We start from the raw sequence: 115,343 nt of genomic DNA, 5'->3' as shown, positions 1-115,343 counted from the left end.
CGCGCAGCTGTCCCAGGACGCGTTCCGGGCGATGCGGATCTCGGACGATGATTCGTTCGGCTGGGCTCCCGCGACCGACTGCCTCACTGGGTCCGCCGTCTGGATTCCCGCCCAGCTGGTGTTCTGTCCATACGACCTCGCGGGCGAACCGCTCCTCCGCTTTCCATCGTCCAACGGAACGGCCTGCGCGCGGTCGCCCGGCGAAGCGCGCTGCAAGGCCGCGCTGGAGGTGATCGAGCGCGATGCCTTCATGTGCGGGTATCTGTCGGATTCCCTCCCGTCGCGGATCGATCTCGACAGCGGCACCGACGAGGCGTTCATTTGGCTCCTCGAAGCGTTCGACCGGTACCGGCTGGAGCTGGACGTCCTGCTTTTGCCCTCCGATTGGGGATACCCCGTCGTCCTTGCGATCCTGCGTGACGCGAGCGGGATCGGACCCGCCCTCACGGTGGGCGCGAAGTGTCACCCTCGGCTCCGCACCGCAATTCTCGGAGCCGTCCACGAAGCGCACCAAATCCGGCCGTGGCTGCGCGACGAGATCACCCTGCGAGGGCTTCCGGCCCTCGACGCAGGGCAAGTGAGGGATTTCTGGACCCGCGCCCTGTACTGGGCCCACCCGGATCGTGCCCGGAAGCTGGAGCCGCTCTGGCGCGACGCCGCCGAAACGCCGAGCCCGGCACCGCCTCGCGATCTCCCCAGCGAACCGGATTGGGCGGCCGTATGGGAACACCTGCTCGACCGGGCGCGGCTGCTGGGAACGTCCATCTATGCGGCGGAGCTCTCCACGCCGCTGTGCCGTGCGATGCAGGTGAGCGTGGCAAAGGTCGTCATTCCGGACGCCCATCCCCTGTACCTAGACGAGCGGTATCCCTACACGCGCTCTCCCGCCCTCGCCCGGGCGCTGGACCGGAATGGGGCCCGCCAGGCGCCGCTACCTCCGCACCCCTTCGCCTGACATGGAGCCGCCTGGCTGGGCCTCGTTCATCCGCCGGTTCTTCGCGGAGACGGCCATGTCGGAGGTGCGTTCCGCGCCCTCCGATCCGCAGAACCAGCAGCTGAAGACCTATCCACGCCTGCCCCGTCATCCGCTTCCGCATCCCGTGCTTCCCGTCTGCACGCTGGCCGACGCCCTGTTCTCCCGGGCGTCCGCGCAGGAGTTGACGAGCGTTCCCCTCCGCCCGGCGGATCTCTCGAACCTGCTGAGGGCGACGGGTTTCCGCGGAGGTACGGGCGATGTAGAAGGCGGCAGGCGCCTGTTTCCTTCCGCCGGCGCGAAGTATCCCACCGAGGTCTACCTTGTCGCTCTGCGTTGCGAGGGCCTAGACCACGGGCTCTATCACTACGCACCCCGCGAGCACGCGCTCGAAACGCTCTGGACCCGTGACCTTTCTGGGGTTCTGCAGAGCGCCACGGACGATCCCCGGCTCGAGAATGCCGGCGCGGTTCTGGTCTTTTCGCTCGTCACCGGCCGCGTGGCCCAGAAATATGGCAGCCGGGGACTTCGCTACGCCCTGATCGAACTCGGCCACGCCGCGCAGAACGTGTCCCTAATGGCGGCCGCGCTGGGACTGGACGCATACGAGATCGGGGGCTTCGTAGACGACGACATCAACCACCTGCTCGACGTAGACCCGGCCGTGGAGTGCGCGTCACATCTGCTGGCCCTCGGAGGAAGACCGCCAGAACCGGTATAGTCTCCACGATCCACAGGAACGGATCTCCACGCGTGGTCGGCGCCGTTCGCGGCGGTCTCGCGGGCGGCACGGAAGAAGCGGCGTCGTACGCCGCATCGTCGCTGCGGTGCTTCAGGCGACGGTTCGGCTAGCCGCGGCTGCTCTCCTCATCATCGCGGGCGACACTTGCGCAGCGCGTGGGCGTCGCCGCCACGCTAGATTTGGACATGATGGACGGTGAAAGGTCTAGACGGTGGACGTGGGATAGCTTTATCGCGAGAACGCAGCATTTCGGCACGCGGAGTCCGGTAGGCCCTTACAGAACACCAAGGATCTGCAAGGGTTGTCAACACCCGCGCCGATTTCTTCTCTGACTCCGTGTGAGCCCCGCGGTTCCTACAACTGGTCCGCCGCGAACGTATCGCACTGGCGGACGTCGCCGGTGTCGAGGCCGCGGCGGAACCAGCGGACGCGCTGGGCGGAGGAGCCGTGCGTGAACGACTCGGGCACGATGCGCCCCTGGCTCTTCTGCTGCAGCCGGTCGTCGCCGATGGCGGTGGCGGCGGCGAGGGCCTCCTCCACGTCGCCGGCTTCGAGCTGGTAGGCGGTCTTGTTGCCCCACACCCCGGCGAAGCAGTCCGCCTGCAGCTCCAGGCGCACCGAGAGGGCGTTGGCCTCCTCCTCGCGCGCGCCGCGCTGTGCGGCGTCCACCCGGTCGGCGATGCCGAGCTGGTGCTGCACGTGATGCCCCACCTCGTGCGCGATCACGTACGCCTGCGCGAAGTCGTTGTCGCCCTTCGCGCCGGACATGCGCGCCAGGTCGTCGTAGAACGCGAGGTCGATGTACACCTTCTGGTCGCCGGGGCAGTAGAAGGGGCCCATCGCCGACTGGCCGGTGCCGCACGCGGTCTGCTCGGCGCCGGTGAAGAGCACCAGGCTCGGCTCCACGTAGTCGCGGCCCATCTCCCGGAAGATGGGATTCCAGGTGTCCTCCGTGTCCGCCAGGACGGCGCCGACGAATTGACGCGCCTCGTCGTTGGCGGGAGGGCCGCCGGGCTGGCCTCCCGGGGGCGGGCCGCCGGCCGCGGGCGCCTGCTGGAGCACTGTGCCGGGATCGCCGCCCAGCAGCATCACCACCAGCGCGATGATCACCGTTCCGATCCCGCCGCCGACCGCGACGCCGCCCATCCCGCGGCGGTCTTCCACGTTGCTGCTCTGCCTTCCGCCTTGCCAGCGCATATCGCTCCTCGCATTCGCTCCGTCGTGCGCCACCGGGAACCCACTTCGCAATGCAAGGCAGGTGCTAGACACGCGCGGGGGTTGCGTTTCCGTGATTCCGTTCGCGATTCGGTGGGTGTTCCCGGCAGCCAAGGGACCAGACCGTGGGACTCCGGCGCGAGATCGCCGCGTAGCGCACGAAGCTTGCGGCAGGGGGGCGCCCGGGCCGCCGCGGGGCGGCCGGACAACCTGCCATGGAGGGTCGGATGAGGAATAGGGGATGGATCGCGGCGGTGCTGGCGCTGGCGGCGTGCGCGCCGGCCGGCGGGGGGACCACGCAGGATGAGGTGCGGCCGCGCCAGTTCACGGCGCCGCTGTACGATGCGCAGGGGGCCGGCATGGGGACGCTGACCCTCGTTCAGCGCGGCACCAGCGTGCAGGTGCGGGTCGCGGCCACGGGGATGCCGGCCGGCACGCACGGCGCGCACTTCCACGAGACGGGGCTCTGCGAAGGGCCGGCCTTCACCACGGCCGGGGGCCACATGAATCCCACGGGCCGCCAGCACGGCCTTCGCAACCCCAACGGCCCGCACCTGGGCGACCTCCCCAACCTGGTGGTCGGCGCAGACGGGCGCGGCACGCTGGAGGCGACGGTCGCGGGCTCGCTGACGCCGGGCCAGGCGCCGCTCTTCGACGCCAACGGCACCGCCTTCATCGTGCACGCCGGCGCGGACGACCAGGTCACCGATCCGTCGGGCAACTCGGGCGCGCGGATCGCCTGCGCGGTCGTGGCGGCGCTGGTGCAGTAAGGAACAGCAATCTCACACAGAGACACAGAGGACAAGGGAAAGAAAAACAGAAGTTCTTTCTGTCTCTCTTTCCCGGTCACTCTGTGTCTCTGTGTGAGGCCCCTTGTGATCGACGGATGTGCCGCGGGTCAGCGCAGCTTGCCCAGGAGCTCGGCGTTGGTTTTGGTGTCGTTCATCTGCTTGAGGAGCAGCTCCAGCGCCTCTGGCGGCGGAAGGGAGTGCAGAGCGCGGCGCAGCTGGTGCACCTTGTCCAGCGACTCCGGCGGCAGGATCAGGTCCTCGCGGCGGGTGGAGCTGCGCTCCACGTTGATCGCCGGGTAGATGCGGCGGTCCGCCAGCTCGCGGTCCAGCACGATCTCAGAGTTGCCGGTGCCCTTGAACTCCTCAAAGATCACCTCGTCGCCGCGGCTCCCCGTGTCGATGAGGGCGGTGGCGATGATGGTGAGGCTCCCCGTGCCCCCGCGCACCTTGCGCGCCGAGCCGAAGAAGCGCTTCGGCTTCTCCAGCGCGCCGCTGTCGATGCCGCCCGAGAGCATGCGGCCCGTGCCGCGCTCGCTGGTGTTGTAGGCGCGGGCCAAGCGGGTGAGCGAGTCCAGCACGATCACCACGTCGCGCCCGCTCTCCACCTGCCGGCGGGCGTGCTCCAGCACCATCTCGGCGACGGCCACGTGGCGCTCGGCCGGGCAGTCGAAGGAGGACGCGATCACCTCGCCGCGCCCCAGCATCTCCATCTCCGTCACTTCCTCAGGGCGCTCGTCCACCAGGAGGCAGAGGAGGAGCGCGTCGGGGTAGTTGGTGGAGACGCCCTCCATGATGGCCTGCAGCACCGTGGTCTTGCCGGCCTTGGCCGGGGCCACGATCAGGGCGCGCTGCCCCTTACCGAGAGGCGAGATCAGGTCGATGATGCGGTTGGTGAAGTCGCGCCGCCCGCGCAGCCGCTGCGACTCGCACTCCAGCGTCAGGCGCTCGTCCGGGTAGGTGGCGGGGAGCGACTGGAAGTCGGCGCGGGAGCGGGCGTGCGCCGGGTCCAGGCCGTTGACGGTGAGCACCGAGTCCAGCGGCGGGCTCTTGCCGCGGCCGGGAGGAGTGCCGATCGTCCCCTCCACCCGGTCGCCGGTGCGCAGGCCGAAGCGGCGGATCAGCCCCTGCGACACGAAGGTGTCGCCGTCGGACGCCTGGTAGCCGTTGTGGGAGCTGCGGAGGAAACCACTGCCGCTGGGAAGGATCTCGAGAATACCCGTCGCGTCAGCGGTGGCCGGCGCGGGCGCGTCGGGCAGCGCCGCGGTGCCGGGCTGTGCGGAAAGACTCATTCTGTCGCTCTGGAACGTTGATTCGAAGATGACGCGGGGGCGCCGGGGGCGAGTGCGCCCGGCAGAGAGTACTGGAGGCCGCCGCGCTGCTGTGGGGCTTCGCGCCTGACGCACGTCAAGTTGCGTGCCGCATGCAAGGCGGGACGCGGACGCGGGCGCGTGTCGGGAGCGCCGCAATGTAAGCCGCGCGGGCACGCACGCAAGGCTTGCGCGGCCACTTTCACCGGAATGTTGCCGGGCGGGTGGCGCAAACGCATTTGCGCGTATAGGTTTATCCCCTCACCACCCCGCACGCCTTCCCCCTCGCGCCTCTCCATGGCTTTCGTAGAGCGCTCCCTGGTACCGCAGAGCCCGTTTCACCCCCACGCCGTGCGCAAGCGCGCGTTCAAGGGCGTGGTGGGAGTCGCGCTCATGCTGGGCTCGCTGGGCGCGGCGTTCTTTCGCACGCAGATCCTCCGCAACAGCGAGTTCGAGCTGGAGGCGGACGACAACCGCTTCCGCATCATCCCCATTCCCGCGCCGCGCGGCACCATCACCGACCGCAACGGCAAGGTGATCGCCGAGACGGTGGCGGGCTACACCCTCTCGGTGGAGCCCGGGCCGCCCGATTCGATCCGCGCGCGCCTGCACCGCGTGGCCGGCATCGTGGGGCTGGATTCGGCGGCGATGGAAGAGGTGGTGGAGCGCTCGCGCGGCATCCGTACGGAGCCGGTGCCGGTGCTCTCCAACCTGAGCTTCGAGCAGGTGTCGCGGCTGGAGGAGCGCGGGCAGCGTCCCCCCGGGGTGCTGATGGAGGCGCGTCCCATCCGCCGCTACCCCGCCGGCGCCGCCGTGGCGCACCTGGTGGGGTGGGTGGCCGAGATCAGCGACCGCGAGCTGGACGATCCGCAGTGGGTGGGGTTCCGCAGCGGGCAGCACATCGGCAAGAGCGGGGTGGAGAGGTCGTACGAGCGCTCGCTGGCCGGCAAGACGGGGTCGCGCTACGTGGAGGTGAACTCGCGCGGGCAGCTGGTGCGCCCGTTCGCGCAGCAGCTCTCGCAGGCGCCCACCCCCGGCGGCGACATCAAGCTGACCATCGACCTGGACCTGCAGCGCTTCGCCCACCAGGTCTTTCCGGAGGGGAAGCGCGGCGCCGTCGTGGCGATGGTGCCTTCCACGGGCGAGATCCTGGCGATGTACTCCGCGCCGACATACGACCCCAACCTGCTGGTGGGCGGCATCTCGCGCAGCGTGTGGAGCCAGCTCAACACCGATCCGGGGCGCCCCCTCATCAACCGCGCCGCCAAGGGCACCTACCCGCCGGCTTCCACCTGGAAGCTGGTGACGGCCATGCTGGGGTTGGAGCGGGGGGTGATCACCCCGGAGAAGCCGATGCCGATCGCCTGCTCCGGCGGGATGTGGTACGCCGGCCGCTACTCCCGCTGCGACCGGCGCGAGGGGCACGGCCCGCAGAACATGATCCAGGCGATCGCCAACTCCTGCAACGTCTACTTCTACCAGCTCGGCATCGCGCTCTCGCTGCAGACGCTGGCGGAGGAAGGGACGCGCCTGGGCTTCGGGCGCCGCACCGGTGTGGACCTGCCGGGCGAGGCGGGGGGGACCTTCCCCACGGGGCGCCAGTGGTACGTGAAGCGCTTCGGCTGGCGCGCGCCGCCCAGCGAGGTGATGAACGTGGCCATCGGCCAGGGCCCCAACGCGCAGACGCCCCTGCGCATGGCCGCCTTCTTCTCCGCCCTCGCGGGGAACGGCACGTCGCGCGCCCCGCACCTGCGCATGGGCGCCCAGCCGCCGGTGGAGACGGACCTGCGCGTGAAGCCCTCGACGCTGGCGGCGGTGCGGCTGGGGCTGGACCAGGTGGTAGAGTGGGGCACGGGCCGCACCGTCGCGCTCGGCCGCTGGAAGCTCTCGGGGAAGACGGGCACGGCGCAGAACTCCGCCGATCCCAAGAAGCCGCACGCCTGGTTCACCGGCTACGCGGGTCCGCGGGGCCGGCAGCCGGAGATCGTGGTGGCCGTGGTGGTGGAGTTCGGCGAGCACGGCGGCAGCGGCGCCGGGCCCACCGCCGCCGCCATCGCCAACTACTACCTGAACAAGAAGCACGGCTTCCCCACGCCCCGCCTGATCGCCGCGGAGACGGCGCGCGTGGGTGCGCTGCTGGACACCTCGCCGCAGCCCGCGATCCGCGATACGGCGCCGGGGCCGCGGCCGGAGTAGGGGAGTAGGGGAATGGGGAATGGGGAATGGGGAATGGGGAATGGGGAATGGGGAATGGGGAATGGCAGGGGACAGCCGGCCCGCCGCGACGATGTCGTGGCGGGCCGTTTTGCGGCCCTCACCCGGGGTTGGTGCGGAGAGCGCTGGTCGCGGTGGGGGCGAGGGCGGGCAGACACGTGGGTCTGCCCCTACGAAATCGTGGTGCGTAAGGCGGAGGTCGCGGTGGGGCAAGCGGTCGGCGCGATGAATCGCGCCCCAACGGGGCATTGGTGCAGTGGAGGCAGTTCTCCCCGTCAAACCTCCCCCCTCTCTCGATAACAGAGGCGCCAGCCTCTCCTGTTATCGGGAGAGGGGGGTCGGGGGGGTGAGGGCTACCGCCTGAACTCCACCCCCTCGTTCCACTGCGGCAGCTCCGGCATCGAGGCGCACTCGGCGGCGGTGCGGAGGATGACGCGGGCCTGCTGCACGGCGCCGCCGTAGTCCAAGTCGTCGCGGTAGGCGTCGGTGGGCTGGTGGTAGTGCTCGCGGACGAACTCCTCGTAGATGCGCTCGCCCCAGCCTCCAGGACGGCCCTCGAAGACGAGGCCGTGGTCCATCGCCAGGGCGGGGACGCCGGCGCGGGCGAAGGGGAAGTGGTCCTGGCGAAAGAACATCCCCTGCTCCGGATGCGCTTCCGGGGCGAGCCGCATTCCCTCGGCGGCGGCGGCGCGGCTGGCGATGTCGCCCAGGCCGGAGCGGTCGGCGCCGAGCGGGGCGATGTCCTCCGTGCGGCCGTGCAGGTTGGCGCCGTCCATGTTCAGCGCCGCCGCCGTGGTGGAGAGCGGAAAGAGCGGGTGGCGCGCGTACCACTCCGCGCCCAGCAGCCCCGACTCCTCCGCCGTCGTGGCGATGAAGAGGAGCGGTCGCGGAAAGCGCTCCGGCATCGCCGCCGCCGCCTCGGCGATGGAGAGGAGGAGCGCCACGCCGCTCGCGTTGTCGTACGCGCCGTGGTACACCAGCGTCGCGCCGTGCTCGCCCAGGCGCGTACCCAGGTGATCGTAGTGCGACGAGAGGAGGACGGGTTCGTTCGCGCGCGCCGGGTCGCCGCCCGGCAGCAGGCCGACGACGTTGGCGGTGTGCACCTCGCGCACGTCGCTCCGCACGTGGGCCCGCGCCCGCACGCCGGTGGGGACGGGGCGGAAGTCGCGCGATTCGGAGGCATCGATCAGCCCCGGCAGCGCGTGCCCGGCGGCGGCCATCACGCGCTCCGCCGTCTCCGCCGAGAGCCAGCCGCGCACGGGGAGGGGGAAGTCGGGATCGCCCGCGATGTCGAACTGTTCGCCGGTGTTGGAGGTGCGCACCACGTTCCAGCCGTAGCCGGCGGACTCGTCGGTGTGGATCAGGAGCGCGCCCGCGGCCCCGCGCCGGGCGGCTTCCTCGTACTTGTACGTCCAGCGGCCGTAGTAGGTGAGCGCCTTTCCGCCAAAGAACCCCGGCGTCTCCTCGGTTCCCGGATCGTTGACGCGCATCAGCAGCACCTTGCCGCGCACGTCCACCCCCTTGTAGACATCCCAGTCGTGCTCGGGGGCGTGGATGCCGTAGCCCACGTACACCACCTCCGCATCCACGCTCACATCCTCCCGCGGCACCCCTGATTCCAGCACGAACTCGTCTTTGAAGGCGGGCGTGTCCGTGTCGCCGTCCGCGTGGTGGAAGGCGAGCGTGGGGTGCGGATCCATCCCGATCATCGGCACCGTCTGGAGGTGCGAGCCGCCGACGGGGTGCAGGCCGATGCGCTGGAACTGCGCGCGGATGTACTCCATCGCCAGGGTGCCGCCGCGGGTGCCGGGCGCGCGCCCCTCCAGCAGCCGGTGCGAGAGGAAGCGCAGGTGCGCGTCGATCGTCTCCGGGCGGACGCGGTCCAGCGCGGCGGCGAGGGCGGTGTCGTTCATCGTTCCGTCAGTGTGTAGGTGTCGCCGGGGAGCGCGCGGACGCGGTCCGTGGCGCGCAGGTAGGCGAGGATGGCGTGCAGCGACCCCTCGGCGGCGATGCGCAGGCCGGGGTGGAGCGCGGCGCCGTACACCGCGTCCATGATCTCCGCCGGACGCGCGGGGCCGTAGGCACGCAACGCACGCACCACCTGCTCGATGCGCTGCAGCCGGTGCGCCCGGTAGCGCTCTACCGCGGCGGCCGCGTCCTCGATCGGCGGCCCGTGCGCGGGGAGGATGACGGCCGGCGCGAGCTCGCCCACGCGGTCCAGCGTCCTCATGTACGCCGCCAGGTCGCCCTCCGGCGGCGCGACGAGGGTGGTGTCGCTCCCGCCCATGAAGGCGTCGCCCGCGAAGAGCGTGTCCCCGTTCCACAGGAAGGCCAGGTGCTCCGGCACGTGCCCCGGCGTGGCGATGGCGCGCAGCGGGCCGGCATCCGTCTCCACCTCGTCGCCATCGGCCAGCCAGCGCGCGACCTCGTGGTCGTAGATGAGCGAAAGGAGTGCGCCGCGCGCCATCATCACGGGCGCGCCGGTGCTGTGCGCCAGGGGCAGCGCACCCTCGGAATGATCCTGGTGCGTGTGGGTCAGGAGGATGGCGACGGGAGCCACGCCGCCCAGGGCGCGCGTGATCGCGGCCATGTGCTCCGGAACGATCGGTCCCGGATCGATCACCACGGGTCTCTCCCGCCCGACCACGAAGGTGCGCGTCCCGTCCAGCGTCATCAGCGACGGGTTGGGGGCAAGCAGCGTCCGGATCACAGGCTCCTCAGCACGGCGCGCACCGGCGACGCATCCGCCTCCTCCAGCCGCAGCGGGAGCGCGATCAACTCCCACGTGCCGGGCGGCACGTCATCCAGCAGCAGGTTTTCGACGATCGCCACGCCCGCCGCGCAGAAGATGCGGTGCGCGGGCAGATCGGCGGAATCGAATGGATCAACCGAGGGCGCATCGGTCCCCAGCAGCCGCACCCCCGCCTCCACCAGTAAGCGCGCAGCCTCGGGCGTCGGCGCGGCGAAGCGGGTGGGGAAGGCATCCGCATCGACCCACGCGCCGGTGCGCACGAGGAGGCGTTCGGGTGCGCCGGCGACGGCCTCGCGCGCCCAATCCGCATCCAGGAGCTTCCCACGCGCATCCACCAGCAACGCCGGCCCCAGGAACGCATCCAGCGCCGCCGCGCCGATCCGCACCCCGTCCGCGCGGACGTGGAACGGTCCATCGGCGTGCGTGCCGGTGTGCGCGCTCATCCTCAGCTCGGCCACGTTCGCGGCATCGCCATCCACCATCCGCGAAGTCCACCCGACGCAGCACGGCGCGTCCCCCGGCCACACCGGCATCCCGGAGCGGACGGGGCGCGTCACGTCGTACAGCATCGCTTTGGGCATGCGCAATCGCGTTGAGGTGAGGCGGACGCCAGCGGCAAACCGCGGGCCTCGACCGCTGTTCCCGCACTGGCACCCACAGGGTACGCGTCGTGCATACCGCGCCGCCTCCCGATCGCCATCCTAACTCGCGTACGCGGAGAGACTTGCGATGCTGGACCGCAACCCGATGAACGGCCCAGGCCCCGGCAAGGGCACCCCCGAGCAGGACCCGCCCGGCACCGAGGCGGCGATGGACCCGCCGCCGGATCACGGCGAGGAAAGCTACGAGGGGTGCGGCAAGCTGGAGGGGCTCGCGGCCATCATCACCGGCGGCGACAGCGGGATCGGGCGCGCGGTCGCCATCGCCTTCGCGCGCGAGGGCGCGGACGTGGCGATCGGCTACCTGGGCGACGAGGAAGAAAGGGATGCGCAGGAGACGCGGCGCTGGGTGGAGAAGGCGGGGCGGCGCTGCATCACCTACCAGTTCGACGTGCGCGAGTCCAAGGAGTGCGACGCCTTCGTGGCGCGCGCGGTCACGGAGTTCGGCCGGCTGGACATCCTGGTGAACAACGCCGCCTACCAGATGTCGCAGGACGGCATCGAGGACATCACGGACGAGCAGCTCGACCGGACGTTCCGCACCAACATCTACGGCTACATCTACATGGCGCGCGCCTCGCTGCGCCACATGAAGGAGGGCGGCGTCATCCTCAACACCGGCTCCGTCACCGCCTTCGAGGGCAACCCGATCCTCGTGGACTACTCGGCTACCAAGGGCGCCATCCACACCTTTACCCGCGCCCTGGCCGAGAACGTCAAGGACCGCGGCATCCGCGTCAACTGCGTGGCGCCGGGCCCCGTCTGGACCCCCCTGATCCCGTCGACCATGCCGATGGACCAGGTGAAGCAGTTCGGCAAGGACACGTACTGGGGCCGCCCCGCGCAGCCCATCGAGATCGCCACCTCGTACGTGTTTCTCGCATCGGCAGACGCGCGCTACTACTCGGCGGAGGTGTTGGCGCCGACGGGGAAGACGCCGAGCAGGTAAGTGCTGAACGCAGTGCGCGAGTGCGTGAGTGCGCTTCATACTCAGCGCCCACACACCTCATTTCCTGAACGGAGCGCCGCCCGATCCGTGGTTCCGCGCCGGTTTCGGGTGCGGAGTGAAGGAAGCGATGCATGCCGCCGCCTCGACACCGGCCCATGTTCCTCAGCCAGACCCGCACGGACGGCGCCGCCGGGTCCGGTTCGAGGCGGGTAGCGTCGGTCGACTCCTTCACTTCGCGCCACAGCACTGCGCGGTGGCAGATGTGGCGTAGCGCTCCGTTCAGGAAGTCGGCGCGGTATTATGGTCAGCACGCACCATACCTTTCAACTTCTCACTGAGCCGACACCGTGGCCCGCATCGGTTACCATTGTTCGCACGAGCAGTACCCCCCCAGCCGCCTCCTGCAGCTCGTGCAGCGGGCGGAGAAGGCGGGGTTTCAGAGCGCGATGTGCTCCGACCACTTCTTCCCCTGGGCCGATTCGCAGGGAGAGAGCGGGTTCGCGTGGAGTTGGCTGGGCGCGGCGATGCAGGCCACCTCGCTCCCCTTTGGCGTGGTGACCGTTCCGGGCGGGTGGCGCTACCATCCGGCCATCATCGCGCAGGCGGCGGCCACGCTGGCGGAGATGTACCCGGGACGCTTCTGGATCGCGCCCGGGAGCGGCGAGCTCCTCAACGAGCACATCACGGGCGAGCGATGGCCCCACAAGGCCGAGCGCAACGCGCGCCTCCGCGAAGGGTGCGACATCATCCGCGCCCTATGGGCCGGCGAGACGGTGACGCACCACGGCCTCATCACCGTGGAGGAGGCCAAGCTGTACACGCGCCCCGAGACGCCGCCCAAAATCGTCGGCGCGGCGCTGACCCCCGAAACGGCGGAGTGGATGGGCTCGTGGGCGGACGGGCTGATCACCACCGTCGGCGAGCGCGACGAGATGCGGAAGACCATCGACGCCTTCCGCCGCGGCGGCGGGGAGGGGAAGCCGATCTACCTGCAGGCGCAGCTCTCCTTCCACCGCTCGGACGCGGAGGCGGTCCGCGCGGCGCACGCGCAGTGGAAGCACCTCCAGTTCCCCAGCTCCGTCCTCGCGCAGCTGCGCCTCCCCTCCGAGTTCGAAGCCGCCGCCGAGTTCGTGCGCCCCGACGACATCGCCCGCAAGATCCGCTGCTCCTCCAGCGTCGAGCAGCACCTCGACTGGCTGCTGAGCGACGTCGAGATGGGCTTCGAGGAGATCAACCTCCACTCCATCCCGCGCGAGAACCAGGAGCATTTCATCGACGTCTTCGGCGAGCGCGTGCTTCCGGAGCTGAAGCGGGCGACGGCGTGAAGGAGCGAAAGAGTGACAGATTGAGAAGGTGCACAGCCATATCAGCAAGCAGAACAAGCCTGAGAACAGTGAAGCCACGTTCCACATTCGGAACGTGGCTTTCCCATATGGCTCTACGCTACCCGCTCTCATTAACGATCAAAGTTAGTGGCGGCCCGTCTCATGGGCGGCGAGCTAACCCTACCCCCATGACCCGCATCTCTTGCCCTTTGCGGATGCAGTCCCGGTGGTGCTGAGTTTCATGCTGGGAGTCCAGAGACTTCTCGAACCCGCTCTTGCGGAGCACGTCGCCCAAACATACCGAACGGTGCGCTAACCCGAGAAGGGCGGTGGCGTGAAGTGCCGCTGTATCACTCGTTACAAACTGAATCTTGGTGTCATCATCCTGCATCCAGAGGTAGGCGAGCGCTTCCGATTCGCCTGCATGTATTCTGGTTGCGAACGATCGGTCGAACAGTCGAAGCAGTGCCGAGACATCCTCCTGGGAGACGTCGCATACCTCGATCGTGCCTGCATGCTCGTAATCCGACAGTGTAATGGCATGGCGCCGTCCATCTGCTGGATCGTCGTAGAAGTGCGCCTCGTCGACGACTATGCCTGGTACTACAATTCGGTACCGTGCAACAAGGTGATCCCAAGCGTGGACCTCGAATGCCGCTACAATCGCGACCGCGTCAAGCAGCAGCTGTGGCTTCTTCAGCACGCTCGCGCTCGAATTCCAGGGCCCGGATGGCGCTCACAGAGGTTTCCAAAAATTCCGCGAGCCTAGAGATGGACATGCGTCCTTTCGCGTGCGCAAGATACGCCAGGCGGACGAATCGATCCGGCAGCCCGGTAGAGGGCTGGTGCCACCGATTGACCATGGTAGCTTTGTCGAGCCGTCGGAAGCTTGAACGTGCCAGTGTATCCTCTGCGTCTTGCTGTGTAAGCAGACGCAGATGCCTCAGCCGCCACACGAGCGCCTCCGTCGATACGTCGAATTCTCGTGCCAGTTCGATCAGGTCCACGTCTGCTACCTGTTCGCCGCGGCAACGGGCCCTATACTGTTCACTGACCTCGTCCGCAGGCAGGAGTAGGTGGGACGCGAAGCTGTTGGCGAAACTTTCCAGCTTCTCCGCCCACACGGGCTCCTCCGCGTCAGCGGGCCACTCGCGTTCCACCGCCGTCCACGTCACGAGGTGAAACACCTCATGAGCGAAGTTGTAGTTTCGGCGCCAGGGAGCCTGATTCACGTTCATCAGGACCGCAGCCCCGAACTCGTCGCGAATGCAAGCGGCGGATTCCGCCCCGGGTAGATCTTCGTAGAACACCTTCACGCGAAACCGTTCCTCCAGCACCTTGAGAAGTGCGGCGGCGGGACGACTTCCGAGGTCCAGGATACGGGCCACGCGATTCGCCAGCGCCTCGACATCGCCGTAATCAGCGGTTGCCGGCGCGAACCCGAAGTCCGGGAGTGGCTCCGGCGCGGGGAGGTCGCACCAACCTTCGACCATTGCATACCGGCTGACCCGCTCAACAAATCGGACTTCCTGCGCTCTGTCGAGTGCCGTAGTCCCGCGTCTCCAGAACACGCGGGAGTTCGGCTCATTCCGTGCCCCGAGTAGCACGTCGTACGTGGTAAGCAGGGACTTCGCGAGGCGGTGAAGCTCACGCGCCTTCAAGTCTCGAATCCCCCTCTCGATGTCCGAGATTGTCTGGAGGTTCGGGAATCCCGCCTGCTCCGCAAGTTCCTGCTGTGTGATTCCCAGCCGTTCGCGAGCGCGCCGGATCGCAGCGCCAACTTCTTCCTTGTTGTGCATAGAGACCTTTCGGTTTGTATTCGGAATGTGAATATAACAGGGCTGGTGGCAGAAATTCAAGGTTTTCTTTAGTCGCGCACACGCAAAGGGGTGTTTGGCCCAAGCGACAACGGAGGACGACGTTTCAAGCCGCAAACGCCAGGAGCGTGGTTGTGGACGCCTCCGCGGATTGCCTGCGGGGGCGGGCGCGCCTTCCGAGCGCACAGGACGACGTACTTCGCTGATGATCTACGCTGCGGACGAAGCTTTTTCTTGGATCGCATCGGCGAGGAACCTCTCGGGGCTGAGACCTTGGCTAGTGTCGACCAGGTACTCGGCCTCGGTGAGCATGTGCTGAAGATAGTCACGCAGCTCGAACGACATCTTCTGCCTCCGCCAGTATGCGGGGACCGATGAAGGGGCTGAGCGACTCGGTGGTCACGAGCTCCACGCGGCGCCCGAGACGATCTTCCAGAAGGTCGTACAGGCGCATGAACGCGTCGAAGCTCTTTTGAGCCGGGGCGAACTCTACGAGCAGGTCCACGTCGCTTTGGGCGCGGGCTTCCGAGCGGGCGAAGGAGCCGAACAACGCGAGACGGCCGACGCCGAGGCCGCGGATCTCGTCCTCCGCAGCGGCGAGACGTTCGAGGACGTCGGCTCGGGTGTGCACGGGTGTGGTCATGCCCGGAAAGTAGGAGTCAACGGGGCGCGGGGGAAGCGCGTCTACCCGCGCGGAGGGAGCAAGGCGGCGATGCGGGCGGAGATGGAGGCGAGGCGCTCGGCGTCCTCCGGGGGGCTGGCGGCGGCCAGGGCGCGGAGGGCGTCGACGTCGTCCCAGGTGAACGCGGCGGGGGCATCGGCGCGGGCCGCGGTGAAGATCTCCTCGATGAGCGCCAGCATCCGGTAGCCGGCGGCGCTGATCTTCTGCAGGTCCGGCGTGAATCGCTCGTCCCCCGTCTCCTGCGCGCGTTCCGCCAGCAACTCGGCGTAGCCGATGATCTGGCCGAGCGGCGTGCGCAGGTCGTGGAGCTGCGCGGAGGAAAGCGCAGATCCGCCCGCGTCGTTTGCCCCGGTCATGGCGCGGCTTCGGCCGGCGCGGTCCCGCCGTCGTCCCGGGCCAGGAGAGCCTCCATCTTGGTGAGCAGGCGCGGCAGGTCGATCGGCTTGGTGTCGTAGTCGTCGCACCCGGCATCGATGGCGTGCGCCCGGTCGCCGGCCATGGCGTGGGCGGTGAGCGCGATGACCGGAATGTGGCCGGTGGCCGGCCCCGCCTTCAGCCGCCGCGTCGCCTCCCATCCGTCCAGCACCGGGAGGCTCATGTCCATCAGCACCAGGTCCGGCAGCACCGTGGCGGCCTTGTCCACCCCCTCCTGGCCGTCCACCGCCACCACCACCTGGTATCCCTTCCGCTCCAGGCGGCGCGACAGCATGTCGCGGTTCATCTCGTTGTCTTCCACCAGCAGGATCTTCTTCATAGCGCAGCCGCCTGGTCTCCATCGGGGGTGGGCATCTCGCCGCGAGGAACGGCGAAGTCATCCAGCAGCTCGCCCACGCGCGCCAGCAGCGACTCGTGCGAGTCGCCCGTCTTCTGCAGCACCGTCTCCACGTAGCCGCTCAGCCGGCGGCGGTCACGCGCGCTCAGGTCGTGGGCGGTGACGACGATGATGGGCACGTTGCGCCACTCGGGGTGGCGGCGCACCTGGTCGGCAAACTCGAAGCCGTCCATCTCCGGCATCATCAGGTCCAGCAGAATGACGTCGGGCCGCTCCGTCTCCATGCACCGGAGCCCGGCGCGGCCGTTGACGGCCTCGCAGACGCGGCATCCTTCCTTTTCCAGCACGTTGCGCATCATGGCCCGCGTCGCCGGATCGTCCTCCACCAGCAGCACCAGCGACTCGGGTCCCGGGTGCACGTACTTGCGGATGGTGGCGGAGAGCCGGTGCCGGTCCACCGGCTTGCTGGCGTACTCGGCCGCGCCGAGCGCGAACCCCGCCTCCGGGTCGTCCACCAGGGTGAGCATGATGACGGGGATGTTGCGCAGCTCCGCGTCCTCCTTCAGCGCCTTGAGCACGCTCCAGCCGTCCATGTCGGGCATCATCACGTCGAGCGTGATGGCCGCGGGGTGCAGCGTGCGCGCCAGGAGCAGCCCCTCCGGCCCGCTGGCGGCGGTGCGGACGGTGAACCCCTCCTGGGTCAGGTAGCGCTGCAGCAGGTCGCGCGGGGCCGGGTCGTCGTCGATCACCAGCACGCAGCTCGTTCCGGGCGGGGCCTCGCCGCCCGCCGTGATCTCGCCGTTGCGCGAGGCTACGAAGGCGCCCGCGCGGGTGCCTTCGCCGTCCGGCGCGCTCTCCTGCATCAGCGCGGGCAGCTTGATGGTGAAGACGCTCCCCTCGCCCAGCACGCTGTGCACCGACACGTCGCCGCCCATCATCTGGCAGAAGCGGCGCGTGAGGGCCAGCCCCAGCCCGGTGCCTCCAAAGCGGCGCGTGGTGGATGCGTCCGCCTGGCTGAAGTCCAGGAACAGCTTCGAGAGCTGCTCGTCGCTGAGCCCGATCCCCGTGTCCGCCACGCGGAAGACGATCCACTCGCCCCCATCCATGAGCTGGCGGTCGGCGTCCAGGGTGATGGTGCCGCCCTGCGTGAACTTCACGGCGTTGGAGAGGAGGTTGTAGAGCGTCTGCCGCACCTTCATCTGGTCCGCCCGCATCTCGCCCAGGCCGGCGGCGCGCACCACCTTGAGGGTGTTGGCGTTCTTGTGCACCATCGGCTGTACCGTGGATGCGACCTCGTCGATCAGCTCGGCCAGGTCGAACCGCTCCACGAACAGCTCCATCTTTCCCGCTTCGATCTTGGACAGGTCCAGGATGTCGTTGATCAGCGCCAGCAGGTGCTTCCCCGCGGAGTTGATGCGCTCCAGGTCCGCGGCGAACGACTCCAGGCCCTGCTCGGCGGCTTCCTCCTGGAGCATCTCCGAGTAGCCGAGGATGGCGTTGAGCGGCGTGCGCAGCTCGTGGCTCATGTTGGCCAGGAACTGGCTCTTGGACCGGTTCGCGGCCTCCGCCGCCTCGCGGGCCTCCGCCACCTCCTCTTCGGCGCGCCGCCGCTCCGTCACGTCCTCCAGCGCGAGCATCAGCAGCTCGCCGTGGCTGCCGGCGCGCAGCTGGCGGGCGTTCAGCAGCATCACCCGGCGCCCGATCTGCGGAAAGGTGTGCTCCAGCTCGAAGTCGTTGAACACCGACCGGGTCGGGATGATGTCCTCCAGCAGAATCCGCAGGTCGGGGATGTCCCACTGGCCGTTGCCCAGCTCGTAGATGAGCTGGCCCTCCGTCTCTTCCGCGCCCACTTCGAAGGTCTGGTAGAAGGCGCGGTTGGCGCTGCGCACGCGGAGCGATGGGTCCAGGATGAGCAGCGGCTCGCGCACCGTTTCCACGATGTCCTGCGCGTACGTCTCGATGGCCTCCAGGTCCGCCTCCGCGCGGCGGCGTTCGGTGACGTCCTCCATGGCGAGCACCAGGAGCTCGTCGTGGCTGCCGGCGCGAAGCTGGCGGGCGTTCAGCAGCATCACACGCCGCCCGATCTGCGGAAAGGTGTGCTCCAGCTCGAAGTCGTTGAACACCGAGCTCTTGGGGATGATGTCCTCCAGCAGGGTGCGCAGCGCCGGGATGTCCCACTGCCCGTTGCCCAGCTCGTAGATCAGCTGGTTCTCCGTCTCCTCGGCGTCCACCTCGAAAGTCTGGTAGAAGGCGCGGTTGGCGCTGCGCACGCGGAGCGACGGGTCCAGGATGAGCAGCGGCTCGCGGACCGTGTCCACGATGTCCTGCGCGTACGCGTCGATCGCATCCAGGTCGGCTTCGGCCCGGCGGCGCTCGGTGACGTCCTCCATGGCCAGCACCAGCAGCTCGCCGTGGCTGCCGGCGCGCAGCTGGCGGGCGTTCAGCAGCATCACCCGCCGCCCGATCGCGGGAAAGGTGTGCTCCAGCTCGAAGTCGTCGAAGACGGAGTTCTTGGGGACGATGTCCTCCAGCAGGGTGCGCAGCGCGGGGATGTCCCACTGGCCGTTGCCCAGCTCGTAGATGAGCTGGTCCTCCGTTTCCGCCGATGTCACGCGGAACGTCTGGTAGAAGGCGCGGTTCGCGCTCCGCACGCGCAGCGTGGTGTCCAGCATGAGCAGCGGCTCACGCACGGTGTCCACGATGTCCTGCGCGTACGTCTCGATGCCTGCGTCCACCTGTTCGCGTTTCATCTCGGTCCCCTGCCTGGTTTCAGCGCCGTCTGGCGAACAGCTCCCTGGTGACGATCCCGGTGCAGGTGCGCGTCACTTCGGGCCACTCGATCGTGCTCGTCGCTGCTCCAGCATCGACGGACTACCGCCTCGTGAGGGATGCATCACAAGAATCGTGCGGCCCGGTCGCGGCAGCACGATTTTTCGGCTTCCTCGCGACTGCGCAAGGTTCATGACGAGGCGGCTCAACGTGAGGACGACGCTCTGCCGCGACCACCGTGCCATTGCGCCGGTGCCACGTGCGGCGCCGTTCCGGACGTGCGGCGATGGGAGCGCACCGGGGTCAGAACGTCGCCTCCACGTGCTGGTGCCGGAGCGTGTGGCGGGGGTCTCGCTGTAGTTGTAGAGGTAGAAGAGGACGTTGGCTAAGGAGCCGTGCTTCGGGAGCGATTGGCTCCATATCAGGATTGCTCGGAAAGAATCTGCTGAAGAACGCTGTGAAGCTCAGGTACCTTCGTCTGCGTTACCTCCCATACCAATTGGTAATCCACGCCGAAGTACCCGTGGATCAGGCGGTCACGCATCCGCGCGATGGAGCGCCACTCTATTTCAGGATGGGCCGCGCGGAAATTTTCCGGGAGCTTCTTGGTGGCCTCTCCAATTATCTCCAGACTGCGGACGAAGGCCCGTTGAAGGGTCGCGTCGGCCAGGAACGTGTCGGGACTGAGACCGTCACTCACCGCGAGCAGGTACTCGGCTTCGGTGAGGATGTGCTGAAGATAGTCACGCAGCTCGAACGACATCCTCTGCCTCTGCCAGGATGCGGGGGCCGATGTAGGGGCTGAGCGACTCCGTCGTAACGAGCTCCACCGGGCGCCCGAGCCTCTCTTCGAGGAGGTCGTACAGGAGCATGAACGCGTCGAAGCTCTTCCGCTCGGGAGCGAACTCGACGAGCAGATCTACATCGCTCTCAGGGCGGGCTTCCGATCTGGCGAAGGAGCCGAACAGCGCCAGCCGTCCCACGCCGAGGCCGCGGATCTCATCCTCCGCCGCCACAAGACGTTCGAGAATGTCGCTTCGGGTCTGCACGGGTGTCGTCATGTCCGGAAAACTAGGTGGCAACAAGTCGCAGGGGAAGCGTTGTTGTGGCAGAAGGGGGCAGTGGGGCTTGCCGTTGCATCAAAACGTCGCCTCCACGCCGATCGTCGGGAGCACGGGGAACATGCTGATGCCGGAGCGCGTGGCGGGGGTGTCGCTGTAGTTGTAGAAGTAGAAGAGCACGTTGCGGCGGTTGTAGGTGTTGAGCACCTGCACGTACGGCGTGAGCGTGCCCCAGCGGCGCTCGTAGCGGCGGCGCAGCGTCACGTCCAGCCGGTGGTAGGCGGGGTAGCGCTCCTGGTTGCGGCGGCCGGGCACCACGTACACCGGGAGCCCCGGGTCTTCGCTGAAGGGGCGGGGAAGGCGGTAGCCGCCGCCCACCACGTCCGTTTCGAAGCCGATGATCTGCGCGACGGGGCGCGAGTAGGGGACGCCGGAGCCGAAGTTGAAGCGCCCTCCCAGCTCCGTGCGCCGCCCCAGCCGGTACTGCGCCACCACGTCCAGGTCCACGCGCCGGTCGAAGATCGGTGGGAAGGTTACCGTTTGCGGCACGCCCTCCAGCCCGGCCGCCGTGGGGTCGGGGAAGGTGCGCGTGGCGCGCAGCAACGAGAGCGTCGTCCAGCCGGTGAGGCGGCCGGAGCTGCGCTTCAGCAGGAGGTCGAAGCCGAACGAGCGACCCCGCCCCTCGATCAGGTCGTCGCCCGCGCGGTTGGGGTCGTCGGCGACGTTCAGCTCGGTGAGGCCGCGGAAGCGCCGCGCGTACGCCTCGGCGGACACGTACCAGCGGTCACCCCAGAACTTCTCGATCCCCGCCTGCACCTGGTCAGAAACGACGGCGGGCACGTCGCGATCGGCCGTGATCCAGCTGTCGTTGGATACGGGGAGGTTCTCGTCGCGCAGCGAGTGGAGGAATTGCGTGTAGCGCCCCACCGACGCCTTGACCGCCGCGTCGCGCCCGGTTCCCAGGAAGCGCTTGGCCGCCAGCCGCGGCGAGATGATGGGGCGCGTGTGGCCGCCCGCCGTCCACACGTCGGCGCGCAGGCCGGGCTCCACGATCCAGAGCGGCGACGGCTCCCAGCGAAGCTGCCCGTAGCCGCTGGCGAGGGTGCCGCGCCGGCGTGCCGAGAAGAAGACGGTGCCGCCCGCCTCGCCCAGGTTGCGGTAGGCGGGGAGCGTCGCCTCCACGCCGGTGCGCAGGGTGAGCCCCGTCCCCAGCGGGCGCCCGAAGTCGGAGCGCAGCTGCCACTGGCTTACCGCCGACTCGAAGCTCACGTCGCCAAAGTCCACAAAGGTCAGCGCCTCGGCGTAGCGCGAGAAGCCGAGCCGGGTGTCGGAGGTCCACCGCCCCAGCGGCTGGCTCCAGTGCGCGCCCGCCACCTGGTTCCCCCAGTTCCAGCGGATGCGCAGGATGTCGTCCGCGCTGTCGTCCTCCGGCTCCTCTTCTTCCTCGGAGCCCGGCGCCTCGAAGTCGGAGAGGTCCAGCACGTCCTGGCCCCCGTAGCCGGTGAGGCGCAGGGTACCGCCGCGCGGCATGGGGATGGTGAGGCCGAGCTGCAGGTCGGTCAGGTGATACGGGAAGTCGACGACGGAGGCGAGGAGCGCGTCGAAGTACGACCTCCGCGCGGAGACCAGCCATCCGCCGCGCCGCCCGAGCGAGTCGCGCACGGGAAGGTCGCCGCGCAGCGCCAGCCGCGTGGCCAGGATCGACACGCCCGCCGCGCCTCGAACGCCCTTCCCCTGCGTCCCTGGCTCCGTCTCGACGTTGAGGACGGACGACACGCGCCCGCCGTACTCCGCGCCGAAGCCGCCGGCCAGGAGCTCCGCCCGCGCGATCACGTCGCCGTTGAAGACGGAGAAGAGGCCGCCCAGGTGGAAGGGGTTGAAGATGGGAAAGCCGTCCAGCAGCACCAGGTTCTGGTCCGCCGAGCCGCCGCGCACGTTGAAGGCACTGCTGAAGTCGGATGTGGAGACGACGCCGGGAAGGACTTCGACGGCGCGCATGATGTCCGCCTCGCCCAGGCCGGGGATGACCTTGAGCTCGGCGCCGGTGATCACGCGCGAGGTGACGCCCGCCTCGGTTTCGAAGCGGGTGCGTTCGCGCTGCTCGGCGGCGCCGGCGCGGGCCTGGATGGCTTCCAGGGTGAACGATTCCTCCGCCAGCACCACTTCCGCCCGCGCCTCCGCGCCCGCCGCGACGGCGACGGTCTGCTCGGCGGCGGCGTATCCGAATCGCTGGGCGCGCACCCGGTACGCGCCGGCCGGCAGGTTCGCCAGGCGGAATCCGCCCCCCTCGCCCGTGACGGCGGTGCGCCGCGCCGCGCCCCCGGCCGCCGGTATGGCCGCGACGCGCGCCCCCGCGATCGGCTGCCCGCCCGGCCCCGTCACCCGCCCCGCGACCGAGCCGCCCTGCGCCCACGCGGGGGTGCACGCCAGCACGAGCGCGCACAGGAGGAGCATGGCGGTACGGTACGGTCGCATGTCGCTGGATCGAAGGACGGTAAGATTGCGCGGGCGTGCCTCTGCCTGCGGCACGATGTACGCCGCTGCGCCCCGGGAGGTCCCCCGCGCCCTTGACGCCCTCTGCCGCGGGGGCAAGGTTAACGGCCGCGCGACAGGGGTTCCGCCCGGCGGCGGGCACGGGCAGACACGCAGGTCTGCCCCTACCGAGATCGGGGTGCGCGATGGGGGCGGGCACGGGCGCGATGAATCGCGCCCCTACGGCCCGGGGGCGGCGCGGTATCCGGCCACCCCGCGCGGATCCCGCCCCCGAGTCCGCGCAGGCGGACTTTGTGCTGTTGTTGCCGCGAGTTCACTCGCCAGGAGGCAGGAATACCCATGGAAACGACGATGCAGCGCAGGCTGGTGAGCATCCGGCGGCGCGTGCCGATGGACAGGATCGAGGAGTACGTGCCGCTCTGGCTGCAGCTTCATGCCGCCGCCACGTCCAAGGGGGCGCACGCGTGGAACTTCATCTCGGCGGACGTGCCGGAGGTGTACCTGGAGTTCCTGGAGTTCGGCGCAGAGACCGACATCCGCGCGGACGAGGCGACGGTGGAGGCGATCCGGAAGCTCCACGAGGCGTTCCACGACACGTATCCCGCGCCGCAGACGATCGAGGAGTGGGTGGCCGTTCCCACGCCGCCCACCATCGCATGAGCGCGGACCGCGAGCGGCTCGTCGCGCTGCTGCTGGAGCGCTCGTTCCGCGTGGGCGACTTCGTACTGAGCAGCGGCGCGCGAAGCCGCTTCTACATCGACTGCCGCACCACCACCACGCACGCCGAAGGGCAGGCGGTGGTCGGGCGGCTCGGGCTGGCGGCGGTGCGCGATGCCGGGCTGCGGCCGGATGCCATCGGCGGGCTCACCATGGGCGCGGACCCGGTCGCCTACGCCATCGCGCACGCGTCGTGGATCGCGGGCGACCCGGTGAACGCCTTCACCGTGCGCAAGGAGCCCAAGGCGCACGGCACGGCGAAGCGCGTGGAGGGATGCTTCGCGGCGGGGATGCGCGTTGTGGTGGTGGAGGACGTCATCACCACCGGAGGGAGCGCTCTCAAGGCGATCGAAGCCGTGGAGGCGGAGGGCGGGGAGGTCATCGCCGTGCTCTCGCTGGTGGACCGCGAGGAGGGCGGCCGCGAAGCCATCGAAGCGCGCGGCTACCCGGTGCACGCCATCGTCGGCGTCGGCGAGCTGCTGAAGGCGGCGGAGTAGCGGGAAGGAGAGCGGGCGCAAAGCGGAGGCGCGGAGAGGGGATCTCCGCGCCTCCGCTTCTTCATCCCGCCTTCCCGGCGGTGAACCACATGCGCGCCGCCACGATCACCAGGAAGACGGCGAAGGCGCGCTTCATCTGCACGGGGCTCAGCGTCTGTGCCCAGCGCGCGCCGAAGTAGGCGCCCACCAGCAGGCCGAGCGCGACCAGAAGAGACGCGATCACGTTGACGTGGCCGTTCTTGTAGTACTCGTACGCGCCGAGGGCGCCCACCGGCAGGAGGAGCGAGCCGAGCGAGGTGGCGGTGGCTTCGATGGGGGTCATCTTCGCCACCAGCATCAGCGCGGGCACGATCAGCACCCCGCCGCCGATCCCGAACAGCCCGGAGAGGACGCCGGCGCAGAGGCCGATCGCGAGGTACGTCAGGTGCATGATCCCGTCCTTGGTGTGAGCGAGCACTGCATGAGCGCGGCAAGATAGCGACTCCCGGCGGCCTTGCCCAATGCGCGGTGCCGCCTCAACTTCGCAGGCGTATCCGCCAAACCGATTCCGGAACCGGGACCCATGAACCGACGCATCGCACGGGCAATCCTCGCCCTCGCCCTCGTCCCCCTCGCGCAGCCGCTCGCGGCGCAGCAGGCGCGCGCCGCCGCCGGCCAGCGTGCACAGCAGGGGGTGGACTATCGCATCGAGGCCCGGCTGGACGAGGGGAGCGACATCCTCCACGGGCGCGCGCGGCTCCGCTACACCAACCGCTCGCCGCGCCGGCTGGACACGCTCTACCTGCACCAGCACCTCAACGCCTTCCGCCCCAACAGCGCCTGGGCCCGGCGCGAGGCGTCGTACGGCGAGATGCGCTTCCAGAACCTGGGCCCGGCGGAGCACGCCTTCGAGCGCTTCACCGCCGTGCGGGTGAACGGCCGCGACGTCCGCCCCGTGTACCCCGGCGCCCCGGACTCCACGATCACCGCGATCCCGCTTCCCACGCCGCTGCGCACCGGCCAGTCTGTGACGGTAGTGATGGACTGGGACGCGCGCCTCTCCACCCTTCCGCGGCGGCAGGGGCGGCGCGGGCGGCACTTCGACTTCGCCCAGTGGTACCCGCGCATCGCCGTGTACGAGCGCGGCGGATGGGCCACGCAGCCCCTCCTGCCGCAGGGCGAGTTCTACGGCGAGTTCGGCGAGTACGACGTGACGCTGGACCTGGCCGCCGACCAGGTGGTGGGCGCCACCGGCGTGGTCGTCGAGGGGAATCCGGGGTGGACGCCGGACGCATCGGAGCGTAACGCCTACGCCGCGCGTCCGGCAGAGTCGCTCGGGCTGCTGACCGGCGCGGCGGAGAACGGGCGCAAGCGGGTCCGCTTCCGCGCGCAGCGGGTGCACCACTTCGGGTGGGCGGCCGATCCGCAGTTCACGCACGAGGGCGTCACGCGCTTCTCGCTCAACGACGCGGGGCAGCGCTCCGACCTGCCCTCGATCCACGTCCTCTTCCTCCCCGGCGACACGTCGTGGGCGGGGAACCGCGCCGCGCGCCGCACGCTGGACGCGGTGCAGTGGGTGGGGTCGCTCTTTGGGACGTATCCCTATCCGCAGATCACCAACCTGCACCGGCTGGAGAGCGGCGGCACCGAGTTCCCCATGCTGGTGATGAACGGCTCGGCCAGCGAGGGGCTGATCGTGCACGAGGTCACGCACCAGTGGCTGCACGGCATCCTGGCGAGCAACGAGTGGCGCGAGGGGTGGCTGGACGAGGGCTTCACCTCCTTCGTGACCAACTGGTACACGGAGGAGAAGCTGCGCCGCGAGGGGAACGCGCCCGCGGCCGACACTCTGTGGAACGGCGCCATGCGCACGATCGAGCGGCTGGAGCGCACCGACTCCACGCAGGCGCTCGACCTGCCGGGCGCCTCGTACCGCTCGCCGCGCATCTACAGCCAGATGACGTACAACAAGGGCTCGCTCGTGCTGCGCATGCTGCGCGATTACCTGGGCGAGGCCACCTTTCGCCGCGTCCTGCGCCGCTACTACGACGAGTGGAAGTTCCGGCACCCCACCGGCCGCGACTTCTTCGCGGTGGCCGAGCGGGTGAGCGGGCGCGACCTGGACTGGTTCCGCACGAGCTGGGTGGAGCGCACGGACAAGCTGGACTACTCCGTCGCCTCCGCCGCGAGCACGCGCCTCGCCAACGGCCGCTGGCAGACGCGCGTGGAGCTGGCGCGCACGGGCGATGCGTGGATGCCCGTCACGGTGCGCGCGGGCGATGCCGAACAGCGCGTCACCTCCCGCCTCCGCCGCCAGACCGTCCTGCTGACCTCGCGCGAGCGCCCCGCCGAAGTCGTCGTCGACCCCCGCTGGATCGTGATCGACGCGGACCGCAGCAACAACCGGGCGCCGGTGCGGTGAGCGACCTCTGGCATCAACGTGGGCTCTCGTAACAGCAATTTCACACAGAGACACACAGGATAAAGAAAGGACCAGAAGAGAGAAAACGCTCCTCTCGTTCCTCCTTGTTGGTCTCCCTCCGTGGCTCCGTGTGAGATTGCCGTTGTAGTTCCCCATCCAACCCATTTGCGATTCGCGGCATCCAACCCCTTTGAAGCCCGGTGCGTGATGATGCGCGCCGGGGAAATTCATCCATCAGGGAGGTTGGGATGCTGCGAAAGAACGTTTGCCTGCTGGCCGCGCTGCTCGCCCTGGGCACCGCGGTGGATGCAGCCGCCCAGACGCGGTGCTACGTCTGGCGCGACGGGCGCCGCGTGGAATGCGATCGCGACCGGGAGAGGGAGCGCGAGCGCGAGCGCGAACGGGAGCGCCGCCGCGAGGCCGAGCGCCGCCGCGAACGCGAGCGCGAGAGGCCCCGCACCGTGATCGTGTGGGGCGGGCGCGGCGACCCCGCGCAGTTCGGCGTGCGCGGCGGCTACGACTTCGAAGAGGACGTGGGCACGGCGGGCGCGCAGCTCCGCATCCCGCTGGCGGCCGGGCTGGCGCTGGCGCCGAGCGCGGACGTCTTCTTCAACGACTCGCCCACCGAGTGGCAGATCAACGCCGACCTCCTGCTGCGCCCCGCGGCGCTCGGCGGGCTCTACGGCGGCTTCGGCGCGGCCTTCCTCAACCGCGACTTCGAGCTCGAGGACGACGGCGACACCGAGGTCGGCCTCAACCTGATCCTGGGGCTGGAGAGCGGGCGCATCCGCAACACCAGCGTGCGCCCCTTCGTCGAAGGCCGCTGGACGACGGTGGAGGACTACGACGCATTCCGCCTCGCGGCGGGTATCAACGTGCCCATCTCGGGCTTCCGTTGATGCACCGACGGCGCGGGAGATGAATCCCGTGGCGCGGGTGGCGACGTAGCACTTCCAGTCGGACGTCGCTTCCTGTACACATCGGTGAGAATGGACAGTTTGCACGGCGTGGCGCGAGGGATGCGGAGTAGGCCGGGAAGCACCCGCCTTCCCGCACCCCGACCGCGCCGCGCGATGACCCTGAAGCCCCGTCCGGAAGAGCCCCCGGCCGACCCGGAGACAGACCGTCTCCTGGTCGGCCGCGTCGTGCGCGGGGACGAGATCGCGCTGGCCGCCCTCTACGACCGCTGGGCCGATCGCGTATATTCCATCGCGGCGCACGTGATGTCCGCGAGCGACGGGGCGGATGACGTGGTGGAGAGAACCTTTACGCAGATCTGGAAGGATGCGGCTCGATACGACGCGGAGCGGGGCAGCGTGGCGGCCTGGATCGTGATCATCGCGCGAAGCCATGCGCTCACGATGCGGCGCTCCGAGGGGCGGCGCATCCGCCACGACGAGATGCGCAGCCAGTTTGTGCTGGATGAGGGGACGATCACGGCCGCGTCGCCGCTCCAGGAGCTGGAGACGGGCGAGGACCGGCAGGCCGTCCACAAGGCCATGAGCCGCCTTCCCGACGAGCAGGAGCGGGTGGTGCGGATGACCTTCTTCGAGGGGCTCACCCAGGCGGAGATCGCGGAGCGGCTGGGGATTCCGCTCGGCACCGTGAAGACGCGGGTGCGGCTCGCCTTCTCCAAGCTCCGCGCCACGCTGGGCGGACTGCGCGGGGGGGCCGGATGAGCGGCATGGACGAGCACGCCACCCTCCGCGCCGTCGTCGCGTCCAAGCGGCCGGAGACGCTCTCCGAGGACCAGATCGAGCGCCTGCTGAGCCACGCCGCCGACTGCACGGATTGCGCGGCGGAGCTCAACGACTTCGCGGCCGCCGCCATCCTGGCGCAGGCCCCCGAGGTCCGCTTCGCCCCAGAGCGCTCGGCGCGGGTGAAGGAGCGCCTCCTCGCGCGCACCCGGATCCGCGTGGAGCCGGCGGCGCCGACCACGCGCACCGCGAAGCGCCACTGGATTCCGCACGGGAGCGGCTGGCTGGCCGCGGCGGCGATGGGAGTCGCGCTGATCACCCATCACGGCTTCCACGAGCCGCTCCGCGCGGGGTGGCTGGTTGCGGCGGGCTTCGCCATCCTCGCGCTGGGGCTGGGACTCCACGTAAGGGCCCAGAGGCAGAGGCTCGCGGAACTCGAGCAGCGACTCGGAGTGCACGAGGGCGAGCGCGCTGACCGCTGAGGATCGCCACCGGAACGGGGGCACGGAGCGCGTCTCCGTGCCCCGCTTTCGTGCGCGCGGTTCCCCCCTCCGCCCGGACGGGTTAGATTCCCCGCCGAAATCGTAACCCGTTCTCAACAGCCCGCTTCCGGGAAGATGACGCAGCTTCTTCCGCTCCTGCGCGACGGCATCGTGCGCGGCGCGTGCCCACACGACTGCCCCGACACGTGCGCCATGCTGGTGCACGTAAAGGATGGCCGCGCCGTGCGCGTGCAGGGCGACCCGGAGCACCCGGTCACGCAGGGCTTCCTCTGCACCAAGGTCAACCGCTACGTCGAGCGCACCTACCACGCGGACCGGCTCACCACGCCGCTGCGCCGGGTGGGCCCCAAGGGCGAGGGGCGCTTCGAGCCGGCCACGTGGAACGAGGCGCTGGACGACATCGCGCGGCGGCTGAACGAGATCCGCGGCGGACCGCACGGGCCGCAGGCGATCCTGCCCTACTCGTACGCGGGGACGATGGGGCTGGTGCAGGGCGGCTCCATCGACCGGCGCTTCTTCCACCGCATCGGCGCGTCGCTGCTGGACCGCACCATCTGCGCGACGGCGGGGACGGAGGCGTGGAAGGTGACGTACGGCGACCGGATGGGCCCGTCGCCGGAAGAGGCGGAGCACGCGCGCCTCGTCCTGCTGTGGGGCACCAACACGCTGACCTCCAACCCGCACCTGTGGCCGGCGCTGCGCCGCGCGCGCGATGCGGGGGCCCGGATCGTCGCCATCGACCCCATCCGCACGCGCACCGCCGCCCAGTGCGACCAGCACCTCGCCATCCGCCCCGGCACCGACGCGGCGCTGGCGCTGGGGATGATGCACGTCATCTTCCGCGACGGCCTGGAGGACGGCGACTACCTGCGCGGCCACACCGTCGGCTGGGAGGCGTTGCGTGAGAGGGCGCTGCACGAGTGGAGCGTCGAGAGGGCGGCAGCCGAGACCGGGCTGGACGAGGGGACGATCAAGACGCTGGCGCTGGAGTACGCGCGCACCCGCCCCGCCTTCATCCGCCTCAACTACGGGATGCAGCGCCACGCTGGCGGCGGGATGGCCGTGCGCGTGGTCGCGCTCCTCCCCGCGGTGACCGGTGCCTGGCGCGACGTGGGCGGGGGTGCCACGCTGTCCACCTCCGGCGCGTTCAAGGCCAACGGTGCCGCGCTGGAGAAGCCGGAGTGGATCCCGGCCGGCACGCGCACCATCAACATGGTCCAGCTCGGCGACGCGCTCACCCGGCTGGACGCGGGCGTGGGCGGCCCGCCGGTGCAGGCGCTCGTCGTCTACAACTCCAACCCCGCCGCCGTCGCGCCGGACCTGGGGCGCGTGCGCGAGGGGCTGCGCCGCGAGGACCTCTTCACCGTCGTGCTGGAGCACTTCCGCACGGACACGGCGGACTACGCGGACTGGATCCTTCCCGCGACGACGCAGCTGGAGCACTGGGACGTGCACACCTCGTACGGGCACCTGTACGTCACCCTCAACCGCCCCTCGATCCCGCCGGTCGGCGACAGCCTCCCGAACTCCGAGATCTTTCGCCGCATCGCCGCCCGCATGGGGCTGAGCGATCCTGAGATCCAGGAGACGGACCTGGAGCTGATCGAGCAGGCCCTCGACTCGCCCAACCCGGCGCTGCGCGCGGTCACGCTGGAGGAGTTGCTGGAGAAGGGCTGCGTGCGGCTCGCCGTTCCGAAACCGTTCCTGCCGTACGCGGGCCCGGCGCGGCTCAACACGCCCACGGGCAAGATCCAGATCGTGGCGCCGGAGCTGGCGGCGATGGGGCTGGACCCCGTCCCGACCTTTACGCCCCCGGCCGAGAGCGCGGCGGCGGACCCGCGGCGCGCCGCGCGCTTCCCGCTGATGCTTCTTTCGCCACCGGAGCACCAGTTCATGAACAGCACCTTCGTCAACATCCCCGCCCTGCGAAAGGCGGCGGGGGAGGCGAAGATCCTGCTGCACCCCAACGAAGCCGCCGTCCGCGGCATCCGCGAGGGCGACCGCGTGCGAAGCTGGAACGACCGCGGCGACTTCTTCGCCCTCGCCGTCGTCACCGACGACGTGCGCCCTGGCGTGGCGGTCTCCTACGGCGTGCGCTGGGCGCGGCTTTCGGAGGGCGGCAAGACGGTGAACGACACCACCTCGCAGGGCGTCACGGACATGGGCGGCGGCGCCGTATTCTACGACAACGCCGTCGAGGTGGAGGTCGCGGCGTGAAGGGGCTGCGCATCCTCTACGTCTCCCACTCCTTCCCTCTGCGCGGCCAGCCCCTCTCCAACGTCGGCGGGATGCAGCGCGTGGCCACCGGGCTCCACGACGCGCTCGCCCTCCATCCGGGCGTCGAGCTGCACTCGCACGTGCTGGAGACTTCGTGGAAGGCCACGCCGTACCGGATGCCGGGCTACATGGCCGGCCTCCTGCGCCGCATCCCGCGCACCGTGGCGCGCGAGAAGATCGACGTGGTCCTCTTCTCCTCGATGGTCACCGCCTCGCTCTCCGTCGCCCTACGCGCGGCGGTCACGCGAGGCGGCGCGCGTATGGCCGCCATCCCGGTGGGCCGCGACGTGACGCTCCCCACGCCGGGGTACCAGTGGCTGGTGCCGCGCGTGTTCGGCGCGCTGGACCTGGTCTTCCCCATCAGCCGCGCCACGGGCCAGGAGTGCCTCCTCCGTGGCCTGCCGGAGTCCAAGATGCACGTCGTGCCCTGCGGCGTGGACACGGCGCTCTTTGCCCCGCCGCACGACCGCGCCGCCGCCCGCCGCGAGCTCCTCGCCGCCATCGGCGAGACGGTGCCGGACGACACGCTGATCCTGTGCAGCGTGGGGCGACATCAGGAGCGAAAGGGCTTCCACTGGTTCGTGGACGCCGTGATGCCGCGCCTCCCGCGTGACGTCCTTTACCTGGTGACGGGCGAGGGCCCCACCACGCCCCAGATCCAGGCTGCCATCGAGCGCCGCGCCCTCGCCGGCCGCGTGCGGATGCTGGGCAAGGTGAGCGAGGAGATGCTCCGCACCCTGTACCGCGGCGGCGACCTCTTCGTGATGCCCAACATCCACGTCCCCGGCGACATCGAGGGCTTCGGCGTGGTGATGCTGGAGGCGGGGCTGTGCGGAATGCCCGTCCTCGCGGCGGAGCTGGAGGGGATCAGCGACGTGGTTCGCGAGGGCGAGAACGGCCACCTGGTTCCCACCCGCGACGCCGAAGCCTTCGCCGCCACCATCCTCCGCCACCGCGCAAACCGTGCGGGCCTGGCGGAAGCATCGCGCAGAGCGGCTGCGCACACGGCGGCGAACTTCTCGTGGACGGCGATCGCGGGGAGGTTCGTGGGGTTGCTGGGGTAGGCTCGCGGGCCCCCTCCCCCGCTCGTTCCTCGCGGCCCCTCCCCCAAAACAACCTGGGGGAGGGGCGCACGCATGCATCCGTGCGCGTCCAACCGATCCGGTAGGGGCGCGATTTATCGGCGATTTATCGCGCCCGTGTCCGACGCTGCTCCACCGCCCTGACGCGCATCGATGCCTCGCAGGGGCAGACCTGCGTGTCTACCCGCCTTTCCCAGCCTCGACGGCGGCCCATTCGCACCCAAAACCAGGTAGGGGCCGCCCCAGGTGGCTGCCCGTGTCTTCCCCGCCACCGCCGCCTGGCGCTCCGGTTCACGACATCGGTCGCGGCCGGCCTTCAGGATGACAGGACGCCCCTCCCCCAGGTAGTTATTGGGGGAGGGGCGGCGAGGAACGAGTGGGAGAGGGCCCGCAATGCCCGCCTACCCATCCCACTCGTCCCGCAGCACGCCGTACAGCTCGATGTCCTCGAACACGCCCCACTTGAGCACGTGCGCGCGCAGCCTCCCCTCGTGCGTCATGCCCAGCTTGCGCATGACGGCGCCGGAGGCGGGGTTGCGGGTGTAGAAGTGCGCGTAGACCCGCCGCACCCCCAGCCGCGTGAAGGCGTAGTCGATCACCGCGCGCGCCGCCTCGGTCGCCACGCCGCGCCCCCAGTACTCGCGCCCCACCCAGTAGCCGATCTCGGCACGCGCGTGGGGCAGCTCCAGCCGCAGTCCGCACGTCCCCACCAGCTCGCCGCCGTCGTGCAGCGCGATCCCGAACACCACCGCCTCGCCGCTGTCGTACGCCTGCGGCAGGGTGCCGATCCACAGCTCGGCCGCGCCGTCCGGGTAGGGGTGCGGGATGTTGAGCGTGGTGGAGGCCACCTCCTTGTCGCCCGCGAGCCGCTGCACCGCCGGGGCGTCCGCGGGGGTCAGCGGGCGCAGGAGCAGCCGCACCGTATCCAGCGAAGGCTGCCGCGCGATGGTGGGCACGGTTTCCATACCACTACTCCTCGGGTCAGAAAGGTGAGGCTGGCCGCGGGGCATCTTCCGCGCCTGCCCCGGTGTGGTGTCACGAAACGGCTGGCCTCACGCAGAGGCGCAGAGACGCAGGGGAGAAACAACAGAGAAAAGCATCACACAGAGGGCACAGAGGGAACTTCAAGCCACAGAGGAAACTCTTTTGCTTTTCTCTCTGTGGCTCCGTGTCTCTGTGTGAGCCCCGCCGTTGCTGTTCTCTCCTGCGTCTCTGCGCCTCTGCGTGAGATGCAGTTGGGAACTCAGCGCGTCACTGCGGCCCCGGGCGCACTACGGGATGCGGCCAGGCTCATCACGAACGCCGCGGCGATGCCCAGGACGAGCATCAGGCTCCACAGCACCACCGCCCCGGCGCGTTCCAGCACCACCGTTCCCGCCCACGGGCCGACTGTGAAGGCGAGGCCGAACGACATCGTGTAGGCGCCCATGTACTCGCCCCGCCGCTCCGCGGGCGCCACGTCGGCGACGTAGGCGGCGGTGCCGGGGAAGAGGATCATCTCGCCGAAAGTCCACACGAGCGTGCACAGCACCAGGTGCCAGGGGAGCGAGGCGAGCGCCATCGACCCGAAGCCCACGCCGCACAGGATGCACCCCAGCACCAGCGTGCGCCGGTGCGGCCACCCCGCCATCGCCAGGTTCAGCGGCACTTCCAGCAGCACGATCAGCACCGTGTTGATCAGGAAGAGGATGCCGAAGAGCGCGGCGGAAAGCCCCAGGTCGCGCACCAGGAAGAGGGGCATGGCGGCGGAGTGCTGGAAGAAGATGATCCCCACCAGGAAGCTTCCCGCCAGGAAGAGGAGGAATCGCCCGTCCGCCAGCGCGCGCGGGCTCAGCTGAGGCACCGCGGCGGCCTCGGCCACGGGGACGCCGCGCGCGCTCCGCAGAGCCGTCATGCGCCGCGAGGCCACCGCCAGCACCACCCCGGCGGCCAGCGAGCTCGCCCCGTCCACCACGAAGAGGATGGGAAAGGAGAGCGTCGCCAGCAGCCCGCCCGCCGCCGGCCCGATGCTCATCCCCAGGTTCACGGCCAGCCGGTTGAGCGAGACGGCCGCCCTGCGCTGCTCCGGCGCCGTGGTCTCCGCCAGCGCGGCGAGGCTGGCGGGGCGGATCGCCTCCCCCGCGAGCGACCACGCCAGCGTCAGCGCCAGCACCGCCGGAAAGGAGTGCGCCAGCGGAAAGAGGAGGAGGAGCGCTCCCGAGAGGAAGAGCGAGATCTCCATCACCCGCAGCGCCCCCAGCCGGTCGCACAGCCGCCCCGCCACCGGCGCGCTGCACAGGCTGCCGATGCCGTACACGGTCAGCGCCGCCCCCGCGGTCTGCGCCGGCAGCCGCATGTGCTGCGTGAGGTAGAGCACCAGGAAGGGGAGCGCCATCGTCCCCGTGCGGTTCACCAGCGTGGTGGCGAAGAGGAGCCACACGTCCGCCGGAAGACCGCGCAGGCCGCGCCAGGGGTTGGGGATCGCCACCGTCTCGTGCGTGAAAATGAGGGCGGCCCCCGCCGTGGGGGCCGCCCTCCAACTTATCTCCGCGAACGCCGCACGCAAAACGTCCGGACGGCCGCGGGTGCGGCCGCCCGGACCGAGCGCTCGGCCGGACCAGATCCCTACGGCTTGATCAGGCGCAGGAAGCGGAGCAGGATGGGGAAGAAGCGTCCAAGGGCCTTGGTGACGAAGCCCAGGACCACCGTGTTCAGGATGAGGCGTAGCAGGAACATGGGGATGCCGCGGTCAGGGTGGCGCGTCGCTCGTGAGGGTCCCTACGCGGCGCCCGCCGCGCGGGTTTCAAAGCTACGGCGTCGTCGCCGCCTTCAGCTCCTGCGCCGATACCTCGAACAGCCGCGACCACAGCTTCCCGGTAACGAAGAGCCGCCCCGTCGCCTCATCGTACGCGATCCCGTTCGGCACCGCCTCCGAGTCGGCGGCGGTGGCTTCGGGAAGGAGGTCGCCCACGTCCAGCCACCCGATCACGTGCCCGTCGCGCGGATCGATGCGGGCGATCCAGTCCTTGTGCCACACGTTCGCCCAGATCTCGCCGCGCACCCACTCCAGCTCGTTGAGCTGGTCCACGTACTCCGTCCCGTTCTTCACCTCCAGCGTCTTCGTCACCTGGAAGCTGTTGGGATCGATGAAGCGCAGCGCCGACGATCCGTCGCTCAGGATCAGCGAAGTGCCGTCGGTGGTCAGCCCCCACCCCTCACCCTCGTACCGAAAGGTGCCGGTCTGCTTGAAGGTGGTGAGGTCGTAGATGAAGGCGATGCCGTTCTGCCAGGTGAGCTGGAAGGCGCGGTTCCCGATCACGGCCAGCCCCTCGGCGAAGTACTCCTTGGGGAGGTCGACGCGCTGCAGCACCTCGCCCGTCTCCAGCTTCACGCGCCGCAGCGACGACTCGCCGAAGCGGCCGGTGCTCTCCAGCAGCTCGCCGTTGCGGAAGACGAGCCCCTGCGTGAACGCCTTGGGGTCGTGCGGATAGCTGCGGACGATCGTCACCGGCCGCACCGGTGCGCCGGTCTCGGTGGCGGCGTTGGAATCGTCGCCGCACGCGCCAAAGGTGGCGGCGGATGCCATCAGGGCACCGGCGATGAGGGTTCGGCTGCGGAGTCGTCGCATCGTGTTGCCGGGGAGCGCGTTCGTGTTCTGGAGATTAGCGCGGAAGTCGGCGCGGGGCAAACTCAGCTGGAACAATCACACAGAGAGCACGGAGGAAACTACAAGCAGCAGAGAAACACTTCTGGGGTTCTTTCAGTTCCCTCTGTGTCTCTGTGTGATGGTGTTACCCCGCTTCGCCCACTTCGAACGCACGCAGCCGGCGGATGGCGAAGAGGACCGCGCCCACGGCGAACACCACGGACATCACGGCGGCGGCGCCGGGCGTGATGTTGGCGTCGAACACGTGGTCGGGAAGGCCCGCGATCAGCTGGGCGAGAGTGAGGATGAACTGGATGATGCTGAGATAACGCGCGCCGGGGGCCTGCGTCGCGATGATCCCCTCCCACACGACGACGTACACGAGCCCCGCCACCAGCGCGCGCCGCGTCACCAGGCTCAGCGCCACGAAGACCGCCGAGTAAAGCAGCGCTCCCACCGCCACCGCCACGGCGAAGGCCATCCCGATCGTCCTGGGCTCGATGACGCCGGCAACGGGCACCACCAGCAGCGCCGCGGGGGCCGTCAGCAGGGTGGTTACGGCGGCGGCCACCAGCACGCGCGTCAGGACGATGCGCCAGCGCGCCACCGGTTTCGAGAGGACGTACAGCGCCGTCCCATCGTCGATTTCCGCGCCGAAGACCCCCGTGGCGATCACGAGCGCGATGATGGGAAGGATGACCGGGAGGATGATCATCGTCTCCAGCTCGATGACGTTGGTCAGCGCGGCGTCGCCGCCGCGGCGGAAGAGGGCGGCGATCAGGACGGGAGAGAGCCCGAATGCGGCCAGCACCAGCGCACGGCGCCGCGCCAGGATCTGCCGCGCGGTCACCGACGCGAGCGCGCGCTCCACGGCCAGGATCATCGTTGCACCAGGTAGGAGAAGACGCTCTCGAGCGATTCGTCGGAGGGGCGCACCTCGCGCAGCGTGACGCCCATTGCGCGCGCCACTTTCGGCAGCGCGTGCGCAAAGGCGCTGCGGTCCTCGGTACGCACCGTCAGCCCCGCGGACGACAGCTCCGCGCCCGCGACCGAGGGGTCGGCGAAGAGGGCGGCGGCAAGGCGCCGGTCGTCGCTGGAGCGCAGGACAAAGGTGTGCGGGCGGTCCGTCATCAGCCGCCGGATCTCGCGGAAGTGCCCCGACGCCGCCAATCGCCCCGCCACCAGCACGAGCACGCTGTCCGCCAGGCGGTCCAGCTCCTCCAGGATGTGCGACGAGATCAGCACCGTGCGCCCCGCGTCCGCCTGGGCGCGGAGGAGCTCCATCATGTGCAGGCGCTGGCCGGGGTCCATTCCGTTGAACGGCTCGTCCAGCAGCAGGATGCGCGGGTCGTGCACCAGCGCGCCGGCCACCTTGGCGCGCTGCCGCATCCCCTTGGAAAAGGTGCCGATCTTACGGTCCGCCGCGCCGAGCAGGTCCACCTCTTCCAGCGCGCGCTCGGTGGCGCCGGCCGGGTCCGCGACGCCCTGCATCACGGCGTTGAAGCGCACGAACTCGCGGGCCGTGAGAAAGGGCTGCACCGCTTCGCGCTCCGGCACCAGGCCCAGGGCGCGGTACGCCTCCGGGTTGCGCCATGCGGGCCGGCCCTCCACCAGCACACTGCCGGCGGATGGAGCCAGGAAGCCGGCCATCATGTGCAGCAGGGTGGATTTGCCGGCACCGTTGGGCCCCAGCAGCCCCGTGATCCCCGCGGCGAGCGAAAAGGAGACGTCGTTGATGGCCACCACGTTGCCGTACCAGCGAGACGCGCCGCGCAACTCCAGCGCGGGCGTGTTGGGCGCGAACGCGGCGCTCACGTGCGCACCCGCGAGTAGCGCGCAAAGATCGCGAGTGACGCCAGCACCACCAGCGCGACCGCCATCCCCGCGTAGCCCAGCCCGCCGACGGGGTTCGGCGGAACGGGCCCGCCACCCGGCCCGGTCGGCTGGACGTCGAAGAGCCAGCGCATCAGGCCGGCCAGCACGAGCAGGGGGCTCATCAGCGTGCCATACCCGGGCACTCCCGTGGCGCTGTTCTTCTGCACGATCGCGGAGACGACGGCCGTCAGGAACATCGTCCCAAAGATGGCGGCGGTCCCCAGCGCGCGGCGCGCCGTGAACGACGCCAGCGCCACCGAAATCGAGCCCATCACGGCCGCAATTGCCAATGTGGAAGCCAGCACGGGAAGGACGGAGCCCCGCTCCGCGCGCAGCACGGCGCCCACGTCGCTCGCCGCGGCCAGGCGGCCGATGAAGAGCAGGGCCATGGGCGTCAGCGCCAGGATCCAGACGGTGGCGGCCATCGCCAGGAGCTTGGCCCCCGCGTAGTCGCCCCGGCGCAGCGGTCGCGAGAAGTACAGCGGCAGCACGCGGTGATGCTGGTCGGTGCTCACCAGCTCCGGCGCCTGCGCCGCGCAGAACAGCAGCACGAGCGGCTGCACGTAACGGAAGTAGCTCGAATACTCCAGCAGCTTTCCCTCCCCCTGGGATACGATCCCCACCAGCACCTGGACGACCGCGGGCATGCAGACGAGGAAGAGCAGCAGGAACGGGATGATCAGCGCCTTGCCGCCGCGCCCCAGCCCCCACGCCTGGCGCAGCGAGTGGACGAAGAGGGTGCGGAACGCGTATCCGCGCCCCAGCCGCGCCCCCTCGTAGCGCTGGTACCCGATGTCGTAGATGACTCCTGCTTCAGCGGCGCGGCGCATGCGCGTCTCCGGTGGCCGGGGTGCGGAAGAGCTCCTGCAGCGAGTGGCGGCGAGGCTCCATCCTCACCAGCGCGAGCCCCAGGTCGGCGGCGGCGTCTCGCACCGCGTCGTACGGCCCGTCGCCGCGCAGGGGGAGGAGGAGGAGCGATCCCTCCGCATGCGCCTCCACCCCGTCGGCTGTGAGGCGGGCGAGCAGCTCGTCGGTCCCTTCATCCACCTCCACCGCGAGCACCCCTTCCTCGCCCGTGAACGAGCCGAGCGGCGCCGCGCTCAGCAGCCGCCCTCCGTCTATGGCCACCAGGAAGTCGCACACCCGCTCGATCTCCCCCAGCAGGTGCGAGCAGACGAGCACCGCGATGCCGAACTCGGTGCCGGTGCGCTCGATCAGCTCCAGCATCTCGTCGCGCCCGGCGGGGTCCAGGCCGTTGGTGGGCTCGTCCAGCAGGAGGAGCCGGGGGTCGTGCACCAGCGCCTGCGCCAGCTTCACCCGCTGCTTCATCCCGGTGCTGTAGCCACTGACGGGCCGGTAGCGCTCCTCGTAGAGCCCCACGTGGCGAAGCATCTCGGCGGTGCGCTCGCGGGCGGCGGCACGCGGCAGCCCCGCCAGCCGCCCCATGTGCGACACCAGCTCGGTGGCGGTGAGCTGGGGCGGAAGGCAGTCGTGCTCGGGCATGTAGCCCACGAGCTGGCGCACGGCCAGGCTGTCGGCGATGGCGTCGCGGTCCAGCACGCGCACGGTGCCCTGCGTGGGCGTCAGCAGCCCCAGCAGGATCTTGATGAAGGTGCTCTTTCCCGCTCCGTTGGCGCCCACGAACCCGATGATCCCGGGCTCCAGCTCCAGCGACAGCCCATCCAGCGCGGTCACGCCGCCGGGGTAGCGGTGGGTAAGGTCCTGCACGGAGATCAGCGGCATTCGGGGGACGGCTTTAGGGGGAGGATCGGCGGGGAAGTGCGTTGGTGCGTGAGTGCGTTGGCGCGCACCGGATTTTAGCGGTGATCGAGGAATCTAGCCAGCGCGGAAAGGGGCCGGCATGCCCCGCCGGCCCCTCGAAAACGCACATGTCATCCTGAGAGAGCCGCCTCCACGGCTCTGCACCACGGCTCCGGACTCCTGCGGCGACCGAAGGATCTAGCCGGCGGAGCAAGAGGCCGGCGCGACACGACGGACCTCTCGGCACGCGCAGTAGATCCTTCGCTCCGCGCCACAGTACCGCCCCGGGCTGAGGCCGGCGACGCGCGTCGCTCAGGATGACAAAGGGGGGGGTAGCCTTGAGTTCCTGCCTGCTGTCCTCCCCCTCCTGTCCTACAGTCCCGCCGCCGTTCCCTGTCCCCCGCTGTTCCGCACTAACGCACTTCAGTAGATGTAGACCGCGGTCCCCACCGGCACCGTATGGTAGATGTAACTGATGTCCTGGTCCTTCATCCGGATGCAGCCGTGGGTGGCGGCCTGGCCGATGGAGTCCTGGTGCGGGGTGCCGTGGATCATGTAGCCGTCGCCCAGCGCCAGCTTGAAGGCACCCAGCTCCCCCTCCACGCGGCGGTTGGCGGTTCCCAGCGGCGGGATGAAGAGGGTGTCGCCGTAGATCACCTCCTCGTCCGCCGGGATCGGCTCGAAGCGGCCGGCCACGACGCGCCCGATCCGCTCGCCTCGCACCTCCAGGCGGCTGCGGTCGGGGAGGGTGATGGGGCGCCCGCGCTCCAGCCGCACGAGCTTCCAGCTGCTGTCGCGCGCCAGCTCCACGTAGTGCCAATCCGGCGGCGTCCAGACGGGGTTGGTCTCCTTGCTCCGCACCCGGCGGACGCCGAACGGCGTGGTGAAGTTCCACCGCGCGCCGCCGAACGAGAGCTCCGTCCCCTTGCCGACGGCGATGGGCGCGGAGTACAGCGTGTCGCCGTTGTCCATCGACCAGAGCCGCCGCTCGTCCAGCGAGACGATGAGGCGCCTTCCGCGAGCCGTGCGCGCCGCCTCCTCCACCTGCTCGCGGGTCATGGGCCGGGCGCGCGGGCGCGGACGGGCCGCAGGCGCGGGCATGGCCTGCGGGCGCGCCGCGGCGACGGGGCGCGCCAGGGGAGCGCGCGCATCCGGCTGCTGCGCGGCCAGCGGCAACGCCGCGGCGGCGAGCACCACGCCGGCGAGCGCGGCGCGGAGACGGTCTGGATGAAAGAGCCGCATCATGGGAGCACTGCTACGGGACCACGAAGTGCGATGCGCCGCCGCCGGGGAGGACGCCCCTCCCCGGCGGTAGCAAAAAAGGGATGCTAGCTGTCCTTGCGGACCCGCATCCCCTGGCGCATCCCGTTGTTGTCGTTCATGCCGCCGCTGTTCATCCCGCCGTTGTTCATGTTCTGGCCGTTCATGTTCGTGCCGTTGTTCATGTTCTGGCCCTGCTGGAGATTGTTCTGGTTCTGGCCCTGCATGGTGCCCTGCTGGCCCTGCATGTTCTGCCCCTGCTGCATGGTGCCCTGCGTGTTGTTCTGGCCCTGCTGCATGGTGCCCTGCGTGGTCTGCCCCTGCTGGGTGGTGTGGCCCTGGTGATTCTGGCCCTGCTGCATCCGCATGGTGTCCTGCTGCTGCGTGGTCTGTCCCGAGGTCGTCGTCTGCCCGGAGGTGGTCTGGGCGGCGGCGGCGCCGGCAGTGGCGGCCGTCAGCATACAGGCCAGGGCGAGCGTGCGAGTGGCGTTCATGGTGTCCTCCAACGTTCGGTGAATGCGTGGGGGGCCAGCGTACGGCCCCCGAAAAGAGCGGAGCACCTCGAAGCAAAAAGTGTCCCCCGGCGCGTAACACGAAGCCCCGGGCGCGCATGGCTGCGCGCCCGGGGCCATCTGCTACCGGAAAGGGTTCAGAGCGACGGCGAGCCGTCTCCCTCCGCGCTGCTCGCACCCGCACCGGAGCGCGGCCCGAACGTCTCCTCGATGGGCGGATCGGCACGCTTGGTGTCGTCCGTCATCACCGGCCACGGATCGCCGGCGGCCGTCCCGCTTCCCGTCGTGGAGCCGGTGCTCGCGCCGGCCGTCCCGCCCGTCGCCGGGCTCGTGGTGGAGCCGGCCGGAGTGCTCGACGTCGTCCCGGCCGTGGATGCGCCTTCCGTGGTGCCGTGGCGTGCCTGCGCGCGGTCGGCGCGGGTGTCCAGGTCCTGGCGAAGCCCGTCGAGCGCGCCCTGCACGCGCGAGATCAGCGCGTCCAGCCGGGGCTGGATCTCGGAGACGAACTCGTCCACCTTGGGCCGGGCCCGCGCCCGCGCCTCGTCCACCTTGGGGCGGATGTCGTCGAGCGCCGAATCCACCCGCTGGTCCAGCTCCTGGAAGGCGTTTTTGAGCTTGGGCCTGAGCTCCGAGAGCGCCGCGTCGATCTTGGACGCGATCTCCTCCAGCGGGTCACGCCTCTTGCCGCCCGTGCTGCCGGTGCTCCCCGCCGTCTCATCGGCACCCAGGCCGGGCGATCCGTCGCCCGCGCCCGCGGCGCCCGGACCGGTGCCGCCGTAGCCCGGGCCCGTGCCGCTGAAGCCCCCGCCGGCCCCGCTCCCGCCCGAGCTGCCGAAGGGGTCGTTGGTTGAATCGGTCATCGAGTTCTCTCCCGTGCTGTGCGCGAATGGGCGCCGGCTGCTCCGGCGCACCCCGAATGGTACGGATCACGTCCCGCGTGGTTTCGTCTTCCGCACCCCGCATGCCGCGTGGCTCTTTCGCCGTGGGCCGGTGTGCGGCATTTTTAGCACCCACGCGCCCGTCCATCACCCACGACGCCCCGGACCCATGCGACTCCTTTCCACGCTCCTCCTGGCCCTCGCCGCGCTCCCGGGCGCGCTGCACGCCCAGCGCGGCGACCTGCTGGTGGTGGCGAACAAGCAGGCCGCCACCGCCACCCTTCTCGACGTGGCGTCGGGGCGCACGGTTGCGACCCTCCCCACCGGCGTCGGCCCGCACGAGGTCGCCGTGTCGCGCGACGGGCGCTGGGCGGTGGTTACCAACTACGGCGCGCAGACGCCGGGCAGCTCGCTCACCCTCATCGACCTGGACCGCCGCGCCGTCACCAAGACCATACCGCTCGGCGAGTACCGGCGCCCGCACGGCGCCGCCTTCCTCCCCAACGGGCAGCTCGCGGTGACGGTGGAGACGAACCGCGCCGTGCTGATCGTGGACCTGAACCGCGGCACGGTGCTGCGCGCCCTCCCCACGGGCGAGGCGGGGTCGCACATGCTATCCGTTTCGCCGGACGGGCGCACGATCTACACGGCCAACATGGGCGGCGGCTCGGTGACGGCGCTGGACGCGACGGGGCGCACCCCCGCCCGCACCGCCAAGGTGGCGCCGCGAACCGAAGGGATCGCGCTGTCGCCGGACGGGCGGCGGCTCTGGGTCGGGAGCAACCAGGACAACACCGTCATCGTGCTCGACGCGGCCACGCTGGCGCCGCTGGACACGCTTCCGGCCCCCGGCCTCCCCTACCGCCTGGCCCTGACGCCCGACGGCCGCCGCGCCGTCGTCTCCAACCCGATGCTGGGCGCGGTGCGGGTGTTCGACGCGGCCGCCCCGCGTGAGACCGCGCTGGTGCAGATCCCCGCCGGCACCGCGGGCGAGGGCGGCGCCGGCCCCGTGGGCTTTGCGCTCTCCCCGGACGGGCGCACGGCGTTCGTCGCGCTCCAGGGCCGCAACCAGGTGGGGGTGCTGGACCTCGCCACCGGCACCCTCACCCGCTACATGGACGTGGGCACTGGCCCGGACGGGATCGCCTACGCCCGGCGCCGCCGGTAGCGAGGGCGCGATGCCCGGTTCACGGGCGGAGCGGACGAGGCGAACGGTGTCCACTCGTGGCGTAAGATAACTGGTTGGCGACGCTCGCGGAAACGCGAGCGTCGCTTTTCTTTGGACTCTCTGCTGGACTGCACTTCCATCGTGCCGGTGTGAACCATGAAACATTAATGGAAAAATATTGTATTTCCTTGCCTGCCGCTTTTACCTTCGGTTCAGGACTCACCCGCGGCACATCTGCCACGGGACGTTCCCCGCGTGGTGCTGCCCCGAGGAGAGAGCGATGGTAAAGAATCGCGTGTGGATGACGACGTTTGCGGCGCTGGCGATGGCCGCGGCAGGGTGCGGGGAGGCGCCCACCTCCCCAACCCCGGATGGAAAGGCGCGGAGCGGTCAGACCTGCACGAACGTGCCGGGCTCCGTGGTGATCAATGGCCTGGGCGGCTTCTATCCCGCAGGGGACCCGGGTTTCGGGATCAGCGCACAGGTGACCGACACGGGCGGGTGCAACATCACGAGTTCCGTCAATATCCAATGGAGCAGCAACAACTCCTGGGTGGCGGACGTGGTGGGCGGGGGCAGCGGCGCCTTCGTCTATCCCAAGAACCCCGGGTCGGCGTTGATCATGGCGCACGCCAGCAACGGCAACGGATCGGTTGCCGACTACAGGTGGGTCGACATCGGCGCCCGGCGGGTCGCCACCAGCATCCAGGTGACTCCCGGCCAGATACGGACGATGTACGGATACCAGGTCCTGTTCACGGCCAAGGCGAAGGACCAGTACGGCGATGAGATCAGCGCCGGCAGCATCACGTGGTCCACGAGCAACCCGTCGATCGCCAGCATCCAGCAGAACGGAATGGCAACCGGAACCGGGGTCGGCACCGTGACGGTGTACGCGTCCTCCGGCGGCCTCAGCGGGACCGCCTCGCTCAAAGTCGATCCCGACATCTACATGTCCGGTCCCACGTACGCCTACGAACAGGCGGTGTACGTGACGGGCCAGGCGGCGCCGGGTGGCTCGTACCACTACACGTGGATGGTGGACCGCTGCACGAACACCCAGGGCGGGTGCAACTTCAACGACACCGAGCCTCCCTTCGCCTCCGGGATGAACCTGACGACTGTCGAGGTCGGGGTGTCGCGCCACGACCACTGGGTGGACGTGATCGTGGAGATCCGGCAGACGGCGGGGGGGCCGGTGATGTCCGCCAACACCTTCACGATCCATGGCGCGGGTGAGGCCGACACCGGCAGCGGGTGCGCGCCGGAAGTGATCCTCTGCTGATGTAAGAAAGTGCGTGAGTGCGTGAGTGCGTAAGTGCGTTTGGATTCAGCGCACTAACGCACTCACGCACTATCGCGCCTGTTCCGGCGTCCGCTCGACATCCATCCATCCACGTGCCATATTAGCGCCCGGGCCCACCCGGCCCGCCTTCTACCCCAAGCACAGTGGCTGACGATGGCAACCGTTGACCTCGCGACCGGCGGCGCGCCGCTGACGGTCCTCAGCGAAGACGAGCAGATGTTCCGCGACCTGGTGCGCGGTTTTGCGGAGGAGAGCGTCCGCCCCCTCGTCCACGAGATGGACGAGCACCAGAAGATGTCCACCGACCTCATCCCCCAGTTCTTTGAGATGGGGCTGATGGGGATCGAGGTGCCCGAGGAGCACGGCGGCACCGGCGCCTCCTTCTTCACCGCCGCGCTGGTGGTGGAGGAGCTCAGCCGCGTGGATGCCAGCGTGGGCGTTTTCGTGGACGTGCAGAACACCCTCGTCAACAACGCCTTCCTGCGCTGGGGGAGCGAGGCGCTCAAGTCCAAGTACCTCCCGCAGCTCTCCGCCGAGAAGGTAGGCGCCTACGCCCTCTCCGAGGCCGGCTCCGGGTCGGATGCCTTTGCGCTCACCACCAAAGCGGTGAAGGCGGACGGCGGCTTCCGCGTCACCGGGCGCAAGCTGTGGATCACCAACGGCGGCGAGGCGGAGATCTTCATCGTCTTCGCCAACGCCGATCCGTCGGCCGGCTACAAGGGGATCACGGCGTTCATCGTGGAGAAGGGCTTCGACGGCTTCGCGGTCGGCAAGAAGGAGGACAAGCTCGGCATCCGCGCATCGTCCACCACCGAGCTGATCCTGGAAGACGTCTTCGTCCCGGACGAGAACGTGCTGGGCGAGGTGGGGAAGGGGTACAAGACGGCCATCGAGACGCTCAACGAGGGCCGCATCGGCATCGGCGCGCAGATGATCGGGATCGGGCAGGGGGCGCTGGACGCCACGGTGAAGTACGTGCAGGAGCGCGAGCAGTTCGGCAAGCGCATCGCCGACTTCCAGGGCGTGCAGTTCCAGCTCGCGCAGATGGCCACCGAGCTGGAGGCCGCGCGCCTGATGGTGTACAACGCCGCCCGCCTCAAGGACGCCGGCCTCCCCTTCCTGCAGGAAGCGGCCATGGGCAAGCTCTTCTCGTCGCAGGTCGCGCAGAAGATCACCTCCACCTGCGTGGATCTGTACGGCGGCTACGGCTTCACCCGCGAGTACCCGGTCGAGAAGTTCTACCGCGACTCCAAGATCGGCTCCATCTACGAAGGCACCAGCAACATGCAGCTCCAGACGATCGCGAAGGGGCTGATGAAGTAGCCCGTCGACGGCACGCATTCGGAATTGGGCGGTCCTGATACCACTCAGGGCCGCCCAATTTCGTTCAGGTGCATACGGACGCTGGACCTCTCTCAGCTGCGGCCGAACGGTTACACCTTGCCCGCTTTAGGCCGCTCGGCTCAGAAAAGAAAGTGAAGCCGTATGGCTTCATCTTGCATATCGTAGGCGATCGACTACATTTCAGAGACTTCTGCGGACCGAGCCCCTGGACTCTCAATCGACAACCATGCTGATCCGAACCATGCCGGATCTCGCCGGTTTTGCGCGAGATCGTCGAAAACAGCTGCGCTGGTCTCAGACTGAGCTCGCGGAGAAGCTTGGGACTTCGCGCTCGTGGGTGTCAGACATGGAGCATGGAAAGGAGACAGCAGAGATCGGCCTCATCCTGAAGGCGCTACGGATTCTCGGGCTGCTGGTCGAGTTGCGGGAGTCGTATGTGGAGCGCGACGGACAGGCGACCCAGAAGGGAGAGTATCGACCCATGGTCGGGAAGCTCATTGCCCGGAGCATCCGGAGTGACGTCGTACGCGAGCCCGGAGAAGGCCGCCCTTTGCTCACACGGGGTGGAAAGAGCCTTTCAGCCTCACGCGGAGCGCGCAAGCCGCCGCGCCGGCTGAGCTGAGATGCCGCGCGAGCTGATTGTGCTGATGGCCGGGCAGATGCTCGGAACGCTGAGCCAGAACTCCCGCGGCGACCTGGCCCTCACGTACGCCCCGGAGTGGCGGGACCATCCCGATTCGTACGCGCTCTCCCTCTCGATGCCCCTCGCCAGCCGTACGCACGGCGACAGCGTCGTCCGGCCGTACCTGGAAGGGCTGCTTCCAGACAGCCAGGGTGTTCTTGAGCGCTGGGCGCGGCAGCTCCACACTTCCGCGCGCAACCCGTTCGGGCTGCTCGCGCACATGGGTGAAGACTGTGCCGGGGCCGTACAGATCGTGCCGGCGGACCGCCTCGAAAGCCTGCTCGCGCCGAGCCGCGACTCCGTGCGATGGCTGAGCGAAGCGGAAGTCGCGAAGCGGTTGCGCGACCTCGTGGAGAACCATGGAACCGGGCGCGACTCCAGCGACCGGGGCTACTTCAGCCTGGCCGGCGCCCAGCCGAAGACCGTGCTCACCCTGGAGGGAGGTCGCTGGGGTGTTCCATCGGGCGCGGTACCATCCACGCACATTCTGAAGCCACCCGCGTTGGATCTGGACGGCTTCGCCATCAACGAGCATCTGTGCCTCACCCTTGTCGATGAGCTGGGGCTGTGGACGACGAAATCCGAAGTGCACTCGTTCGATGGCGAGACCACCATCGTGGTGGAGCGGTACGACCGCAGACGCGTGGGGGATCGCGTGGTGCGCGTGCACCAGGAGGATCTGTGTCAGGCCATGTCCGTGCCGCCGACCCTGAAATACGAGGCCGATGGTGGGCCCGGCGCCCCCGAGTCGGTGACGCTGCTGATCGAGCACTCCACGGATCCCGAGAGCGACGTGGGTACGTTCCTCGATGCGCTGGCATTGAACTGGGCGATCAGCGGAACCGACGCACACGCCAAGAACTTCTCCATCCTGATCGGTCCCGGCGAGGCCGGTCTCGCCCCGCTTTACGACATCGCCAGTGCGCTGCCGTATCCTGCCTGGATCCATCCCCGGAAGGCGAAGCTTGCCATGCGCGTGGGGCGGGAGTACCAAATCGGGAAGATCTCTCGCCGCCACTGGGTAGAGTTCGCCGCGCGCGCCGACCTCGACGCTGATCCGGTGGTCGAGCGCGTCAGGGCGCTGATCGGCGCGATTCCCGACGCGACCATGCGGGCCGTGGCTCGAGTCCGCGGCGAGGGCATCGAACACGAAATTCTCAACGAGATGGAGTCGAAGCTCATCGCCCACGCGCATGGGTGCCTGCGGCGCATGGAAAAGGTGGGGGACTGATGCGACTTCCGGGGCGTCCAGATCCGCGTGAAGGCACCAGCAACATGCAGCTCCAGACGATCGCGAAGGGGCTGATGAAGTAAACTGATGGCCTCACACAGAGCCGCAGAGGGGAACCGCAAGAGGAAGGAGAGAACTGCCGGGAGTGGCGGTTCTCTCCTTAATTGTTCCAATCGGCGGGGGGCACACTCCGGAGAGCAGCGGCGAAGGACAATCCAGCCCGTAGGTCACACCGCGGACCCGCGGCGCTGTTCCGCGACTTCGCGCAGCGCCTGGTTGACGGACTCCGTGTCCGGAAACATCTCGGCTACGTCCCGATCGAGAAGGACGACGTTGGTACCCTCGGCGTAGCGGGCGGCGTACTTGCCGCGCACACCGCCTTGCAGGCTGTACTCGGGCAGGATCTCGTTGCCTGAGACTACATTTCGGTCACTCATCGGCTACGCCTCCTTCCTCGTATTCCCGCCGCTCGCGCGCAGTCATACTGCGGGCGCTGATGATTCGGATCGCGTCTCCACGCTCCGTGAACATGACAGCAAGATAGTTGCCCCAGTCTGAATGTCCGAATAGTACGTACCGCGCCTCGTCGCGCGAGTGCCGGGGATCGTCCACCGTGATGGCAAGAGGGTCCCCGAACACGGACTCGGCTTCCACGAATGTCACCCCGTGCTTGGCCGCGTTCGCCAGCGCCTTCCGCCGTTTCCAATAGAAGTGTAGTGCCGTCTAGGATGGCGTAGCCTACCTGGTAAGTGCCGTTCAGGTACAGAGATAAACTGGTGCGGCGGGTGGCCGCCTGGTGCGGGTGAAGGCACTCTTCGGCCCACCTTGTCGCCCACCGCATACGCGACAAGGCGGGATCGGATCGTCTCGGGAGACGTGCAGGAACACTGTTGTTGACTTCCTACACTACTCGGATGCATACTGGTGTCGGTAGACGACACCACGCACCCGGAGCTCTCCTGACGCCCAGATCGAACCCATCGCCGTCGGCGAACGACGTGCTGCGCGGGACGCTGGACCTGCTGATCCTGAAGGCGCTTTCGCTGCAGCCGATGCACGGCTGGGCGGTGGCGCAGCGGCTGGAGCAGCTGTCGCGCGATGCGCTTCACGTGGGGCAGGGCTCGCTGTACCCCGCCCTCCAGCGGCTGGAGGAGAAGGGGTGGATCGACAGCGAGTGGAAGGCGACCGAGCAGAACCGCCGCGCCAAGTACTACGAGCTCACCCCCGCCGGGCGCCGCGCCCTGGGCGACGAGACGGAGAGCTGGCGGCGGTACGCCGAGATGGTCGACGTCATCCTCCGAACCACGTAGAGGCGCCATGGCCTGGACGAAACGCTGGCAGAAGCGCATGCGCGCCCTGATGCGCAGGGACGACGTGGAGCGCGAGCTGGACGAGGAGCTTGCGTTCCACCTGGAGATGGAGACGCAGAAGAACGTGCGCGCGGGGATGTCGCCCGCGGAGGCGCGCCGGCGAGCCGTCCTGGAGTTCGGCGGGGTGGAGAAGCACAAGGAGGAGGTGCGGGACGCGCGCTGGCTGGGCGGCTTCAACGGCCTATCGCTGGACGCGCGGCTGGGTGCGCGCATGCTGGTGAAGCACCCTGGGCTCACGCTGGTCGGCGGGCTGGGGATGGCGGTGGCGATCGCCATCGCGGCGGTCTTCGACGCTAGCATCGGGGCCGCGAACTCGCCGATTCCCATCGAGGGGGGCCAGCGCATCGTCGCGCTGGAGGTGTGGGACGCGGAAACCAACAACCAGGACGGACGGTTCCTCTACGACTTCGGCAGGTGGCGGGAGGAGGTGCGCACGGTGGAGAACCTGGGCGCGTTCCGCACCTTCACACGCAACCTGATCGTCGACGGCGGGTCCACCGAGCCGGTGCGCGTGGCGGAGATGTCGGCGTCGGGCTTCGGGATCATGGGCGTGCCGCCGATGCTGGGCCGCCCGCTGGTAGAGGGGGACGAGGCGGAGGGCGCGCCGCTGGTGGCCGTCCTGGGCTACGAGATGTGGCAGTCGCGGTTCGCGGGCGACCCGCGCGTGGTGGGGCGCGAGATCCGGCTGGGGAAGGCGGTGCACACGGTGGTCGGCGTGATGCCGCGCGGGTTCGAGTTCCCCCTCAACCAGCGCATCTGGGTGCCGCTGCGGCTGAGCCCGGGCGGCTACGCGCCGCGGACGGGTCCCGCGATCGAGGCATTCGGCCGGCTCGCGCCGGGGGTGTCGCTGGAGGAGGCGCAGGCGGAGGTGACGACCATCGGGAACCGCATCGCCACCGCGTTTCCGGAAACGCACCGGCACATGCGCCCGCGTGTGAGCGTGTACGGGCCGCACCTGATGGACGACTTCGAAGGATGGGAGATTCCCATGATGCGCGTGGTGATCACTCTACTCCTGCTCGTGATCGCCATCAACGTGTCGGTGCTGGTCTTCGCGCGCACGGCCACGCGGGCGGGGGAGATCACGGTGCGCAGCGCGCTGGGCGCGAGCCGCCGGCGCATCGTCACGCAGTTCTTTGCCGAGGGGCTGGTATTGTCGGCGGTGTCCGCGGCGGTGGGGCTGGCGATCGCGGCGCTGGTGCTGCGGCAGCTTCATGCGATCATGGACCGGTTGCTCGCACCGATGGGCGGGCTCCCGTTCTGGCTGGAATTCCATCTGTCAGCGAGGGCCGTCCTCTTCGCCGTGGCGATGGCGGCGCTGGCGGCGGTCATCGTGGGGATCGTCCCGGCTCTGCGCGCGACGGGGACGCGGCTGGAGTCCGCACTGCGCGCGATCGGCGGCTCCACGGGGATGGCGCTGGGGCGCACGTGGTCGGTGCTCATCGTGGCGCAGGTGGCGTTCACGGTGGCCATCATCCCCGCGACGGTTTTCTACGCGGTGGACTTCGGGCGGTACGGGATGGTCGATCCCGGACTCCCTGCCGGCGAGTACCTGACGGCCTCTCTGGTGATGGACCGCGAGCCGCGCGGGCAGGACGTGGTGGACCCCGAAGCCATCCGCAGGGCGTTCGACGCGCGCTACGCAGCCCGCGTGGCCGATCTGGGGCGGCGCCTGGAGGGGGAGCCGGGGGTGATCGGCGCCACGACGGCGATGTCGCTTCCGGGCGACGAGCCGACCGTCCGCTTCGAGGTGGAGGGCGTGGACTCGCCGGAGACGGGGCGCGGGTTCCTGGTCAACTACAACCGGGTGGATACGCGGTACTTCGGCACCTTTGGGCTCGGCGCGCTGTCGGGGAGGATCTTCGAGGCCGGCGACCTGGGCCCGGCGGCCACGGCCGTGGTGGTGAACCGCGCCTTCGTGCGCGACGTGCTGGGCGGCAGGGAGGGGCTGGGGCGACGCGTCCGCATCGCCGAAGGATACCGCGAGGGCGGGGTTATGCAGGTGCCCGGCGGATTGGAGGCGGAGCGCTGGTATGAGATCGTCGGCATCGTCGGCAACCTCCCGGAGCGCACCATGGAGCCGGGCGAGCCGCTCGCGCAGGTATACCGGCCGCTCGACCCCGCCGCCGCGTACCCGCTGAACCTGGTGATCCGCACGCGCGGCGCGGCGACGGAGTTCGCGCCCCGGCTGACGGAGCTCGCCATCGCGGTCGATCCGGCGCTCCAGGGCCGCGACGTCCAGTCGCTGGCGACGGTCATCCGCCAGTTCCAGGGCGGGATGCGGATGGGCGCGCTCGGGCTGGGGCTGGTGACTGGGAGCGTGCTCCTGCTGTCGGCGGCGGGGATCTACGCGCTGATGTCGTTCACCGTCACGCAGCGGCGGCGCGAGATCGGGCTGCGCGCGGCGCTGGGGGCGCACCCGCGGCGCATTCTCGCGGCCATCTTCTCGCGTGCGGCGCGGCAGCTGGGGATCGGCGCGGCGGTCGGGCTGGCGCTGGCGATCGCGTTGAACTTCGCGTCGCAGGGTGAGACGACGGGCGGGCACGCGCGGGTCGTGCTTCCGGCGGTCGCCGCCATCATCCTGGTGGTGGGGCTGCTGGCGACGTGGGGGCCGGCGCGGCGCGGGCTGCGCATCCAGCCGATGGAGGCGCTGAAGGCGTGAGCCCTCCCCCCCCCCGGCCCCCCCTCTCCCAAACTGCTGGGAGAGGGGGGAGATCGCGCGCCGAACCAGCGCGGCGCCAGCCAGGCGCAACGCGTACATCGTAGGGGCGCGATTCATCGCGCCCGCCCTCTCCCGCACTTCGATCCCCGCCATACGCGCCGTTCTCGGTAGGGGCAGACCTGCGTGTCTGCCCGCCCTTTCTCCCACGGCGCATCTCGCTCTCTTCGCAGGCGCCAAAACGAAAAAGGGAGACACGGAGGCGATCTCCGTGTCTCCCTTTGCTTGTGTTGTGGGACGTTACCGCGGCTCGGGCGCGACGCTGTCGGCGCGGGTGCCGAGGAGGCGGGGGCGGGGGCGGCGGGGGATGACGCGCTCGCCGTTGCGGGTGTCCTCGAAGCGCACGCGCGTTCCCGGGCGCACGCGGCGGGAGAGAAAGCGGGCGTCCCAGTTGGGGAGGCGCACGCAGCCGGACGAGGTCGCGTAGCCGATCGTCTCCGGCTCGCTGGTGCCGTGGATGCCGTAGTGGGGGGCCGAAAGGCCGATCCACACCCAGCCGACCGCGTTGTTGGGGCCCGGCGGGATCATGGCGTTGGGGCCGCTGCTGCGCAGCACCTTGAGCAGCGCGGGCTGGTAGTTCCACCACGGGTTCGCCGTCACCTCGCGCACCGTAACCTCGCCCTCGGGGGAGGGGTCGATGCTGGAGCCCATCGTGGATGCGAAGTGCGCCAGGATGTTGCCGGCGCTGTCGCGCGCCTGCACGAAGTTGCCGCTGCCAGACACCAGGATCTCGGCGATCTTCATGTTGGCGGCGACGGTCGGCTCGCGCACGCGCGGCACCCACAGCTTGTCGCCCGCCTTGAGCGAGTCCAGGTTCGTCCCGGGGTTGAGGCGCTCCAGCACGCCCTCGCGGGTGTGGAACTGCTCGGCGATCTTTTCGGAGAGCATCTGGTAGCACGAGCACGCCAGCTTCGCCCGCTCGTACATGTTGGACGGGAGGGCGACGAAGGGGCCCTCGACGTCGGTGGCGCTCAGCGTGTGCTGGCGCACGAGCCGGTCGGGCCTGCCGGAGGCGCGCATGAGGGCGTCGTAGGTGGCCTCGTCCACGACGCCGGTCTCCTCGAGCCCCTCGCGCTTCTGGAACCAGCGCGTGGCGGTGCGCACGTTGGCTCCCCAGCGCGCGTCCAGCATCCCGGGCGAAAAGAGGGCGCGGTTGAGGAGGAGCTGCACGCGCAGCACGGACGGGCCTTCCGCGCCGTCGAGCTCGCCGACGGGCAGGCGGATCTCGCCGGAGTTGAGGGTCTCGGGGCTGATGTCGATCCAGCGCTCGGGGTCCGGATTCGCGGCGTGCGCGGTGCCGGCGAGCGCGAACAGGAGCGCGGCGGCGGCGGATATCGATCGGATTGCCATGGCGGTACAGCGGAGTGCGGTGAGCGGCCGCCCGGCGAGCGCGGGCGGATGCGGAGGAACTGCCGGTAGGTTGGTGTACCAGAACGCTAGCGGAAAGTGCCACGTCCGGTCAAGGTGCCACGCACCTACTCGTGCCGCAGCACCTGCATCGGATGGACGTGTACGGCACGGCGGGCGGGGATCCAGCAGGCCACGATCGCCACGCCGAAGAGGAGGGCGGAGACCGCGGCGAAGGTGAGCAGGTCGGTGGGGGCGATCCCCAGCAGGAGCGCGGCGAACAGGCGCGAGCCCGCCAGCGCCAGCGCCACCCCGATCGCCAGCCCCGCCAGCGTCAGCCGCGCGCCGCGCCCCACGAACAGGCGCACCACCCGCGACGCATCGCCGCCCAGCGCCATGCGTACGGCGATCTCGTGCGTGCGCTGGGTGACGGCGAAGGCCATGGACGCGTACACGCCCACCGTGGCCAGAACCAGCGCAAGCGTGCCGAACACCGCCAGCAGGGTGGAGCCGGTGCGCTGCGGCATCATCTGCTGGCGGAGCGCGCTGCCCAGAGTACGCACCGCGTAGATGGGCAGGTGCGGATCCAGCGCGCGCAGCTCCCGGCGCAGGGCGGGGGCGAGGGCGCGTGCGTCGCCGTCGGAGCGCACCAGCAGCGTCATGCTGCCGGGCTCGTCGTCCACGTGCTGGAGCTGGGGGAGGTACACCATGTGGGCGGGCGGGCCGGAGGGACCGGTGGCGCGCACGTCCTCCGCCACTCCCACCACCGTCGCCAGCGGCCCGGTGGACTCCATCAGCCGCAGCCTGGCGCCGATGGGCGAGCGGCCCGGCAGGTAGTGCTCGGCAAAGGAGCGGCTCACCACGGCCACCGGCGGCGCGCCCGCCACGTCGCGCGGCCCGAAGTCGCGCCCGGCCGCCAGCCGCACGCCCACCGTCTGGAAGTAGCCGGGGCGCGCCGTGGTCTGCAGCACCATGGGGCCCCCCCGTGCGGCGGGCGCGCCGTCCACATCCACCTGGACCGCGATCAGCGCCTCCAGCGGCATCACGTCCGACGCGGTGGCCGAGCGCACGCCAGGGAGCGCGGCGGCCCGCTCGATCGCGGCGTCGACGAACGCCCGCGCTCGCGGGGCGTCGTACCCCAGCAGCCCCAGGTCGAACGAGAGGGCGAGCACGTGGGCGGAGGTGTCGAGCCCCACGTCCACCCGGTTCGCCTTGTCCAGGCTGCGCAGGAAGAGCCCGGAGGTGATGAGGAGGAAGAGCGCGAGGGCAAGCTGCGCCACCACCAGCGCACCCTGCAGCCGCGCGCGCCGCGGGGTGCCGCTCAGCGCGCCGTCTTTGAGCGCGCCGGTGAGGTCCGCGCGCGTGGCCGCCAGGGCGGGCGCCACGCCGAACACGAGCGCCGCGCCCACGGCGAGCACCAGCGTGGCCGCGAGCGCGCGGAAGTCGATGCGCGGCTCCAGCGGGAGGGGGATCGCGAATGCCGTGACCGCGTGCACGGTGGCGAACGCCACCGCCACTCCCAGGAGGGCGCCCGCCAGCGACAGCACGAGGCTTTCGGTGAGGAGCTGCCGGACCAGCCTTCCACGCCCGGCGCCGAGCGAGAGCCGCACCCCGATCTCGCGGCGGCGCGCGAAGCCCCGCCCCAGGAGCATGCTGCTTACGTTGGCGCAGGCGATCAGCAGCACCAGCCCCGTGACCACCGCGGACAGGGCGGCCACCGGCGCGATCTCGCGGTTCGCGCCCGGAGGAATTCCCGCGCCCGCGGGGAAGGTACGAAGGATGGATCCGCTGCGAGCCGGATCTGCCTGCGTAAGCACGCCGGTCGCGGCGGCGAGGGCGGCGTCGGCCTCGGCCGTGGTGGCGCCGGGGCGCAGCCGCCCCACCACCGAGAACGTCGCCCCCCGCTCGGTCGAGAGCGCCTCCCGCATCGTGGGGAACAGGGCGGGAAGCATGGCCATGGGAAGCCACAGGTCGCGGCGGCGGACGTCCTGCTCCACCCCCAGGAAGCCCTCCGCCGCCACTCCCACCACGGTAACCGGCACGCCGTTCACCGCCACCGTGCGCCCGACGATGCCCGGATCGCCGCCGAACCGGCGCTGCCAGAGCGTGTGGCCGATCACGGCCACGGGATGCGCCCCGGGGTGCAGGTCCTCCGCGGGCGCGAAGCCGCGCCCCACCGCGAAGGGCGTGCGCAGCATGGCGAAGTAGCTCCCCGATACGAACTGCCCGTCCACCTGCTCGGGCTCGCCCCGCCCGCTGAGGGCGAACGGTGCGTCGCGGGTGGCCGCCAGCGCGGCGAAGGGGCCGCCGCTGCCGCGCAGGCGGAGGAAGGAGGGGTACGACATGCGCTCCACCCATCCGGATTCGGCGTTGACGGGCGCGACCCACACCAGCTCGTCCGGACTGCCCACGCCGGGGCGCCCCTGCACCAGCAGCGCCCTCGCCAGGCTGAACAGCGCCGCGTTGGCGCCGATCCCCAAGGCCAGCGCCACGATGGCCGTGGCGCTGAACAGCGGCGAGCGGCGCAGCATGCGCAGCGCGAAGCGGACGTCGCGCGCGAACGCGTCCGCCCAGGCGCCGGCGCGAACATCGCGCACGGCTTCCCGGGTCGGCTCCACCCCGGCCTCGATGAACGCGGCCCGCCGCGCGCGGGCCGGGGGCATGCCGGCGCGCACCTTTTCGTCCGCCAGCAGATCCACGTACGCGCGCAGCTCCTCGTCCAGCTCGCGCTCCACATGGTCGCGATGGCGGAGGTTGCGCCACAGGCTCTGCAACCGGGGTAAAAAGGGCATGGGGGGCTCCTGGATCGGCGCTACGTGGCGCTCAGCGCGAACTTGATGGCCATCGAGATCCGCCCCCACTCCTCCGCCTCGGCGTCGAGCTGGCGGCGGCCGGCGGCGGTGAGGCGATAGAACTTGGCGCGGCGCCGGTTCTCGGACTCGCCCCATTCCGCGCTCAGCCACCCCGCCTCCTCCATCCGGTGGAGGGCGGGGAAGAGGGAGCCCGGCTTCACCTCGAAGGCGTTGCCGGTGATCTGCTCCACCCGGCGCGCCACCCCCAGCCCGTGGAGCTCGCCCAACGAGAGCGCCTTCAGGACCAGGAGGTCCAGCGTCCCCTGCAGCAGATTGCTCGATGCCATCACGTCTCTCCTATAGACATTCTGTATGGGCAAGGTTGCTTCGCTCGTATAGAATGTCAACAGGAACGGAAAAACGGCGGGGACTTCAGGTGAAGTCCCCGCCGTTCATCCCGCGCGTACCGCTTGCCGGATCATGCCTCCCAGGGGAGCCCCGCCTTGCCGAAGTGGCCGTAGTTCGTCGTGGAGCGGTAGATGGGGCGCAGCAGGTCCAGCCGCTCGATCACGGCGCGCGGGCGGAAGTCAAAGGTGCGCACGAATGCGGCGGCGCGCGTCGGGTCGCCGGTGCCAAAGGTGTCCACCTTCACCGAGACGGGCTCCGCCATGCCGATGGCGTAGGCGACCTGCACTTCGGCGCGCCGGGCCAGCCCCTCCTGCACCACCTGCCGCGCGACGTAGCGGCAGAAGTAGGCGCCGGAGCGGTCCACCTTGCTGGGATCCTTGCCGCTGAACGCGCCGCCGCCGTGGCGCCCCATTCCGCCGTACGAGTCCACGATGATCTTGCGGCCGGTGACGCCCGCGTCGGCCGAGGGGCCGCCCTGCACGAAGCTGCCGGTGGGGTTCACCATCAGCCGCAGGTCGTCGCGGTACCACCCCTGCAGCGCGCGCGGCACCAGCGTCTGCGCGATGAAGTGGCGGATCTCCTCCTGCGCCACCTCCGCCGAATGCTGCGTGGAGACGAGGACGTCGGTGACCGCCTGCGGGCCGTCCGCGCCGTACAGCACCGACACCTGCGTCTTGGCGTCGGGACGCAGCCACGACGCCGCGCCGGCCTTGCGCAGCTCGGCCAGCGCGTACGACAGGCGGTGCGCAAGCAGGATGGGGAGGGGCATCAGTTCGGGCGTCTCGTCGGTCGCGTAGCCGAACATGATGCCCTGGTCGCCCGCGCCCTGGTCGCCGGACTGGCTGGTGACGGCGTTGACGCCCTGCGCGATCTCCGGCGCCTGCTCCGAGAGGAGCGAGCGGATCTCCAGCGTGTCGGCGTGGAAGAGCTGGTCGGCGTCGGTGTAGCCGATGGCGCGCACGGCCTCGCGCACCTGCGCCTCGTGGTCCACCAGCGCGGTGGAGGTGATCTCGCCCGCCAGCACCACCTGGTTGGCCTTCACCAGCACCTCGCAGGCGACGCGGGCGTTGGGGTCCTGCGCGAGGTAAGCGTCCAGGATGGTGTCCGCGATGGTGTCGCAGACCTTGTCCGGGTGGCCCTCGGATACGGATTCCGAGCTGAAGGTGTACGTCAGGCCCGTTTCTTCGGCGATGCGGGCCGGGTCGATCAGCGTGCTCATTGCGTTTGGCTCCTGGGTGGGCCTCTCGATAGCCGTCGCGGCCCCACTGCCGGTGTGCGGTGGGGCCGCGACGACGCTTTAGGCGGATCTCCGTGACTTCGGGGCGCGCCCGCCAAGCTGTCCTCAAAGCGCGCGTCCCATCCGCCCGCGGGCGGACCGGATCGGGTTGTCAGGGTACGGAAGAGGGGTCCCGCGGCAACCTCCGCACGGGACCCCTCCCACGCGGTTTAGCAGTTGTTGACCCGGATGCAATCGCTACAAATCGCCGGGGTGCACAGCGCACGCGCGCAGTATAAGGCAGGTCGTGCGGTCGCGCCAGTAGGCGCGGCGGCGGCGGGCGTGTAAACTCGCGGCGACACCGGCACAAAGTCCGCCCGCGCAGACTCCGGGTCTGATGCCGCGTTTCTCGAGCCGGCTTCAGCCGCCTTCCCGTCGTTCCAGCCGGGGGCTTCAGCCCCCGGTGCTCGGCGCCGGTGCTCGGCGCCGGTGTTCGCCGCCACGATCTTCGCGCCCCCGGCGCTCTTCGCCCCGGCGATTCATCCCGGCAATTCATCCCCCCGGCGATCTCCCCCTGCGATATATCCGCCGTTGTAGTATCATCGCACGATGCATCATACAACGATGCATCGTGCGACGGCATAGCTCACTCCCCTCGCATCGCCACCACGGGATCGACGCGGGTGGCGCGGCGGGCGGGGATGAGGGAGGCGAGCGCCGCCACGCCAAGCAGGATCACCACCACCGAGACGAAGGTCAGCGGGTCGAACGCGCCGACCTCGTAAAGCTGGCTGTGAATCAGGCGGGTGAGCGCCAGGGAGCCCAGCACCCCGATCGCGACCCCCACCAGCGCCAGCCCCAATCCCTGCCGCAGCACCAGCCGCAGCACCCCCGCCGCCTCTGCCCCCAGCGCCATCCGCACCCCGATCTCCTGCGAGCGGCGCTGCACGTCGAACGACATCACCCCGTAGAGCCCCACCGCCGCCAGCACCAGCGCCAGCGCGGCAAAGAGCCCCAGCAGCGCCATCGAGAAGCGGCGCGGGCCCAGGTTCGCGTTCACCAGGTCGTCCATCGTCTGCACGCGCGAGATCGGCTGCTCGGGGTCCACCTCGCGCACGGCGGCGCGCACGGCACCCACGACTTGCGTGGGGTCGCCCGTGGTGCGCAGTGCCAGGGATTGGAAGGGGAGGCCGACCTGGCGGAAGGGGACGTAGAGCTGCGCGCGCCCCTCGGAGTCGATCCCGTCCTGCCGCGTGTGGCCCACGACGCCGATCACCTCCGTCCACTCCGGCTCCTCCTCCGATCCGCCGAGCGAGATGCGCTTGCCGATGGGGTCCTGCCCCGGCCAGTAGCTCTTCGCCATCACCGCGTCCACGATGGCCACGCGCGGGGCGCCGGCGCGGTCCGCGTCGGTGAAGGCGCGCCCGCGCAGCAGGGGGATGCGCAGCGTGCGAAAGAAGCCAGGGTACACCGAGCGGAAGTTGCCGTACGGCCCCGTCTCCCCGGGCGGCACAGTGATCCCCTCGACGGCGAACGAGCGGTTCCATCCGCCCTGCAGCGGCAACGACGACGCCGAGCCCGCCGTCTCCACCCCCGGAATGGCGGCCAGGCGGGGCATTAGGGCGTCGAAGAAGGCGATCTGCGCCGTGTCCGAGCCGTACTTGGCCTCGGGGAGAGCGATGTTCATCGTCAGCACCCCGCGCGAGTCGAAGCCGGGGTCCACCTGCTGGAGCCGCGAGAAGCTGCGGATCAGGAGACCCGCGCCGGTGAGGAGCATCAGCGCGAGCGCCACCTGCGTCACCACCAGCAAGCGCCGCGTGGCCGACCCGCGCCGGTCCGGCCCGCCGCTCCGCCCGCCCTCGCGCAGGGCGGCCTGCAGGCTTCCGCGCACCGTCTGCAGCGTGGGCACGGAGCCGAAGACGAGCCCCGTGAGCACCGCCAGCACAGAGGTGAAGGCGAGCACGGAGGCGTCGATGGGGATCGACTCCACCCAGATCAGGTTTTCCGGCTTGAGCGCCGCCAGCAGCCGCAGCCCGCCGAAGGCCAGCATAAGCCCCAGGATGGCGCCCGTCAGCGAGAGCACCATGCTCTCGGTGAGGAACTGGCGCGCCAGGTCGCCGCTCCTGGCCCCGAGCGCGCTGCGGATGGCGACTTCCTTGCGCCGCGCCGCCGCGCGCGCCAGCAGGAGGTTGGCCACGTTGCCGCACGCGATCAGCAGGACGAACCCGACCGCGCCCAGCAGCACCAGCAGTGCCGGCCGCAGCTGCCCCGACGCCTGCTCGCCGAGCGAGCGCAGGCGCAGCGTCCAATCGGGCGGATACTCGCCGGGATTGTCCTTCTTCAACCGCTCCGCGAAGGCCGCCATCGCGCGTCCCGCCGCCTCCACGGTCACGCCCGGCTTCAGGCGCGCGGTGAGCGACAGGAACTCGCTGGTGCGCGCGGTGAAGAGGTCCGGGGTGAAGACGAGCGGCGCGTACAGGTCGATGGTGGGATCGAAGACGTTGCGAAAGGTGCGCGGCATCACGCCCACGATCTCGTACGCCTCGCCGTTGAGCTGCACCGTGCGCCCCACCACGCCGCGGTCGCCGCCGAACACGCTCTGCCAGAGCGCATGGCTGAGCACGACCTCCCTCTCGCGCACGCCCGTGCCCCCCGGGGGCGGCTGGATGGTGCGCCCGAGCGCCGCCGGGACGCCATATGTCGCAAAGAAGTCGGGCGTCACCAGCGAGCCGTTCAGCCGCTGCGGCTGCCCCTGGCCCGTCAGGTTCACCCCCCACCCGGACTGCACCGATACGTCGCTGAACAGCCTCGTCTCGGCCTTGAGGTCGCGGTACGTGGGCACGGCGGCCCCCGCCTCCAGGTTGTTGATGGAGGGGTAGAAGTGCGTGACCGTGACGAGCCGGTCCGACGCCGCGTAGGGGAGCGGGCGCAGGAGCACGGCGTTCACCACGCTGAAGATGGCCGTGTTGGCGCCGATCCCCAGCGCCAGCGTGAGCACCGCCACCAGGGTGAACCCCGGGCTTCGTGCGAGCGTGCGGAGCGCGTAGCGGATGTGGCCGAGGAACGAGTTCATGGGCACCGGGCGGTGAAGGGGCGGGGGCGTGCGGTACGTTCGTTCGATGCGCGTGCGGCGAAAAAGGTTTGGCCGGTCGACAGAAAAAGCCTCACACAGAGAACACAGAGGGAACTACGAGGCGCAGAGAACCCTTTCTGCTGTTTCTTGCCGTTCCCTCTGTGGCTCTGTGTGAGGCGCAGTTCGTATCTTGCACGTCGATGGCGCCCGCGTGACGCATTCTGACTCGAACCCACACCGACCGATGCGCTACCGCTACCACACCCTGGACGTGTTCACCGACCGGCTGTTCGGTGGCAACCCGCTGGCCGTCTTCACCGACGCGCGCGGGATCTCCGATGCGCAGATGCAGGCGGTCGCGCGCGAGCTGAACCTCTCGGAAACGGTCTTCGTCCTTCCCCCGGAGGCGGGCGGGACGAGGCGGGTGCGGATCTTCACGCCAGGTTCGGAGCTTCCCTTCGCGGGCCACCCGACGGTGGGCACCGCGATCCTCCTGCTGGAGCTGGGCGAGGTGCCGGCGGTGGAGGGCGAGACGGAGGTGGTGCTGGAGGAGGGCGTGGGGCCGGTGGCCGTGCGCGTGAGGGTGCGCGGCGGAAAGCCGGACTTCGCGCAGCTCACCGCCGCGCAGCCGCCGATGGTTGCGCCGGCACCCGCGCGCGAGGACCTTGCCGCCGTGCTCGGCCTCGACCCCGCCGACCTGTCGGACGACTGGGAGCCTGCGGTGGCCTCGGCCGGAGTGGGCTTCACCGTGATCCCGCTTCGCGACGTGGCGACGCTGGGGCGCGCGCGGCTGGATCTGGCGGCGTGGGAGCGCGTGCTGGCCCACACCGTTGCGCCCGGCGTCTACCCCGTCGTCCCCGCCGCGCCGGGGGAGACGGTACGGGTGCGGATGTTCGCGCCGGCGATGGGCATCCCCGAGGACCCCGCCACCGGTGCCGCGGCCGCAGCCCTGGCCGGGTACCTGGCGCGCGACGCCCAGCAGGGCACCCTGCGCTGGACGGTGGAACAGGGGGTGGAAATGGGCCGCCCCAGCACGATCTACCTGGAAGCGGACGTGCACAACGGGATCGTGATGCGGGCGCGCGTGGGCGGATCGGCCGTGATGGTGTCGGATGGGACGATGGAGATCCCCACGGACACGGACACGGCGGGGCGCGCGTGGAAACCGGTGAGCGTGCCGGGCGCCCCCACACCCGTCGGCGCCTACTCGCGGGCGGTGCGCGCGGGGGACATGGTCTTCGTTTCCGGCCAGGTGCCGCGCGACCTGATCACCGGCGAGCTCCAGGGCGGGACGCTGGCCGAGCAGACGCGCGGAGTGCTGGAGAACGTGCGTCTCGTGCTGGCCGCCGCCGGGGCCACCATGGACGACATCGTCTCCGTCACCGTGTACCTGGAGGACATCGGCGACTGGGGCGAGTTCAACACGATCTATCGCGAAGCCTTCCGCCCGCCCTACCCCTCGCGCACCACGCTGGGCGCCGCGCTGCACGGCGTAAAGGTGGAGATCAGCGTCGTAGCGAGAGTGCGCTCGTGAATGCCGCCGCCGGGGGGATCGCGCCGGCGCTGCTCCTGGTGGCGGCGACCGCGCACCCGGCGTGGGCGCACGTCAAGTGGTTCAGCCGCTTCTCCTTCGGCGACCGCCCGCGCAACGCGGGCGAGGTGCTGACGCCCACCTTCTTCGCGCTGGCGTTGCTGAGCATGGCCACCATCGCGGCGATGGTGCTGCTCGACCGGCGGCTGGCCGACGTCCCCGCGTACCGTCGCGTCAACGACTGGCTCTCATCGCGGAGCGACCGCGCGGTACTGGTAATGAGGATTGGGGCGGGGGCGGCACTCCTCCTCTCGTGGCAGGCGGACGCGATGCTCGCGCCCGAGTTGCGCGTGGCGGAGGGGTGGCTGGGCTGGTTCCAGTTCGCGCTCGCGTTCCTCCTCCTCTTCGACCGCACCGTGCCCGTAGCCGGCGCGGGGCTGATCGCGCTCTACGGAATCGGCGTCTTCCGTTTCGGCCCCTTTCACATGCTGGACTACGTGGTGTACGCGGGGATCGGCTACTACCTGGCGGTGAGCGGGGCGGGGGAGCAAAAGATCCGCGGCTCGGGGCTCCCGGCGCTGTACGCCTCCGTGGGGTTCTCGCTCTGCTGGGTGGCGCTGGAGAAGATGGTGTATCCGCAGTGGGGCCTGTACGTCCTGGAGCAGAACCCGAGGCTCTCGCTGGGCCTACCGCTGAGCTTCTTCCTGCTGGCGGCGGCGTTCGTGGAGTTCTCGCTGGGCTATCTGCTGATCATCAACCTGCTGCAGCGTCCGCTGGCGCTGGTCATCACCCTCGTCTTCTTCACCACCACGCTGGTGTTCGGCAAGGTGGAGGTGATCGGCCACACTCCCATCCACGCCGCCCTCGTCGTCTTCCTGCTGGAGGGCCCCGGCCGCGTCTACAAGCCACCCATCGCCCTGCACCGCGGCCTCGCCCTGCGCACCGCCTTCGCCGCCGTCAACTTCGCGCTCCTCCTCGCGCTCCTCTTCGTCCCGTACACCTACGGCGCCGCGCGCCTGCACCGCGAGCACGCCGCGCACGCGCTACGAACCGGCGTCTTTGTTCGGCCAGGGAGCAACGTACTCGAAGCGGAGCACGGTGCGGATCAAGTCGAAATCACGAAGGTTGTCAGTCACCAGCGTCACACCGTTTTCGCGGCACGTGGCTGCGATCAGCGCATCGTTGACCAGCGAGCGCGGCATCCGTCCGCGATCGATCCCGTTCTTGATCGCAAGCTGGGAGAGCACTGCCCCGGACGTGCGCCACGCACCATGTGAGGGGGTGATGACACGCTTCACGTCCTCGAAAGGCTCCGCGACATCCTGGACCCACTCACCCGAGTCGCGGGAGACCATGCCGACCGCGAGTTCGTGAAGCACGACTGAGCAGAGATAGGTCTGCGGCGTGTGCGCATGATAGAATACGCTCAGTTCCTCGGCCGCATGCTCGCTCCGGAAGGTGCGCACGTACAGGTTCGTATCAAGCGTGAACTTAGTCACCCTTGAGCTCGTCCGCGTATCCTCCTTCGAAATAGTTCTCGACCCCTCCCTTGCCCGCGATCTTGTCGACGCTCGCGAGCAATGCTTCCCTGAATGCAAACATATTGAGCGCCTGGTCGACTGCTTCCGTCTCTGAGCTCGCCCCGAGAAGCTCGACCGCGCGATCCAGCTTCACCTGATCGGTGTTCAGGTTCTTACCGCGGATGCGCGTGCCCTCGCTACGCAACTTCTTCCTGGCCTTGTCAGGCATCGTACCTCCGGGCCTGTGCGATCGTCCGATGTTCCGTGTGAGATATGAGCACGGTGGATCGGCAAGTCAACCCGCCGCCACATGGCCGCCAGGTGGATCGCACGCTACACTGTCGTTGACGCAAAAGGCCCTCAAACCGTACCGACTACATGCCTGAAAACGTAGAGAACACACCCGCGGGAAAGACGCCGCGCGAGTCGGCGTCCACGCTCTCGGAGAGCATGATGCCGGACCAGCTCAACCACCATGGGAACGTGTTCGGCGGGGAGATCCTGGCGCTGGTGGACAAGGCGGGGGGCGTGGTGGCGCGGCGGCACGCGCGGCTCCCCGTGGTGACGGTGATGGTGGACCGCGTGGAGTTCCGCGAGCCGGTGTACGCCAACGACTTCGTGGAGGCGCACGGCCGGCTCATCCGCGTGGGGCGCACCTCGATGGAGGTGATGGTGACGGTGGAGGCGGAGCAGATCGAGACGGGGAAGCGGCGCACCACCAACCGCTGCTTCCTCACCTACGTCGCGCTGGACATGCTCAACGGCAAGCCCGCCCCCGTCCCCCCGCTGATCCTGGAGACGGACGAGGACCGCCGACTCTTCGCCATGGCGGAGCGCCGCCGCGCCCGCCGCGAGGCCGAGGCCGCGGACGAGGGGACCGAGCCGTGACGGAGGAGCGCCTCTCGCGCCAGCTCGCCTTCATCGTGGAGGTGGACCGCCTCAAGGGGGTCCTCCGCCAGACCTCGCTGATCGACGGCTCGCGGCGCGAGAACAGCGCGGAGCACTCGTGGCACCTGGCGATGGCCGCCCTGGCGCTGGCCGAGCACGCCCCCCGCGGCACCGACCTCCTCCGCGCGATCCGCATGGTGCTGGTGCACGACATCGTGGAGATCGACGCGGGCGACACCTTTTGCTACGACGACGGCGCCCACCTGGACAAGGACGAGCGCGAGACGCGCGCGGCCGAGCGCATCTTCGGCCTCCTGCCACCCGACCAGGCGGACGAGATGCGCGCCCTGTGGGACGAGTTCGAGGCGGGCGAGACCCCCGATGCCCGCTTCGCCGTCGCGCTGGACCGCCTGCAGCCGCTGCTGGTGAACTTCAACAGCGGCGGCGGCAGCTGGAAGCTGCACGGCATCACCCGCGCGCAGATCCTCCGCCGCATGGCCCCCATTGAGGAGGGCGCGCCCGGCGTGTGGCCGTGGGTGGTGCGGACCATCGAGGAGGCGTGCGAGCGGGGATACATCGAGGGGAATGGGGAATAGGGGGAATGGGGAATGGTTGAACGGAGGTGGTTCGGGGATCCGCGTCGGCATGCCAGACGCTACGGGCTGGCGGTTCGCCCCCATTCCCCATTCCCCATTCCCCATTCCCCATTACCCAGCAGTTTGACGGCCCGCCCCGTGCTGAGTACCTTCCGCGCACACATCGAAGGGGAGTAGTCCACCGGGGAGACACCCGGCGGCCGGATCGTCAAGACTGCGGGGCGAGAGCTCCGCACGGTCCGGCCGGGATAGCGGCGCCACGCGCGCCACGTCAGGGCGAGACCTTCGTCGCGGGACCCCATTTGCGAGAGCGGGGGCCTCGTGACGGGGGTGTCGCCCCTTGTTTTTGACCCCCGCCACTGGGCGGGAGCATGGGAGAAGCGTCTTGTCACATTCCGTTTGGCCGTGGGTAGGCTTCCTGGTCTTCGTCCTGGTGATGCTCGCCATCGACCTGGGCGTCTTCAACCGCACGGCCCACGTGGTGGCGCCCAAGGAGGCGGCACGCTGGAGCGCGCTCACGGTGGTCCTGGCGATGATCTTCGCCTCCGGGATCGCGTGGGGATGGCTCCCCGTGGGCGTGGAAGGAAAGGCGAAGGCGCTGGAGTTCGTGACGGGCTACCTGATCGAGCTGGCCCTTTCCGTCGACAACATCTTCGTATTCGTACTCCTCTTCTCGTACTTCAAGGTCCCGCCCAAGTACCAGCACCGCGTGCTGTTCTGGGGCGTGCTGGGCGCGCTGGTGATGCGCGGCGCCATGATCGGCGCCGGCGCGCTCCTCATCGAGCGCTTCCACTGGATCATCTACGTCTTCGGCGCCTTCCTGGTGTTCACCGGCATCCGGATGGCCACGCAGGACGAGATGGACATCGAGCCGGAGTCAAACCCCGCGCTCAAGCTGATGCGCCGCTTCTTCCCGGTGTCGCCGGTGTACCACGGGCAGAACTTCTTCGTGCGCGAGGAGGTCGGCGGCAGGATGAGGAACGTGGCGACGCCGCTCTTCGTGGTGCTAGTGCTGGTGGAGACCACCGACCTGATCTTCGCGGTGGACTCCATCCCGGCGATCTTCGCCGTCACCCGCGACCCGTTCCTGGTCTTCACCTCCAACGTCTTCGCCATCCTCTGCCTGCGGTCGCTGTACTTCCTGCTCGCGGGGGTGATCGACAAGTTCCACCTGCTCAAGCTGGGGCTGTCGATGGTGCTGGTGTTCATCGGGGCGAAGATGCTGCTCTCGGGCTACTACCACATCCCGATCGGCGTGTCGCTGGGCGTGGTGGCGGGGGTGCTGGGGCTGTCGGTAGTGGGATCGCTGGCCTTCCCGCAGGTGCTCAAGGACAACCCGGAGGTCACCCACGACCCGCTCAACCAGGCCGATGACCCCGAGGGCCCCATCCTCCCCGACGACCGCAACGAGAACATGATCGCGGACGACGAGGAGAGGGCCCCCTCCCCCCGGCCCCCTCCCCCGCCTGCGGGGGCGCAGGGCAGGTGAGGGGGAGAAATCGCCCCCGCGGCGTCGTTCGCGGCGGGGGCGTGTTTCGTCACGCGTGTGACGCGGCACCGCAATCCGTGTCTGCCCGCCCTTGCCCCGCCTCCGCCCCCCGCGCAACACGCCCCAACCGGTAGTAGGGGCGCGATTCATCGCGCCCACCCTCGCCCCCGCTCGACTCCCGCCCTCCGCACAGATCCCGGTAGGGGCCGCCCCACGTGGCTGCCCGTGCCCGCCCCCGCGCCGTCCCCGGCGGCTCGTCTCAGAACAACGGCGCCAGGTGGGCGCGGAGGGTGGCCGCGGGGACGGGGGCGCTGGCTTCCACCAGGACACCGGACTGGGTGAACGCGATGCAGGTGGCACCGGCATCCTGCTTCTGGTTGCTTCTACGACCTGTGGCGCGTTCTTTTGGCGCGGACACGCCAATCCTGGAACGTCCGCCAATGGACAGGAAGCTTGGGATCGACGACACGAATGTCGCGCCCTCCCTTCGCTGACACGGTCGGGCATATCGAGCCGAGGTTGCGACCGATCGCCGCTCCGCTGCGTCTGTATGGGTGAAGCTCCGAATCAACCCTCCCAACGGAAGGTATTGTGAGTACATGCATCCCCTTCGCCGACGCGTTGCACCCGCACTACGAGGACGCGCTGCGGTACTCCCGGGCACTCTGTGCCCGGAGCTCCGCGGCCGACGCCGAAGACGTCTTCCAGGACGCGCTGCTCAATGCCCTCAGGAAGTACGAATCGCTCCAGGAGCAGGGAAAGTTCCGCCCTTGGCTGTTCACCATCATCACCCGCTCCTTTCAGACGCACGTGCGCCGCTCCTTCTGGAGGAAGTTCGTTCCGCTGAGCGCACCGGAGGCGGAGCGGGCACTCCCCACGCTCTACAGCCGCGACCCGGATGTGGAGGACCGGCTGCTGATCCAGGGAGCCCTGGCCCACCTGAACACCGGGGACCGTACAGCCATCCTGCTGCATGAGGTGGGTGGGTTCAGCGTCGGCGAGATCGCTTCGATGTGCGGCTACCGGAGCCTCTCCGCGGTGAAGTCACGGCTCTCGCGGGCTCGACGGCGGCTGCGGGCCGCGCTGGCCGATGAGGGTGGAGGAGACGAACCTTCCCGCCATTCCCCTTTCTCCGCCCCTTCCGCTTCGCGGCGGGATACCACTGCCGCCATCAACTCCAACTCGGAGATGGACTATGCGCACTGAGCCTCACGACACCTCGAACCCGGACCGGGTGCTCGACACCCGCTTCGACCAGATGCGCGAGGTCGATCTCTCGACGAGCTGGCCGCAGGCCCGGGTGTGGATCGAATCCGAGGAGGCGCGCCTGCGGCAGGGCAAGCCGCAGCGGCGGCCATCGGCTGCTTCGTCCTGGCTGAGCCGCGCGCTTGCCGCGCATTCGGTGCGGATCGCGGGCGCAATGCTGCTCGTGCTCGCGCTGATCGGCTGCGTGTCGCCGGTGGGCCGTCAGGTTACACTTGGGTACACGCTCACCGGCAGGATCGCTTTCCCCCCGGATCAGGCGCGTGCGCGTCTGCGGGAGATCCCCGGAGTGGAGCCGCACGCGGTGGAAGTCCTCGGCATCGTGACGGCGGTGGTAGGGGGCCGCGAGGAAGTGCAGGCGTACGTTGGCTCCGGACGCGCCACCGTGAATGGAAGGGAGATCATCACCCCAACCTCCCAGTTCGTCTTCACGCTCCCGGATGCGGATCGCGCCGCGATCGAGCGGTACCGGGCCATCCTCGCCTCGATGGGAGAAGTCGATTCACTACGTGCGGACCCGATCCGCCAGAAGGTGACGCAGCGCGGCTACCGCGTGGTTCTCCAGTCGATGAGCCACCGGTTCGACACCGATCTCCCGCCCGAGGCGGTGGAGAGCGCCGTGCGCCGGCACCTGGATGGTATGGGGATGGAAGCGGTGAACGTCCGCTACATCACGCGCGCGGACGGTCCACCCGCCATCGAGCTCTCCATCGAGGGCGATCCAGCCCCGAGCGCCAGGCGCGTCGAGGGCTTCCTCCGTGAGGTGGGAGCGGCGCAGCAGTGATCCCGCGGTCCGGGGCCCCGTCTCGTTACCGCGGGGCACGACTTCGGATGGTGCCCCGCGGACGGTTCAGAGGAGCGGCGCCAGGTGGGCGCGGAGGGTGGCCGCGGGGACGGGGGCGCTGGCTTCCACCAGGACACCGGACCGGGTGAACGCGATGCAGGTGGCACCGGCATCCGGCGCCTCGCAGGGGCGCGGGGCGCGGGCGCCGGCCCCCCGCCACTGCAGGAGCGAGAGCACCGTGCCGTCCCGGAGGCGCTGGGTCACGCGCACCGCGGAACGCCCCTCCCCCTCACCCAGCTCGATCTCCAGCAGCGGCAGGCCCGGGACGGTGACCAGGGGGCGTCCGAGCTGCCGCTCCGCCTCGGCGCGGTCGACGGTGCGCCAGGCGTCCGCCGGTGGAGCGGCGACGCCCGCCGCCGTGGCCGAGCGGTTGCGGGCGGCGACTCCCTGGCCGGTCACGACCACGCCTTCAAGGGCCAATGCGGCGGGAGCCAGCGCGAAGTTGACCGTCTTCAGCGCACCCGGCTGCGCGACGAGCGAGCGGGACTGGCTCGCTGATCCGAGCCGCGAGGCTAGCACCCGGACGGTATCGCTCGTGGCGGGGACGGAAAGGGTGTAGCTCCCGTTCGCGTCGGTGACGGTCCTGGCCGCGAGCGTGGGGACGCTCACGGTCGCGCCCGATACGGCCGCTCCCTGCGCGTCCGTGACCCGCCCGCGCAGCGTCACCGTTGCGCTCTCCACGCGGGCTCGTGTGGTGCGCTCCGCCAGGGCAGCGGCGGGGGCGCTCGCCACCGGCGGCGGCGGGGGAGCTTCGGCGACCGCGAGTGGAGGCGGCGGCGGCGGCAGGGGTGCGGGCGGAGGCGGCGGCGGCGTTGCGGAGATCGGCTCCTGGACCATCTCCGCCGGAGGCGCGGGCGGTGGCGGCGGGGGGGACGGCTCGGCCATCGCCACCGGCTCGGGCGCGGCCGGATCCATGTCGGGCACCATCACGCCGACGGGGGGAACGGTGCGGCGCTCGCCGCCATTCGCGCGCGCGGCGGGGGTCGTGGCGGGCCGCGTCCCAACAGTCGCGGTCGGCGCGGACTGCACGGTGGGTACGGACTGAGCGGCCGTCTCAGAACCCACGGCGGCAGGCGCTGGCGCGGGCGGCGCGTTGATGGCGATGGGAGCCTCGGGCTCCGGGCGCGCCATCCACCCGATTCCCAGGGCGATCAGCACGCTCGCCGCCCAGCCGAGGACGACCCACGGCCGGGCGGTGCGCCGCGCGGGCGCCGGGGCGGGGAAGGGGATCACCCCCGGCGATGGGTGCTCCGCAGGGTCGGCGCGGCGCAGAATGGAGGATGCGTCGTCGCGTATCCGCCGCTCCTCGTCGGCGCGGGCGCGGCACACGGCGCACTCTTCCAGGTGCCGCTCCAGCGCGCGCGCACCCTCCGGGCCGGCGGACGGCAGCTCGCCGTCCAGCCAGGCGTGCAGGCGGCCCTCATCCACGTGCTGCATGCGTTCCTTCCAGGAGCGTGTGTGCCTCCACCAGCCTCCGCCGCGCGCGGGCCAGCGTGGTGCCGATGGCTCCCTGCGCGAGCCCCGTCTGCGCGGCGATCTCCGGGTAGCTCAGCCCGGCGTCCCACAGGAGCAGCACCTCGCGGTCGCGCTCGCCGAGCCGTTCCAGCGCCTGCCTCACCTTCTCCACCTTTTCGCCATGCTCCATCTCCTCCGACGGAGGGGGGGCGGCGCGGCCCTCGTGGTGCGTCTCGTCCTTGAGGAGCGCCAGGTGCTTCTTGCGGCGGATGACGGTGCGCGCCTCGTCGCGGGCCAGGTTGGCGGCCACGTGGAAGAGCCAGGCGCGCGGGTTGTCCGGCGCGCGGCCCAGCGCACGGGCGAACGCCTCCTGGGCCAGGTCCGCGGCGCGCTCGGCATCCCATACCTTGTGGTAGAGGAAGCGCACCAGGTCCCGGTGGGTCTCGCGGTAGATCTCCCCCCAGTCTGCCGTCACCGTTCGCGCCGGTCGAGGGCGGCCCGCCGGGGCCGCGTGGAAGTCGGGGCGCAGGGGCGCCTCGTCTGCTTCACAAGATAGGACGCGCTCCCCCGCAACGCTTGCACATCGTGCGACGGCACCCGATCGTATGTGCGTGAGATCCGCGGCCGCCCTGCCGAACTCGCGGGCAGGCGGCACGGGATCACGCGGTCAACCGCGTCATGGTGTGCAAGCCACGCCCGGCGAGTCGTCCTATACCGAAAGCGTAGTTCCCGCCCCGATCAAACCCCCACCGTTGCACGGAGTTCTCCATGAAACGAGCTCTAGCCGCAAGTGCAGGATTGCTGCTCACGGCGGCCTGCTTCCGGTTCGGCGCCCCGCCGCCGCCCCCGCCGGTGCTGGCCCCGCCGCCGCCGCCGATGGTGCCCGGGATGCCGAGCCCGATGACGCGGATGCCGGAGGCGAACACGGAAACGTATGCGGTGATCGACGAGAACGCCTTCCGCGCGGTGGAGCACGAGCCACTCTCCACCTTTTCGGCGGACGTGGACCGTGCATCGTACGCCAACGTGCGGCGCTTCCTGATGGAGGGCCGCCGTCCGCCGCGGGATGCGGTGCGCATCGAGGAGATGATCAACTACTTCCCCTACGCGCCGCCCGCCCAGCGGGGCGACGGCCCCATCGCCGTCATCACCGAGGTGGCGGATGCCCCCTGGCGCGCGGGGCACCGGCTGCTGCGCATCGGCCTGTCGACACCGCCGGTCGATCTGCGCAGCGCGCCGGCGGGAAACCTGGTCTTCCTCATCGACGTCTCGGGCTCCATGAACGGGCCCGACCGCCTTCCGCTGGTGCAGCGCTCGCTGCGCCTGCTGGTGAACCAGCTTCGCGAGGACGACCGCGTGGCGATCGTGGTGTACGCGGGCGCGGCCGGGCTCGTCCTTCCCTCCACGCGCGGCAGCGACCGGCGCACGATCCTGGACGCCATCGAGCGGCTGGAGGCGGGCGGCTCCACCGCGGGCGGCGCGGGGCTGCGGCTGGCCTACGAGGTCGCGCGCAGCAACTTCATCCCAGGCGGCAACAACCGCGTCATCCTCGCGACGGACGGCGACTTCAACGTCGGCGTCTCCAGCGACGCGGAGATGGTGCGGCTGATCGAGGAGAAGCGGCGCGAGGGGACGTTCCTGACGGTGCTGGGCTTCGGCCGGGGCAACCTCAAGGACAGCAAGATGGAGCAGCTCGCCGACCGCGGAAACGGCAACTACGCGTACATCGACAATCTGCTGGAGGCCCGCAAGGTCCTGGTGAGCGAGATGGGCGGCACGCTGCTGACCGTCGCCAAGGACGTGAAGCTGCAGGTGGAGTTCAACCCGGCGCGGGTGCGGGCGTACCGGCTGATCGGCTACGAAAACCGGCTGCTGGCCAACCGGGACTTCAACGACGACACCAGGGATGCCGGCGAGATGGGCGCCGGCCACACCGTGACCGCGCTCTACGAGATCATCCCCGTGGGCGTGCGCTCCGACGCGGTCGTCCGCGGCGTGGACTCGCTCCGCTACCGCGCCCCCGCGCCGGCACCCGCCCCCGCGCGTGGAGAGGAGCTGGCCTTCGTCAAGGTGCGCTACAAGCTCCCGGACGGCGACACGAGCCGCCTGCTGGAGCACCCCGTGCGCGAGACGGGCGCCGCCGCCTCGGCCGACTTCACCTTCGCCACGGCCGTCGCCGGCTTCGGCATGCTCCTGCGCGAGTCGGAGCACCGCGGCACGCTCACGCTCGACCAGGTGGTGCGCCTCGCCGAGGGCTCCCGCGGCGCCGACCTGGAAGGCTACCGCGGCGAGTTCGTGCGCCTCGCCCGCCTCTTCGGCGAGATGCAGCCTCAGCGCGCCGGCACGGATCGCTGAACAGCAAGCCTCACACAGAGACACAGAGGGACAGAGAGAGGTAACGAAAAGCCGTTTTCCGCGCGAATCCATGCAATCGCCCCCTCTCCCAGCAGTTTGGGAGAGGGGGCAGCGAGTTGACGAGCGGGGGTGAGGGCCTGTGGGCCTCTACCGCAGCAGCTTCTTCGGCGGCACGCCCAGCAGGAAGTGCAGCTCGCGGCGCATCCGGCGTGCCCAGGCTTCCTCGTTGTGGGCGCCGCCCATCTCCACCACGTACAGGAGGTCGGAGCCGCGGCGGTAGCCCTTTTTGGTGAGGAGCTCCTTGAGCTGGCGCACGTCGGTGAGCTCCTGCTTCCCCTCCTGCGTCCCCACGTCCACGTACACGCGGCCGGGGACGAAGGGGGCCTTTTCTACGAACTCGTAGATCTTGCGCCCGCCGTACCAGAGAGCGGGGCTCATGACGCCGCAGAAGCCAAAGGTGTCGTGGTTCCGAAAGAAGCCGTAGAGGGAGATCAGCCCGCCCATGGAGGAGCCGGCGATCCCCGTGCTGCGGCGGTCGGGACGGGTGCGGAAGTCGGCGTCGATGATGGGCTTCACCGTCTGCACGATGAAGTCCAGGTACAGGTCGCCGCGGCCGCCCTTGGCGTGCTTCTCGTCCGGCCAGGGGGAGTACTCGTCCAGCCGCGCGTCGCCCAGGTTGAGGAGCCCCACGACGATCGCCTCCAGCCCGTCCTCGCTGGCCGCCTCCAGCGTCTGGTCCACCTCCCACTCAGCCCCGAACGACGTCGCCCGGTCGAATAGGTTCTGCCCGTCGTGCATGTAGAGCACGGGGTAGCGCCGCTCCGTGTCCGTGCCGTACGAGGGCGGAAGGTACACCAGCACGTCGCGCCGGTTGTCGAGCTGGGGGCTGTAGAGTCCCTCCAGCTTCTTCACCGTCCCCACGACGGTGTGCTCCGCCCCGTCGTCCTGCGACGGGTAGTTCTGCCACGCCCGCGCGGGAGCGGCGGCTTCTTCGTGCATCAGCGTTTCCGTGCTCAATCGTCCTCTCCGTCATCATCTGGTCAGGCGGGTGGGGACCGCCCTTCATGAACCGTTCCCCCTTCTTACCACGAGCCGCGAATATACGCCTGTTCACCCCGCGGCGGCTACACGGCGGCGGCGGTGAACCCAGCCAGCCTCCGAGCAACGCGGCCCGTGGGCGCGATAAATCGCAGCCCCTACGGGACCGGTGCCGCATCGGGCAAACGCAAACGCCCCTCCCCCAAGTAGTTATTGGGGGAGGGGCCGCGAGGTGACGAGCGGGGGAGGGGGCCCGCGCCCCCTTCAGTCCGCCGCCGCCGCCTCCGGCCTGCGCGCTGGCGGCACGTGCGACACGGGCGCCGTGCGCCGCTTGAACAGCCCCACGAAGTCGTCCAGCATCGTGTACACCACCGGCACCACGAACAGCGTCAGCACGGTGGAGGTGATGAGGCCGCCGATGACGGCGCGGCCCATGGGGGCGCGCTGCTCGGCGCCCTCGCCCAGGGCGAGCGCCAGCGGCACCATGCCAAAGATCATCGCCACCGTCGTCATGATGATGGGGCGCAGGCGGATGCGCGCGGAAGTAAGCAGCGCCTCGCGCCGCTCCATCCCCTCCTCGCGCTGCTGGTTGGCGAAGTCCACCAGCAGGATGCCGTTCTTGGTCACCAGCCCCATCAGCATGATGATGCCGATCATGGTGAAGACGTTGAGGTTCCCCCCGGTGAGCAGGAGCGCCAGCGCCACGCCGATGAAGGAGAGCGGCAGCGAGAGCATGATGGCCAGCGGCTGCAGGAACGAGCCGAAGAGCGAGGCCAGGATCAGGTAGATGAAGATCACCGCCATCCCCAGCGCCGCCAGCACGAAGCCCTTGGTCTCGTCCAGGCTCTGCGCGTCGCCGCGGAAGACGGCGCGGTAGCCGCTGGGAAGGCCCGCGTTGGCGATGGCTTCCTTGGCCGCCGCCGCCACGTCGCCCGTGCCGTAGCCGGGTACGACGCCGGCGGAGAGCGAGATCTGCCGCTCCAGCGAGGAGCGCTCGATCTGCTGTGGACCCACCCCCGGCCGCACGGTGGCGACCTGCGAGAGCGGGATCATCGCGGGACGGCCCGTGCCGGGGTCGATGTTGCTGCTGGGCACCACGATGTTCGCCACGTCGCCCGCCGAAGTGCGCACCGAGTCCGGGTAGACGACCACCACGTCGTGCGTGTAGCCCTGCTCGTCTTCCCAGGTGGTGGCGCGCTGGCCGGTGAAGAGCGGCTGGAGCGTCGACGCGATGGAGCCGATCCCCACCCCCGCCGCCCACGCCTGCTCGCGGTCCACGTCCACGTCCAGCTGCGGGATCTCACCCTCCTCGCTGGAGGTGGGCTCCGCCACGCCGGGGACGGCCCCCAGGACCTCCATCACCTGCTCGGCCGCCAGCTTCAGGCGCTCCTGCTCCGGGCCCTGCACGTTCACCTGGATCGGCTGGCGGAAGCCGCCGAAGATGGTGGGCGTGCCCGTGATGTTGGCGCGCACCCCCGGGATGCCGCGCAGCATCCCGCGAAGCTGCTCCTGGATCTCCTGCTGCGTGCGCGACCGGTCTCCCTTGTCCTTGAGCTTCACGAAGACGCGCCCGCTGTTGGGCGAGCCGCGGAAGCCGCCGCCGATGGACATGTACGTGAACTCCACCTCCGGCTGCTTGCGGAGGAGGCGAGCCACCGTGTGCCCCTTGTCCACCGTGTACTCCAGCCGCGACCCCGGCGCCACGCGGAAGTTCACGTTGAACTCGCCGCCGTCGAAGTCCGGCACCCAGGTGAAGCCCAGGGTGGGGATGATGAGCATCGATCCCACGATGGAAGCCGCCGCCACGCCCACCACCGTCTTCCGGTGGTCGAGCCCCCACGCCAGCCAGCGCGGATAGCGGTCCGCCACGCGCTCGAACCAGTCGTTGAAGCGCCGCGCGCCGCGCTGGATGAAGTTGCCGCGCCGCCCCTTGTTCTCCACCTCCGGATCTGGCCACACGCTGGAGAGCATGGGGTCGAGCGTAAAGGAGACGAAGAGCGAAACCATCACCGCGAACGCCACCACCACGCCGAACTGGAAGAAGATCAGCCCGATCTGCCCGCCCATGAAGGCCACGGGGATGAACACGGCGACCACCGCCAGCGTGGTGGAGAAGACGGCCAGCCCGATCTCGCTGGTCCCCTCGCGCGCCGCGGTGTGATGGTCCTTACCCATCTCCACGTGGCGCACGATGTTTTCCCGCACCACGATGGCGTCGTCGATCAGCAGGCCGATGGCGAGCGAGAGCGCCAGCAGCGTCATGGTGTTCATGGTGAAGCCGAACATCCACATCCCGAAGTACGCCGAGATGATGGAGATGGGCAGCGCCAGCCCCGTGATGATGGTGGAGCGCCAGGAGTTCAGGAACAGGTAGATGATGGCGATGCAGAGAATGGCGCCCAGGATCAGCTCGTGCTGCACCGACTCCAGCGAGGCGCGGATGCGGCGCGAGTCGTCGCTCACCACCGTCATCTTGACGTCGGTGGGAAGCTGGCGCTCGAGCTCCGCGATCTGCTCGCGCACCCGCTCGGCCACGTCCACCGTGTTGGTGCCGCTCACCTTCAGGATCTCCACGGAGAGCGCGCGGCCGTCGTTGAGGAACGACGCGCTGCGCGCCTCGGCGGTGCCGTCCACCACGCTCCCCACGTCGCCCAGCCGCACGGGCACGCCGTCGCGCACGGCCACGGTGATGTCGCGGAAGGTGCGCGGGTCCTCCACGCGGCCGGTGATGCGCACCAGCCGCTCCTGGTCGCCGCGGCGCACGCGGCCGGCGGGGACCTCCTGGTTCTCGCGCTGCAGCGCCTGCACCACCTGCGGCGGCGCGATGCCGTACGAGCTCATCGCCGCCGGGTCCAGCTGCACGCGGATCTGGCGGTCCGTGCCGCCCACCAGGTTCACGCCGCCCACGCCCGGGATCGACTCCAGGCGGGTGGAGATCACCTCGTCCGCAAGGTCGGTGAGCTCGCGCATGGGGCGGTCCGTGCTCTGGACCGCGATCGACATGATCGGCCGCTCGTTGGGGTCGAAGCGGATGATGACGGGGTCCTGGATGTCCTCGGGGAGCTGCCGGCGGATGCGCGCCACCTTGGACTGCACCTCCTGCTGCGCGGCCATCACGTCCACGCCCAGCTGGAGCTGCACGCGCACCAGCGAGCTCCCCTCGGCGGAGGTGGAGGTGATCTCCTGGATCCCCTGCACGGTGTTCAGCGCCTCTTCGATGGGGCGCGTCACCTCGCGCTCCATCACCCCCGGCGACGCGCCAGGGTAGGAGGTCTGCGCAACCACCACGGGGTAGGTGATGTCGGGGTACTCGTCGATGGCCAGGCGCTGGTAGCCGATGATGCCGAGCACCACCAGCGTCACCATCATCATGGTGGCGAATACCGGCCGCCGGATCGATACGTCGGAAAGGAACATCGTCGTCTCCCCCTCAGCTCCCGCCGCGGGGCCGGCCCTCGCCGGCCATCCGCACCTTCATCCCCTTCCCCAGCACCCCCACGTTGCCGACGACCACCTTGTCGCCCTCGCTGAGCCCGCTCACCTGCACCAGCCCCTGCGCCTCGTCGGCCAGCCCCGGCGTGACCTCGGCCACGTCGATCTTGCCGTCCACCACGCGGTAGACGAAGGGCTTGCCCCCCTCGCGCGCCTCGCGGATGGCGGCGGCCGGGAGCACCATGGCATCCTCCACCACGCGCGACACGATGCGCCCGCTGGCGAAGGTCCCCACCTTGAGCGCCCCGTCCGGGTTGGGGATCTGCACGTACACCGTCACCGCGCGCGATCCGGGGTCCACCGACGGACCCACGCGGGCCACGCGGCCGGTGAACTGGCGCGCATCGGCGGTGAAGCGCACGGTCTGCCCGGCCCGCACCCCCGCCGCGCTCCGCTCCGGCACGGCGGCGGCCAGCTCCAGCACGTCGCCGCGCACGATGGTGAAGAGCGCCGCGCCGCGGGCGACGTGCTCGCCCGGGTTGGCGTTGCGCTTCTCGATGATGCCGCTGGTGGGCGCCAGCACGCGGGTGTCGCCCACCTCGCTGCGGGTGGTGCCCAGCCGCGCGGCGGCGGCGGCCACGCGGGCGCGGGCCCCGGCCACCGTCTGTTCCGCCACGCGCACGTCGCGCTCGGGAACGGCGCCCTGCCGGTACAGCTCTCGCGACTGGTCCAGGTTCCACTGCGCGGTGCTCAGCTCGCTGCGCGCGGCGGCCACGTCGGCGCCGGCGCTGCGGGCGGAGCCGGCCTGCTCGCTCGCCTCGAACCGCGCCAGCATCTGCCCCTGCCGCACCGGCTCGCCCTCGCGCACGTACACGCCGGTGAGGTCGCCCTCCAGCCGCGAGCGCACCTCGGCCCGCTCCAGCGGCTGCAGGTTGCCGGTCACGGGGATGGCGTCCTCGATGGGCGTGCGCCGCGGCGAAGCCACGTCGGTGGCGGCCAGCGTCACGCTGGGGCCGCCGCCCCCGGGCCCTCCGGCGCCCCCGCCCTTGCCGGCCTCACGGGCGCCGGCGTCGCTGGAGCAGCCGGCGGCCAGCAGCGCGGCGGCCAGCACGAGGGAGGAGCGAACGGTCTGCAGAGTCATCGACGAGCTCATCATGGGTTGGGGGCGGAAAGCGCCGCGCCGGGGAAGGGAACCGGCCGGCCCAGCGCGCGGGCCACCCCGGCGGCCGCCAGGTAAAGCTGGTGCGCGGCGCGTGCCTCGTTGGTGCGCGCCGTCAGCAGCGCCAGCTGCGCGTCGGAGATCTCCAGCTGCGTCCCCAGCCCGCGTGCGTAGCGCAGGGTGGCCAGCCGGAACGCCTCCTCGGCCTCGGCCACCGTCTGGCGGCCCGCCTCAAAGGTTGCGCGGGCGGTGGCCAGCTCGGTGCGCGCCCGTCCCGCCTCCACCAGCGCCGCCTCGCGCGTCTGCTGCGCCTGCACCTCGGCGATCTGCGCCTGCGCGCGCGCCTGCCGCACGTCAGACCTCGTGCGGAAGCCGTCGAACACGGGCCAGCTCAGCGTCAGCCCCATCGACCGGTCGCTGAACCAGCCGCCGTTCTGCTGCGTGCACACCCGCCCGTCGGCCGAGCCCGCCGGGCAGTCGATCGTCTCCAGCGCGCCACCCCGGAGCGGCGGCTGGAAGGTGGCGGGGAAGGCCTGGTAGCCGTTGAGCAGGTTGAGCTGCACGGTCGGCAGGTAGCCGGACGACGCGGCCCGCGCCGTGGCGCGCCCCGCCTCCACCCGCAGCCGCGCGGCGCGCATGGCCGGCAGCTCCGTCAGCCACGCGCTGTCCGCCGCCGATGCGTCACGCCCGACGGCGTCCGCCAGCGCGCGCGCCATCTCCGCGGTGAGCGGCGTCACCAGGCGCAGCGGCTGGTCCTGCGGGATGTCGGTAAGGCGGCGCAGCTCCAGCAGCGCCAGCTCTCGGTTGCCGCGGGCCTGGATGGCGAGCGGCACCAGGTTGGCGCGCTCCACCCGCGCGCGCAGCACGTCGTAGCGCGCCACGCGCCCCGAGCGCTCGAACTGCTCCACCTGCCGCAGCCGCGCATCGGCCAGCACCAGGTTGCTGTCCTGGATCGCCACCAGCCGGTCGCCCAGCAGGCCCGAGAGGTACGCCGCCAGCACCTGCAGCGACACGTCGGCGCGGGCGGTCTCCACCTCGGCGCCGGCGGCTTCGCGCAGGCGGTTGGCGGCGCGCTGCCCCTGCGTGGCCCGCCCGCCCTGGTAGAGCGGCACGGCCAGGTTCAGGTTTGCGCCATAGCTGTTGGGCTGGTTGAAGATCTGCCCCACCGCCTGCGCGCGCGCGTTCTCGTAGACGTGGTTGAACGTCGTGTTGAGGCGAAGCTGCGGGTACCGTCCCGCCCCCGCCGCCCCCGCCGCCGCGGTGGCCGCGTTCAGGCGCTGGCTGGCGAGCTGCACCTCGTCGCCCGCCTGGGCGCGCTGCACGGCATCGGGAAGGGAAAGCGAGAGCGTGTCCTGCGCTGCGGCCGGTGCCGCGCAGGCTAAGAGTGCCAGCGCGGCCATGCGCGCGGCGAACCGGGGTCGGTGCATCGTCCCTTCTTCTATGACGTGCCAGGCGGTGCGGCGGAGCTTCCCGCCTCGATCCGCTCGAACGTTCTGCGTGGTGTGAGGTGCTAATTTACCCGCACTCCCGGGCACGGACAAGCGCAACGGCGGGTGCCGGGGGTGGATACAGCCGGCGCGGCCGGAGCGTTGGGTAGAACCGCAACTGCTGGGCTCACGCGGAGGCGCGGAGACGCAGAGGAGCTGCAACTGCGGCCTCACACGGAGAAAAGGGAAGACGGATCGAGGGCCAGGGATGAAGGTCCCCCGCGAAGCCGCTCCCCACATCAGGCCCAAAATATTGACGGAGGGCGTCCACGGAGGAAATATGGGGTGCCGTGTCCCTCCATTCCTACGGCCGCGCACGGCGGCATCCCGCTCCCGACGGGATTCAGCGGGCCGACACCCATATCATACGCCGAGAGGTTAGCCATGCCCAAGGTGAAAAGTGCGCAGGTGAAACGCGGGGTGCGTGCGGCGACGCTGGATCTGGACAACAAGGCTCCGCTCGACGAAACGGATGAGAAGCTTCACCCGGTCCTCGGGAACCTGCAGGGGAACATCCTCAAGGGGCACGGGCGAGAGCACGGCGTCTACATCTTCTTCTCCTTCCGCGACGACATCGGCGCGGCGCGGCAGACGCTGGCCGACCTCGCGCGCCGGTACGTGACCTCCGCGCTGCGCCAGCACCGCGAGACGATGGACTACCGCGCGTTCCGGGTGCCCGGAGGCCTCTTCGGCAACCTCCTCATCACGGCCAGCGGCTATCGGCGCCTGGGGCTGGACCCCCAATCGCTCTTCCACGAGGAGCCGGAGGGGGACATCCACTCGTCGTTCGCCACGGGGATGAAGGAGCACGCCGTGGAGGACTTCGCAGACCCGCCGGTGGAAAGCTGGGACCCGGGATACCGCAAGGACATCGACGCGATGCTCCTGCTGGCGGACGACGACGCGGGCTACCTGCTGCGCGAGGCCCGGCGCGCGATGAACGACATCGCCGTGCACTGCACCGTGCGGGCGGCCGAGCGCGGCGACGCGCTGCGCAACGAGGACGACGAGGGGATCGAGCACTTCGGCTACGTGGACGGACGCAGCCAGCCGCTGTACCTGCGCAGCGACTTCGAGTTCGACTCGCGGGGGAGGCGGGTGGCGGAGTCCGGCGGTGGGGGGATCCGCAAGTGGGACCCCTTCGAGCCGCTGCGGCGCGTCCTGGTGCCGGACCCCGGCGCCGAGGATGCCCCGGGCTGCTTCGGCAGCTTCATGGTGTTCCGGAAGCTGGAGCAGGACGTGCTGCACTTCAAGCTGCGCGAACAGGAGCTGGCGGACGCGCTCGGCTTCGAGGGCGAGGAGCGGGAGCGCGCCGGCGCCCTCGCGGTGGGCCGCTTCGAAGACGGCACCCCCGTCACCCTTTCCAAGACGGACGGGTTCCGCCCCGCGAAGGAGAACGACTTCGACTACGCCGCGGATGCGGACGGCACCCGCTGCCCATTCCACGCCCACATCCGCAAGGCGAACCCGCGCGGCGACGTGGTGCGCGAGTTCGGCGCCCCGGAGGAGGCGGAGCGCAGCCGCCGCATCACGCGCCGGGGAATGCCGTACGGCGAGCGCAACAAGCACCCGAGCACGTTCCAGGCGATCGAAGAGCTGCCCTCCAAGAACGTGGGGCTGCTCTTCATGTGCTTTCAGGCCAGCATCCGGGCGCAGTTCGCGTTCATGCAGCGCGACTGGTGCAACGCCGCGAACTTCTTGCGGCAGGACACCGGCATCGATCCGGTGATGGGACAGCCGTCTTCCCCTCCGGGCGTCGAGCAACGGTGGTCCAGCGACTACGGTTCGCCCGCCAATACTTCCTTCCGCTTCGAGAACTTCGTGCGGATGAAGGGCGGCGAGTTCTTCTTCGCGCCGTCCATCCCCTTCCTGACGGGGCTGGCCTGACGCTGGCACCGGCGGACGCTGAAGGAGAGCGGCCTCGGTCCAGAGGCCGCTCCCCCGTTTTGTCTTACCGGCGTACGGCCACGATGCGCGCCGACGTGATGTAGTCCAGCCTGGGGAACTCGCGCTTCAGGTACTCGTTTCCCTCGCTGACGATGCGGCGCTGGTCGGGGCCGCGGGGTCCCATCGGCGGGCCTTCGCCGTAGCCCGCGAAGAGGCTGTCCACCACCGCCATCCCCTCCACCACCCGTCCGATGGGCGTGAATCCCTGCCCGTCGAGGGAGCGGTTGTCCGCGTAGTTGATGAAGAGCTGCGTGCCGCGCGCGTCGGGGCCCGCGGTGGCAAAGGTCACGGTGCCGCGCTCGTTGCCGTGCAGCACCGGCTCGTCGCGGATGAAGCGCTCGCTCCACGCGGCCGACACCGCCGGATCGCCGCTGATCCCGAACTGCACCATGAACCCGTTGACGACACGGAAGAAGCGGTTCTCGGCGTAGAACCCGTTGCGCACCAGGTAGTGGAACCGGTCGGCGCCCGCGGGCGACCAGCTCCGCTGCGCCTCCACCACAAACGGCCCGCGGCTCGTCTCGAAGCGCACGCGGAACACCTCGGGAGCCCGCCCCTCCACCTGCGCCTGGCGGAGGAGCGCCGGCGTTTTGGCGCACCCGCCGGCAGCCATAAGCATCATCAGCCCCATCCAGCACCCGCGAACGCCTTTGTGCAGCATGATCCCGATCTCCGGCGTGTATGGACGAGCCCCGCGATCTCCCGCGGCTCTGGCACGCGCCGCAATCCCCGTGCTGCGGCCCGGCGTGTTGACGGCCCCGGCGGCGGAGGCGAGCTTTCCCCCACCCTCTTTGCGGCAACATCCGGCGGCGATCCACACCATGCACGACGAGCTCATCCGGCAGATCGAGGAAGCGACCGGCGACGCCTACCAGGTCGTGGGCCAGCTCGGCGCGGACGAGGCTCGCCCCGGCTTCCTCGCCCGCGAGCGCGACACGGGCACCCTGGTCGCGCTCTCGCTGATCGGCGACGAGCTGCGCATCCTTTCCCGCCTGGACGCATCCGTCCCCACCGGTGGAAGCAGCTGCGCTGGGTGCCACGCCCCGCTCGCGGTGTGGACGGACGCCTGCCCCTCGTGCGGCGCCCGCATCGTCGGCGACGACTTCCCCGACACCCCCGAAGCCCGCGAGGTCCTCCTGGCTGAGGTGCGCAGCGCCAGCGTAGGCGAGTACGACGTCCTCGGCGCGATGGACGGCGCCGCCGGCACCGTCTACTTCGCCCGTGAGCTGGATGGCGGCCGCCTCGTCGCCCTCGCCCTCCAGGCCGAGGACGAGGAAGACGACGCCTGCTCCCTGACCGCCACCTGGCTCGCCCCCTCCGCCGACGCCCCGACGCCGCGCCCCGCCCACATCCCCGCCGAGCTTGCCGCCGTCTCACCCGCCCCGGCCCTCCCGCTCTCCGACCCCGCGCCGCGCCCCAACTGGCTCAAGCGCCTCCTGGGCATCGCCGGCGTCATCGCCATTCTCCTGATCGTCCTCGCCTACGTGAAGAGCGCCCCCACGCTTTCCCCGCCCGCGCCCCCAGCCGCCACACCGTAACCCGCCGCCCACACCGATCCACTCCCCGAGTCCGCGCAGGCGGACTTTGTGCTTTTGTTGCCGCGAGTTCAACTCGCCCCCCGAGATTGCTGGGGGCACGTGCTGAACCAGGACAGCGGTACCGGGCGCGTCGAGGGGATCTCCATGGAGGGGTTCACCGAGGTGGGGCCGTACTTCCGGCGGTGGCTGTCTGTTGTTCCAGGGACTTTCTCGTCGGAGATCCGTCTGGCGGACCCCGGCCTGCCGAGCATCGCCAACACGGACGACGCGTCGTTCGTTTGCGCGGGGTGCCTGCCTTCAACCTGAGCTCGCGGAGCTGGGGCTACCAAGCCTACACCTGGCACACCAGCCGGGATACGTACGACAAAATCGTTTTCGGCGATTTGCGCCGAAATGCCGCGCTCGTGGCGATGCTGGCCTACCTGGCGGCCGAGGAGCCGGAGCTGCTTCCGCGCACCTTTGATCCCGAGCCGATCCATCCTCCGACGGGAGTGCGAATGCGCTGGCCCCGCTGCTCGCCTCCCGCGCGGCAAGCTCGAGGTGTCGATCACGAACCGCATCAGTAGCGATGTACCTCGTGGCGCATTCCCAAGCCACGGGCGGCCGTGCGGCGCCGCCCCTACGACATCCGCGCGCACCGCAAAAGGTCGAGGGCAGGGCAAGGGCGGGCAGACACGCAGGTCTGCCCCTACGGGATGGGTGTGTAGGACGACGGTCAAGGCAGGCGAAGGGTGGGCGCGATAAATCGCGCCCCTACGGGTAAAACCTGCGGCAGCGAGGAACGAGCGGGGGTGAGGGCCCCCGCCGCACGCGATCCGGGGTATCTCCTCCTGTACCCGTGCGCCCACCCGCCCCGAGCCAACACGATGGACACCCCCGCCAAGGTGCTCGGCCAGACCGTGCGCTCGGCATCCGAGATCAACAGCGAGCTGCGCCGCGAGTTCGACCGAACGCTGTACACCCACTACGGCACCCAGTCGCGCCCCGATCCCGTACTCGCCACGCTCTTCCACACGCTTTCGGTGCAGATCGCGCGCGTGTACGACGAGGCGGAGAGCGTCTTCCCGGCCACGGTACTGGACGACCTGGTGGGGGTGCTGGGGATGCCGCCTCGCCTCGCCCACCCCGCCCAGACCGTCGTGCACTTCACGCGCATCGACCAGCGCGAGCGGATCACGCCGGAGACGGAGCTGTTCGGCGCCGCGCGCACCGGCGAGCAGGTCGGCTTCGCGCCGGACGAGTCGATCGAGATCGCGCCGACGCAGCTCGTCTTCGCCGCGGTGTTCGAGGACGGACGCCTCCACGCGGTCCCGGGCGCGCGCGTTCCCGGCGGCCCGCCCGTGCCGCCGGGCAGCACCTCGCTCGCCGCCTGGGAGAGCCCGCCCGCGCTCTACCTCGCCTTCCGGGCCGACGCGCAGCACCTGGGCGGCATGGGCCTGTACGTCGACATCTCGGCCGACAGCCCCGCCGTCGCCGCGGCGCTGGCGCGCAGCCCTTGGCAGCTCCTGGATGACGCCGGGTGCGTGTGGGAGGAGGGGATGCTGCGCGGGCGACCCGGTCGCGGTGGGGTGCAGCGCCTGTCGTGGCTCGATGATCCCGCTCCCGACGACGCCCCGGACGACGCCCTGTCGCGCGTGCTGCGCCTGGACGACGGCGTGTACGGTGGGCAGCTCTGGATCTTCCCCCACGTCCCGCCCGAGCGCCGCGCGCTCTGCACCATGCCCGCGGGGATGGACGACGCCGCGCGCCGCCTCCTCCCCGAGGGCCACGCCGCCGCGCTCGACGAGCCGCTGGCGTGGGTGCGCGTCCCGCTTCCCGCCGGCGTGGAGGGAGTGGCGGACGCGGTGCAGCGCGTGGTCGTCAACTGCGTCACCGCCTCCAACGTGGAGGTGTGGAACGAGCAGGTCCTCTTCGACCGCGCCGCCCGCGTGGTCACGCTCGCGCCCGAGGGCCACGCCGACCGTCACGTCATGGGCATCCTCAGCGTCATCGGCGAGGCGGGGACGCCGTACGCCGAGGAGTCCGAGGTGACGGCGCCGCTCACGCACGGGCGCTACCGCTATCGCGCGGGCGAGCTGGAGTTCAGGCCCGCGCGCGGACCCACCGGGCGCATGGACGGCTACGCGATGGCGCGCCTCCTCTTCTGCGACGCGGACCGCGCCAATGGGATGGAGGGCGGCGACCTGCGCCGCATCGGCTCCTCGCTCTCCAACGCCACCGCGCAGGTCACCAACCTCACGGTGACGCGCGGTGGATGCGCCCCGCCCCCGTTCGCCCCCGCCCGCACCCGCTTCGCCGAGCTCCTGCGCACCCGCGAGCGCGTGGTGACCGCGGCCGACGTGGAGGTGGCGACGCGCGCCTTTGAGCCGCGCGTGCGCTCCGTCCGCGTCGAGGGCGGCTCCGAGCTGCACGATGGAGCCCTCCGCCGCGTCGAAGTCGTCACCGCCTTCGTGGACCCCGCCGACTTCGCGGACCCCGAAGCCGAGGTGATCCGCCTGCGCAGCCAGCTCCAGCGCCACCTTCAGGAGCGCGCCATCCTGGGCCAGCAGGTGCGCGTGGCCGTCGAGCTCGGCTGGGGCGACCGATGAGCGTGATGCCGGATCTCTGCCGCCCCCGACGCGGCATCCGCCAGCGGGTGGATGCCGCCGTCGCCTCGCTCCTCCACCTCGGCGTGGACGCGGAGCGGATCGTGGTGGAGAGCGCCGGCCCCGGGTGGGCGGCGGGGGTGGTGGCGCGGCAGGACCCCGCGCCCGGCACCGCCATCACCGGCCGCACGCGCGTGGTGCTGGCAGTGGGCGGGGCGGGGGCGCTGGACACGCTGCCATTCCCCCTGCGCGACGCCCCCGACGACGAGCTGCGCACGGACCGCCTCCTCGCTCTCGCGGACAACCCCGTCCTCAAGCTGGGGATCTTCATCCGCCGCGCGGGCGGCTTCCTGGCGCTGCGCCGCGACGATCCGGTAGCCGCGCTGCGCTGGATCGAGGAGATCTTTGGCCTCTCCGCCGCCGCTTGGCCGCGCGCGCTCTGGTACTCCGTCGCGCGCCTCCTCCCCACGCTCCACCGCGTCGCCGGCCGCCCCGAAGCCGTCCCCCTCGCCCTCGCGGTCGTCTTCGACCTCCCCGTTGCCGAGGTCCGCATCGTCAGCGCCCCCTCGCAAGCTGGCAGTGGAGCAGCGACTCGCCTCGGCGGCGAGAACGCGCGGCTGGGTGTAGACACGGTTCTCGCCGGCCCGATGGCAGACGAGTCCGCCCTCGAAGTACGCGTCGGCCCCATCCCGCTTTCCGCTTACCTGGAGCACACCAGCCCCTCGCGCCGCGCGCAGCGGGACGCTCTCTACCGCCTGGTCCTCCCCACGCACCTCTCCCATGTGGAGGAGCGATGGACGGTTGGCGACCCCCGCACCGGCTCCCGCCTCGGCGACGGCCACGAGCCACCTGTCCTCGGCGTGAACTGCTACCTCGGCGGATCTGTGTGCGCGTCCTCACCCCGTCCATAGACCCATCCACTTCCTGAACGGAGCGCCTCACTGTACCTGCCCTGAACGGATCTCTGGCGCGGAGTGAAGGAGACGGGCGCTGCCGCGCACTTGGATCCATCCAATGTTCGGCAGGTTTTGCGAGCGGATCTACGTGATCATGCCGTTTCTTGCGAATCCGTGTGCATCGAAAGAAATGGTCTCACGCGAAGGCGCGAAGGCGCAAAGAAAGAACTTCCGTGTCATTCCTTCGCGTCTTAGCGCCTTTGCGTGACACCTTGATCCTTTGAGATTGCACGAGACTTCTGTCGAAATGGTACCAGAGGCAAGTCCGCGTATTTGCATCCGAACATGGGACGGGGCGGTGCGGTGGCCTGAGCCCGTCTCCTTCACTCCGCGCCACATGCCTGCGAAGGCCAAGGCGCGGCGCAGCGCTTCGTTCAGGAAGTTGGTGGTTCGCCGCAGTCGCTCAGGACTCAGCACTTCCGTTTGAGCGCCACCGAGGAGCCACAGCTCGAACCGAAATACCCCGGAACCGCCCGACGCGCGGATCCGGGGTATCTCGTTTGTAGGCCCTCCACGTCGGGGGGACGACACGAGACGCGAGGGGGTGTGAGCGTGCGCGACGGGCTGAAGTCGGTCAACTGGACCACGGGGATGCTGCTGACCCCCGACCACTTCCGGCGGCAGGACGACTTCGTGGAGGGCACCTTCGGGTGGCTCCTCCGCTACTGCACGCCGGGGAGCGGGCTGGTGGGGGGCGGCGTGCGGGTGGACGGCGCGCACCGCGTCCTCGGCACCTGCGACCCGCACGTGGAAGTCAGCGACGACGGCGCCACCGTGCGCGTCTCCGTGGTGCAGGCGCGCGGCATCACGCCGGACGGCGAGCCGGTGGAGGTGGACCGCGGCAGCGTGGTGAGCGGCGACTTCGCGCGCGGCGAGCTGGCCGGCGCCACCGAGCTCCTCGTCTACCTGAACGTCACCGGCGAGCGCGAGGCGGACCCGGAGAGCATCGGGCGCGACGCCGCCAACCCCAACCAGGCCGCCGCCCGCCGCCCGTGCGTCCAGCTCCTCCTGGGCGCCGAGGCGGACGAGGCGGTCAGCTCGCTCGTCGTGGGCCGCATCCGCCGCGCGGCCGAGACGCTGCACTTCGAGGTGGACGGCGCCTTCATCCCCCCGTGCGTCAGCGTGGCGGCGCACTCCGCGCTGTATTCGGCGTGGGCGCGCATCCACGCGGAGGTGGTGCACCTCTCCGGCAGGTTCGCGCAGCTCCACCGCATGGTGGCGCGCTACGTGGACCAGGTGGCGCGGCGCGGCGTGGACACGCGCACCGACCTGGACGTGCTCGCCTTCGTGGAGCGCGCGGTTCTCGCGCTGGACGGCTGCGCGTACGAGACGATGGACCCCGCCCTCGCCCCCGCGCGCCTCTTTCGCGAGATCGACCGCGCCGGCCGCCGCGTGGCGCTCGCGCTCGACCTCTCGGCCGCCACGCAGCTCTTCTTCACCACGCTGGCCGGCACCGACGCGTCGTACGCCGTGCTGCTGGAGGAAGAGCGCAACTCCCTCGCGGCCCAGCGCCAGATCTCGCCGCGCGCGGACCTGCGCGAGTCGGTGGCGCGCGCGGACGCCACACTGGTGAGACTGGCCGACCTGTGTCAGGCGCTGGAAGGGAAGTACGTCGACTACCGCGTCAACCGCTCGGTGGACTCGCTCCGCTTCCTGCTGGACCGCGACGGCGACCACTTCTACATGGCCGTCGCCACGCCGGGACACCCGCAGCGCGAGGGCGACCTGCTCACCTTCGTCTTCTCGCAGATGTCGCTCACCGGGCGCCACGAGTACCGCGTGGTGCTGCTGGGCGATCCGCAGGGGATCTCCAGCTGGCAGGTGGGCGAGGAGCTGTGGGTGGACCTGCGCGTCAACTCCGCCTCCGGCCCCGGCAGGCCGATCTCGCGCACGGCGTACTGCGAGGTCGCCGGCCAGCGCAACTTCGCCGTCAACTTCGACACTCCGCCCGAGATCGCCACGCTCTCGGGGCTCCAGGTGACGGTGCACCCGGGCCACCGCGTGCGCGGCGCCGTCCTCTTTCAGCGCCGCCTGGGGCTGGCCGCCGAGACCATCGCCGCACCGCCCGCCGTCCCCGTCGAAGCGCCCGCGCCCGTCCTCCTCCCCGCCGGCCCCGATCTCGTAGACGAGGCCGAGCCCACCTTTCGCGCGCCGCGCATCAAGCTGCGCCGCTCCAGGCCGTGACCATGGACCTGAACCGACTGTCGATGGACCTCTCCGCCGCGCTGGAGGGAGCGCGGGGCGTCGCGGCCCGCGCCGGGAGCGCGTACATCCAGCCCGCGCACCTGCTGGCGACGCTGCTGGATGCGGGCGGCGCGCTCGGGCACCTGGCGCCGCGCCTGGCCCTGAACGCCGCGGCCGCCCGCAACGCCGTGGAGCGCGCCTCCGCCGGCGCGGACGGCGTGAGGCTGGAGCCGGGGCGGCAGCCCATCGCCGGGCGCGCCCTCCGCGACCTGCTCGACTCCGCCTACGCGCTGGCGGACCGGCGCGGCGGCCACACCGTGGGGCCGCTGGAAGTGGCCCACGCCGCCGCCGACGGCCCCCTCGCCGCGCCGCTGCGCGACAGCGGGTGGACGCCGGAGCGCATCGCCGCCGCGCTCGACTCCCCCGAGTTCATGCAGCCCGCCGGGGGCGACGTCATCCCCACAGGCGCCCTCGGGCGCTTCTCACGCGACCTGACCGCCGCGGCGCGCGAGGGGAAGCTTCCGCCCGTCGTCGGGCGCGACGCGGAAACGCGCAGCCTGGCGCAGACACTCCTGCGCCGCACCAAGAACAACCCCGTGCTGGTAGGCGATCCCGGCACCGGCAAAACGGCGATCGTGGAGGGCCTCGCCCAGCGCATCGCCGCCGGCGACGTGCCGGATTCTCTGCGCGGCACGCGGCTCCTGGCGCTGGACCTGGCGGGGCTCGTGGCCGGCGCCAAGTACCGAGGCGAGTTCGAAGAGCGCCTCAAGGCCGTCGTTGACGAGGCGCGGGAGGCGCGCGACGTCGTCCTCTTCCTGGACGAGCTGCACACGCTGGTGGGCGCGGGGGGCGGGGCGGGGGGGATGGACGCCGCGAACCTGCTGAAGCCCGCCCTCTCGCGCGGCGAGCTGCGCTGCATCGGCGCCACGACCCACGACGAGTACCGCGAACGGATCGAGCGCGACGGTGCCCTGGCGCGCCGCTTCGAGCGCATCCCCGTGGACGAGCCGGACGACGAATCGATGCTGGCGATGCTGCGCGGCGCGCGCGGCCACTACGAGTCGCACCACGGCGTCACCATCACCGGCGCCGCGCTGGACGCCACCGTCCGCCTGGCGCGCCGCCACCTGCGCGACCGCTTCTTCCCCGACAAGGCGTTCGACGTGCTGGACGAGGCCGCCGCGCGCATCCGCATGCAGACCGAGTCGCGCCCGGAGGAGATCGACACCCGCGACCGCGACCTGGCCCGCCTGCGCCGCCGCCTGGAAACCGCCTCCGAAGCCGACGCGCCCGCCCTGGCGCACGAGATCGCCAACCGCACCGCGGAGTTGGACGCCCTCGCCGCGCGCTGGCACGAAGAGCGTGAGACCGCCACCGCGCTCGCCGCCACGCGCTCGGCCGCCGCCACCGCGCGCGCGGAGCTGGACGTGGCCGTCGCGCGCGGCGACGTGGCCCGCGCCGCCGAGCTCCGCTACGGCACGCTGAAGTACCTGCTGGAGCAGAAGACCGACCTGGAAGCCCGCCACGCCGCCGCGGGGACGCTCGTCTCGCGCGAAGTTGGCCCCGCGGACGTGGCGGAGGTCGTCGCGCGCCGCGCCCGCATCCCCGTCGCGCGGATGATGGAGAGCGAGCGCGAGCGACTCCTTCACCTGGAAGACCGCCTCGGCGCCCGCGTCGTGGGGCAGCGCGACGCCGTGCTCGCCGTGGCCGACGCCGCGCGCCGCATGCGCGGCGAGCTGCGCCGCAAGCAGAAGCCTGCGTCGTTTCTCTTCGTGGGGCCCACCGGCGTCGGGAAGACGGAGCTAGCCAAGGCGCTCGCCGCCGCGCTCTTTGACGACGACGGCGCGCTGATCCGCATCGACATGGCGGAATACAAGGACTCGCACTCCGTCTCGGGACTGATCGGCTCGCGGCCGGGGCTGGTGGGCTCCGAGCAGGGCGGCTACCTCACCGAGCAGGTGCGCCGCTCGCCGCACTCCGTCGTCCTCTTCGACGAGATCGAGAAGGCGCACCCGGAGGTCATCGACATCCTGCTGGGCGTGCTGGACGAGGGGCGCCTGACCGACGCGCAGGGCCGCTTCTGCGATTTCACGCACACCATCGTCCTCCTCACCTCCAACCTGGGCGTGCGCGAGGCCAACGCCGCCACCGACGACGCGGACGAGCGCAAGCGCATCATCCTGCAGGCCGTGCAGTCGTCGCTCCGCCCCGAGCTCTTCAACCGCATCGGCGGCGTGATCCCCTTCGACTCGCTCGAGATGGACACGCTGCAGCGCATCGTCCGCATGCACCTGGACGGCGTCGCCGCGCGGCTTCGCGAGCACCACGGCGCCGCCCTCGCCGCGGACGACGCCGCCGTCGCCCTGCTCGCGGAGCTGGCCTACGATCCCGCGTACGGCGCCCGCCCCGTCGAGCGCACCATCGAGCGCGTCGTCCTCTCCGACCTGTCGCGGATGATCATCGCGGGCGACGTCACCCCCGGCGCCGAGGTCCGCCTGCTGCGCGACGGCGGTGACGTCGTGATCCTCGCCGGCCCGCTGGAGGAGGTCGCCGCCGAGGCGGGGCGCATCCTCGCGGTGACGGAAGAGGCGCCGCTCGCGGAGGCATCCGCGTGAACGTCCGGACGCTGGCCTTCCTGCTCCTCCTCCTGCCCTCCGCGGCGGAGGCGCAGTTCCCCTTTCCCTGGCGCCGCCGCAAGCCGGAGCCGCCGCCCGCGCAGGTGCACCCGCAGTGGCCCGCGCAGCCGCCCGCCGCGCAGCAGGCGCCGCCCGCGCAGGCACCCGTGCAGGCCGCGCCCACCGTCGTCCAGCCGGCGCCGCAGCCCGTGCAGCCGCAGGGCCTCACGCCGCTCCAGCAGGAAGACAAGGCGCGCCTCCTGAAGCTGGCCCGCGACGCATCGCTCACCCCCGCCACCACCGTCCGCGACGCGGAGGACCGGATGGAGCGTTGGAAGATGGTGATGCTGATCGACCCCGCCGACGTGGAGGCGCGGCTCGGCCACGAGCAGGCGCAGAAGGGGCTCGACGCCGCGCGCCTCAAGGAGGAGACGGACCGCACCAGCAAGGAAGCGCGCGACAAGGAGCTCACCGAGAAGCGCGACCGGCTGCGCATGGCGGAGCGCGCCCTGTACGCCCGTGACCTCAACGGCGCGGAAGGGATCCTCAACGACGTCCTCCGCCAGCATCCGGACGATCCGCGCGCCAACTCGCTGATGGACATGCTGCGCGACGTCCGCCGCGCGTCCGAGCTGCGCCGGCGGGTGATGTACGGCTCGGTCGGTCTCCTGGGGCTCGCCTTCGTGCTGGGCGCGTGGGCGCGCCGCGTGTACCACACGCGCAAACAGGAGGCGCAGGCCGCGGGCGACCAGGCGCGCGCGCTGGTCAAAGTCGTGGACGGGGTGGGCCGCGGAAAGCTCGTCCCCATCACGCGCGACCTGCTGCGCATCGGCGCCGCCGAGGGCGCGGGCGACGGCGACAGGAACGACGTGGTGGTGAGCGACGCCAACGCGGCCGTGTCGCGCTTCCACTGCGCCATCGTCCGCAAGGGCCGCGACTACTTCCTCCTGGATTCGTCGCTCAACGGCACGCGCCTCAATGACCGCCGCCTCGACCGCGGCGAGCACCACGTGCTGCGAGACGGGGACGAGTTCGTCCTCGCCGAGTCGGCGCGCATCAAGTTCCTCCGCACATGACCGTCGCCTGGCGCGTTCTGGCCGATCGCGGCGCGACCCGCGTCGTCATGCTGCGCGACCGCGCGGGGCATCCGCTCGTCCTGAAGCACCTCGCGACCGACGACGACTGCGCCGCCGCCCGCCTCCGCGCCGAAGCCGAGCTCCTGAAAGCCGCAGGGGACAGTGGCGTCATCGCCCTGCGCGGGACCATCGCCGAGCCACCGGGGATCGTGCTGGAGTACGCGTCTGGCGGCTCTCTCGCGGACCGCCTGCGCATATCCGGCGCGCTCCCGCCCGCCGAGGCCGTGCGCATCGTCGCCCAGCTCGCGGACGCGCTGGCGCACCTCCACGCGCGCGGCATCGTGCATCGCGACGTGAAGCCGTCGAACGTGCTCTTTACCGCGCACGGCGAGCTGCGCCTGGCGGACTTCGGCGTGGCCGCCCGCATCGGCTCGTGCGGCACGCTGGGCGACGGGTGGGAAGAGCTGCGCGTCGGAACGCCGCCCTACGCCGCCCCCGAGCAGTGGACTGCCCCCGCAACATCCGCACATCCCGCCGCCGACGTGTACGCGCTCGGCGTGGTGCTGTACGAGCTGCTGACCGCCCGCCTCCCCTGGGAGCCGCTGCCGGATGAGGACGACGAGGCGTTCGCATCCCGCATCCGCCACGAAGCGCCCCTTGCGCCATCGGCACGCGGAGCCCGCCTTCCGCCCGCCCTCGAAGCGCTCGTCATGGGGGCGCTGCGTCCAATCCCGGAGGATCGCCCCGCCTCCGCCGCGGAGTTCGCACGCCGCGCACGCGAGGCAATGCGGAGCACGATGGTCATCCGTGCACTCGCCGCAGCCTGCATCGCCGCCGCGCTGCTGCTGGCCCGGATCTTTGCCCTGCCCGCATGACGACGCGCCCCCGCCTGGTCCCGCTCGCGCCGACGCGCGGCAGCGAAGCTCCGCTCAACGCCTCCCCCTTCTGGGTGGGCACCGGCGCCGGGTGCGGCCTGCGCCTGCACCTCCCCGGCGTCGCGGATCGCCACGTCGCCCTGCTGGAGCGCGAGGACGGCATCTGGCTCGTCCCCGTCCGCGCAGTCCAACCCGCGCCGCGCGTGAACGGCTCACCCATCGCCGCCGAGGTGCGCCTCCGCCCCGGCGACGTGGTCGAGCTGGTCCCCGGCGCCTCGTACCGCTTCGCCACGGGCGAGCGTGTCGCCCCACGCACGGCCCCGGCGCTCGCCCCCGAGCCCGCGCCGCCGCCCGCCCGCGGCCCCACCCTGCGCGAGCGCATCGCCAGACGGTTTCGTCGCCGCGGCGGGAGCGGACTGCTGAGTCCGCTTGCGAAGTTCGCCATCGTGGCCGCGCTCCTCCTCGTGGTCGGCTCCGGCGCGCTGCTGGTGAGGGCGTTCCGGGCCGGCTCCGCCGCGCGTCCCCTCTCCGAAGAGGACGCCGAGTACTTCGACGCGCTCACCCTGACAGCCTACGAGCACATCGAGCGCGGCACCTCGCTGCTGGAGATGGGCCTCGCGGACCCGGCGCTCAAGGAGTTCGCGCGCGCCCTCAACACTCTCGAGACCAGCCGCCTGCGCAACGACCGCGCGGTGCGGCGCAGCGTCGCGGCGCTTGAGAGCGCCATTGCAGAGATCTACCGCGCAAAGCGCATCCGCGTCCCCGGGCGCTACGCTGCCGCCCCGCGTTCGCCGGCGGCCCCGCGCCCAGCCATGCGCGGCGCCATGAGCCCGGAGCAGTTCGCGGAGCGCTTCGCCCGCGTGCAGCAGCGCTTCAGTGTACGCTTTGGCCGCCCGCTGGTCGTCACCGGCCGCGACCACGCCGAGCACCTCTCGCTCTACGGCGCCGGCAGCGCGCTGGACCTGCGCGTCCGCGACCTGTCGCGCGAGCAGGTCGGCTTCGCCATCGCGGCGATGCGAGAGGAGGGCATCCGCGTGAAGGACTTCTCGGACGACGCCATCCTCCGTGCCCAGATCCGCAGCGCCCGCGCCGCCGGCCTCTCCGACCGCGCCGGCACCGGCCTCCACCTCCACGTCGACCGCTTCCCCAACCGGCGGGACCGCTGGACGGTTCGGTGAGCGGTTAGTTGGCCCGGTTCCCGGAGCGAGTGAATTCGCCGCTGGAACCATACAAAGTCCGCTGCGCGGACTCCGGGTCTAATGCCGCGTTTCTCGAGCCGCCTTCAGCCGGCTTCCCGTGATTCCAGCCGGGGGATTCATCCCCCGGTGAGCACCCGGGCCGAATCCCGCGTCTCGCACAGATCCCATCCGCCGGTGTTCGCCCCGGCGTGCCGGGCCCCGATGCGCTCCCGCCGCCCGACGACCAACCCACGAGCAACATTATGCCCGCCTACTTCGTCGAATTCGCCACAGCCGAGGGTCCCAAACGCCTCCGCTTCACGCTCGATCCCGAACGGTCGCTGGGGCCGCAGGTGCATCAGATCCTGGAGGAGATGCGCCAGCGCGGCCTGCTGCTGAGCGGCGGCCCACGCGACGAGCTGGGCGTCTACTGGAACGGCGCCGATCTGGAGCTGGACCGCTCCCCCGAAGCGCTCGGCGTCACACCGGACGGGCCGCTGGAGCTGCGCATGCGCCCGCGTCCGTCCCGCGCCCCCGCCGCCGCGCCCGAGCCGCCGATCGCCCCGTACTTCCCGCGCTCCACCTACGCCGCCCCACTCGCCGGCGCGGCGGGCGCGCTGCTCGGCTGGCTCGTCACGTCCATGCTCACCGACCTGGGCCCCTGGCTCACCAGCTACCGCACTCTGGACCTGGCCGCCGCCGCGCTCCTCGGCGCCGGCATTGGGGTGGGCGTGCGGACGGCTGGGGCGGTGCGAAAAGGAGCGCGCATGTGGCTCGGCGCGGCCAGCGGAGCGGCGGTGGGTGCAGTGGGTGGCGGAGTTGGCGCGATGATGGGAACCGTGCTCGGCGGGGTGCTCGATCCGGGGTATCTACTCCTAAGGGCGGTCCTGTGGGCGATGGTAGCCGCAGGAGTTGGCGGGGCGCTGGGGCTGCTGGAAACGAGCCGTGCGCGGAGGGCGCTGGACGGCGCCTCGTTCGGCACCGCGGCTGGAGCGGCGGGAGCCCTCCTCTTCACCGCCCCGGGACCGACGGAGTTCTGGCATGCGCTGGCCTTCGCGGTGGTGGGCGCGGCACTCGGAAGCGGACTGCACACCCCCGCGCTTCGGCGGGCACAGGCGGTCCTCGGCACCGACGGCGACGAAGGGGGACGGATGACACTCTTTCACATCCGCGAGTGGGCGCTGGAAGACGGACGCCCGGTCGCGCTCCCCGGTGCCGCCGTCCTCCGCTGCGACTCCGGCCGCTGCCAGCTCACCCCCGGCGATGCGCCGGTGCGGGTGGCCGGCCAGCCCCTCCAGGGCCCGCACGACCTGCGCAACGGCGACACGGTGGAGCTGGATGGAGTGCGCCTCCGCTTCCGGCGCCTGCGGGAGCCCCGCCCGTGACCCGCGCGCAATTGGGCACCCTCGCGTTGCTCGCAGCCCTGTCGAGCCCCGCATCCGCGCAGCCGGAGCTGGTCCGCTGCGCCGACGGACGCTCCGTCCCCTGCTTCCGCACGCGCGTGGACCTCACGCGTGCAGAGGCGCAGGCGCTGGGCACGGGGGATTCGGCGCGGTGGAGCGGCGCGGCGGGCGCGGTCCCGTTCCGCGAGGTGGATGTCCGCATGGTGGCCGATGCCGCGCGCCCCCTCGTCCTCCTGGTGCTCTTTGACGCCAGCGGGAGCATGGCCGGGGAGGGGATGCAGCAGACGCGCTCCGCCCTCCGCGCCTTCCTGCGCGGGCTGGGCGGGAGCGAGGTGGCGGTGGCGCCCTTTGGCAGCCGCGACGTGACGGCCGGAATCCGCCGGGCGCGCTTCGGCTCCCCCGCCGGGACGGAAGCGGGAATGGACCGCCTCCCGGCGCCCGCGGGGAACACCGGCCTCTACAGCGCCGTCGCCACAGGCGCGGAAGTGCTGGCCGCCCGCCTGCGAACCGCGCCGATGGGAGCGCAGGGAGTCCTTCTGGTGCTCACCGACGGCCGCAACGACGTCGGGCACCCCGGCGACGAGCCGGGGCTGCTGGCGGGGCCGGAGGGGCGCGAACGGGCGGTGGACGCGGTGCGCCGCGCCGGAGTCCCGGTGTGGATGGTGGGGATCGGCAACGGCGTGGACGCGGGCGAGCTTGCCGCGCTTGCCGGGCCGATGGGAACGCCGCACACCGTCGCCTTCGATCCCGTCCGCCTGGGCCGCACGCTGGGCGAGCTGCGCGGCTCCCTCGCCTCCGCGCGGCAGGTGACGGCGGTGCTACCGGCCGATGCGCGCTCCCGCCTGGCACGCGGCGAGGCGGAGGTGCGCGTGGAGCACGCCGTCCGCGGCACCCCGGGCACACCGCACACCGCCCGCTGGAGGCCGCCGCTGATGGCGCTCCCCGCCTTTGCCGGAGTGGCGAGCCCGTCCCGCCCGCTCGCCACCCTCGCGGCGATGCAGGACGAGTCGTCGGCCGGCGGTACCCTGCCGGTGTTCGCGACACTGGCCACGCTCCTGGCGGTGCTCTGGTGGATCGTGCCGCCGCTGATCTGGCCCGTGCGCCGCGCAGCCGTCGCGGCGCCCCAGCCGCGGAGCGCACCCGAGGGCGACGGCATCCGCCCGGGAGTACGCGAGGCGCCCCCGCGCCGCCGGAGCGACGTCACCGCAGCACTGGCCCGCCGCATCGTCGTGCGGAGCGGATGAACGCTCCGACCCCGCAGCTCCATCGCGCCACCGTGAGCGGGGCGCATCCTATCCCTCCGATCCCGGCCCACGTCCGGACCAAGGAGAGCCAGCCATGCCGGTAGTGAAAGTCACCCGCGCCGGTGTGCGGTCGGCGCCGCGCGAGGTGCCCACGGACACCACCGCCGCCATCCTCCCCATGACGGCGGACCGTGTGGGGCGCGAAGCCCCGGAAGACGAGCAGCCCACCAGGGTGGCGAGCCTGGCGGAGGCGTTCGAGAAGTTCGCCCCGCGCCTCGACTTCCGCACGGTCGTGGGCGACGACGGGGCCGAGTTCGCGGCGGACCTGGAGTTCCGCTCGCTGCGCGACTTCGACCCCAAGCAGATCCGCTCCCGCGACCCGGGGAAGCGCAACGACCTGGCCGACCTGCAGAGCCGCATCGACATGCTGCACCGCATGCGCGAGCGCTTCAGCGTCCTCTCGGTGAAGCGCGCATGGGAGAACGAGGAGCAGCGCCGCGAGATCATCGGCGCGGTCGCCGACTTCGAGGAGCAGCTCCGCCTCATCGCCCAGGGAGGTGAAGGATGAGCACGATCGAGACGCAGCTCCTCACCGCGCACGAGATTATCGGGCAGCGGCGGGCGGGGAAGGCGATCGAGGAGATCTTCAACGTCATCCACCCCGCGCCCCCGCGCACCGCGCTCGCCGAGATCTTTTCGGCGGGGACCGCGGCGCAGTTCCTCGACCGCGTCACCTCCTTCAGCGAGCTGCTGCGCGAGACGGACAGCCACGAGCAGGCGCTGGCCCGGCTGGACCGCGCCATCGAGGCCGCCGGGCGGGTGCGCGACCAGGTGCTGTGCGAGCTCTACGAGCAGATCCGTCCGCTGGAGCGCAGCTACCGCCTGCTGAACCTGTTCTTCGACAACGCCGAAGTGCGCGACCAGGTGCAGCGGCCGCCGGTGGAGTTCTACCTCTTCAACGCAGACACCTCGGCCATCCGCAGCGATGCCGACTCGTCCACCATCGCCGCGGTCGACGAGTTCGTGCAGAGCCGCAACGACTCGTTCAACTTCCGCCAGTTCATCTGCAACCTGGTGATCCCCGGCTACGTGCCGGACCGGGTGCGCGTCCGCCTGGAGGAGATCGCCAACCAGTGGGGGATGCTGCTGGTGGGCGACCTGCGCGACGAGCCTTCCTTCCGCGCCCTGAGCGACCAGTTCCGCACCGACGGCGGCACCTACGAGTTCCTCAAGCGCGCCGAGGACCGCGCCGCCGCCGACGTGGTGGTGGCCGGGTGGGTGAAGCTGCGCGACCGCCACTGGTTCGAGGATGGCGAGGGCGACGCCGACCTGTACGGGCCCGCCTCGCTCCTCTTCGCGGGCGCGCTGGCGCGGACGGACCGCACCTCGGGCGGCGGGATCGCGCAGGGGCCGGTGGGGATGATCTTCGGCCAGCTTCGGGGGGCCGAGCGCGCTCGCATCGAGCCGCGCATCTCGCAGATGGAGCACCTGTCGATGGAGCGGCAGATCGTCTCCATCATCCGCAACGAGGACAACCAGCTCTGCTTCGTGGGGAGCCGCTCGCAGGCGCAGGACCCCGACGGCGTCCTCAAGTTCTTCACCTCGTACCGCGTGCTGCGCTACCTGGAGCGGCGCATCGCCGTGTACCTGCGGCGCGTGGCGGAGCAGCGGCTCACGCGCGACCTGGTGAAGGAGCAGGTGAGGAACCCCATCGAGGAGTTCCTGGACAGCGAGAAGCGCAAGGGGACGATCTACAACTTCGACCTGGACATAGACATGGACGAGGCGAAGTTCGCGCGCGGAGTGCTGGACATCAACCTGGAAGTGGTGCCGGTGGGGCCGGCCGAGCAGTTCGTCCTCAAGATCGACACGCCCCCTTTTCAGGACGCGAGGGAAGGCGCGCAGCAGTGACGGCGCCCGGGCTCTCGGTGCGCGTGCCGAAGCCCCGGCGACCACGCGGTGCGGGCGCGGCCGTCCGGCGGATGTTGGAGTGGCTGCGCGGCTGGTCCGGCGGATGACTTCGCCGGAACGACGAAGCGGCGCACGAGGCGCCGCGAAACACGCCGGGGGCGGAGCGCTCCCGGACAATAACCCCGACTCCCAGGGAGGAGCTCATGGCCGGTGCAGCCACGTACAAGCGCGTGATGGTGGAAGTGGGAGGGCTGAAGTTCTTCCCCGTCGAGGCTCGCTACAGCCTGTCGCGCAGCGCCAACCAGGTGGGCCGCCGCATCGGCGACTCGCTTCAGGGGCGCGCCTTCATCTACTGCGACGCCCACGACACGTCGCGCCTCACCCAGGACGACGCCATCGAGCTGTGGAGGATGGCGACGGAGACCAAGGATCCGCTCCACAAGGTGTCGATCACCTACTACTCGGAAGACGGCGACCGCGTGCTGTCGAACGTGGAGTTCATGGGGTGGATCAACAACTTCGAGTTCTACAACCCGGCCATCGGCGGCGAGAGCCGCGGCGCCGGGATGGGCCACGGCGGCGCGCCCACGCCGGCGCTGAACAGCCCGAACGGCTACAACAACCTGCTGTACCTGGAGATGGCCGTGGTGCTGGACGAGGCCAACGTCAGCAAGCACAAGTTCACCAAGTAAAAACAGCCTCACACAGAGACACAGAGGGGCACGGAAAGAAAAGCAGAAGGGCTCTTCCTAGCTTGTAGTTCCCTCTCTGGCCTCTGTGTGATGCTGTTCACTGGATCTGTCGACACGGAGAAAATCGTGCGAACGCTGGCCCTTCCGCTCCGCGTGAACCGTGATGGCAAGCTGGAGCGCGCCGACGCGGGCGACACGCTGCTGGCGATGATCCGCGCGATGGTGGCGGCGTCGCCGGCGAGTGGGACGCGCTTTGGGGTCCACGAGGCGTTCCGGCGCGCCAACCCCGCGCTCCAGGACCAGCAGTGCCTGGCGGACGCGCTCAACGAGGCGCTCACGGAGCTGGGGATCGACTGGGCGCGCGTCCTGGGCGTCCACACCGAACCCGGCGAGCAGCCGTGGGAGCGGCGCTTCGGCATCACCCTGCACATCGACGGCCGAGAGCAGGCCGTGCACGGCACCGTCGCGGCGTAGCATCGCACCTACCAGGGAGAACCATGCGTGTGGACGTGACGGTGGAGGTCGGCGAGCTGCGGCTGCGCAACGGCGAGATCGCCCACCTGGAGCTGCACCAGGAGCTCGGCGCGCACCACCTCTGCTCGCTGGAGTTCACCCGCGACGAGGCCACCGACCTCCTCCTGGAGCGCCTCCTGGACGTCCCCGTCACGGTCACGCTGGCGGACGAGACCGGCGAGCACGCTGCCTTCACCGGCCAGGTGATCGGCGGCACGCAGGGGCACCTCCTGAACGCCGGCTCGCGCTTCCGCCTGGAGGCCGCCTCGAAGTCCATCGCCATGCAGATGCACCGCGACATGGACGTCTTCGAGAACATGGCCTACACCGAAGTCGCGCGCCGGCTGGTCAGCGATGCCGGGCTCCAGCTCACGGTGGGCGAGGCGAAGGCGGGCGAGCGCTACCCGTACCTCCAGCAGAGCGGGGAGACGGACTGGGAGTTCCTCGTCCGCATCGCCGACGAGAACGGCTGCTGGGTGCGCCCCGCCGCGGCCGGCCTGGAGCTGCGCTCCGGCTTCGACGACCAGGCGTGGGAGCTACTCTGGGGCGCCAACCTCCTGGCCCTCTCCACCCGCTGCCGATTGGCCAACCCCGGCTACAAGGGCGCCGTCTACCAGGTGAACGAGAAGCGCGAGCACCGCTTTCACGCCGTGCGCTCCGCGCCCACGCTTCTGGGCGGCGCCACCGCGCTGGTCAACGCAGCGACGCGCGCATCGCACACCTTTGCCAGCGGCGGCGACCCCGGCGTGCTGGACGATGGCGCCCGCACGCCCACCCTGGCCGCCTTCAAGCAGCGGCTGGAGCAGGAGAGTCAGCGCGCGCTCGGCTCGGCCGTCGGCGTGGAGGGCACCTCCACCCACCCGGCGCTCAAGGCGGGCGACACCGTGCACGTGAGCGACGCGGGCACCTTCAAGTTGGCCGCCACGGGGAAGTTTGGCCTGGTGCGGGTGACGCACCGCTGGGACGGCGCGCACTACTCCAACGACTTCGCCGCGAGCCCGTGGGCCGCCTTCACCAGCGAGACGCGCCCGCCGCGCCCGCTCGCCCACGGCTTCGTGACCGCCGAGGTGGTGGACAACCGCGACCCACAGGGGCTCGGCCGCCTGCGCGTGCGGTACCGCTGGCAGGATCAGCCCGCGCGCACCCTCTGGATGCGCGTCGCCACTCCGCACGCGGGGAACGGGCGCGGGATGCTCTTCCTCCCCGAACCGGGCGACGAGGTGGTGGTCGCCTTCGAGCAGGGGGACCCGGAGCGGCCCTGCGTCATGGGGAGCGTGTGGAACGGCAAGGACCGCGCGCCTCACCAGAGCGGCGTGCAGCGCATCGTCACGAAGAGCGGCAACGCGCTGCACCTGAGCGACGAGCAGGGGAAGGAGACGGTTGAGATCCACACCTCAAAGGGCACCTGCCTGATCCAGCTCAGCAACGACGCGGGCGGCATCCCCACCATCACGCTCCACGCCGAGGGCGACCTCGCCCTGGAAGCCACGGGCGAGATCCGCATGTCGTGCAAGCGCCTGGTGCAAAAGGTGGAAGAGGACGCGTCGCGCGAGGTGGGCGGCGCGGAGCAGGTGAAGGTGGGGAAAGGGCTGAAGGTGATCACGGGCAACGAGCTGGCACTCTCCGCCGGGACCAGCGCGACGCTGCAGGCCGCCGCCAAGCTGGAGACGATCGCGGGCGCCACCAACACCATCGCGGGCGCCACCGTGCAGATCCAGCCGCCGGGGCACGTCAAGCAGAGCGTGCGCATCGAGGGCCTGACGCTGAAAGGCTCGGTGCACGGCACGCGAGCGGTCCCCGCGCTCGCCCCCGGCACCAGCACCGCCGACTCCCGCACGCCGAGAGCGGGCACCCGGCAGGCTTCCGCGCGGCCCACCGCGGCGCAGCCGAACCAGGCTCAGTTCTACGTCACGCGAGTCACGGGGCAGGTGGCGGGAGGGCAGCCGGGCACCTCCATTCAGGCACAGAAAAACACGACGGTGGTCTTCACCGCGGACCAGTTTACCCGCACCCCCGCCGCCGCCGAGCTGCAGCAGATCCATTGGGGAGTGCGGGTCGGAAGTGGGGCGATGGAGGCGCAGTCCGCGCGAGGCCAGCAGTTCAGACTGCGGCTGGAGGATCGGCACGACGGCCAGCAGGTGCGTGTGTACGCCTACAAACGGAGCGCGACTGACCGGGTGAGCGTTTCCGTGCAGGTCGGGACCATGCGGAGGAGACTCGCGAACGAAGCGGAGGGAAGACGCATACTCCAGGCGGCCAGGGACAGCGGGGAATGGCGCTACACCCAGGGCGTGCCCAACACTCCCAGGTTGTACAATGACCCCCGCGGTGGTGATTGCACGGACCTCGTTCGGCTCGCGACCCGGCGCGCGCTGGGTACGCACTGGCGAAGCAGCCACAAAGCGAGTACCGCGATGTTCCGATCTGGAGATCACCCGGGCTTCGAGCGCGTCAGGACGCCGCAGGTGGGCGACGTCGTCGTGGAAGGCGGGCACGCCGGCATCTACTCACATACCGACGCCGACGGAAAAGTGTTAGGCTGGGCAAACAATGGGAGTCCAGGCAGGCGAGGCCGGCCATACAGGGACCGCGAAACCGGCCTCAGGCCCTTCAACCAGGGATGGTTTGGAGATGGAGGAGCTCACTTTTTCCGCGCGGTCGTGCACCCGTAAGGACTCGTCCATCCGTACATTGGGCATCGCGGTGTTGTGTGTCGCCGCCGTGTTGGCGTGCTCTGAGCCAGAAGCGGAAGCCGAGTCAGCTCAACCGGCTAGAGTCGGGGTGGTGGATGCCGAGGAGAGTGTCCGGCGTTATCTCGAAAACGCGGTTTACACGCGAGTGCCGGCGGAGGAAGCGGGCGAAGAGATCTGCGAGTCCGCGGCTACGTACCCGCTCCTGGCTCTTGCGCAGTATCGCGTGCTCGGGTCTGAGATGCGTGGTGATACGGCGCTCGTCGAGGCGGAGGTGTCGAGTGTCGCAACTCTCGTCCAGCATCCCCGCGTCGCCGATAGGTACGTCATTTCGCGGGGGGTTCGTACAGACACTCTCCACTTCGCGTTGCTCCGGGCGGGTACCACGCCGGGGTGGCAGATCTGCGGGTATGCGCGCGAGTTCATCGACTTCTTTGGGCCGAACGACCTGGACGATTCGACCGTAGAATGGCGCCCGAGGGGTGCGTCGTGGCAAACGCTGAGAACCGCGGTGGACTCCATGCGGGGTGCCGTGAAGCGCTGACGGCTTCCCCGCAACCGGGTCGCTACGCGCTCGACAGGACCTCTTCAAGGGCGGCGATCAGTAGGTCGAGCTCGGCGGAGGTGTTGTAGTAGTGCGGCGAAATGCGGATGGCGGATGCGACGCCGCGCGCGCCGAGGTCGAGCATGCCGTACCAGGCGAGCGTCGCGACGGTGTTGATGCCGCGCGTGGCGAGGGCGGCGACCACGTCCTTGCCGTCCCGCCCTTCGAAGGAAACGGTGACCAGGGCGGAAAGGTGCTGCCCTCGGTCGAGCACGGTGGCTCCGGGGAGGGCGGCGAGCCGCTCCCTTGTATCGCGGGCAAGGGCGTGGGCACGGGCGCCACAGCGCTCGATGCCTGCTTCCACGGCGTGCCGGGCGGCTTCGCCGAGGCCGAGGACGAGAGCGTAGGCGAACTCCCACTCCTCGAACCGCTTCGCGTCGGGCGCGGGCTCAAAGGCGCGGGGGGAGGTCCACCGCGCGCCGCGCATGTCGATGTAGAGGGGGCGGTCTCCGCGCTGGAGGGCGCGGTCCGAGACGTAGAGGAAGCCGGTTCCGCGGGGGCCGCGCAGGAACTTGCGGCCGGTGGCGGAGAGATAGTCGCACTTCAGGGAGGCGACCTCGATCGGAAGCTGGCCGACGGCCTGGCAGGCATCGACGTGGTAGGGCACGCCGAACTCCTCGCAGGCGGCGCCCACCGCGGCCACGTCCTGGATGGTGCCGGCGTGCGTGGGGATCCAGGATACGGAGACCATCCGGCAGCGAGGGTTGCTCCGCAGCAGCTCGCGTACTCCCTGTGGATCGATTCCGCCCTCCGGCAGGTCGGGCGCGTGCAAGACGGTGACCCCGCACCGCTCTGCCAGCGACAGGTACTGGATCTGGTACGAGGTGTAGTCCAGGCGGCTGGTGACGAGCACGTCGCCGGGCTGGAAGTCGATGGTGCTGGCCGCCTGAACGAACGCGGCCGTGGCGCTGGACGTGATGGCGATGTGCTCCGGCGTGGTGCCGCACAGGGTGGCGACCGCCGCGTAGCTCCTGGCGATCTCCTCGCCGCGCAGATCCGCGGCCTCGTAGCCGCCGACGGTGGTCTCAAAGTCGATGTAGTCGCGGATCGCGTTCGACACCCGCTGCGTCATCAGCGCGGCGCCGGCGTTGTTGAGGTGCACCCGGTGTGCGCACCCGGGGGTCTCCGCGCGCCACGCCGCGATCTGCCGTTCGTCGATCATCGTGTTCAATGCTGGTGTGTGCTGAGGCTACGCGCCGGACCCTTCGCCGTCGACGAGCTGGCGGATGATCGTCCTGCCGCCGCCGGCGACCTGCAGGAACTCACGGACGTGCTCCACCACTTCGGGGTGTGACGGCGCTTCGAGGTAGGCGTACCCGATGGCATCGCCCTTTCGCTCCAGGACCGAGTATTCGCCGTTCGCCAGCGTGACCTCGGTCGTCGTCGGCGCGAACATCCCCTGCGAGATCAGGACCCCGGCCTCGCTCGACCTGCGGGCGTAGTCGATCATTTCGTTGCCCGGCCCCGACGGCTGCTCCGCCGCGGGCCAGAATATCACGAGAAAACGCATGTCCATACTCCTTTATCGGGTGTGCCGCGATGTCCCCAAATCGGGGACGGTGTGCGTTGTGAGTACCTCGGCCACCATCCAGGCGGCTCCGGCGCAGGCGAGCGTGACGCCGGTGCCACCCCACGGGATGTGCTGGTTCGGCGCGATGAAGAGCTTGGGCATCCAGACGAACACGCCGAACGACATCAGCAGCGCCGCCAGCAGCCACGCGGCGAGCCTTGCCAGGATCCCCGACATCAGGGCGAGTCCGGCGAGCAGCATCGCCCATCCGGTCGCGAGCGCCCAGAACCTCGGCGCGAAGGGGAGCCACGTGGGCACCATCGCCGACGTCTGCGGGACGGCGGTGAAGTGCGCGATGCCGAACGAGACGATGCAGAGGCCGAACAGCAGGCGAGCGATCAGCATGGTACGAGCGGTCCATCTCGGTGATGAGGGCGCCAGCGCGGCGTACATCATCAGCGCGGCTGCCACGAGGCAGAACTGCTGGGCGAAGCCGGACCACACGCCGAACAGATGCGGATAGCCGATCATGCGCGGCATCCAGAGCAGGGCAGCGAGCAGGTAGAGCACCGCGAGCGCGAGGAGCCCGGCAGGCGTCGTCCGGCGCCACTGCACAGCCAGCCCGCCCGCGAGCAGCGCGCCCCCGGCAATGTAGGCGAGCGCCTGGCGAAACGGCATCCAATCCTGAACCGGGTGCCAGAACATGGCGAAGTCGCCCCACGCCAGCCCGCTGGCTCCGAGCATGATGGCGCCGATGCCGAACACGTGGCGTCCGGGCTTCCAACCGAGGGGGATCATCGGAAATCGGTCTCGCACGGAATGGTGAGGGTCACAGGTAGCTGAGCAGCGGGTCGGCGCTGCGTGCCTTCAGCGCGGCGTACCACCGGCACAACGGGTAGAGGAGGACGACCACCAGCATCCACATCCCGTATACCGCCAGCAGCGGCATCGCCCAATCGGCCGGCTGCGTGACGGGGAACCTGTCCGGCGTGGGCGACTCGAACATGTAGTGGATGGTGCCGTAGCGGACGTACGACACGAACACGGCGATCAGGTGCAGCAAAAGGATGTGCGCGAGGTAGTAGTACATCGGCACTTTGCCGATGACGTACACCGGGCGCAGGATCGCGGGCGGCGTCCTTCCATCCATCGCGCGAAGCAGAAGGAGCGCGGGCCCCAACGTCATCAGGATGAAGAGCAGCGACGGCGGATACTTGGTCAGGTTGAGGAACGACAGCATCGTGAACGTCGCCGAAGGCTGCGCCTTCCAGGGGAACGGTTCGCCGTAGACGTTGATGAAGCGCAGCACCAGGAACGCCGTGGTGAGTGCGATCCCCAGCCGCAGCAGGAGCCGTCGGCGGCGCGCGGGCTCCCAGCCGTAGATGGCGCCGAGGCTGTAGCCCACCGCCATCACGCCGATCCACGGGATGAGCGGATAGGCGAGGATCACGATGCGGCCCGGCGCGGCGTACAGCAGGCCGGGGGCGTGGAGGACGTTCCAGAGCGGCGCCAGGCTCCCGAACGACGCGGCCTGCACCGGGTCGAGCAGGTTGTGCAGCACGATCATCGCGCCGCCGAATGCCCCGGCCACCCAGGTGGGGAAGTGCACCAGCGCCGCCAGCACCACCATCGACCACCCTAGCGCCCACAGCACCGTGATGATGGTCACCTTGTAGTCGACGTTGAACTGCCAGAGGAAGCGGCTGATCGTCAGCTCCAGGAAGACCAGCCACAGGCCGCGCGTGAACAGAAAGCCGGAGAGCTGCGCCGTCGTCCGGTTGCGCCGCGCCAGGTACGCCGCCGTCCCGGTGAGGAGGCAGAAGACCGGCGCGCAGAAGTGCGTCATCCAGCGCGTGAAGAAGAGCTGCGGCGTGGTCGTCGCCAGGTCCGTCGGGTTGATGGACGCGCCGCCGAAGAAGTCGCGCGTGTGGTCCAGCGCCATGAGGATCATGATGACCCCGCGCACCACGTCCACCGAGTCGACCCGCTGCCGCACCCGCGCGGCCGGCTGTGTGGCGGCCGGCGGTACGGCCAGTGATTGTGTAGTCATGGGGCTGTTCAGGGTGGAGGCGCTGGAGCGGGTCTCTGCCACACCGACGAGCGGGCGGCGCGGAGAAGGACAGGATGCCGGATGCACGTATCCGTCAGGCTCGCGTGGAGGACCGGCGCTCCAGGTGCGCCTCGATCGCCCGCCCGAGCCGCCGAGCGCCATCCCAGATCATCGCGTCCGAGCATCCCGCGTAGCCGAAGACGAGCCCTCCCGGCGGGGTGGGGTGTTCGTCGCCGTCGAGAGCCGGCGTGCGGTAGGACGAGAGCGGCGTGACGAAGACTCCGGCGGCGAGCGCGGCCTCCGACAGCTCTTCGTCGGTGACGCCGCCGAGCACGTCCGGGCGGAGCCAGCCGACGAGGTGCATCCCGGCCGCGGCGGGGCGCAGGTCGAGCCAGCGGGAGAGGTGCGTGGACGCGGCGGCGATCAGCGCCGCCTGGCGGGATGCGTACACGAGGCGCATGCGGCGCACGTGACGCGTGTAGTGCCCTTCCTCGATGAAATCCGTGAGGACCGCCTGCTCGACCGTCGCGGTGTGCCGGTCCGCCGCCGCCTTGGCCGCGGCAAAGGTGTCCACGAGCGCCTCGGGGACGATGACGTAGCCCAGCCGCAGCGCGGGGAAGAGCGTCTTGCTGAAGGTCCCCACGTACAGCACGCGGCCGGGGACGCCGCCGGCGGCGCTCCGCTCCGCATCCAGCCCCTGCAGCGATGCCAGCGGCCTGCCGACGTACCTGAACTCGCCGTCGTAGTCGTCCTCCACGATCCAGGCGCCCGCGCGTCCCGCCCAGTCGAGCAGCGCCAGCCGCCGCTGCATCGTCATGGTGGCGCCGAGCGGGAACTGGTACGAGGGTGAGACGTAGGCGAGTCGCGCCGTGGGGTTCAGCGCCTCGCCCGCGGCGGTGTCGAGCCCGTCGCCGTCCACCGGCACCGGGACGATGACCGCGCCCGCCGCCCTGAGCGTCTCGCGCGCGCCGAAGTAGCCGGGGTCCTCCAGCCACGCCGCCTCGCCCGGCTTGAGCAGCACGCGCGCGACGAGGTCGAGCGCCTGCTGCGCGCCCGACGTCACGATCACCTGGCGCGCCTCGCACCGCACGCCGCGCGAGAGGGTCACGTAGTCGGCGATCGCCTTCCGCAACGGATCGTACCCCATCGGATATCCGTACCCGAGCAGCCGCTCCGCCTCCTCGCCCGCCACCCCGCGCCAGCGCCGCGCCGCGATCCTGGCCCAGAGCCCCACCGGAAACAGGTCCAGCGCCGGCAGCCCGATGCGGAACGCGGAGGTGCCGGTCGGGCCCACCGGGCGCGCGGCGGGCACGACCGTGGCGGCGTGCGGCGCCGTGCTCGGCGGCGTGCGCCGGAGCGCAGAACGCCGGGTGTGCAGCGCATCGTCCGGAAGCCCATCGCGCACGAATGTGCCCGAGCCCGTCCGCGCCTCCACGTACCCCTCCGCCCGCAGCTGGTCGAACGCGGCGGAGACGGTGACGCGCGACACGCCCGTCTCCGTCGCCAGCGCGCGCGTGGACGGCAGCCGCGAGCCTGCCGGCAGGCGCCCGCTCACGATCGCCATGCGGATGGCGTTGTAGAGCTGCCGGTGAAGCGGATCGCGGTGCCCCGGATCGAGCACGATGAACGGGGTCGGGTGCCGCGACGCGCGCCGTGCCCGCCGTTTCTGGCTCTGCGCTGACATGCCTCGGTGCCGTCGTTCGGGGGGCGCTGGTCGTGATGCCACGCGGGCCGGCTTCAGCTTGTTGACGAATGGCGCTCGCCCAGGTGGACATCGCGAGCCCCGGCGACGAGAGGGACCATGCCAAAGTGGACTGGTATGATGTGGCCGAATTGGCGCTGGTCGTGATGCCACCTGGTTACTAGATATCACACCAGGCGCGGGAAAAAGCTACCGCGCGGCCTCACGTGTCCCCGCGACTCCCTGCCGATGCTTCCCGCACCCGCCGCGCATCCGGTCCGAGCTTTCACGCCGACGCCTGACGTGGCCGATGCCGTTTCGGAGGCGTTTCGCGAGCAGTGGGGCCAGATCGTCGCGACCCTCATCCGCATTACGGGCGACTGGGATCTGGCGGAGGAGTGCGCCCAGGACGCGTTCGCCAGGGCCGTGGAGCGCTGGCCGGCGGATGGCGTGCCGCGCCGCCCCGGCGCCTGGCTCACGACGACGGCGCGCAACCGCGCCATCGACCGGCGCCGGCGCGATGCACTCGGCAAGGACAAGCTTCAGCAGGCGATCCGGCTCTGGCATCTGGACGAGCCGGCGAGCCCGCACGACGAATGGGAGCCGCACGCCATCCCCGACGATCGGCTGCGCCTGATCTTCGCCTGCTGCCACCCCGCGCTGCCATCGGATACGGGCGTCGCACTGGCGCTGCGCGCGGTCGCCGGCCTGAGCACGAGCGCCATCGCGCGCGTGTTCCGCGTGTCCGAGATGACGATGTCGAAGCGCCTGGTGCGCGCCAAGAGCAAGATCCGCAAGGCACCCATCCCCTTTCGCGTCCCTCCCGCCCACCTGCTGGCCGAGCGCGCCGAGGCCGTCCGCAAGGTCCTGCGCCTGATGTTCGACGAAGGGCATTTCGCCGGCGACCTGCGCCGCGAAGCGATCCGCCTGACGCGCATGCTGGTCGAGCTGATGCCCCACGACGCCGAAGCCCGCCGCCTCCTCGCGCGCATGCTGCTGCACGAGAAAAAGCAGCCTCACACAGAGGCCGCGGAGGGACAGGGAAAGGCACGGAGGACCTCTGTGCCTTTCTCCTCACCGCCGCGTTCTCCGTGTGAAATCAGGTAGACCATCGGACGGCGGCTCACCGGTCCATGATGGTGAGATACTGCCGCCACGGTCCGACCTCGTCGCGGTACTGCCGCGCCATCACACGCGCGATCTGCGCGATGTGGCCGAGGTCGTGCGCCGTCCAGGTTGCGAGAAGCTGGCGCAGCGTGACGGTGCCCAGCGCCGGGTGCTCTCCCGTGAGCGCGAGATGCGCGTCCGTCAGGCGCCATCCGGCGAGCGTGGCCAGATTCTGCGCGCGGAGCGTGGCGAATTCGTCCAGCAGCGCGGCGACCGGCCTGTCCTGGCCTTCCCGGAGCTGGGCGAAGCGGTCGAACGGGGTGAAGCGCCGCTCCGGCCCCTGGGCGAGGATGATGCGCGCACGCTCGACCCAATCGGTGCGCTCCCCATGGACCAGGTGCCCGAGGACCACGTACGCACTCCACGTGTCCGGCCCTTCATCGGCCCTGGTCCAGACATCGGGAAGGCCGCCGAGCATCGCGCGCAGCACGTGCGGCGTTCGCTCCAGGATCGCGGTACCCGCGGCGACGTCGAAGTTCATGATCGTCTGGTAGAGGTGAAGAGGATGCGAGAAGCGCCCTCGGAGCTCAGTTGCCCGCGTGTGCATCGGGCCGCGCCGCCGCCCCCGCTATCAGGCTCCGCGCAAGTGTCGTACGACGCGAAGTTCTCCCTGCCACCCACCACGATGCGAGCACGATGATGAACAGATGTGGGAAGCTCCCTCTCCGGCTGGCGCTGTGCCTGGCCGTCGCGGTATCCACCGATGCCCTCGCGCAGGGCAGCGTGCGGCCGGCCGATGCGCCCGCGCACCAGCCGCGGCCGGAGCGCGATGGGCAGCGGGACTTCGACTTCGAGATCGGCACCTGGAAGACGCGCCTCTCCCGCCGGCTGCGCCCCCTCACCGGATCGACCACCTGGGTGGACTACGAGGGGACGACCGTCGTGCGCAAGGTGTGGGACGGGCGCGCCAACCTGGTGGAGCTGGTGGCGGATGGGCCCGCGGGGCACTTCCGGGGCCTCAGCCTGCGCACCTATAATCCGGCGACCCGCCAGTGGACGCTGAACTTCGCCAACGCCAGCGACGGGGCGCTGGCCGTGCCGACCATCGGCGAGTTCAGGGACGGGCGCGGCGAGTTCTACAGCCACGAGACGCTGAACGGGCGGGCGATCCTGGTGCGCTTCGTCATCAAGGACATCACCCCCACGTCGTGCCGCTTCGAACAGTCGTTTTCGAACGACGGGGGCAGGACGTGGGAGCTGAACTGGGTCGCCGTGGACACGCGCATCCCCGACGTCCCCGGCCGGTGACGCGGCGCGCGGACGGGCAGGGATCCGCCGGTGTCGATTCGCGTAGCACTTCTTCGTCGTCCATATGCGAGCCTCGAGCGCAGTCTCCACCATCGAAAGGAACGTGTAGATGTCGAAAGTGGTCGCGATCATGTCCATGTCGCTCGACGGCTACGTAGCCGATGCCAACGATGGCGTAGGCGAGGTGTTCGACTGGTACTTCAACTCGGGCGACGTCGAATTCGTCACCGGAGGGGCGGACGCCTTGACGTTCAGGGTGTCCGCGCCGAGCGCCGAGCACCTGCGCGGCCTCTGGTCCGAACTGGGTGCCGTGCTCACGGGCCGGCGCACCTTCGAGGTCGCGCACGGCTGGGGCGGAAACCACGCCTGGGGACCCGCGTTCGTACTCGCCCACAGCATCCCCGCCGGATGGCCGCGGCCCGATTCGAGCGTCCACTTCGTGACGGATGGCATCGAAAGCGCCGTGGCCCGGGCCAGAGCCGCCGCCGCCGGGAAGTCGGTCGGGGTCCACGGCGCCGACACCATCCAGCAGTGCCTGAATGCCGGCCTTCTCGACGAGATCCACGTCGACATCGCGGCGGTCCTGCTTGGCTCCGGGGTCCGGCTCTTCGACCACCTCGCCGGCACGCCGGCGGTGCTCGGCAACCCGACGGTGATCGCGGGCGCCGGCGTCACGCACCTGCGCTACCCGGTGACAAAGCAGTAGCGGCCGCTGTCCACGCATCGAATCGCCGTTCGTCGGGTTGGAAGGGGAAGGCGCCCGGCCGGGGCGGAGTCGCTCACCAGAGGGAGGGACATGCTCAGAAGCATCATCATCAGCACGGCGGCGCTCGTATTCACGCTGGGCCAGGGGCACGCGCAGGTCGTGAACGTGTGGCCCGGCGCGGCGCCCGAGTCGGAGCGGTGGACGCACAGGGAGGTGACGGTCGAGAACACGCCGGTCGGCACCGTGATCATCAACGTCGTGTCGCCGACGCTGACCGCGTACCTTCCGGAGCCGTCGAAGGCGACGGGGACGGGCGTCATCATCGCGCCGGGCGGCGGGTTCGTCGCGCTGGCGGTCAGCCGTGAGGGGACCGACCTGGCGCGCTGGCTCCAGGAGCGGGGGATCGCCGCCTTCGTGCTCAAGTACCGCACGGTGGAGAAGCGCACGAGCGGCATCCCGCAGATGGACATGGACACCTCCGGCCGCTACGGCATCGCCGACGGGATCCAGGCGCTCCGGGTGGTGCGGCAGCGCGCGGCCGAGTGGGGGATCTCGCCCGACCGCGTGGGCTTCGTCGGCTTCTCCGCCGGAGGCATGGTGGCCAGCGGGGCGCTGCTGCAGGCCGACAGCGCGGCGCGTCCCAACTTCGCGGCGATGATCTACGGGGGACCGTTCGGCGTGATCCCCGCGATCCCCGCGAAGCTGCCGCCCACGTTCATGGCGTGGGCCCAGGACGATGCGGTGTCGCAGCGGCTGGTGGTGCGGTTCCGCGATGCGCTCATGGCCGCGGGGCACAGGCCGGAGGTGCACAACTTCAGCGCGGGCGGCCACGGATTCGGCATGCACAAGCAGGGCACCAGCAGCGACCACTGGGTGGACGCGCTCTACTTCTGGATGGAGGCGCAGGGACTCGCGCGCCGTCCGGCGGCAACGGGCCAGCCCTGATCGATGACCGCCGTTGCGTCCGATGTCGGCGGCGGGTGCAAGATTGCGAAGGCGCGGCAGGCACGGGCGTGATGAATCGCGCCCCTTCAGGTTGATCCACACGAACACCCTTGATGCGATATACGGATGATCGATAGTTCGCCGGCCTACACGCGCATGACGGAAACGGCGGCGCACGAGAACGCACCGCTGCGTCCGCCGTCCGGCCCGGAGCCGTTCTACGTCGCCTCGGGGGACGAGGTGAGCGTCTTCGAGCGGTGCCACGCGCGGGGGCTGCCGGTGATGCTCAAGGGCCCCACCGGGTGCGGAAAGACGCGCTTCGTGGAGCACGTGGCGTGGCGGCTCAAGCGGCCGCTGGTGACGGTGGCGTGCCACGACGACCTCTCGGCCAGCGACCTCACGGGGCGCTACCTGATCCGCGGCGGCGAGACGGTTTGGGTGGACGGCCCGCTCACCACGGCGGTGCGTCAGGGGGCGATCTGCTACCTTGACGAGGTGGTGGAGGCGCGGCAGGACACCGTGGTCGTCATCCACCCGCTCACCGACGACCGGCGCCTCCTTCCCATCGAGAAGACGGGGGAGATCATTGAGGCCGCGCCCGGATTCCAGCTCGTCATCTCGTACAACCCGGGCTACCAGCACGCCATGAAGGACCTGAAGCCGAGCACCCGCCAGCGGTTCGTGGCGCTGGAATTCGACTTCCCCCCCGCCGAGCGCGAGGCGGAGATCGTGGCGCACGAGGGCGGCGTCGACGTGGCGGACGCGCGGCGGCTGGTGAAGCTGGCGGCCGGGGTGCGGCGCCTGCGCGACCAGGGGCTGGCCGAAGTGCCGAGCACCCGCCTGCTGGTGGCGACCGCCCGGCTGATGGCGGGCGGCATCGACGCGCCCACCGCGTGCCGCGCGGCCTTCGTCGCGCCCCTCACCGACGACCCCGACCTCCTGGCCGCGATCTCGGACCTGGTCGCCGCCACCTTCTGACACCGTGGGACTCCGCGCGTTTTTCGCCCGGCGCCGCGCCGCGGCCCTCCTGCGCCCGGAGGAGGCGCCGCGCGACGGCGTGCGCCTCCCCGAGGTCAGCCGCCGGCTGGAGCTGCTGATCGCCGCGCTGTATGGCCGCCCCATCCTAATCTCCCCCGCGCCGCCACCGAAGCGCCTGCGCCGGACCGAGCGCCCCGGCCCCGCAAACGACGGCGAGCGCATCCTCCTCCCCGCCGAGCTGCCGGGCGAGGACGCGGTCGGGCGCTACCGCCTGATGGCGCTGGCGCAGGCGGAGCGCGTCGCGCGCGGGACGGCGGTGCTCGCGCCGGGGCGCAAGGACGCGCTGGAGCGGGACCTGTACCTCCTCTTCGAGAGCGCCGCCGTCGATGCCGCCGTCGCGGAGCGGGTTCCCGGCCTGCGCGGCGCCCTCGCCGCCGAGCGCCTGGCGGAACGCGCACGCCGCGGCGACCAGCACCCGCGGGGAGCCGCCGCGCGCGAGGTGGAGTCGATCGTACGCGAGCTCCTGGCGGCCGACGTATCCGCCCCACCGCCGAGCCTGGCGGGATGCGACACGCCGCACGACTCGCTGCGCCGCGCCCGCGACGCCGCCGCCCGCATCCGAGGCGCGGGGCGCTACCACGGCATTCCGCCGGTCGAGTTCTGGGGCTCGGTGCTCCCCTCCGCCATCGCCCCCGCGACCCTGGCCGCGAGCGAGCAGAATCCCTTCGCCCCGCCGCGTCCACAGGCCGGAAGCCTACCGCGCTGGCTGATGGGCTTCATGACCTCGGTGGGGCTGGACCCGCGGGCCGGCGCGCCGGAGATCATGGCGCACAACCCTGGCGCCTCCTCCGACGCCGGCACGAACCCGGCACGCGCCGGCACTCCGCGGGACGACCCGTCCGAAGGCGGCGCGGGTGACTCGCACGTCAGCGACGCCGACTCCGGCGAGCGCACGGAGGTCGTTCCGGAGCGGCCAACGAAGACCGTCTTTCCCTACCCGGAGTGGGACTACGCGGCGGGGCGCTACCGCACGCCGGGCGCAATCGTGCGCCTGCACCCCAGCGACGAGGCGGATGGCGCGTGGTGCGTGGAGGCGCTGCGGCGCAACGCGGCGCTCGCCCGCCGCGTGCGCCAGCAGTTCGAGCGGCTGCGCGCGCGCCGCGTCCAGATCCCGCGCCAGAACCGCGGCGACGAGCTGGACCTTGCCGCCTGCGTGCGCATGCTCACCGACCTTCGCGCCGGCGCCGGCGCCGACGACCGGCTCTACACCTCCGTCATCCCCGCGCGCCGCGACGTCGCCATCACCCTGCTGGTGGACGTGAGCGGCTCCACCGCCGAGGTCTTCGGCAAGCACAGCATCCTCGAGGTGGAGAAGCTCGCCCTCCTCCTCACCGGCGCGGCGCTCGACGGCCTGGGCGATCCCTACTCCATCCTCACCTTCTCCGGCACCACGGCGAGCAACGTCCGCATTCGCCAGATCAAGGGCTTCGACGAGCGCAACGGCGAGGCGGTGCTGCGCCGGGTGGACGCGCTTCGCCCCGAGGGCTACACGCGCCTGGGCGCCGCCATCCGCCACGCCACCGCGCAGCTCCGCCAGCAGCCCGCCGGCCACCGCCTCCTCCTGATCCTCTCCGACGGCAAGCCCAACGACGAGGACGCCTACGACGGCCGCTACGGCGTGGAGGACTCGCGCCAGGCGATCGCCGAGGCGCGCGGCAGCGGCATCCA

The 115,343-nt window shown here is 70.5% G+C and carries 99 protein-coding genes (1 of these 99 running past the window's edge); 53 read left to right on the top strand and 46 right to left on the bottom strand.

The window, feature by feature from the left end; all coding sequences use genetic code 11:
* Positions 1-955 carry the 3' portion of a YcaO-like family protein gene (locus VF584_10730; protein ID HEX8210641.1) on the top strand. The gene continues 362 nt to the left of window position 1, outside the view, so only the last 955 of its 1,317 coding nucleotides appear in the window; its start codon lies beyond the left edge, outside the window; it ends in the stop codon at positions 953-955.
* 55 nt (positions 956-1,010) lie between these two features.
* Positions 1,011-1,694, top strand: coding sequence for a SagB/ThcOx family dehydrogenase (locus VF584_10725; protein HEX8210640.1), 684 nt, complete (start codon positions 1,011-1,013; stop codon positions 1,692-1,694).
* A gap of 375 nt (positions 1,695-2,069) precedes the next feature.
* Here the strand turns inward: VF584_10725 and VF584_10720 are convergent, their stop codons facing one another.
* Complete coding sequence (locus VF584_10720) at positions 2,070-2,912, bottom strand: neutral zinc metallopeptidase (GenBank protein HEX8210639.1); 843 nt, start codon at positions 2,910-2,912, stop codon at positions 2,070-2,072.
* Between the two features lie 245 nt (positions 2,913-3,157).
* Here VF584_10720 and VF584_10715 point away from each other — a divergent pair, with 245 nt between their 5' ends.
* Positions 3,158-3,700, top strand: a complete 543-nt coding sequence (locus VF584_10715) for a superoxide dismutase family protein (GenBank protein ID HEX8210638.1) — start codon at positions 3,158-3,160, stop codon at positions 3,698-3,700.
* Positions 3,701-3,828: 128 nt separating this feature from the next.
* Here VF584_10715 and rho read toward each other — a convergent pair whose 3' ends face one another.
* Positions 3,829-5,010: a transcription termination factor Rho gene (gene rho / locus VF584_10710; GenBank protein HEX8210637.1), complete on the bottom strand. Its 1,182-nt coding sequence runs from the start codon at positions 5,008-5,010 to the stop codon at positions 3,829-3,831.
* A gap of 315 nt (positions 5,011-5,325) precedes the next feature.
* On the opposite strand from rho, the gene mrdA reads away from it, so the two are divergent.
* On the top strand, positions 5,326-7,224 hold the full coding sequence (mrdA, locus tag VF584_10705; GenBank protein ID HEX8210636.1) for a penicillin-binding protein 2: 1,899 nt from the start codon (positions 5,326-5,328) through the stop codon (positions 7,222-7,224).
* A 371-nt stretch (positions 7,225-7,595) separates the two neighbouring features.
* Here the strand turns inward: mrdA and VF584_10700 are convergent, their stop codons facing one another.
* The 3 genes from VF584_10700 to VF584_10690 are packed head-to-tail and all read right to left on the bottom strand — an operon-like array spanning position 7,596 to position 10,575.
* The gene (locus tag VF584_10700) at positions 7,596-9,155 is read right to left on the bottom strand and encodes a M28 family peptidase (protein ID HEX8210635.1); all 1,560 of its coding nucleotides are present in this window, start codon (positions 9,153-9,155) and stop codon (positions 7,596-7,598) included.
* Positions 9,152-9,952: an MBL fold metallo-hydrolase gene (locus VF584_10695; protein HEX8210634.1), complete on the bottom strand. Its 801-nt coding sequence runs from the start codon at positions 9,950-9,952 to the stop codon at positions 9,152-9,154. Before VF584_10695 ends, VF584_10700 begins: the two co-directional genes overlap by 4 nt.
* Positions 9,949-10,575: a cyclase family protein gene (locus VF584_10690; GenBank protein ID HEX8210633.1), complete on the bottom strand. Its 627-nt coding sequence runs from the start codon at positions 10,573-10,575 to the stop codon at positions 9,949-9,951. The genes VF584_10695 and VF584_10690 overlap by 4 nt, the downstream gene beginning before the upstream one ends.
* A gap of 148 nt (positions 10,576-10,723) precedes the next feature.
* On the opposite strand from VF584_10690, the gene VF584_10685 reads away from it, so the two are divergent.
* Both VF584_10685 and VF584_10680 read left to right on the top strand, forming a co-directional pair.
* Positions 10,724-11,602: an SDR family oxidoreductase gene (locus tag VF584_10685; protein ID HEX8210632.1), complete on the top strand. Its 879-nt coding sequence runs from the start codon at positions 10,724-10,726 to the stop codon at positions 11,600-11,602.
* Between the two features lie 347 nt (positions 11,603-11,949).
* Entirely contained in the window at positions 11,950-12,927 is a 978-nt protein-coding gene (locus tag VF584_10680; protein HEX8210631.1) for a TIGR03885 family FMN-dependent LLM class oxidoreductase, read from the top strand.
* A gap of 160 nt (positions 12,928-13,087) precedes the next feature.
* On the opposite strand, the gene VF584_10675 is transcribed toward VF584_10680, so the two are convergent.
* From VF584_10675 to VF584_10630, 10 genes are all read right to left on the bottom strand, one after another.
* Positions 13,088-13,630 (bottom strand): hypothetical protein, encoded by a 543-nt coding sequence (locus tag VF584_10675; GenBank protein HEX8210630.1) that lies wholly within the window; start codon positions 13,628-13,630, stop codon positions 13,088-13,090.
* Positions 13,602-14,726: an XRE family transcriptional regulator gene (locus VF584_10670; GenBank protein HEX8210629.1), complete on the bottom strand. Its 1,125-nt coding sequence runs from the start codon at positions 14,724-14,726 to the stop codon at positions 13,602-13,604. Before VF584_10670 ends, VF584_10675 begins: the two co-directional genes overlap by 29 nt.
* Before the next feature lie 228 nt (positions 14,727-14,954).
* Positions 14,955-15,089 carry a hypothetical protein gene (locus tag VF584_10665; GenBank protein HEX8210628.1) on the bottom strand — a complete coding sequence of 45 codons (135 nt, stop codon included), beginning with the start codon at positions 15,087-15,089 and terminating at the stop codon, positions 14,955-14,957.
* A complete protein-coding gene (locus tag VF584_10660; protein ID HEX8210627.1) occupies positions 15,070-15,387 on the bottom strand; it encodes a nucleotidyltransferase family protein in 318 nt (105 codons plus the stop codon). The genes VF584_10665 and VF584_10660 overlap by 20 nt, the downstream gene beginning before the upstream one ends.
* A gap of 41 nt (positions 15,388-15,428) precedes the next feature.
* The gene (locus VF584_10655) at positions 15,429-15,782 is read right to left on the bottom strand and encodes a histidine kinase dimerization/phospho-acceptor domain-containing protein (GenBank protein ID HEX8210626.1); all 354 of its coding nucleotides are present in this window, start codon (positions 15,780-15,782) and stop codon (positions 15,429-15,431) included.
* Positions 15,779-16,180, bottom strand: coding sequence for a response regulator (locus VF584_10650; GenBank protein HEX8210625.1), 402 nt, complete (start codon positions 16,178-16,180; stop codon positions 15,779-15,781). Before VF584_10650 ends, VF584_10655 begins: the two co-directional genes overlap by 4 nt.
* Positions 16,177-18,948, bottom strand: coding sequence for a response regulator (locus tag VF584_10645; protein ID HEX8210624.1), 2,772 nt, complete (start codon positions 18,946-18,948; stop codon positions 16,177-16,179). Before VF584_10645 ends, VF584_10650 begins: the two co-directional genes overlap by 4 nt.
* 440 nt (positions 18,949-19,388) lie before the next feature.
* Positions 19,389-19,730, bottom strand: a complete 342-nt coding sequence (locus VF584_10640) for a DUF86 domain-containing protein (protein HEX8210623.1) — start codon at positions 19,728-19,730, stop codon at positions 19,389-19,391.
* Positions 19,711-20,028, bottom strand: coding sequence for a nucleotidyltransferase family protein (locus tag VF584_10635; protein ID HEX8210622.1), 318 nt, complete (start codon positions 20,026-20,028; stop codon positions 19,711-19,713). The genes VF584_10640 and VF584_10635 overlap by 20 nt, the downstream gene beginning before the upstream one ends.
* Before the next feature lie 78 nt (positions 20,029-20,106).
* The gene (locus VF584_10630) at positions 20,107-22,503 is read right to left on the bottom strand and encodes a TonB-dependent receptor (protein ID HEX8210621.1); all 2,397 of its coding nucleotides are present in this window, start codon (positions 22,501-22,503) and stop codon (positions 20,107-20,109) included.
* Between the two features lie 357 nt (positions 22,504-22,860).
* Here VF584_10630 and VF584_10625 point away from each other — a divergent pair, with 357 nt between their 5' ends.
* Together VF584_10625 and pyrE are read left to right on the top strand one after the other, a co-directional pair.
* On the top strand, positions 22,861-23,181 hold the full coding sequence (locus VF584_10625; GenBank protein HEX8210620.1) for a hypothetical protein: 321 nt from the start codon (positions 22,861-22,863) through the stop codon (positions 23,179-23,181).
* Positions 23,178-23,735 (top strand): orotate phosphoribosyltransferase, encoded by a 558-nt coding sequence (gene pyrE, locus VF584_10620; protein HEX8210619.1) that lies wholly within the window; start codon positions 23,178-23,180, stop codon positions 23,733-23,735. The genes VF584_10625 and pyrE overlap by 4 nt, the downstream gene beginning before the upstream one ends.
* A 61-nt stretch (positions 23,736-23,796) precedes the next feature.
* Here the strand turns inward: pyrE and VF584_10615 are convergent, their stop codons facing one another.
* A complete protein-coding gene (locus tag VF584_10615; GenBank protein ID HEX8210618.1) occupies positions 23,797-24,165 on the bottom strand; it encodes a sulfite exporter TauE/SafE family protein in 369 nt (122 codons plus the stop codon).
* A gap of 132 nt (positions 24,166-24,297) precedes the next feature.
* On the opposite strand from VF584_10615, the gene VF584_10610 reads away from it, so the two are divergent.
* The 6 genes from VF584_10610 to VF584_10585 all read left to right on the top strand — a co-directional run bounded on the left by VF584_10610 (position 24,298) and on the right by VF584_10585 (position 31,677).
* Entirely contained in the window at positions 24,298-26,136 is a 1,839-nt protein-coding gene (locus VF584_10610; GenBank protein ID HEX8210617.1) for a M1 family metallopeptidase, read from the top strand.
* Between the two features lie 248 nt (positions 26,137-26,384).
* Positions 26,385-27,035 (top strand): hypothetical protein, encoded by a 651-nt coding sequence (locus tag VF584_10605; GenBank protein ID HEX8210616.1) that lies wholly within the window; start codon positions 26,385-26,387, stop codon positions 27,033-27,035.
* A gap of 174 nt (positions 27,036-27,209) precedes the next feature.
* Entirely contained in the window at positions 27,210-27,815 is a 606-nt protein-coding gene (locus tag VF584_10600) for a sigma-70 family RNA polymerase sigma factor (protein ID HEX8210615.1), read from the top strand.
* A 5-nt stretch (positions 27,816-27,820) separates the two neighbouring features.
* Complete coding sequence (locus tag VF584_10595) at positions 27,821-28,315, top strand: hypothetical protein (GenBank protein HEX8210614.1); 495 nt, start codon at positions 27,821-27,823, stop codon at positions 28,313-28,315.
* A gap of 135 nt (positions 28,316-28,450) precedes the next feature.
* On the top strand, positions 28,451-30,553 hold the full coding sequence (locus VF584_10590) for a molybdopterin oxidoreductase family protein (protein ID HEX8210613.1): 2,103 nt from the start codon (positions 28,451-28,453) through the stop codon (positions 30,551-30,553).
* Complete coding sequence (locus tag VF584_10585) at positions 30,550-31,677, top strand: glycosyltransferase family 4 protein (GenBank protein ID HEX8210612.1); 1,128 nt, start codon at positions 30,550-30,552, stop codon at positions 31,675-31,677. The genes VF584_10590 and VF584_10585 overlap by 4 nt, the downstream gene beginning before the upstream one ends.
* A 419-nt stretch (positions 31,678-32,096) precedes the next feature.
* Here VF584_10585 and VF584_10580 read toward each other — a convergent pair whose 3' ends face one another.
* The 10 genes from VF584_10580 to VF584_10535 form a co-directional block, all read right to left on the bottom strand.
* Positions 32,097-32,660, bottom strand: a complete 564-nt coding sequence (locus VF584_10580; protein ID HEX8210611.1) for a GNAT family N-acetyltransferase — start codon at positions 32,658-32,660, stop codon at positions 32,097-32,099.
* Positions 32,661-32,938: 278 nt separating this feature from the next.
* On the bottom strand, positions 32,939-34,162 hold the full coding sequence (locus VF584_10575; GenBank protein HEX8210610.1) for an MFS transporter: 1,224 nt from the start codon (positions 34,160-34,162) through the stop codon (positions 32,939-32,941).
* Positions 34,163-34,483: 321 nt separating this feature from the next.
* Positions 34,484-35,302 (bottom strand): glutaminyl-peptide cyclotransferase, encoded by an 819-nt coding sequence (locus tag VF584_10570; GenBank protein HEX8210609.1) that lies wholly within the window; start codon positions 35,300-35,302, stop codon positions 34,484-34,486.
* 163 nt (positions 35,303-35,465) lie between these two features.
* Complete coding sequence (locus VF584_10565; protein HEX8210608.1) at positions 35,466-36,203, bottom strand: ABC transporter permease subunit; 738 nt, start codon at positions 36,201-36,203, stop codon at positions 35,466-35,468.
* Positions 36,200-37,135, bottom strand: a complete 936-nt coding sequence (locus VF584_10560) for an ABC transporter ATP-binding protein (GenBank protein HEX8210607.1) — start codon at positions 37,133-37,135, stop codon at positions 36,200-36,202. The genes VF584_10565 and VF584_10560 overlap by 4 nt, the downstream gene beginning before the upstream one ends.
* Positions 37,132-38,025 (bottom strand): hypothetical protein, encoded by an 894-nt coding sequence (locus VF584_10555; protein ID HEX8210606.1) that lies wholly within the window; start codon positions 38,023-38,025, stop codon positions 37,132-37,134. Before VF584_10555 ends, VF584_10560 begins: the two co-directional genes overlap by 4 nt.
* Entirely contained in the window at positions 38,009-38,938 is a 930-nt protein-coding gene (locus VF584_10550) for an ABC transporter ATP-binding protein (GenBank protein HEX8210605.1), read from the bottom strand. The genes VF584_10555 and VF584_10550 overlap by 17 nt, the downstream gene beginning before the upstream one ends.
* A 441-nt stretch (positions 38,939-39,379) precedes the next feature.
* Positions 39,380-40,201, bottom strand: coding sequence for a L,D-transpeptidase (locus VF584_10545; protein ID HEX8210604.1), 822 nt, complete (start codon positions 40,199-40,201; stop codon positions 39,380-39,382).
* Positions 40,202-40,284: 83 nt separating this feature from the next.
* The gene (locus tag VF584_10540; protein HEX8210603.1) at positions 40,285-40,710 is read right to left on the bottom strand and encodes a hypothetical protein; all 426 of its coding nucleotides are present in this window, start codon (positions 40,708-40,710) and stop codon (positions 40,285-40,287) included.
* 155 nt (positions 40,711-40,865) lie between these two features.
* Positions 40,866-41,588: a hypothetical protein gene (locus VF584_10535; GenBank protein ID HEX8210602.1), complete on the bottom strand. Its 723-nt coding sequence runs from the start codon at positions 41,586-41,588 to the stop codon at positions 40,866-40,868.
* A 187-nt stretch (positions 41,589-41,775) separates the two neighbouring features.
* On the opposite strand from VF584_10535, the gene VF584_10530 reads away from it, so the two are divergent.
* The 5 genes from VF584_10530 to VF584_10510 all read left to right on the top strand — a co-directional run bounded on the left by VF584_10530 (position 41,776) and on the right by VF584_10510 (position 47,337).
* Positions 41,776-42,774 carry a cytochrome D1 domain-containing protein gene (locus VF584_10530; protein HEX8210601.1) on the top strand — a complete coding sequence of 333 codons (999 nt, stop codon included), beginning with the start codon at positions 41,776-41,778 and terminating at the stop codon, positions 42,772-42,774.
* A 280-nt stretch (positions 42,775-43,054) separates the two neighbouring features.
* Complete coding sequence (locus VF584_10525; GenBank protein ID HEX8210600.1) at positions 43,055-44,059, top strand: Ig-like domain-containing protein; 1,005 nt, start codon at positions 43,055-43,057, stop codon at positions 44,057-44,059.
* 174 nt (positions 44,060-44,233) lie between these two features.
* The gene (locus VF584_10520) at positions 44,234-45,403 is read left to right on the top strand and encodes an acyl-CoA dehydrogenase (protein ID HEX8210599.1); all 1,170 of its coding nucleotides are present in this window, start codon (positions 44,234-44,236) and stop codon (positions 45,401-45,403) included.
* A 247-nt stretch (positions 45,404-45,650) separates the two neighbouring features.
* Positions 45,651-46,046, top strand: coding sequence for a helix-turn-helix domain-containing protein (locus tag VF584_10515; protein ID HEX8210598.1), 396 nt, complete (start codon positions 45,651-45,653; stop codon positions 46,044-46,046).
* 1 nt (position 46,047) lies between these two features.
* The gene (locus VF584_10510) at positions 46,048-47,337 is read left to right on the top strand and encodes a type II toxin-antitoxin system HipA family toxin (GenBank protein ID HEX8210597.1); all 1,290 of its coding nucleotides are present in this window, start codon (positions 46,048-46,050) and stop codon (positions 47,335-47,337) included.
* Positions 47,338-47,564: 227 nt separating this feature from the next.
* Here VF584_10510 and VF584_10505 read toward each other — a convergent pair whose 3' ends face one another.
* Positions 47,565-47,774, bottom strand: a complete 210-nt coding sequence (locus tag VF584_10505; GenBank protein ID HEX8210596.1) for a hypothetical protein — start codon at positions 47,772-47,774, stop codon at positions 47,565-47,567.
* Positions 47,775-48,335: 561 nt separating this feature from the next.
* Here VF584_10505 and VF584_10500 point away from each other — a divergent pair.
* Positions 48,336-48,647, top strand: a complete 312-nt coding sequence (locus VF584_10500; GenBank protein HEX8210595.1) for a PadR family transcriptional regulator — start codon at positions 48,336-48,338, stop codon at positions 48,645-48,647.
* Between the two features lie 7 nt (positions 48,648-48,654).
* On the top strand, positions 48,655-51,369 hold the full coding sequence (locus VF584_10495; protein HEX8210594.1) for an ABC transporter permease: 2,715 nt from the start codon (positions 48,655-48,657) through the stop codon (positions 51,367-51,369).
* A 297-nt stretch (positions 51,370-51,666) separates the two neighbouring features.
* Here VF584_10495 and VF584_10490 read toward each other — a convergent pair whose 3' ends face one another.
* From VF584_10490 to VF584_10470, 5 genes are all read right to left on the bottom strand, one after another.
* Positions 51,667-52,776 (bottom strand): L,D-transpeptidase family protein, encoded by a 1,110-nt coding sequence (locus tag VF584_10490; protein HEX8210593.1) that lies wholly within the window; start codon positions 52,774-52,776, stop codon positions 51,667-51,669.
* 125 nt (positions 52,777-52,901) lie between these two features.
* Positions 52,902-55,565 (bottom strand): ABC transporter permease, encoded by a 2,664-nt coding sequence (locus tag VF584_10485; protein ID HEX8210592.1) that lies wholly within the window; start codon positions 55,563-55,565, stop codon positions 52,902-52,904.
* 20 nt (positions 55,566-55,585) lie between these two features.
* Positions 55,586-55,912 carry a PadR family transcriptional regulator gene (locus VF584_10480; GenBank protein HEX8210591.1) on the bottom strand — a complete coding sequence of 109 codons (327 nt, stop codon included), beginning with the start codon at positions 55,910-55,912 and terminating at the stop codon, positions 55,586-55,588.
* Between the two features lie 131 nt (positions 55,913-56,043).
* Complete coding sequence (gene metK, locus VF584_10475; GenBank protein ID HEX8210590.1) at positions 56,044-57,192, bottom strand: methionine adenosyltransferase; 1,149 nt, start codon at positions 57,190-57,192, stop codon at positions 56,044-56,046.
* 643 nt (positions 57,193-57,835) lie between these two features.
* Positions 57,836-60,262 carry an ABC transporter permease gene (locus VF584_10470; GenBank protein HEX8210589.1) on the bottom strand — a complete coding sequence of 809 codons (2,427 nt, stop codon included), beginning with the start codon at positions 60,260-60,262 and terminating at the stop codon, positions 57,836-57,838.
* A 244-nt stretch (positions 60,263-60,506) separates the two neighbouring features.
* Between VF584_10470 and VF584_10465 the strand changes: the two genes are divergently transcribed.
* Positions 60,507-61,796, top strand: a complete 1,290-nt coding sequence (locus VF584_10465) for a PhzF family phenazine biosynthesis isomerase (protein HEX8210588.1) — start codon at positions 60,507-60,509, stop codon at positions 61,794-61,796.
* Complete coding sequence (locus tag VF584_10460; GenBank protein ID HEX8210587.1) at positions 61,793-63,070, top strand: hypothetical protein; 1,278 nt, start codon at positions 61,793-61,795, stop codon at positions 63,068-63,070. Before VF584_10465 ends, VF584_10460 begins: the two co-directional genes overlap by 4 nt.
* Positions 63,071-63,284: 214 nt before the next feature.
* Here VF584_10460 and VF584_10455 read toward each other — a convergent pair whose 3' ends face one another.
* A complete protein-coding gene (locus tag VF584_10455; protein ID HEX8210586.1) occupies positions 63,285-63,542 on the bottom strand; it encodes a hypothetical protein in 258 nt (85 codons plus the stop codon).
* 149 nt (positions 63,543-63,691) lie between these two features.
* On the opposite strand from VF584_10455, the gene VF584_10450 reads away from it, so the two are divergent.
* From VF584_10450 to VF584_10430, 5 genes are all read left to right on the top strand, one after another.
* Positions 63,692-64,201, top strand: coding sequence for an acyl-CoA thioesterase (locus tag VF584_10450; protein HEX8210585.1), 510 nt, complete (start codon positions 63,692-63,694; stop codon positions 64,199-64,201).
* On the top strand, positions 64,198-64,797 hold the full coding sequence (locus tag VF584_10445) for an HD domain-containing protein (protein ID HEX8210584.1): 600 nt from the start codon (positions 64,198-64,200) through the stop codon (positions 64,795-64,797). The genes VF584_10450 and VF584_10445 overlap by 4 nt, the downstream gene beginning before the upstream one ends.
* A 385-nt stretch (positions 64,798-65,182) precedes the next feature.
* Complete coding sequence (locus VF584_10440; protein HEX8210583.1) at positions 65,183-66,286, top strand: TerC family protein; 1,104 nt, start codon at positions 65,183-65,185, stop codon at positions 66,284-66,286.
* 591 nt (positions 66,287-66,877) lie between these two features.
* Positions 66,878-67,492: an RNA polymerase sigma factor gene (locus tag VF584_10435; protein ID HEX8210582.1), complete on the top strand. Its 615-nt coding sequence runs from the start codon at positions 66,878-66,880 to the stop codon at positions 67,490-67,492.
* Entirely contained in the window at positions 67,482-68,333 is an 852-nt protein-coding gene (locus VF584_10430) for a hypothetical protein (protein ID HEX8210581.1), read from the top strand. The genes VF584_10435 and VF584_10430 overlap by 11 nt, the downstream gene beginning before the upstream one ends.
* Positions 68,334-68,399: 66 nt before the next feature.
* Here VF584_10430 and VF584_10425 read toward each other — a convergent pair whose 3' ends face one another.
* Together VF584_10425 and VF584_10420 are read right to left on the bottom strand one after the other, a co-directional pair.
* A complete protein-coding gene (locus VF584_10425) occupies positions 68,400-69,830 on the bottom strand; it encodes a carboxypeptidase regulatory-like domain-containing protein (protein ID HEX8210580.1) in 1,431 nt (476 codons plus the stop codon).
* Positions 69,814-70,323, bottom strand: coding sequence for a sigma-70 family RNA polymerase sigma factor (locus VF584_10420; protein HEX8210579.1), 510 nt, complete (start codon positions 70,321-70,323; stop codon positions 69,814-69,816). The genes VF584_10425 and VF584_10420 overlap by 17 nt, the downstream gene beginning before the upstream one ends.
* 293 nt (positions 70,324-70,616) lie before the next feature.
* On the opposite strand from VF584_10420, the gene VF584_10415 reads away from it, so the two are divergent.
* Complete coding sequence (locus VF584_10415; GenBank protein HEX8210578.1) at positions 70,617-72,203, top strand: VWA domain-containing protein; 1,587 nt, start codon at positions 70,617-70,619, stop codon at positions 72,201-72,203.
* Between the two features lie 147 nt (positions 72,204-72,350).
* On the opposite strand, the gene VF584_10410 is transcribed toward VF584_10415, so the two are convergent.
* From VF584_10410 to VF584_10395, 4 genes are all read right to left on the bottom strand, one after another.
* The gene (locus VF584_10410; GenBank protein HEX8210577.1) at positions 72,351-73,220 is read right to left on the bottom strand and encodes an alpha/beta hydrolase-fold protein; all 870 of its coding nucleotides are present in this window, start codon (positions 73,218-73,220) and stop codon (positions 72,351-72,353) included.
* A gap of 285 nt (positions 73,221-73,505) precedes the next feature.
* Positions 73,506-76,658, bottom strand: coding sequence for an efflux RND transporter permease subunit (locus tag VF584_10405; GenBank protein HEX8210576.1), 3,153 nt, complete (start codon positions 76,656-76,658; stop codon positions 73,506-73,508).
* A 13-nt stretch (positions 76,659-76,671) separates the two neighbouring features.
* A complete protein-coding gene (locus tag VF584_10400) occupies positions 76,672-77,814 on the bottom strand; it encodes an efflux RND transporter periplasmic adaptor subunit (protein ID HEX8210575.1) in 1,143 nt (380 codons plus the stop codon).
* Between the two features lie 11 nt (positions 77,815-77,825).
* Positions 77,826-79,259 carry a TolC family protein gene (locus VF584_10395; protein HEX8210574.1) on the bottom strand — a complete coding sequence of 478 codons (1,434 nt, stop codon included), beginning with the start codon at positions 79,257-79,259 and terminating at the stop codon, positions 77,826-77,828.
* Positions 79,260-79,703: 444 nt separating this feature from the next.
* Here VF584_10395 and VF584_10390 point away from each other — a divergent pair, with 444 nt between their 5' ends.
* Entirely contained in the window at positions 79,704-81,206 is a 1,503-nt protein-coding gene (locus tag VF584_10390) for a Dyp-type peroxidase (GenBank protein HEX8210573.1), read from the top strand.
* 64 nt (positions 81,207-81,270) lie between these two features.
* Here VF584_10390 and VF584_10385 read toward each other — a convergent pair whose 3' ends face one another.
* The gene (locus VF584_10385) at positions 81,271-81,927 is read right to left on the bottom strand and encodes a peptidylprolyl isomerase (GenBank protein HEX8210572.1); all 657 of its coding nucleotides are present in this window, start codon (positions 81,925-81,927) and stop codon (positions 81,271-81,273) included.
* A 160-nt stretch (positions 81,928-82,087) separates the two neighbouring features.
* Here VF584_10385 and VF584_10380 point away from each other — a divergent pair, with 160 nt between their 5' ends.
* The 17 genes from VF584_10380 (at position 82,088) to VF584_10300 (ending at position 103,270) form a co-directional block, all read left to right on the top strand.
* Positions 82,088-82,804 (top strand): hypothetical protein, encoded by a 717-nt coding sequence (locus VF584_10380; protein ID HEX8210571.1) that lies wholly within the window; start codon positions 82,088-82,090, stop codon positions 82,802-82,804.
* Between the two features lie 99 nt (positions 82,805-82,903).
* Complete coding sequence (locus VF584_10375) at positions 82,904-83,110, top strand: hypothetical protein (protein HEX8210570.1); 207 nt, start codon at positions 82,904-82,906, stop codon at positions 83,108-83,110.
* A gap of 560 nt (positions 83,111-83,670) precedes the next feature.
* A complete protein-coding gene (locus tag VF584_10370; protein ID HEX8210569.1) occupies positions 83,671-85,392 on the top strand; it encodes a hypothetical protein in 1,722 nt (573 codons plus the stop codon).
* Positions 85,393-85,397: 5 nt separating this feature from the next.
* Positions 85,398-86,300: a PASTA domain-containing protein gene (locus tag VF584_10365; protein ID HEX8210568.1), complete on the top strand. Its 903-nt coding sequence runs from the start codon at positions 85,398-85,400 to the stop codon at positions 86,298-86,300.
* A gap of 591 nt (positions 86,301-86,891) precedes the next feature.
* Entirely contained in the window at positions 86,892-88,529 is a 1,638-nt protein-coding gene (gene tssK / locus VF584_10360; GenBank protein ID HEX8210567.1) for a type VI secretion system baseplate subunit TssK, read from the top strand.
* A gap of 2 nt (positions 88,530-88,531) precedes the next feature.
* Positions 88,532-91,144, top strand: coding sequence for an AAA family ATPase (locus VF584_10355; protein HEX8210566.1), 2,613 nt, complete (start codon positions 88,532-88,534; stop codon positions 91,142-91,144).
* Positions 91,141-92,220 (top strand): FHA domain-containing protein, encoded by a 1,080-nt coding sequence (locus VF584_10350; protein ID HEX8210565.1) that lies wholly within the window; start codon positions 91,141-91,143, stop codon positions 92,218-92,220. Before VF584_10355 ends, VF584_10350 begins: the two co-directional genes overlap by 4 nt.
* Positions 92,217-93,095: a serine/threonine-protein kinase gene (locus VF584_10345; protein HEX8210564.1), complete on the top strand. Its 879-nt coding sequence runs from the start codon at positions 92,217-92,219 to the stop codon at positions 93,093-93,095. The genes VF584_10350 and VF584_10345 overlap by 4 nt, the downstream gene beginning before the upstream one ends.
* Positions 93,092-94,273, top strand: coding sequence for an FHA domain-containing protein (locus VF584_10340; GenBank protein ID HEX8210563.1), 1,182 nt, complete (start codon positions 93,092-93,094; stop codon positions 94,271-94,273). Before VF584_10345 ends, VF584_10340 begins: the two co-directional genes overlap by 4 nt.
* Before the next feature lie 263 nt (positions 94,274-94,536).
* A complete protein-coding gene (locus VF584_10335; GenBank protein ID HEX8210562.1) occupies positions 94,537-95,658 on the top strand; it encodes an FHA domain-containing protein in 1,122 nt (373 codons plus the stop codon).
* Positions 95,655-96,920 (top strand): vWA domain-containing protein, encoded by a 1,266-nt coding sequence (locus tag VF584_10330; protein HEX8210561.1) that lies wholly within the window; start codon positions 95,655-95,657, stop codon positions 96,918-96,920. Before VF584_10335 ends, VF584_10330 begins: the two co-directional genes overlap by 4 nt.
* A gap of 94 nt (positions 96,921-97,014) precedes the next feature.
* The gene (locus VF584_10325; GenBank protein HEX8210560.1) at positions 97,015-97,488 is read left to right on the top strand and encodes a hypothetical protein; all 474 of its coding nucleotides are present in this window, start codon (positions 97,015-97,017) and stop codon (positions 97,486-97,488) included.
* Complete coding sequence (locus VF584_10320) at positions 97,485-98,831, top strand: hypothetical protein (protein ID HEX8210559.1); 1,347 nt, start codon at positions 97,485-97,487, stop codon at positions 98,829-98,831. The genes VF584_10325 and VF584_10320 overlap by 4 nt, the downstream gene beginning before the upstream one ends.
* 203 nt (positions 98,832-99,034) lie before the next feature.
* A complete protein-coding gene (locus VF584_10315; GenBank protein ID HEX8210558.1) occupies positions 99,035-99,523 on the top strand; it encodes a hypothetical protein in 489 nt (162 codons plus the stop codon).
* 126 nt (positions 99,524-99,649) lie between these two features.
* The gene (locus tag VF584_10310; protein HEX8210557.1) at positions 99,650-99,997 is read left to right on the top strand and encodes a hypothetical protein; all 348 of its coding nucleotides are present in this window, start codon (positions 99,650-99,652) and stop codon (positions 99,995-99,997) included.
* Between the two features lie 23 nt (positions 99,998-100,020).
* Positions 100,021-102,708, top strand: a complete 2,688-nt coding sequence (locus VF584_10305; protein ID HEX8210556.1) for a phage baseplate assembly protein V — start codon at positions 100,021-100,023, stop codon at positions 102,706-102,708.
* 109 nt (positions 102,709-102,817) lie between these two features.
* Positions 102,818-103,270, top strand: coding sequence for a hypothetical protein (locus VF584_10300; protein ID HEX8210555.1), 453 nt, complete (start codon positions 102,818-102,820; stop codon positions 103,268-103,270).
* Positions 103,271-103,292: 22 nt separating this feature from the next.
* On the opposite strand, the gene VF584_10295 is transcribed toward VF584_10300, so the two are convergent.
* From VF584_10295 to VF584_10275, 5 genes are all read right to left on the bottom strand, one after another.
* The gene (locus VF584_10295) at positions 103,293-104,492 is read right to left on the bottom strand and encodes an aminotransferase class V-fold PLP-dependent enzyme (GenBank protein HEX8210554.1); all 1,200 of its coding nucleotides are present in this window, start codon (positions 104,490-104,492) and stop codon (positions 103,293-103,295) included.
* 27 nt (positions 104,493-104,519) lie between these two features.
* Positions 104,520-104,840, bottom strand: a complete 321-nt coding sequence (locus VF584_10290) for a hypothetical protein (GenBank protein HEX8210553.1) — start codon at positions 104,838-104,840, stop codon at positions 104,520-104,522.
* Positions 104,841-104,852: 12 nt separating this feature from the next.
* Positions 104,853-105,638 carry a DoxX family membrane protein gene (locus tag VF584_10285; GenBank protein ID HEX8210552.1) on the bottom strand — a complete coding sequence of 262 codons (786 nt, stop codon included), beginning with the start codon at positions 105,636-105,638 and terminating at the stop codon, positions 104,853-104,855.
* A 31-nt stretch (positions 105,639-105,669) separates the two neighbouring features.
* Positions 105,670-106,890: a heparan-alpha-glucosaminide N-acetyltransferase domain-containing protein gene (locus VF584_10280; protein ID HEX8210551.1), complete on the bottom strand. Its 1,221-nt coding sequence runs from the start codon at positions 106,888-106,890 to the stop codon at positions 105,670-105,672.
* A gap of 94 nt (positions 106,891-106,984) precedes the next feature.
* On the bottom strand, positions 106,985-108,574 hold the full coding sequence (locus tag VF584_10275) for a PLP-dependent aminotransferase family protein (protein HEX8210550.1): 1,590 nt from the start codon (positions 108,572-108,574) through the stop codon (positions 106,985-106,987).
* Positions 108,575-108,820: 246 nt separating this feature from the next.
* On the opposite strand from VF584_10275, the gene VF584_10270 reads away from it, so the two are divergent.
* Positions 108,821-109,678 carry a sigma-70 family RNA polymerase sigma factor gene (locus VF584_10270; protein HEX8210549.1) on the top strand — a complete coding sequence of 286 codons (858 nt, stop codon included), beginning with the start codon at positions 108,821-108,823 and terminating at the stop codon, positions 109,676-109,678.
* A gap of 16 nt (positions 109,679-109,694) precedes the next feature.
* On the opposite strand, the gene VF584_10265 is transcribed toward VF584_10270, so the two are convergent.
* Positions 109,695-110,219, bottom strand: a complete 525-nt coding sequence (locus VF584_10265) for a DinB family protein (protein HEX8210548.1) — start codon at positions 110,217-110,219, stop codon at positions 109,695-109,697.
* A gap of 155 nt (positions 110,220-110,374) precedes the next feature.
* On the opposite strand from VF584_10265, the gene VF584_10260 reads away from it, so the two are divergent.
* From VF584_10260 to VF584_10240, 5 genes are all read left to right on the top strand, one after another.
* Positions 110,375-110,986, top strand: a complete 612-nt coding sequence (locus VF584_10260) for a hypothetical protein (GenBank protein HEX8210547.1) — start codon at positions 110,375-110,377, stop codon at positions 110,984-110,986.
* A gap of 109 nt (positions 110,987-111,095) precedes the next feature.
* Entirely contained in the window at positions 111,096-111,692 is a 597-nt protein-coding gene (locus tag VF584_10255) for a dihydrofolate reductase family protein (GenBank protein ID HEX8210546.1), read from the top strand.
* A 90-nt stretch (positions 111,693-111,782) separates the two neighbouring features.
* The gene (locus tag VF584_10250) at positions 111,783-112,637 is read left to right on the top strand and encodes an alpha/beta hydrolase (GenBank protein HEX8210545.1); all 855 of its coding nucleotides are present in this window, start codon (positions 111,783-111,785) and stop codon (positions 112,635-112,637) included.
* Positions 112,638-112,763: 126 nt separating this feature from the next.
* Complete coding sequence (locus tag VF584_10245; GenBank protein HEX8210544.1) at positions 112,764-113,615, top strand: AAA family ATPase; 852 nt, start codon at positions 112,764-112,766, stop codon at positions 113,613-113,615.
* Between the two features lie 4 nt (positions 113,616-113,619).
* On the top strand, positions 113,620-115,343 hold a 1,724-nt coding region (locus tag VF584_10240), incomplete at its 3' end, for a VWA domain-containing protein (protein ID HEX8210543.1).

The organism is Longimicrobium sp. (assembly GCA_036389135.1).
Taxonomy (GTDB): Bacteria; Gemmatimonadota; Gemmatimonadetes; order Longimicrobiales; family Longimicrobiaceae; genus Longimicrobium.
Note: the sequence above shows the minus strand (reverse complement) of the source record. Positions and strands in the feature narration are given on the sequence as shown.

Coding starts and splice junctions, on each gene's coding strand:
- VF584_10725 (HEX8210640.1), top strand. CDS start 1,011: ATGTCGGAGGTGCGTTCCGCGCCCTCCGATCCGCAGAACCAGCAGCTG.
- VF584_10720 (HEX8210639.1), bottom strand. CDS start 2,912: ATGCGCTGGCAAGGCGGAAGGCAGAGCAGCAACGTGGAAGACCGCCGC.
- VF584_10715 (HEX8210638.1), top strand. CDS start 3,158: ATGAGGAATAGGGGATGGATCGCGGCGGTGCTGGCGCTGGCGGCGTGC.
- rho (HEX8210637.1), bottom strand. CDS start 5,010: ATGAGTCTTTCCGCACAGCCCGGCACCGCGGCGCTGCCCGACGCGCCC.
- mrdA (HEX8210636.1), top strand. CDS start 5,326: ATGGCTTTCGTAGAGCGCTCCCTGGTACCGCAGAGCCCGTTTCACCCC.
- VF584_10700 (HEX8210635.1), bottom strand. CDS start 9,155: ATGAACGACACCGCCCTCGCCGCCGCGCTGGACCGCGTCCGCCCGGAG.
- VF584_10690 (HEX8210633.1), bottom strand. CDS start 10,575: ATGCCCAAAGCGATGCTGTACGACGTGACGCGCCCCGTCCGCTCCGGG.
- VF584_10685 (HEX8210632.1), top strand. CDS start 10,724: ATGCTGGACCGCAACCCGATGAACGGCCCAGGCCCCGGCAAGGGCACC.
- VF584_10670 (HEX8210629.1), bottom strand. CDS start 14,726: ATGCACAACAAGGAAGAAGTTGGCGCTGCGATCCGGCGCGCTCGCGAA.
- VF584_10665 (HEX8210628.1), bottom strand. CDS start 15,089: ATGTCGTTCGAGCTGCGTGACTATCTTCAGCACATGCTCACCGAGGCC.
- VF584_10660 (HEX8210627.1), bottom strand. CDS start 15,387: ATGACCACACCCGTGCACACCCGAGCCGACGTCCTCGAACGTCTCGCC.
- VF584_10655 (HEX8210626.1), bottom strand. CDS start 15,782: ATGACCGGGGCAAACGACGCGGGCGGATCTGCGCTTTCCTCCGCGCAG.
- VF584_10650 (HEX8210625.1), bottom strand. CDS start 16,180: ATGAAGAAGATCCTGCTGGTGGAAGACAACGAGATGAACCGCGACATG.
- VF584_10645 (HEX8210624.1), bottom strand. CDS start 18,948: ATGAAACGCGAACAGGTGGACGCAGGCATCGAGACGTACGCGCAGGAC.
- VF584_10640 (HEX8210623.1), bottom strand. CDS start 19,730: ATGTCGTTCGAGCTGCGTGACTATCTTCAGCACATCCTCACCGAAGCC.
- VF584_10635 (HEX8210622.1), bottom strand. CDS start 20,028: ATGACGACACCCGTGCAGACCCGAAGCGACATTCTCGAACGTCTTGTG.
- VF584_10630 (HEX8210621.1), bottom strand. CDS start 22,503: ATGCGACCGTACCGTACCGCCATGCTCCTCCTGTGCGCGCTCGTGCTG.
- VF584_10625 (HEX8210620.1), top strand. CDS start 22,861: ATGGAAACGACGATGCAGCGCAGGCTGGTGAGCATCCGGCGGCGCGTG.
- pyrE (HEX8210619.1), top strand. CDS start 23,178: ATGAGCGCGGACCGCGAGCGGCTCGTCGCGCTGCTGCTGGAGCGCTCG.
- VF584_10615 (HEX8210618.1), bottom strand. CDS start 24,165: ATGCACCTGACGTACCTCGCGATCGGCCTCTGCGCCGGCGTCCTCTCC.
- VF584_10610 (HEX8210617.1), top strand. CDS start 24,298: ATGAACCGACGCATCGCACGGGCAATCCTCGCCCTCGCCCTCGTCCCC.
- VF584_10605 (HEX8210616.1), top strand. CDS start 26,385: ATGCTGCGAAAGAACGTTTGCCTGCTGGCCGCGCTGCTCGCCCTGGGC.
- VF584_10600 (HEX8210615.1), top strand. CDS start 27,210: ATGACCCTGAAGCCCCGTCCGGAAGAGCCCCCGGCCGACCCGGAGACA.
- VF584_10595 (HEX8210614.1), top strand. CDS start 27,821: ATGGACGAGCACGCCACCCTCCGCGCCGTCGTCGCGTCCAAGCGGCCG.
- VF584_10590 (HEX8210613.1), top strand. CDS start 28,451: ATGACGCAGCTTCTTCCGCTCCTGCGCGACGGCATCGTGCGCGGCGCG.
- VF584_10580 (HEX8210611.1), bottom strand. CDS start 32,660: ATGGAAACCGTGCCCACCATCGCGCGGCAGCCTTCGCTGGATACGGTG.
- VF584_10570 (HEX8210609.1), bottom strand. CDS start 35,302: ATGCGACGACTCCGCAGCCGAACCCTCATCGCCGGTGCCCTGATGGCA.
- VF584_10565 (HEX8210608.1), bottom strand. CDS start 36,203: ATGATCCTGGCCGTGGAGCGCGCGCTCGCGTCGGTGACCGCGCGGCAG.
- VF584_10555 (HEX8210606.1), bottom strand. CDS start 38,025: ATGCGCCGCGCCGCTGAAGCAGGAGTCATCTACGACATCGGGTACCAG.
- VF584_10550 (HEX8210605.1), bottom strand. CDS start 38,938: ATGCCGCTGATCTCCGTGCAGGACCTTACCCACCGCTACCCCGGCGGC.
- VF584_10545 (HEX8210604.1), bottom strand. CDS start 40,201: ATGATGCGGCTCTTTCATCCAGACCGTCTCCGCGCCGCGCTCGCCGGC.
- VF584_10540 (HEX8210603.1), bottom strand. CDS start 40,710: ATGAACGCCACTCGCACGCTCGCCCTGGCCTGTATGCTGACGGCCGCC.
- VF584_10535 (HEX8210602.1), bottom strand. CDS start 41,588: ATGACCGATTCAACCAACGACCCCTTCGGCAGCTCGGGCGGGAGCGGG.
- VF584_10530 (HEX8210601.1), top strand. CDS start 41,776: ATGCGACTCCTTTCCACGCTCCTCCTGGCCCTCGCCGCGCTCCCGGGC.
- VF584_10525 (HEX8210600.1), top strand. CDS start 43,055: ATGGTAAAGAATCGCGTGTGGATGACGACGTTTGCGGCGCTGGCGATG.
- VF584_10520 (HEX8210599.1), top strand. CDS start 44,234: ATGGCAACCGTTGACCTCGCGACCGGCGGCGCGCCGCTGACGGTCCTC.
- VF584_10515 (HEX8210598.1), top strand. CDS start 45,651: ATGCTGATCCGAACCATGCCGGATCTCGCCGGTTTTGCGCGAGATCGT.
- VF584_10510 (HEX8210597.1), top strand. CDS start 46,048: ATGCCGCGCGAGCTGATTGTGCTGATGGCCGGGCAGATGCTCGGAACG.
- VF584_10505 (HEX8210596.1), bottom strand. CDS start 47,774: ATGAGTGACCGAAATGTAGTCTCAGGCAACGAGATCCTGCCCGAGTAC.
- VF584_10495 (HEX8210594.1), top strand. CDS start 48,655: ATGGCCTGGACGAAACGCTGGCAGAAGCGCATGCGCGCCCTGATGCGC.
- VF584_10490 (HEX8210593.1), bottom strand. CDS start 52,776: ATGGCAATCCGATCGATATCCGCCGCCGCCGCGCTCCTGTTCGCGCTC.
- VF584_10485 (HEX8210592.1), bottom strand. CDS start 55,565: ATGCCCTTTTTACCCCGGTTGCAGAGCCTGTGGCGCAACCTCCGCCAT.
- VF584_10480 (HEX8210591.1), bottom strand. CDS start 55,912: ATGGCATCGAGCAATCTGCTGCAGGGGACGCTGGACCTCCTGGTCCTG.
- metK (HEX8210590.1), bottom strand. CDS start 57,192: ATGAGCACGCTGATCGACCCGGCCCGCATCGCCGAAGAAACGGGCCTG.
- VF584_10470 (HEX8210589.1), bottom strand. CDS start 60,262: ATGAACTCGTTCCTCGGCCACATCCGCTACGCGCTCCGCACGCTCGCA.
- VF584_10465 (HEX8210588.1), top strand. CDS start 60,507: ATGCGCTACCGCTACCACACCCTGGACGTGTTCACCGACCGGCTGTTC.
- VF584_10455 (HEX8210586.1), bottom strand. CDS start 63,542: ATGCCTGACAAGGCCAGGAAGAAGTTGCGTAGCGAGGGCACGCGCATC.
- VF584_10450 (HEX8210585.1), top strand. CDS start 63,692: ATGCCTGAAAACGTAGAGAACACACCCGCGGGAAAGACGCCGCGCGAG.
- VF584_10430 (HEX8210581.1), top strand. CDS start 67,482: ATGCGCACTGAGCCTCACGACACCTCGAACCCGGACCGGGTGCTCGAC.
- VF584_10425 (HEX8210580.1), bottom strand. CDS start 69,830: ATGCAGCACGTGGATGAGGGCCGCCTGCACGCCTGGCTGGACGGCGAG.
- VF584_10415 (HEX8210578.1), top strand. CDS start 70,617: ATGAAACGAGCTCTAGCCGCAAGTGCAGGATTGCTGCTCACGGCGGCC.
- VF584_10405 (HEX8210576.1), bottom strand. CDS start 76,658: ATGTTCCTTTCCGACGTATCGATCCGGCGGCCGGTATTCGCCACCATG.
- VF584_10400 (HEX8210575.1), bottom strand. CDS start 77,814: ATGACTCTGCAGACCGTTCGCTCCTCCCTCGTGCTGGCCGCCGCGCTG.
- VF584_10395 (HEX8210574.1), bottom strand. CDS start 79,259: ATGCACCGACCCCGGTTCGCCGCGCGCATGGCCGCGCTGGCACTCTTA.
- VF584_10390 (HEX8210573.1), top strand. CDS start 79,704: ATGCCCAAGGTGAAAAGTGCGCAGGTGAAACGCGGGGTGCGTGCGGCG.
- VF584_10385 (HEX8210572.1), bottom strand. CDS start 81,927: ATGCTGCACAAAGGCGTTCGCGGGTGCTGGATGGGGCTGATGATGCTT.
- VF584_10380 (HEX8210571.1), top strand. CDS start 82,088: ATGCACGACGAGCTCATCCGGCAGATCGAGGAAGCGACCGGCGACGCC.
- VF584_10370 (HEX8210569.1), top strand. CDS start 83,671: ATGGACACCCCCGCCAAGGTGCTCGGCCAGACCGTGCGCTCGGCATCC.
- VF584_10365 (HEX8210568.1), top strand. CDS start 85,398: ATGCCGGATCTCTGCCGCCCCCGACGCGGCATCCGCCAGCGGGTGGAT.
- VF584_10355 (HEX8210566.1), top strand. CDS start 88,532: ATGGACCTGAACCGACTGTCGATGGACCTCTCCGCCGCGCTGGAGGGA.
- VF584_10345 (HEX8210564.1), top strand. CDS start 92,217: ATGACCGTCGCCTGGCGCGTTCTGGCCGATCGCGGCGCGACCCGCGTC.
- VF584_10340 (HEX8210563.1), top strand. CDS start 93,092: ATGACGACGCGCCCCCGCCTGGTCCCGCTCGCGCCGACGCGCGGCAGC.
- VF584_10335 (HEX8210562.1), top strand. CDS start 94,537: ATGCCCGCCTACTTCGTCGAATTCGCCACAGCCGAGGGTCCCAAACGC.
- VF584_10325 (HEX8210560.1), top strand. CDS start 97,015: ATGCCGGTAGTGAAAGTCACCCGCGCCGGTGTGCGGTCGGCGCCGCGC.
- VF584_10320 (HEX8210559.1), top strand. CDS start 97,485: ATGAGCACGATCGAGACGCAGCTCCTCACCGCGCACGAGATTATCGGG.
- VF584_10315 (HEX8210558.1), top strand. CDS start 99,035: ATGGCCGGTGCAGCCACGTACAAGCGCGTGATGGTGGAAGTGGGAGGG.
- VF584_10305 (HEX8210556.1), top strand. CDS start 100,021: ATGCGTGTGGACGTGACGGTGGAGGTCGGCGAGCTGCGGCTGCGCAAC.
- VF584_10295 (HEX8210554.1), bottom strand. CDS start 104,492: ATGATCGACGAACGGCAGATCGCGGCGTGGCGCGCGGAGACCCCCGGG.
- VF584_10290 (HEX8210553.1), bottom strand. CDS start 104,840: ATGCGTTTTCTCGTGATATTCTGGCCCGCGGCGGAGCAGCCGTCGGGG.
- VF584_10285 (HEX8210552.1), bottom strand. CDS start 105,638: ATGATCCCCCTCGGTTGGAAGCCCGGACGCCACGTGTTCGGCATCGGC.
- VF584_10280 (HEX8210551.1), bottom strand. CDS start 106,890: ATGACTACACAATCACTGGCCGTACCGCCGGCCGCCACACAGCCGGCC.
- VF584_10275 (HEX8210550.1), bottom strand. CDS start 108,574: ATGTCAGCGCAGAGCCAGAAACGGCGGGCACGGCGCGCGTCGCGGCAC.
- VF584_10270 (HEX8210549.1), top strand. CDS start 108,821: ATGCTTCCCGCACCCGCCGCGCATCCGGTCCGAGCTTTCACGCCGACG.
- VF584_10265 (HEX8210548.1), bottom strand. CDS start 110,219: ATGAACTTCGACGTCGCCGCGGGTACCGCGATCCTGGAGCGAACGCCG.
- VF584_10260 (HEX8210547.1), top strand. CDS start 110,375: ATGATGAACAGATGTGGGAAGCTCCCTCTCCGGCTGGCGCTGTGCCTG.
- VF584_10255 (HEX8210546.1), top strand. CDS start 111,096: ATGTCGAAAGTGGTCGCGATCATGTCCATGTCGCTCGACGGCTACGTA.
- VF584_10250 (HEX8210545.1), top strand. CDS start 111,783: ATGCTCAGAAGCATCATCATCAGCACGGCGGCGCTCGTATTCACGCTG.
- VF584_10245 (HEX8210544.1), top strand. CDS start 112,764: ATGATCGATAGTTCGCCGGCCTACACGCGCATGACGGAAACGGCGGCG.